The organism is Sphingomonas sp., from assembly GCF_964263785.1.
Classification (GTDB): Bacteria; Pseudomonadota; Alphaproteobacteria; order Sphingomonadales; family Sphingomonadaceae; genus Sphingomonas.
This window is the reverse complement of sequence record NZ_CAXVWL010000055.1, coordinates 1-87,622: the sequence shown is the minus strand read 5'-3', so window position 1 is coordinate 87,622 and position 87,622 is coordinate 1. Positions and strand designations below refer to the sequence as shown.

Below are 87,622 nucleotides of genomic sequence, written 5' to 3'. Positions count from 1 at the left end.
CCGACGGCGCGGGCGGTCGCAACGGCGAGGTCGACTTCCGCGGCACCAGGCGCAGCAACGACACCCATGCCTCGATCACCGATCCGGACGCGCGGCTGTATCGCAAGAGCCCCGGGGCGGGGGCGAAGCTGTGCTACATGGAGCACGTCCTGATGGAGAACCGGAACGGGCTGGCCGTCGATGCCGAGACCACGCGGGTGGCCGGCTTTGCCGAACGGGTGACCGCGGTGGCGATGCTCGATGATGTCGACCGTCCGGAGGCGCGCCGGATCACGCTGGCAGCCGACCGCGCGTACGACACACGCGACTTCGTCGCCGAGCTGCGGGAGCGGTGCGTCACCCCGCACGTCGCCCAGAATGTGAGCGGCCGACGCTCCGCCATCGACGGCCGCACGACACGGCACCCAGGTTATCGCGCGAGTATCCGCATCCGCAAGCGGATCGAGGAGGTGTTCGGCTGGGTGAAGTCCGCAGCCGGGCAAGGCAAGACCCGGTTCCGGGGGTTGGCCCGGGTGCGCTTCGCCTTCACGCTGACGATTGCCGCCTACAATCTCGTCAGACTTCCCAAACTGCTGGAGACGGGGTGATGATCGCGAGCGTCACCCTCGTCGGCAAATGGCGGATCGTGAAAAGTGGAACATGGCCGCGCGACTATCTCGATCTGTGCGGCCCGGCTTACCTGCGTATCGACGCCGACGGCACCGGTGAAATGGCGTTCGGCGCGCTTATCGCCTCGGTGGACGGCGGGTTCACCACGAGCGGGGTCGACTTCGATTGGAACGGTGCCGATGAAGGCGATCAGGTGACCGGCACCGGGTGGGCCGAGCTGCGCGACGATGGCTGGCTCGAAGGCGAAATCGCCTATGACAATGGCGACGACACCTCCTTTATCGCCAAACCATGGCCTTTTTCAGCAGCCTGCTAGAGACGAACGGCTAACGCGTTGAACGTAAACGGTTCCCGATCGCACCTATGTTGCGGCCATCCCGCATCGCGGTTGAAGCGCCTGTGACCCGCACCACCTGCGTTGCCCGGCCACACCCCGACCGGCGACATCTCTCAAGGAACGGATCATGGCGAAACTCGACGGCAAGCGCGCGCTGGTAACCGGCGGATCGCGGGGCATCGGCGCCGCTATCGCTCGGCGGTTGGCCGCGGACGGCGCGACGGTGGCGATCACCTATGCGGGCAACGCGGCTGCGGCGCAGGCGACGCTCGCCGCGATCGAGGCGAGCGGCGTGCGCGGCCACGCGATCCAGGCGGATGCGGCCGACGCGAAGGCGCAGGCGGCCGCCGTGACGAAGGCGGCGAAAGCGCTCGGCGGACTCGACATCCTCGTTCACAACGCGGGGCTGGGCGAGTTCGCCAGCGTCGCGGATCAGGACGCGGATGCAGCGCTCGCCTCCTATCGCAAGCAGTTCGGCGTCAACGTCGACGGCGTGTTCGCGGGCACGGTCGCGGCGATCCCATTGCTGTCCGATGGCGGCCGGATCATCATCGTCGGATCGATCAACGCGCATTCGATGCCGATCGCGGGCGGCGCGATCTACGGCGCGACCAAGGCGGCGGTTCGGCAGCTGGCGAGCGGCTGGGCACGCGATCTGGGGCCGTGCGGAATCCTGGTCAATGTCATCCAGCCTGGGCCGATCGACACCGACATGAACCCGGCCGACGGCCCGTTCGCCGAGATGCTGACCCCGCTGGTCGCGCTCGGCCGTTACGGCAAGCCCGACGAGATCGGCGCGCTGGCGTCGTTCCTGGCGAGCGACGATTCCAGCTACATCACCGGCGCGGCGATCGACATCGACGGCGGCATGTCGTTGTAGGCGGACGCTAGATCACGTCCAGCACGAGGCCGAGGTCGCGCGCATCCTCGGCCTCGATATACCAGTTCGACGTCGCCTTGCGCTTGAGCTCGTCGAGCATCACCCGCGTCCCCGCCACCAGATCGGCGAAGCCTTCGTCCTGGATGCGGATCGAATCCTCGATCTCGTTCAGCTTGGCCTTGAGCGTGTACGACAGGGTGTTGAGCGGTCCGTTCAGCTGGATGTTGCTCTGCATCAGCCGCTCGTGGACCATCAGCCGGGTGCCCCGCGTCAGGAAGCGCGATCCCGCCGGAAAGGACGCCATGAACGTCGCGCCCGCCGAATAGACCGCCACCTTGCCCAGGAACAATGTCTCGCGGCCGGTATAGTCGCGCAGCAGGCGAATGCTGTCGCCCATCGCGCGCGCCATCTCGGGATCCCCGCCCAGCGTCGTGATCGACACGACGATGGGGCCTTCCACGGGCGCGCCCGTGAGTTGCTGCTTGAAGCTGTCGTACATCCGATCGTCGACGACGCCGTGCAGCTGGATGTGCGGCACGGCGAGCGCGGGGTAGTTGACGGCGTTGTTGGGTTGGTCTGCCATGGTGCCGCGAACCGTTGCGCGGGGCGGCGGTTCCTTGGGGCCGCGGCTTTATTTGCTGCGCTCATCAAACCGTTGGCGAGCGTCGTAGTCGCAGGGCGGCCCATGGCCTCAGCCGATATCATGCCGCCACGCGCTTCTCCCCCGGTCCGGCGTATGATCCTTCGTCGCAATGGTCCGGACCGGCGCAGGCGACAACCCGATCCGGTCTCGTCGCCCGGCCGCGCCGATCACTTCCATGTGTCGCGTCCTCCCCGGTCGAGCAACCCCACGAACTTGCCGTTTTCTCCGAAGATCAGCGGTCGGTCGCCCGCGATCTGGCGGAAATGCCAATTGTCCTGAATGTCGTCGAACACGATCGTTGCGCCGGGGATCAGCTTGGGCCGCAGGAGCGCAAGCGCCCAGGCGCGCCCGGCGCGGCTCTTGTCACTGTCGTAGTGGAGAAAATCCACCCGCGGCATCTCTGCCAGGATCTGTGGCAGGTTCACCTGATCCCCGCGCGTCGTCAGCGTCCATCGCGGCCGCAGTTCGCCGGGCACCAGCAAACCGATTTCGGCGGTGTTGCCGCCATGACGGAAATAGGGGAAGTCGCTCGACCAGAGGTGCCCGGCGCCGTTCTGCTCCATCGCCGCAAGGATCGCGGCGGTCGACCAACCGGCCGCGACCCCCGTCTCGACGACATAGTGCGGGCGGCGCAGGCGGACGAGGAAATAGAGCAGCGCGACCGCACCGCCCCCGCCGTACCGGCCTTGCGCCGACGCGAGAAGCCGCGATGCCCTGTTGCGCAGGTCCGATTCGAACGCGGACGCTTCCGCCCACAAGCCGGGATCGATCGCGGCCGCCCACGCCGCCTGGTCGATTGCGCTTGCCGCGCACCACCGGCGCACGGCCTCAAGGTCGAGTCGCGTTACACGCCGGCGGACCCTGTCGATCGCGCGCGCGAAGACGACGCGCGCTCCGTCGAGCGTAAAGACGCGCCGCGCCCCGGCTAGCATTGCGTCCATAACGCCTCCTTCAATGCGACGCGACGATTGCATCGCGACCGACACAACGCAATCCCGGCAATCGGGTCCCATCGCGCCGCTGCCGCTGATCGGTCTCGATGCGGCACGCTTACCCCCATCAGGGCCGCACGATGCGCCTGCGGCAGCCCCCCGCCACCAGGGAACCGTCTCCGCAGGCGGTCGGTTGGGGGCGCTACACGGAGAACGCGCATGACCATCGCCTTGAAGCCCCTGAAGGATCAGGTGATCGTCGTCACCGGCGCAAGCTCGGGCATCGGTCTCGTCACTGCGCGCACCGCCGCTAAGGCGGGCGCCAGCGTGCTGATGGTCGCGCGCTCCGAAGACGTGCTGCGCGATCTCGTCGCCGAGCTTCAACGCGAAGGCCACCGGGTCGAGGCGAAAGCCGCCGACGTCGGCGACGCGGCCGGGGTCGAGGCGGCCGCCGCCTATGCGGTGCAGGCGTTCGGGCGGATCGACACGTGGGTGAACAACGCCGGGGTCGCGATCTACGCCAAGCTCGCCGACACCCCGCTCGACGAGCACGAGCGCATGTTCCGCACCAATTACTTCGGCGCGGTCAACGGCTGTCAGGCCGCGATCCCGCACCTGCGCGAGAACGGCGGCGCGCTGATTACCGTCGCCTCGATCGCATCGGACATGTCGACGCCGGTGATGGGCGCCTATGCGGCGTCGAAACATGCGGTGAAGGCCTATGTCGAGACGCTGCGGATGGAGCTGGGCGCGGCCGGGGTGCCGATCTCGGTCACGCTGATCAAGCCCGCCGGCATCGACACCCCGATCGGCCAGCACGCCGCCAACCACGAGGGCGGCGAGGCGCAGATCCCGCCGCCGATCTACGACCCGCAGCTCGTCGCCGACGCGATCCTCGACGCCGCCGTCCACCCCCGCCGCGAGATCACCGTCGGCGGCGCAGGCCGCGCGCAGGTGCTGTTCTCGCAGCATTTCCCGGCATTGTACGAACTGCTCGCGCCGCTCGCGGCCAAGGGCTTCGTCGATCGCAAGAAGGACCAGCCCGAGCCGAGCAACCTCAAATGGGGCGTCCGTGCCGGGGAGGAGCGCTCCGGCGAGCACCCCGCGGCAAGAAGGACCAGCGCCTATACCGCAGCGGCGCTGCACCCGAAGACGGTGGCGGCGGTGGGCCTGGCCGGGCTGGCGATCGCGGGCGGGCTGCTGTTCGCGCGGCGGCGAAGCGCCTGACCTGTATTCCGTCGCCCCCGGGCTCGACCCGGGGCCTCGCTTCTTCTCCTGTGGAGCGAGAAGAAGCGGGCCCCGGCTCAAGGGCGGGTTGACGGACGGGAATTGGTGGGCGTCGGCTTGCTCAACACACCTCCGCGGTGAATTTCGGCGCAGGTCCGGGCGGCACCCGGTCGGGGTGCATCCAGAAGACATCGCCCTCCAACCGATGGCCGCGGTACACCTCGGCCAGCACCGCGTAGAGCCCCGGATCGTACACGCGCAAATCCGCATCCGACAGCAACCCGACGCCATCGAAGATCGCGACATGCGCGGTGTTGAACCAATATTGCGTCCCCACCGCCCAATATTCCTCGAACGACGTCGAAGCATATTCGCCCGCCCAAAGTCCCTTCGCCATTGCCGCCGCATAGGCTGCCTTCACCCGCGCATGCAGCGCCGGATCGGCGCGCTCAGCGGCACGCAGTATGCCGTGCGCGAACTCGTGCACGAAGTTGTTCTGGCCGTGATACCGGTCGCCCGGCAGCCCGAGCAGGTTCTCCGCCGCCGCGCTGGTCAGCAACCCGCCCATCCCGCGCGCGCGCCAATTCCAATACGCCCGGTCGCTGAGCCGCCCGATCCGCTCGTTGTAATGCTTGCGCTCGCACCGGGTCAGCCGCGCGTCGTCCTTGGCAGGCTTCGTCCACCCCCGTTGCTCGGGCAGGTCGAGCGTCTGCTCGTCGGGTGCCATCACGACGACGCGAAGCCCTGTCCGCACCAGTTCGCGCGCCAGATCGGGTCGCGCGGCCAGCATGCCAAGGACAATGCTGCGGGCACGGACCAGCGCCTGGTCGGGGACTCGGGCGGAGGCGAGGATCGGGATGCCGTCGACGTCGAGGTACTGGGTGTAGAACGGATCGGCGTGGAGTGCGGCGGGCGGCGGCGAGAGCGTCACCACCTCCGCGGGCCCCATCGGCGCACCCTGCATCGCGATCCAGACCGCCAGCGCCACCTTCACCCGTTATAACCTTGTACTAACACGCCAGCCATATCATACCCCAATCATGCAAACCGCGCTTCGCAAGATGGGCAATTCGGTCGGGATGATCGTGCCCAAGGCAATCCTCCAGGAACTAGGCGCGGCCGCGGGCACCGCGATGGACGTCCGCGTCGAGGAGGGCCGGATCGTCGCCACACCCGCCCGCCACCCGCGCGCGGGCTGGGCCGAGGACGCCGAGCGGATTGGCGCGCTGCCTCTCACCGAAGAGGAAGAGGACTGGATGGCGTTCGGCAACCAAGGCGATGCCGAGCTACGCTGGTGAAACGCGGCGAGGTCTGGCTTTGCAGGCTAGACCCGACGGTCGGCAGCGAGATCAGCACGACGCGGCCGTTGGTGATCGTTTCGCCAGACGACCTCAACAAGCGTTTGCGCACCGTCCTCGTCGCACCGTTGACGAGCGGCAGTCACGCCACCGCGTTCAGGGTTCCGGTTGCATTCGGCGGCGTCGATGGCCTGATCATGCCGGACCAGATGCGCACTCTTGACCGACAGCGGCTGCTCAAGCGACTGGGTGAGATTGATGCGAGTGCATTGAGCACAACGCTGGCGGTATTGACGGCGATGTTCGCCGAATAGCGACTATCAAATATCAGAACCTGGCCTTGATCTTGGCCTGCTTGAAAACCTCGTTGGCGATGTGCCGAGACATGATCTTACCGTCCACCACAACGGGCCGTGTCACGTTCGGGCAGGACCAGACTTCGTGATCGCCTTTACCCGGACGTACAAACGAACACCCATGCTCGCGCAGGATCGCTTTGACTTGCGCGGTATAGCCCTGAACCATCGTCAGGCCGCGACCGGATACACGCGCTCGTGAAATGCGATGACCCGGATGACGTGCGGGCCTTCAAGACGAGAGCAATCGACGAAATCGTCACCGTGAATTTTTAGCAAGTCAGGCAGCATTGCGCCCGCCTTCTCGACCAGATGCTCGATCGTCTCGGCGTCGACCGCCAGACCGGGAATGTCGCCTTCGACCGAGTACCAAACATGGGCTTCGTCATCGTACTGCGCGCGTATGGTCCAGAGCGTCATCGCAAGCACCTCTCTGTCCGTGCGCCATGGCGAATGGCGGGCATAGCACTATCCGGATCGCCGTTTCCACCATTGCCGCACTGACGCGATTGTTCCGGCCGGTATCGACCCCAGCGCGACGGCGATGGGAACGATTACGATCGCCACGCCTGCGGTCGAGTTACCCGGTGGGTTCGACGTCAGCCTAAAAATCGTGAGCAACACAATGCCAGCCCCGATCGGCAAGGCCAAGCCGATCAGCATCGGATGCACCCAAGTAAACTCGACGACCATCAGCGTTACGAGAAACGCACCGGCGGTTAGCAGCAGCAGGATCAATACACCCGCTTCTTCGGCTTGATGTACTCAATATCGTCGGTCAGCGTATAATCATGCACCGGGCGATAGCTGATCTCGGTCGCCCCGCCCTTGCCGCCCCAGCCGTCGAACGTCGCCAGCGTGTGCTTCATCCATTCGTCGTCGTGGCGCTCGGGGAAGTCCTCGTGCATGTGGGCGCCGCGCGATTCCTGGCGGTTGCGCGCGCTGCGGATCGTCACCAGCGCCTGACTCACCAGATTGTCGAGCTCCAGCGTCTCGACCAGGTCGGTGTTCCAGATCAGCGAGCGGTCGGTGATGCCGACGTCCTGCATCCCCGCGTACACCGCCTCCATCTTGGTCACGCCCTCGCCCATCAGCTCGTCGGTGCGGAACACCGCGCAATGCTTCTGCATCGTCTTCTGCATGTCCATCCGCAGCTTCGCGGTCGGCGTACTGCCCGCGGCCTGCCGGAAGTGATCGAGCCGCCCAAGCGCCATCTCCTCCGACCCACTCGCCAAAGGCGCATGCTTGCCGCCCGGCTTGGTAATCTCGGCGATCCGATGCCCCGTCGCGCGCCCGAACACGACGAGGTCGATCAGCGAGTTCGATCCCAGCCGGTTAGCGCCGTGGACCGACACGCATGCCGCCTCGCCGACCGCGAACAGCCCCGGCACCACATGGTCCGGGTCGCCGTCCTTCAGCCGCACGACCTCGCCGTGGTAGTTACACGGGATGCCGCCCATGTTGTAATGCACCGTCGGCGTCACCGGCAGCGGCTGGCGGGTCAGGTCTACCCCTGCGAACACCTTGCCGGTCTCGGTGATCCCGGGCAGCCGCTCGGCGAGCACCTTGGGGTCGATATGGTCGAGGTGGAGATAGATGTGGTCCCCCTCCTTGCCGACCCCGCGCCCTTCGCGCATCTCCATCGCCATCGAGCGCGATACGACGTCGCGCGACGCCAGATCCTTGGCGCTCGGCGCATAGCGCTCCATGAAGCGCTCACCTTGCGAATTGGTCAGATACCCACCCTCGCCGCGCGCGCCCTCGGTGATGAGGACGCCCGCGCCGTAGATACCGGTCGGGTGGAACTGGACGAACTCCATGTCCTGCAGCGGCAGCCCCGCCCGCAGCACCATCCCGCCGCCGTCGCCGGTGCAGGTGTGCGCCGAGGTCGCCGAGTAGTAGCAGCGCCCGTAACCGCCGGTGGCCAGCACCGTCTGGTGCGCGCGGAACCGGTGGATGCTGCCGTCCTCCATGCACAGCGCGATCACGCCCCGGCACACGCCGTCCTCCATGATCAGGTCGAGCGCGAAATATTCGATGTAGAAGTCGGTCGAGTATTTCAGGCTCTGCTGATACAGCGCGTGGAGCATCGCATGGCCGGTCCGGTCGGCGGCGGCGCAGGTGCGCTGGGCGGGCGGCCCCTCGCCCATGTTCTGCATCATGCCGCCGAACGGGCGCTGGTAGATCTTGCCCTCCTCGGTGCGGCTGAACGGCACGCCGGCGTGCTCGAGCTCGTACACCGCGGCGGGCGCCTCGCGGCACAGATATTCGATCGCGTCCTGGTCGCCGAGCCAGTCGGAGCCCTTGACGGTGTCGTACATGTGCCAGGTCCAATGGTCCGGACCCATGTTGCCGAGCGACGCCGCGATGCCGCCCTGCGCCGCGACGGTGTGGCTGCGGGTCGGGAACACCTTGGTGATGCACGCGGTCTTCAGCCCCGTCTCGGCGATCCCCATCGCCGCGCGCAGGCCCGATCCGCCCGCGCCGACGACGACGGCGTCATAGGTGTGGTCGATGATCTTGTAGGACGAAGCCATCAGGCCGGACTTCCCGAAAAGGCGACCTTGAGGATCGAGAAGATCGCGATTCCCCCCGTGGCCACGACAAAGAAATTGAGCGCGAACAGCGACACGACTCGCGCCGCATCATGCTGATAATCCTCGATCAGCACCTGCAACCCCAGGCGGAAATGGTAGAACACCGACACCACCAGCAGGATCAGCGGGATCGCCACCCAGGCGGAGCGCACCCACGCGTGCATCGCGGCGTAATCGTAGCTGCCCAGCCGCGCGACCGCGATCAGCAGCCACGCCATCAGGAACAGGTTCGACGCCGCGGTCACCCGCTGGTTCAGCCAATGGTGGGTGCCTTCGTTCGCAGCGCCAAGCCCGCGAACCCGCCCGAGAGGAGTGCCCGACCGCATCACTTCGTCCCCATATAGAGCCAGTATGCCGCGGTCAGTACCACCGCCGCGACGATCGTCAGCATCGACCATGTTTTGTTCGTCTTCAGCTCGAATCCCGCACCCGCATCCAGAAAGAAGTGCCGGATGCCGGTCATCACGTGCTGGAACAGCGACAGCGTCAGCCCCACCGCCACGACCCAGCCGACGATGTTGAGCGCGCCCGCATCGGTCGTGAACACGTCGCGGAACGCCGCATAGGCCTCCTCGCCCGACGCCAGCGCCGCCAGCCACCACACGAACAGCAACGTGCCGACCGTCGCCATCCCGTCGCCGGTCGCACGGTGGAGGATCGAGACCAGCATGTGCGGCCCCCATTTCCAGATCGTCAGGTGCGGAGAGAGCGGGCGGGCCGGAGTGCGCGATGCCAAGGGGCTACATCCTCAGAAGAAATCCGCCGACCTATTACGGCGCGGGCGGCGCGATGCAAGGGTCGCGTCCTTACGCGCCCTTAACCAATCGCGGTTAGCCAGGATCGCAACGTCCCATTCCCATGCGGAGCTTCCCCCGTGTCCTTGCCCCAGCCGACGACCATCGCCGCCACCATCGACATGGCCGCGCGCATCCGCGCATTCGACGGCGGCGAGGGCAAGCTGATCGCGCGCGCCGCCGAGCTGTGGGACATCATCGAACCCGAAGCCGACCGGGTCGTCGAGGCCTATTGGACGCACCACCGCAGCGGCCGTGCGGAAACCGCCAATTGGACCCCGCACGACCGCGTCGAGCGGATCGCAAAAGGGCGCGCGTATCTGCGCAGCCGCTTCTGCGACCTGTCCGGGCGCGCCTGGGTCGAATCGCTCGAACGCGCGGTCGCGGTCGCGCATGCTGCGAACATCTTGCCGATGGAGGTGCTGGCGATGTCGTGCTCCAGCGATCGCGCCGCACTCGGCGTGCTGATCGATCGGGTGCCCAGCAGCGATCCGCGCCACGCCGACCTCGTCGATGCGCTGATGCGGCTGTTCGGGATGGAGACCGAGCTGACCGTCGCATTGTTCGCAGGGTTTGCCGCGCACGAAGCCCAGATCGAGCGCGACCGCTTCGCCTGCGCGTTCCGCGACGACATCGCCGATGTCGTCGAGAAGGCGACCGAGGAGGGCCACGTGCTGCGCGCGCAGGGCGGTTGCGCGTCGGGTCTCGCCCGCGGCATGCTGGGCAAGACCAGCGAAGTCGCCGCCGCCGCCGAACAGTCCGCGGTGGCGATGCGCGAGGCCGCACAGACCGCCGCCGGGCTCATCCGCGCGATCGAGGACGCGCGCAACGAGGTGGAAGCCGCCGCCGATATCGCCACCCGCGCCTCCAGCCACGCCAGCCAGGCGGTGAGCATGGCCGAAACGCTCAGCGGCCACGCGCAGGGCATCGAATCGATCCTGGGCCTGATCCGCGACATCGCCGGGCAGACCAATTTGCTCGCGCTCAACGCCACCATCGAGGCTGCGCGTGCTGGCGATGCGGGCCGCGGCTTCGCGGTCGTCGCGCAGGAGGTCAAGAGCCTCGCCAGCCAGACCGCACGCGCCACCGACGACATCGCGTCCAAGATCGCCGCGATCCAGTCCGCCACCCGCTCCAACGTCGATGCCAACGCCAGCATCAAGGCGACGGTTGTCGAAGTCCAGACCTCCGCCGAACGCATCCGCTACGCGATGGAGGCACAGGCGCAAACCGTAACCGCGATCACCGCCGCGGTCGACGAAACCGCGCTGGCGGCCGATTCCATGTCCGGCACGATTGCCGCGATCCGCGAGGATACCGAAGCGGTGGCGAGCGAGATCGATACCGTCAGCCAGGGCTTCGACCGGCTCGACGGGCGGCTGACAGCGCTGAAGACCAGCGCGGGGGATTTCGTGGCCAGGGTGGCGGCGTAGCCTTAAACCCAGTCAAGTATCCTCCGTCACCCCGGCCTTGTGCCGGGGTCCAGGCTTCGGCAAACGATGCCGTTGATGAGAGAGCGGATCCCCTGCGTCTACATCCTGGTGACGGGATACTATGGCACATTATACACCGGGGTGACATCCAACCTGGTCGGACGCATGATCCAGCACCGCGAGCGTGCGTTCAGCGGCTACACCAGGAAATACACTATCGTACGGCTGGTCTACTACGAGGTTGCCGACACGATGGAGGTTGCGATCCGGCGTGAGAAGCAACTCAAGCGGTACCGCCGTGAGTGGAAGCGCAACCTGATAGAGCGCCAGAACCCCGCGTGGAATGACCTTGCGGTGGGGCTTGGACTTGACCCGCTAATGGCATTGCCCAGCCCGACCCTGGACCCCGGAACAAGTCCGGGGTGACGGAGCGGGCCGAACGGCGCTAAACCCCTTCCATGACCCACATTCTCCTCACCGGCTCCTCCCGCGGCATCGGCGCGGCGATCACCGCCGCCCTCACCACATCCGGCGCCACCGTCACCGGGCATAGCAGTCAGGGGGGCACCCGCACCGGCATTCCCGCCGACTTCGCCCAACCCGGCGCCGCACGAGCCCTCTGGGACGAAGCCCGCGCGCAAGGCCCGATCGACGTCCTCATCAACAACGCCGGCATCTTCGAAGCCAATCCGCTCGACTCCCCCGACTGGACCGATGCTTGGAACCGCACGATGCAGGTCAATCTGACCGCGTCCGCCGAACTCTGCCGCCTTGCCATCCTCGACTGGCAGGCACGCAAGGTGCCCGGAAGGATCGTCAACATCGCCAGCCGTGCGGCCTACCGCGGCGACTCCCCCGCGCACTGGCATTATGCCGCCTCCAAGGCGGGCATGGTCGCGATGACCAAGACCATTGCAAGAGGCTACGCCCGCGACGGCATCCTGGCGTTCGCGATCTGCCCCGGTTTCACGATGACCGGCATGGCCGACGACTATCTGGAAAGCCGCGGCGGCGACAAATTGCTCGCCGACATCCCGCTCGGCCGCGTCGCGGACCCGCAAGAGGTCGCGGCCGCGGCCAAATTCCTTGCGCTGGAAGCCCCAGCCTCGATGACGGGAGCGGTGATCGACGTGAATGGGGCCAGCTATGTGCGCTGAGCAGGCAGCGGGGAGCTGGAAGGTCACCCTGCCCTGCACGCGGGCGGAGGCGGAGGCGATCGACGGACTGGAGGACCCGGACCTCGACGCGGTGCTGACGACCACCGAAGAGGTCGAGGACGACGTCGAGCGATGGCGTCTCGAAGCCTATTTGGAGCGTGAACCCGACCCACAGGCACTCGCCGCCATCCGCGCGCTGGCGCCCAGCACAGGCGCCGAACCGCTGGGGGAACGGCTTCCCGATGCCGACTGGGTCACGCTGAGCCAGGCCGGGCTGGAGCCGCTCCACGTCGGCCGCTTCTTCGTCCACACCGGCGATGCGAGCCCGCCGCCGGGGACCCGCGGCTTGCGCATCGCCGCCGGCCGTGCGTTCGGGACGGGGCATCACGAGACCACCAGCGGCTGCCTGGCGATGCTCGACGCAATGGCCGGGCAGACCTTCGCGGGCGTGGTCGACATCGGCACCGGCACCGGCCTGCTCGCCTTTGCCGCCGCGCATCTCTGGCCGGCCGCGCGGATCGTCGCCACCGACATCGATCCCGTCGCGATCGACGTGACGCGCGAGAACGCCGCGGCGAACGGCGTCGACGGCATCGACCTGATCGTCGCCGACGGCGCCCTCGATCCCAGCGTAACCGCCGCCGCGCCCTACGACCTCGTGATCGCCAACATCCTCGCCGGACCGCTGGTGTCGATGGCCCCCGAGCTCGCCAGCATCGCCGCGCCACGCGCCACGATCGTCCTGGCCGGGCTGCTCGAAACCCAGCGCGACACCGTCGTCGCCGCCTACGAAGCGTGCGGCTGCACCCTCGACACCGTCGACCGCCGCGGCGACTGGTCGATTCTCCGCCTCACCGCCGGAGCCGAGCGCTACGTGCCAACCGTACCCTTCGATCCCAAGGGCCGCGACGGCTGGGCGCTCGATATCTGACCGGACAATCCGCGCTGTCCTACAATCACCGATGCACTTAGGGGTGTCGCCCGCTCTTTCTCACTGTCGTTCCGCAAGACATGGCCGAGCCACCAGCACTGCGCGCTGGCCTCACCTTAGCCTCACCTTCCGCGCTCAAGCCGCCTTGCCCTGCGCATAATCCTGCGTCCCCCGCGTCAGGATATCGTCCCCCTCGACGATCTCCGCGACGGGAATGTCGTTCTGCGCCTTGAGTGCCGCGTACAGCGGTGCGAAGTCGGTCTCCACCGTCGCCTTCAGCAGCGCATCGAAGCTCGGGATGACGAAATAATTCTGCTGGAAATCGTCGATCCGATACTCCGTTCGCATCACCCGCGCGATGTCGAAGCCGAGTCTGTTCGGGCTCGGATCGTCCAGCGCGAAACGCGATTCCGAGAAGCTCGAAACGATCCCCGCGCCATAGATGCGCAGGCCCTCGGGCTCAGCAATCAGCCCGAACTCGACCGTGTACCAGTACAGCCGCCCGAGATATTTCAGCGCATCGAGCCCCAGCGCACGCTGACCGCCCCGCCCATAGGCCGCCAGGTAGTCCGCAAACACCGGGTCGGCGAGCATCGGCACGTGCCCGAACACGTCGTGAAAGACGTCGGGCTCCTCCAAATAGTCGAGCTGGTCGGCGCGCCGGATGAAATTGCCCGCGACGAAGTGCCGGTTGGCCATATGATCGAAGAACACGTCGTCGGGCACCAGCCCCGGCACCGCCACCACCTGCCACCCGGTCAGGTCCATCAGCCGCGCGTTGAGTTCGCGGTAATCGGGGATGCCGGGCTTCGACAGCTTGAGTACGTCGAGCCCGCGCAGATAGGCGTCCGACGCGCGGCCCGGCAGCAGCTTTGCTTGCCGGGCAAACAAGGTGTCCCAAACCCGGTGTTCCTCCGGCGTGAACCGCGCCCAGTCCTGATCGACCGTCCAATCGGCATTGGCCCCGGCGGGCGGAGAAGCGAGCGCGTGCGTTTCGGTGGCCATACGGCTAGTCCTAGCATGATGCGTTACAGGCATGAAACGTGGCAGCCGTGACCCGGGTTGCCAAGGCGCTCGCCGCGGCGATCGTTCTTCTGGTCGCGGGCTATGCCGCCGCCGGACTGGTCGGCGGCGCGATTCCTCTCAACGCCGGGTGGCGCGCGCCCGCGCAGGGGGTGACAATCTACGTCGAGAGCAATGGCGTCCACACCGGCCTGATCCTGCCCAAGGTCGCAGCCGGCGTCGATTGGCGGCCGCTGGTTCCCGCCCGCGACCTTGCCGATCCGCGCTACGCCGCCTTCGACCATGTCGCTTTCGGCTGGGGCGAGCGCGCCTTCTTCCTCGAGACACAGACATGGGCCGACGTGAAGCCCCGCACGATCCTCGCCGCCGCGGTGGGCAGCGAGGCAACGCTGATCCACGTCGAACACCTCCCACGCCCCGAGCCCGCCGCAGACGTCCGCGCAATCGTCCTGCGCCCCGAAGAATATCGCAGGCTCGCCGCCTATATCGCCGCCAGCTTCGCTCCACACGGCGCGCATCACCGCGGCTATGCGGGCTACGACACCTTCTACGACGCTCGCGGGCATTACGATGCGATCCGCACCTGCAACACCTGGACCGGACAGGCACTCCGCACCGCCGGCGTGCGCGTGGGCGCGTGGACGCCCTTCCCGGTCACCGTAATGGGATGGTTCTAATCCCGCGCGACATACCCGTCATAGCCGCGGCACTCGGCACCCTCCTTGCGGCAGCGCTTCTCATACTCGCGCCGCTCCTTGCCCTCGCGCGCCTCGGCTTTGCGCATCTTGCGGCCATAGTTGCGGTCGGACTCCTCCTGGCTGGTCGTCGACCAGTCGACCGCCTTGCCCGCGACCTGGAACGGTGCCTTGACGATGCTCGTTGCAGTGCCGACGCAGCCACCCGCGAACAGCGGCAACAGGATAGAAATACGCTTCATTTCACTGGCTTCCTTGCAGCCGCGTCAAGTGCGGCGACCCCGATGCCGGGATAATCGGTGAAAAAGCCGTCGATGCCAAGCGCAAGCGCGGCGGTGATCTCGCCCGCCAAGTCGCCGTGCGCCGCCGGGTCCGTTCCCGATGCAAAGCGCGGCGGGAGAAAGCGGTTCTCGGCGCGATAGGTCCACGGATGCACCCGCAGCCCCGCGGCATGCGCATCGGCGACCAGCGTCGTCCCGTCCACCGCCGCCTTGTTCGGCCCGATCCCCCAGGCGTAGCGCGCCACCGCGGCGAGGCCTGCGGGCGTCCCCATCGCCGCATAGCTGGGTACCGCGCCGTCCGCAGGCGCGCCGTCGTCCATCAGCTGGATCAGCCGAATGCCGGTCATGGCGTGGATACGCTTGAGGTTGTCGACCTCGAACGACTGGATGAACACCGGCGCGCTTGGCGAATCCCACCCTGCCGCCTTCAGCTGAGCGACCAGCCGCGCGTCGGTCGGATGGCCGACGCTCGCGAAATACGTCGGGTGCTTGGTCTCGGGATAGATGCCGATCGTCCGTCCCGTCTCCTTCGATCGCCGCTTGGCGAGCGCGATGATCTCGGCCAGCGTCGGCACCGCGAAGCGCCCGTCATAGGTCGCGTTGCCCGGCCGCAATTCGGGGATTCGCTCCTGCGCGCGCAGCGTCTTCATCTCGGCGAGTGTAAAGTCCTCGACGAACCACCCGGTGATGCTCGTCCCGTCGATCGTCTTGGTCGTCCGCCGCGCGGCGAACTCCGGATGCTTGGCGACGTCGGTGGTCCCGCCGATCTCGTTCTCGTGGCGCGCGACCAGCACGTCGTCCTTGGTCGGCACCAGATCGGGCTCGATGAAGTCCGCGCCCCGCTCGATCGCCAGCTCGTAAGCGGCGAGCGTATGCTCGGGCCGCTCGCCGCTGGCGCCGCGGTGCGCGATGACGATCGGCCGATCCACCCGCGCCTCCTGCCCGATCGCCGGCGCGCACGCCAGCGCAGCGAGGATGATAGCCGTTCGCAAGAGGACACCGCCATGCATTACCGCGTTCTCCGCTGCGCGTAGAGGGAAGCACATGCATTTCACGATCAATGGTCAGGAATATGACGCCGAGGTCGATATCCGCACCTCGCTGCTCGACCTGTGCCGCGAGCACCTCGGGCTGACCGGCTCCAAGAAGGGCTGCGACCACGGCCAGTGCGGCGCGTGCACGATGCTGGTCGACGGCCGCCGGATCAACGCCTGCCTGACGCTGGCGGTGATGCACCAGGACGACGCGATCACCACGATCGAGGGGATCGGTACGCCCGGCGACCTGCATCCGCTCCAGCGCGCGTTCGTGCGCCACGACGGCTATCAATGCGGCTATTGCACCCCCGGACAGATCTGCTCGGCGGCCGGCATGCTCGACGAGGTGAAGCGCGGCTGGGCCAGTCACGTTTCCGGCGACCTGGATGCGCCCGAGCTTACCGATGCGGAAATATCCGAACGGATGAGCGGCAACCTGTGCCGCTGCGCCGCCTACCCCAACATCGTTGCTGCCGTTCGCGAGGTGGCCGAAGCATGAAGACCTTTGCCTACGCCCGCGCCGGCACCCCCGAGCAAGCCGCACGCGACGCCGCCGCGCCCGGCGCGCGCTTCATCGCCGGCGGCACCAACCTGCTCGACCTGATGAAGCTGCAGGTCGAGACCCCCGAAACCCTCGTCGACATCACCCGCCTGCCGTTGAATGATATCGAGGACAAGAATGGCGGGCTATCGATCGGCGCGCTCGTCCCCAACAGCGATCTCGCCGCCGACCCCAGGGTCGTCGCGCGCTACCCGGTCCTCGCCCGCGCGATCCTCGCGGGCGCAAGCGGACAGCTGCGCAACAAGGCGACGACCGCGGGCAACCTGCTCCAGCGCACCCGCTGCTACTACTTCTACGACACCGCCGCGCCCTGCAACAAGCGCGATCCCGGCAACGGTTGTGCGGCGACCGGCGGCCACACCCGCATCCTAGCCGTCCTCGGCACGAGCCCGCAGTGTATCGCCACCCACCCCAGCGACATGGCCGTCGCTATGCTGGCGCTCGACGCGACCGTGGTCACGCTCAAGCCCGATGGCGACCGCCGCCGCATCGCACTCGCCGACTTTCATCGGCTGCCCGGCGACACGCCGCATATCGAGACGGTGCTGGAGGCAGGCGAACTCATCACCCACGTCGACCTCCCCGCGCCGCCACCTGAAGCACGCCAACTCTACCGCAAGGTCCGCGACCGCGCCTCCTACGCCTTTGCGCTCGTCTCGGTCGCCGGCGTCGTCGCGGTTGAGGACGGCCGCATCGCGCACGCCGCGCTGGCGTTCGGCGGCCTTGCGCCGAAGCCCTGGCGCGACCCGGCGGTGGAGGCGGCACTGATCGGCCGGGAACCGGCGACCGCGGCGTTCGAAGCCGCGGCCGACGCGCTGCTCGCCAATGCCAAAGGCTATGGCGCGAACGACTTCAAGATCCCGCTGGCGCGCCGCACGCTGATCGCGTCGCTCCGCGACCTGACGGAGACGCCGCGATGAACGACCACGTCATGGACGCGGCCTTCCGACCCGCCGGGCTCGAACGCGCGCAACAGGGTGTCCTCGGCGCATCGCTCGACCGCATCGACGGCCCTGCCAAGGTGTCGGGCACCGCGACCTACGCCTACGAAGGCACCCCCGATCGCGTAGCCTATGCCGCGATCGTTGGCACGCCCGTCGGCAGCGGCCGTATCCTCGGCGTCGACGCGTCCGCGGCGCAAGCGCTCCCCGGCGTCCTCGCGGTGATCCACGGCGACGCGCGCATGCCCGCTGGCCAAGCCAGCTCGCGCGCGATGCCGCAGTTCGACACCACAACGATCTTCCACCTCGGCCAGCCCGTTGCGATCGTCGTCGCCGAGGACCCGGAGATCGCGCGCGAAGCCGCCGCACTCGTCCGGGTCGATACGGAGGCCGGCGCGGACCGGTTCGACGTTCACGACCAGCCTGTCGATACAACTCCCAAGATCGGCTTCCTGCCCCCAATCGACACCGGCGGCTTCGACGCCGCGCTGGACGAGGCCGCGGTGGTGTTCGACCGAACCTACACCACCCCCGTCCACTTCCCCGCGGCGCTCGAACCGCATGCGACCACCGCCTGGTGGGACGGCGACCGGCTGACGCTCCGGTGCAGCAACCAAGTGATCGGCGCGGCGCGCAAGACGATCGCAACCGCGCTCAAGATCGATCCCGATCAGGTCCGCGTCTTCGCGCCCTACGTCGGCGGCGGCTTCGGCGGCAAGACCGGGGTCGGCCCCGAAGCGATCCTTGCCGCCATCGCCGCCGAAGCGGTCGGCCGCCCGGTAAAAATCGCGCTCCCCCGCCGCCAGACCGCCTATCTCGTCCACCACCGCTCGCACACCATCCAGCGACTGCGCATCGGCTGTGGCGAAGACGGCGTCATCACCGCAATGGCGCACGAGAGCGTCGTCGCGCAGAACGATCAGGGCGCGTTCCTCGAACCCGTCCCCTTCGGCACCTTGCCCCTCTACCGCGGGAAGGCGCGCCGCTTCACGACCAGTCTCGTCCGCGTCGACCTGCCCGAAACCGGCGCGGTGCGTGCGCCCGGCGAAGCGGTCGGCACCTTCGCGGTCGAATGCGCGATGGATGAGCTTGCCGAGCAACTCGGGCTTGATCCGATCGAGCTGCGCCGCCGCAACGAGCCCGACGTCGATCCGCTGAGCGGCAAGCCCTTCTCCACCCGCCGCCTGCTCGATTGCTATAACGAGGGCGCGCGCCGCTTCGGCTGGCCGACCCGCGTTCCCGATCCGGGCAGCACCCGCGACGGCGAATGGCTCGTCGGCATCGGCGTGGCCGCGGCCCTGCGTGGCAATTTCACTGTCGAGGCGCAGGCGCGCGTCACGCTGGAGACCGACGGTCGCGCCACCGTCGCGTGCGATATGACCGACATCGGCACCGGCACGTATACGATCCTGGCGCAGGTCGCGGGCGAGATGCTGGGGCTGCCGATCGCCGACGTCACCGTCCGGCTCGGCGACACCGACCTGCCGCCGAGCGCCGGGTCGGGGGGATCGTTCGGCGCAGGGTCCGCAGCTTCCGCGGTCGCGTTGGCGTGCGAGGACATCCTCGCCGAGCTCGCACTCCGGATGAACGCCGCGCCCGAGGAGCTGACCTTGCGCGATGGCTGCGTCGCCGCGGGCGGACGTCAGGTCCCGCTTGCCGATCTCGTCCGTGGCGAACCCATCGTCGCGCTCGGCAAAACCCGCCCGGGCAAGGAATCGCAGCGCACCAGCCAGGCGAGCCACGGTGCGCACTTCGCCGAGGTCGCGGTCCATGCGGTCACCGGCGAGGTCCGCGTCCGCCGCATGCTTGGCGTGTTCGACGTCGGCCGCGTCCTCAACCGCAAGACCGCCGCCAGCCAGCTCTCCGGCGGCATGGCCTGGGGCATGGCCTATGCCTTGAGCGAAGATGCGGTCGTCGACACCCGGACGGGCAAGTTCGTGAACCCCGACTTCGGCGAATACCACGTCGCAGTCCACGCCGACGTTCCCGCTATCGAGGTGCATTTTATCGAAGAGGTCGACGCTTCCGCCAATCCGGTCGGTGCCAAGGGCGTCGGCGAGCTCGGCATCTCGGGTGCAGGCGCGGCGGTGGCGAACGCGATCTACAACGCCTGCGGCGTCAGGGTGCGCGACTTCCCGGTGACGCTCGACAAACTGCTAGCGGGATTGCCGCCCGTTTGAATTCCTCCCCGGAACGGGGAGGGGGACCGGGCGTCGTAGAGGCGTGGTGGAGGGGGCCCGGCCAAGCAGCGCAACGCCCGCGGCCGGGCCCCCCCGACCAGCTTCGCTGGTCCCCCCTCCCCGTCCCGGAAGGAACAAGGAACACAAGAATGCCCGAAAACGACTCCGTCCTCACCGCCGCCCGCACCTGGAAGGGCGAACCCCTCGCGCTCGCCACCGTGGTCTCCACCTGGGGCTCGGCGCCGCGCCCCAAGGGCAGCCACATGCTCGTCCACGCCGACGGTCGGTTCGAGGGCTCGGTCTCGGGCGGCTGCGTCGAGAGCGACATCCTCGCCACCGCGGCCGAGGTGATCGCAGGCGCGCCGTTCCAGGTGAAGACCTACGGCGTCGCCGATGCGGCGGCGTGGGAAGTCGGCCTCCCCTGCGGCGGCGAGATTGCGGTGATGGTGCAGCCGGTGTCGGCGGAAGGCTTCGACCCCGAGCTCTTCGACCGCATCGCCGACGCGCGCGACCACGGCCAGGCGCTGACCGTTACCACCGACCTCGCCACCGGCCATTCCGACGCGCGGCCACAGGAGACCGGCAGCGCCTTCGTCAACCGCTACGATCCGCCCCGCCGCCTGCTGATCGTCGGCGCGGTCCAGATCGCGCAGAGCCTCGCCGCGCTGGCGGCCACGCTCGGCATCGACACCGTCGTCATCGATCCGCGCGCTCGCTTCCTCACCGAGGAGCGCTTTCCCGGTGTCACCCTCGACGATCGCTGGCCCGACGAGGGTGTCGCCGCCTACCGCCCCGGCCCGTCCACCGCGGTGGTGACGCTCAGCCACGACACCAAGATCGACGACCCCGCGCTGATCGCGGCGCTGGCGACCGACGCCGCGTATGTCGGCGCGCTCGGCAGCCGCAAGAGCCATGCCGCGCGCCGCGAACGCCTCCTAGCCGCAGGTGTTGCGCCCGACGCCATCGAGCGCATCGATGCCCCCGTCGGCATCGACATCGGCGCGATCGGTCCGTCGGAAATCGCGCTCTCGATAGCCGCCGCCATGATAGGAGCTTTCCATGATCGCGGTTGAACGTACCGTCCTCCTCCTCCTCGCCGCCGGCCGCTCGACCCGCTACGGCGACGTCGGCAGCAAGCTCGACGAGGACTTCCTCGGCAGCCCGCTCGGCCTCCACGTCGCGGTCACGCTCGAAGCGGTGCCGTTCCTCGAACGCATCGCGGTCACCGGCAGCTGCCGGATCGACTATGCCGAACACGGCTTCCGGGTGCTGCGCAACGACGCGCCCGAGGCCGGTATCGCCAGCTCGATCCGGCTGGGCGTGAAGGCCGCGCAGGAGCAGGACGCCGATGCGGTGATGCTCGCGCTCGCCGACATGCCGCGGGTCACCGCCACCCACATCCACCGCCTGTTCGAAGCCGCGCGCGGGTTCGATTCGGTGGTCGCGTCGAGCAACGGCGTCGAGACATCGCCCCCCGCGTTGTTCGGCCGCGACCGCTTCGAATTCCTCTTGGCGCTGAAGGGCGACGAAGGCGCACGCGACCTCGTCCGCGCCGGCCGCCACGTCGTCACCGCACCCGCCGAGCTGATCGACGTCGATACGGCCGAAGACCTTGCCGAACTGCGCGCGCTCGTTCACGCACCGGATCGCGCGCTCACTCGTGCCCCCGCTCCTTCAGCCTCGCTGAAGGAGCCTACTCATGACGGAGCGCGTCGATCGGATTGAGCGCCGCCGCGCGCCGCGCGGGGAAGTATCCGAACACCACCCCGATCACCGCCGAGATCGCAAACGCGATGACGTTGATACGCAGGTCGAACAGCCATTCGACCTTGATCAGTGGCGAGATGACCGCGATCGCCAGCTGCGCGATGGCGAGGCCGATCAGCCCGCCCAGGCACGACAGCGCGATCGCCTCGACCAGGAATTGCAGCAGCACCTCGCGCGCGACCGCGCCGATCGCCAGCCGAATGCCGATCTCGCGCGTCCGCTCGGTCACCGACACCAGCATGATGTTCATGATGCCGATTCCGCCGACCACCAGGCTGATCCCCGCCACCGCCGCGACGATCCCGGTCAACAGCGTCGTCGTGCCGGTCAGCGTGTCCGAAATCTGCTTGGTGTCGAAGATGAAGAAGTCGTCATCCTTGCCGCCGGTGATGTTGCGCCGTTCGCGCAGCAGGTCCTTGATCGAATCCTGCACGGTCGCGGTCGAGAACGCCTGATCGACCCCGACGAGCATCAACCGGATGTCGCGGTTGCCGGTGAAGCGCCGTTGCACTGCCTTGATCGGCATCGCGACGATATCGTCCTGATCGCCGCCGAACCCGGCCTGTCCCCGCGTCGACAGCACGCCGATGACATCGCAGCTGATCGCGCCGATGCGGATGCGCTGGCCGACGGGGTCGCCGCCGCGGAAGAGATTGGTGCGCACGGTGTTGCCGATGATGCACACCGCCTTGCCAGCCTGCTCCTCGGCGCGCGTCCATTGGCGGCCGAGCACCAGCGGCCACGGCTGGACGACGAAGCTGTCGTTGGTCGTGCCGTTTATCGTCGTCGACCAGTTCGCGCCCTCGTAGATCGCGGTCGCGGTCGCCTGCGCCTGCGGCGCCACCGCGGTGACTCCCGCCACCTGCTGCGCGATCGCCGTCACGTCCTCGGGCTTGAAGTCGGGCGGCCGCGGCCCCCCGCCGCCGCGGCCGAAACCCTGGCCGGGACGGATCTGGAGGATGTTGGTGCCGAGCGCGCTGATCTGCGACTGCACCGCCGCGGTGGTCGCCTTGCCCAGCGTCACCATGGTGACGACCGCGCCGACCCCGATGACGATGCCCAGAATGGTCAGGACCGACCGCAGGATATGCCGCTGGATCGAGCGCAGCGCGAGGACGAGCGTGGTGCCGATCATCTCAACCCCTCTCCCTTCGGGAGAGGGGCAAGGTGCGAAGCGCCGCGGGGTGAGGGTGAGTGGGACGTCTTTGCCGGATCACCCTCACCCTTCCCACTCCCGAAGGGAGAGGGAGCTTGCATGACCACAGTCTCACGACACCCGCTCCCCCTGCGCGTGGCCCGCCTCGATTCGCTCCACCAGCCCGTCCTTGAAATGCACCACCGTTCGCGCGAACGCCGCCATATCGGCTTCGTGGGTCACCATCAGCACGGTGATCCCCGCGGTCCGGTTGAGGTCGGTAAGCAACTCCATGATCTCCACGGAGCGTTCGGAATCGAGATTTCCCGTCGGCTCGTCCGCCAGCAACACCGCCGGGCTCGTCACGATCGCCCGCGCGATCGCTACGCGCTGCTGCTGCCCGCCGGATAGTTCGGCAGGCGTGTTCTTCCACCAAGGCGCAAGCCCGACCTTGTCGAGCGCCGCCATCGCCGCCACGCGTCGCGCCTTCTTGTCGTCGCCGCGATAGAGCAACGGCAACTCGACATTCTCCAGCGCCGACGTCCGGCTGAGCAGGTTGAAGCCCTGGAACACGAAACCGAGATACTTGCGCCGGAGCAGCGCACGCTGGTCGCGATCGAGCGCCTCGACATGGTGGCCGCGAAACGTGAACGTCCCCGCGCTCGGCACGTCGAGGCAGCCGAGGATGTTCATCGTCGTCGACTTGCCCGATCCCGACGGCCCCATCACCGCGACGAAATCTCTCGCCGCGATGTCGAGGTCGACGCCCTTCAACGCCTGAAACAGCGTCGCGCCGGAGCCGTACGTCTTGGTGACTCCCCTAAGCGAGATCAGCGGAGCGCTACTGGCCACCCGACCCGCCCTGACGCTGCCGCCGTTGTCCTCCGCCCGCACGCTGCGTCGACGCATCGCCGCCGCTCGCCAGCTGCCCGGTGATGACCTGCTGCCCGGGTTTCAGATTGCCGCCGATCACTTCGGTGACGGTGCCGTTGGTGTCGCCGGTCGTCACCTGCACCGCCTGCGGAGTCCCGTCCGTACCCTTGACGTACACCGTCTGCACCGCGCCGCGGCCGATCGTCGCGGTACGCTCGGGCCGTCCGCCACGCCGCGGGCGGAAGGTCAGCGACCCTGCAATACCCCCGCCCTCGTCGGCCGCCGCGGGCTTGAAGCGCAGCGCGGCGCTGGGCACGAGCAACACATTCCGCCGCTCCGACGTCACGATGTCCGCGGTCGCGGTCATCCCCGGCCGCAACAGGAAGGTCGGGTTGGCGACGGTCAGGTCGGCGGCGTAGCTCACCACCTGCCCCGTCGTCGATGTCGCCGTCGTCGCCGCGCTCGACGCCGAACTCACCGTCAGGTTGGAGCCCAGGTCGACCCGCGTGATCGCCGCCGGAAAGGTCTTGCCCGGGAACGCATCCACCGCGAACGACGCTTTTTGCCCGACCTGGACCGATCCCACATCCGCCTCGTCGATCGCGACCTCCAGCTTCATCTTGGACAGGTCCTCGGCGATCACGAACAAGGTCGGGGTGTTGAACGACGCCGCCACCGTCTGCCCCGGATCGATCTGCCGCGCGAGCACCACCCCCGACACCGGCGAGCGGATGATTGCGCGCGCCCGCTGGGTCTGCGACTGCGCGAGCTGCGCCTGCGCCGCCGCGACATTGGCACGCGCGACCCCGATCGCCGCGACTGCACGCGCGGCGTTGGCGCGCCCGGTCTGCAATTCGGTCTTCGACGGCACCCGCCCGTTCGACAGCCGGTACACCTCCTCCAGCCGCGCGAGCTGCGCGTTCGCCTCGGACACGGTCGCCTGCGCCTGCGCGACCTGCGCCTGGTTCGCCGACAGCGCGGCGGTATTGGCCCTGATCTGGTCGTCGAGCTGCTCGGGATCGATCAGCGCCAGCGGTTGGCCCGCGCTCACCCGATCGTTGACGTCGACCACCACCTTGGTGACCAGGCCCGACAGCTGCGATCCGACGGTCACCTGATTGGTCGGCGCCAGCTTGCCCGTCGCCGACACCGATACCGTCAGGTCGCCCCGCCGCGCAGCCTGGGTCGAATAGTCCACCGCCGCCTTGCCCGCGAAGCAGCTTTTCAGCAGCAGCGCGAGCAGCACCACGCCAACCGAGACGAACACCCACTTCACGTAGCGCCGCCATGCCGGCTGCGGCTGCACGCCCAGGAAATCGTCGGTGTCGGGATCGACCATCAGCGGGTTCCGGTCTGGGTTGGAGCCTCGGGCATGACGGCCACGTCCCAGCCGCCGCCGAGTGCGGTGTAGAGCGCGACCGTCGCGGTGGCGGCATCGGAGCGCGCCTGCGCCGCGCCGTTGCGGGCGCTCAGCAAAGCGGCTTCCTGCTGCTGGAGCGTGGTAAAATCGGTCAGCCCCGAACGATACTGGCTGCGGTTCAGGATCGCGGCGTTGTTGGCGGCGTCGAGCGCGATGGCGAACTGCCGCTCGCGCTCCTGCGCCGACGCCAGCGCGACCACCGCATTCTCGACGTCCTCCAATGCGGTCAGCACCGTGCCGCGATACGCGGCGAACGCCGCATCCGCCGCCGCTTCGCTGGAGCGCACCTGGCTGCGCAGCCGCCCGCCATTGAAGATCGCCTGCGTCAGCCCGGCGAACAGCCCACCGGTGATCGCGTCGCCGATGCCACCGAGCGAGGTCGCGTTGGTCTGGATGTTGCCGCTGATCGCCAGCGCGGGATAGAGCTGCGCCTTCGCCACCCCGATCTGTGCGGTCGCCGCCGCCAGCGCGCGCTCGGCCCCGCGCACGTCGGGCCGCCGCCGGAGAACGTCGGCAGGGATGCCCGCGCCGACCGCCACCGGGCCGCTCGGGATCGGCCTGACCGCCGCCAGCTCGGCCTTGAACGCCCCCGGCGTCTGCGCGGTCAGCACGCCAAGCCGCGAGACGGCGGCGTTATACTGCTGCTCCAGCGAAGGGATCGTCGCCGCGGTCTGCGCGCGCTGCCCGCGCGCCTGCTCGACGTCGAGGCTCGACACCAGCCCCGCCTGCACCCGAAACCCCGCGATCTCCAGATTGTCGTCCTGCAACGCCAGGCTGGCACGCGCATTGGCGATCTGCGCCTGGTAGAGCCGCGCGAGGACGTAGTTACGCGCCACCTCGCTCTCGACCGAGATCAGGACGCTGGCGGAATCGTAGCCCGACGCCGCATATTGCGCGCGCGTCGCCTCCACCGTCCGGCGAAGTTCGCCGAACAGCCCCAGCTGATATTGCGCATCGAGCCCCAGCGAGAAGCTGTCGCCGCCCCCGCTCGACACCGTCGTGACAGTCCCGTCCGAGAGCTGGATATTGCGCGATCCGCCGACCAGATTGGTCGAACGGTTGTACCCCGCCGACCCGGTGACGGTCGGCAACAGGCTGGACCGGCTCTGCACCAGGCTCTCGCGCGCCTGCCGCAACCGCGCAACCGCCTGCGCCACGTCGAGGTTGGCGACCCGGGCCTGCTCGACCAGCCGCCCGAGCACCGGATCGTCGAACCGGTCCCACCACCGCGTCAGGTCTTCAGGCGTCGCCGCGGCGGGCACCGAATACCGCTCCGGCACGCCAAGCTCGGCGGCCGACCGCGGCCGATAGTCCGGCCCAACGGTGCACCCGGCAAGCAACACGGGCAGGAGAAGCAAGGTACGACGCATCGGTGTGATGGATGGCTACGACACCGATGGGTGTCCAGCGATTTTGTGTCGCGAATTGTCGCGCCTCACTCCAGCTCCAAAATCACCTGATCCACCGCCAGGCTCTCCCCCACCTTCGCCTCCACCGCCTTCACCACGCCCGTCTTGCCCGCGCGCAGAATGTTCTCCATCTTCATCGCCTCGACCACCGCCAGCGCCTGCCCAGCCTCGACCCGGTCGCCCTCGCCCACGTCGAGCCGCACCAGCAGCCCCGGCATCGGCGCGAGCAGGAATCGCGACAGGTCTGGCGGCACCTTCTCGATCAAATGCCGTGTCAGCGCCGCGACGTGCGGCGGCAGCACGCGAACGACGTGCGACTTGCCGCGCGCGGTCAGCCGCCAGCCGCCGATCACCCGCGAGACCTTCACGCTCAGCGGCGCGTCGTCGACCGTCGCGGCGAACACTCGCTGCCCGGGTTGCCAATGCCCGGCAACGTCGATCGGCGGCTGGTGATCATTGTAATTGACCAGCAGGCCGCCGTCGTAGCCATCGACCGTCATGTCGAACCGTTCGCCGTCGATCGTCACCACCCGATCGGCGCGATCGTGGACATAGCCGCCGAGCTGCCCGCCGATCTCCCGCGCCCGCGACGTATGCGCCAGGTCGATCACCACCGCGACCGCCGCCAGCTTGCGCTGCAAGTCGACCGACGCGGGCGCGCCGTGGAACCCGTCGGGATATTCCTCCGCGATGAACCCGGTCGTGATCGCGCCCGACCGGAAGCGCGGATGCTGCATCAGCGCCGACAGGAAATCGATGTTGTTCCCCGGCCCCTCGATCTCGAACGCGTCGAGCGCCCCGATCTGGAGGTCGATCGCCGCCTCGCGGGTCGGCGCCCAGGTGACGAGCTTGGCGATCATCGGGTCGTAGAACATCGACACCTCGCCGCCTTCGACCACCCCGTCGTCGACGCGGATGTAGGCGGCGCGCTCCCCGCCCCCGTCCGTCACCCCAGCGAAGGCTGGGGTCTCCTCGTTGCGAAGTCCCGCACTCTCACCCGCAGACCCCAGCCTTCGCTGGGGTGACGAGGTGGTCGCAGGCGGCGCATAGCGCACCAACCGCCCCGTACTCGGCAAAAACCCCCGGTATGGGTCCTCCGCATACACCCGGTTCTCGACCGCCCACCCATCGAGCTGCACCTGATCCTGGGTCAGCGGCAGCCGCTCCCCCGCCGCCACCCGTATCATCAGCTCGACCAGATCGAGCCCGGTGATCGCCTCGGTAACAGGATGCTCGACCTGCAGGCGGGTGTTCATCTCGAGAAAATAGAACCCCTCACCCGAAGCGTCCGCCCCCGACACGATCAGCTCGACTGTTCCGGCCGAATAATAGCCCACCGCCCGCGCCAGCGCGACCGCCTGCTCCCCCATCGCCTTGCGCATCTTAGGCGTCACGAACGGCGAAGGCGCCTCCTCGACCACCTTCTGGTGCCGCCGCTGGATCGAGCATTCGCGCTCGCCGAGATAAAGAATATTCCCGTGCTGGTCCCCCATCACCTGGATCTCGATGTGCCTCGGCGATTCGATGAACTTCTCGATGAACACCCGGTCGTCGCCGAAGCTCGCCAGCCCCTCGCGCTTGGTCGCCTCGAACCCCTCGCGGACGTCGGCTTCCGAATACGCCAGCCGCATCCCCTTGCCGCCGCCGCCAGCCGAAGCCTTCATCATCACCGGATAGCCGATGTCGGACGCGATTCGGCACGCTTCGTCGGTGTCGGCGATCTCGCCCAGGAAACCGGGCACGACGTTGACCCCCGCCGCCTTGGCGAGCTTCTTCGACTCGATCTTGTCCCCCATCGCCGCAATGGCATTGGGAGGAGGCCCGACGAACGTGATCCCCGCCTCGGCGCACGCACGCGCGAAACTCTCGCGCTCGGACAGAAACCCATACCCCGGATGAATGCAATCCGCCCCGGTCTCCTTGGCGGCGAGCAGGATCAGCTCGGCCTTGAGATAGCTCTCGGCAGCAGGCGCAGGCCCCAGCCGCACGCTCTCGTCCGCCATCAGCACATGCGGGCTGCGCGCATCGGCGTCCGAATAGACGGCGACGGTCGCGATCCCCATCCGCTTGGCAGTCCGCATCACCCGACACGCGATCTCGCCCCGATTGGCGACTAAGATTTTGTTGAATACCATTGACGAGCCGATCTTCGAGCAAAATAGGTAATTAACACGAGCACGACGTAGATGGCTGCCGTTGCCGCCATGAACTGCACAGCCAGCTGACTTGCGGACGCTAGGCAGCTCGATCGAACTGGTTCGTTCGCAGGGCATATCGCTATCCCGCGGATGAACCATCCGACGATGACTATAAGCATTACGCCCGCAACGCTCGTCCAAATCAGGTGTTTGCGTGTTCCACTCACTCTGCTGCCACCCGCATCGGCGCAGATGCGCCCCGCAGCAGTCCGTCAGTGCTCAAATCTTCGTCTATCTCAGGCCAGTGAATGCCATAACCTGCTCCGGCCTTCTCCCAGCGGGCACGTTGTTCAAGCGTTGCTGTCTCCAGCCGGGGAAACCAGGCTAGCGGCGCGGAAATCGTCCGTCCGTCCATCAGGTCGACGATCAGGCTTGCGTCGTCAAAACGCACATCGAGCACCCGCTCGTCGGTTACTCTAGCCAAAATAGTCATGCCAGGCCTCCAGAAATGCGGTGCGATGCTCCTCGACGATCGCGACGATGCCACCGATCTCGTGCGCGCGGAACCCACGGCTCTTCGCGACCGCTAAACTCTCTAACCAGACCTTGATCGTCGCATCTCCACGATCGACGTGGACGTGCGGCGGCTCGTTCGGCTCATGGCTGTAGAAGTAGAATCGGAAAGCGCCGATCCGCAGCAGCGTCGGCATCTACTCCGCCGCCACCCGCATCGGCTCCTCGCCCGCCATCGGCACCAGCCCCAGCTTCGCGAACAACACCGCGTCCGCGCTGTCCCCCCGGTTGCCCGTGGTCAGCAGCTTGTCGCCGGTGAAGATCGAGTTCGCCCCCGCCAGGAAGCACAACGCCTGCGTCGCCTCCGACATGCTCTCGCGCCCCGCCGACAGCCGCACCATGCTCAGCGGCATCGTCACCCGCGCGACCGCGACGGTGCGGACGAACTCGATGTCGTCGATCTTCGCCATCGGCGTGTCCGCAAGCATGTCGCCCAGCACCGTGCCGCGCACCGGCACCAGCGCGTTGACCGGCACGCTCTCGGGATGCCGCGGCAAGGTCGCCAGCGCGTGGACGAAGCCTACGCGATCTTCTCGATCTTCGCCCATACCAACAATCCCGCCGCAGCACACGTTGATGCCTGCCTGGCGCACATTCTCCAACGTTTCCAATCGGTCGGCGAAACTTCTCGTCGTTATTACGCTACCGTAATGTTCGGGGGAGGTGTCGATGTTGTGGTTGTAGTAATCGAGCCCCGCCCCCGCCAGCCGCTCGGCCTGATGCGGCTCCAGCATCCCCAGCGTCATGCAGGTCTCCAGCCCCATGGCCTTGACCCCCTCGACCATCGCGACGACGGCGTCCATGTCGCGGTCCTTGGGATTGCGCCACGCCGCGCCCATGCAGAACCGCTGCGATCCCGCCGCCTTCGCCTCCGCCGCCGCGGCGAGCACAGCGTCGACCGCCATCAACTTGTCGGCCTTCAGCCCGCTTTCGGCGGTGACGGACTGCGAGCAGTATCCGCAATCCTCCGGACACCCGCCGGTCTTGATCGACAGCAGCGTGCACAATTGCACCTCGCCCGATGCATGGTGCGCACGGTGGACGGTCTGCGCGCGGAACATCAGCTCGTCGAACGGCAGGTCGAACAGCGCGGCGATCTCCGCGCGGGTCCAGTCGGTCCTGCTTTCCCCAACGCGCGGGGCATGGTCCATCGCATCGATCACGCCGCAATCTCCAAATCGCTCAAGTCCGCCGCATAGCCCGATAGTGCGCCCGCATAGAAGGGCGCAGCTCGTCGCCCTTGCTCGCCAGTGGATTGCGCCGCCATCCCCGCAGCGACACGGCGGACGATCGCGGTCGACAGCGTATCCAGCCGCGCCACCGCGACGCCGATGGTGAACAGCACCGCCCCCGTCCCCGGCAACCGCCGCAGCGTCTGACGCTCGCACCGCACGAAGAGCGTCCGTCCCGCATTCCCCGCATCGACATGCGCGAACCGCTCGGCGGCATCATCCTCGGGCATGTAGCGCCAGTCGCCGTTCGCCACGACGAACCAGTTCGCCCGCCCGAAGATCGGCCCCGGCGCCAGCGTGTCGAGAAAATGGTCGACCCCCGCCGCCAGCTGCTCGGCATAGCCGTGGATCGGCGCATGCACCGCGGTCAGCGGCAATCCCATCTTGTCCTCGATTCGCCAGTCGGTGGGAAACGCCACCGCCGCCGCGGTCAGCACATACGCGTCCTCACGACGTTCGAGGATACACAGATCCTCCCAGATCGCGCGCGCCGCTTCGCCCAGCCCGCCGTCGACACCCACCATTGCCGCGGCCTCGCGAGCAGCCGCCGCCGCGCTCGGCAGCACCTGAACCGCCCCGGGATGCCGGTCGAACGCCGCCACCCGCGCAGCGCGATCGAAGTCCGGTCGCAGCCATCCCGCCTCGGCCACCCGAGTCAGCCCCATCCTGAGCGCGGTCCCGCTCCGCCCGGCGAGCACCAGCTTCTCGACGGAAAAGCCCAAGGTCATGCGGCGTCGCTCTGCGGCGCCATGTTGTGCCCCAGCAGCCGCAACACATCCTCCGCCGCCTGGATCAGATTGGTGCCGGGTCCGAAGATCGCCTGTACCCCCGCGTCGCGCAAAGCCTGGTAATCCTGTGCGGGGATCACCCCGCCCGCGATCACCTTGATGTCGGCACGGCCTGCGTCACGCAAATGCGCGATCAGCTCGGGGATCAGCGTCTTGTGCCCCGCCGCCAGGCTCGACGCGCCGACGATGTCGACATCTTCGGCCACCGCCAAAGTCGCGACCTCGTCGGGCGTCTGGAACAGCGCGCCCGCGACGATCTCGAACCCCAGGTCGCCGAACATCGAGCTGACCAGGTTCGCGCCGCGGTCGTGCCCGTCCTGCCCCATCTTGGCGACCAGCATGCGGGGCTTGCGCCCCAGCCGCCGCTCGGTCGCCGCGACTCCGTCGGTCAGCCGGAACCAACGCGCATCGTCGGCATAGGCACCGCCGTAGATGCCCGACACCGGCGTCGGCTGCGTCCCGTAGCGCCCGAACACGTCCTCCATTGCGGAGGATATCTCGCCAAGCGAAGCCCGCGTCCTTGCGGCTTCGACCGCAAGCGCCAGCAGATTGCCGTCACCCCGCGCGCCCTCCCGCAGAGCATCCAGAGCCGCCCGGCACGCCACCTCGTCCCGCGTCGAGCGCATCCGCGCCAGCCGCGCCACCTGCGCCTCGCGTACTGCGACGTTGTCGACATCCAGAATGTCGATCGGGTCCTGCTCCGCCAACTGGTATTTGTTCACCCCGACGATCACGTCCTCGCCGCGATCGACCCGCGCCTGCCGCGCCGCCGCAGCCTCTTCGATCATCGCCTTGGGCCAGCCCGCGGCGACCGCCCTGGCCATCCCGCCTTCGCGCTCGACCCGCTCGATGATCGCCCACGCCTCGTCGACCAGGCTCTGGGTCAGGCTCTCGACGTAATAGCTGCCGCCCAGCGGATCGACGACCTTGGTGACGCCCGCTTCCTCCTGCAGCACCAATTGCGTATTCCGCGCGATCCGCGCCGAGAAGTCGGTCGGCAACGCGATCGCCTCGTCGAGCGCGTTCGTGTGGAGCGACTGCGTCCCCCCCAGCGCCGCGGCCAGCGCCTCGATCGTGGTGCGGATGACGTTGTTGTACGGATCCTGCTCCTGCAAGCTGACACCGCTCGTCTGACAATGCGTCCGCAGCATCTTGGAGCGCTCGTCCTTGGCGCCCAATTCGGTGGTTACCCGGTGCCACAACGTCCGCGCCGCGCGCAGCTTGGCGACTTCCATGAAGAAGTTCATGCCGATCGCGAAGAAGAACGACAGGCGTCCTGCGAATTTATCGATGTCCAGCCCCGCCGCCATCGCCGCGCGTGCGTACTCGCGACCGTCGGCGATGGTAAATGCAAGCTCCTGCACCTGCGTCGCGCCGGCTTCCTGCATGTGGTAGCCGCTGATCGAGATGCTGTTGAACTTGGGCATTTCGGCAGACGTGTAGGCGATGATGTCCGCGATGATCCGCATGCTCGGCTCGGGCGGGTAGATGTAGGTGTTACGGACCATGAACTCCTTGAGGATGTCGTTCTGGATCGTCCCGTCGAGCAGGTGGCGCGGCACGCCCTGTTCCTCGCCCGCGATGATGAAGAACGCCAGGATCGGGATCACCGCGCCGTTCATCGTCATGCTGACCGACATCTTGTCGAGCGGGATGCCGTCGAACAGGACCTTCATGTCCTCGACGCTGTCGATCGCGACCCCTGCCTTGCCGACGTCGCCGGTGACGCGGGGATGGTCGCTGTCGTAGCCGCGGTGGGTCGCCAGATCGAACGCGACCGACAGCCCCTTCTGCCCCGCCGCCAGGTTGCGCCGGTAGAAAGCGTTGGAGGCCTCGGCGGTCGAAAAGCCCGCATATTGCCGGATCGTCCAAGCGCGCCCGGCATACATCGACGCGCGCACGCCCCTCGTAAACGGCGCGAAGCCGGGCAGGCCAGGGTTGGCCGTCACGTCGTCCGCAGTGTAGAGCGGCTTGACGTCGATGCCCTCGGGCGTCCGCCACGTCAGGTCGGCGCCTTTGGTTTCCTTTGCGGCCGCGCGCTGCCATTCGGCGAGCACCGGGGTAGCGGTCGGCTCCGGCAGGTCGCGCGGACGCGGCGCGCTGCCTGCATCCTCGCCCATGTTGGTCTCGATCTCGGCCATCATTCGCCCCTGAATACGGGTTTGCGTTTCTGGAGAAACGCCATGCCCCCCTCCGCCGAGTCCGCACTCCCGCGCGCCGTGCGCTGGTTCTCCGCCTCGGCGGTCATCGCCCTCGCATAGTCGCTCTCATACGCCGCGTGCAGCCCGCGGCGCATCAGCCCCAGCGCCACGGTCGGCCCCGCCGCCAGCCGCTCGGCCAGCGCAAAGGCCTGCCCCTCGAGCTGCTCGTCCGACACAACGCGGTGGACCATGCCCCAGTCGTGCGCCTTTGCCGCGGTCACGCGCTCGCCCAGCATCATCATCTCGGTCGCGCGCGCCTTGCCGATCAACCGGGGCAACATCCACGACGCGCCGCCATCGGGCACCAGCCCGATATTGACGAACGCCTGGAGGAAATAGGCGGTGTCCGACGCGACGCAGAAATCCGCCGCCAGCGCCAGGCTGCACCCGATTCCCGCCGCAGGCCCACGCACCGCGCTGACCACCGGCACGCCGAGATTTGCGATGGCGAGCAGCGCCGGATTGTAGCTCTTCGTCAACGCCGCATAGGTCGCCTCCCCCGGGTTCTCCGCCCCCAGCGCCCCGCCCGCGACATCCGCCCCCGAACAGAAAGCCCGTCCCGCTCCCGCGACCAGCACCGCCCGCGCGCCGCCAAGCGTGCCGAGCGCCGCGGTGATCTCCGCGAACATGGCGGGCGGCGCGGCGTTGAGCCGGTCGGGCCGGTTGAGCGTGACGACGAGCACGTCGCCGCGGCGTTCGGTCAGGATGTGTTCGGTCATGGTCCCTCACGGTTCTGCCGCGTGCTCCGGACGCGAAGGATGCGGATAGCGTTCTCTTCTTCGGCGATGCGGTAGACGACCCGAAGCTGGATTTCGGGAATCGACAACTCCCGCCTGCCCCTTGCAACTGGATGCCCTTGGCTGGGCACGCCGAGTAGCGAGTTCACCCGTTGCCGGAGTCTCGCCTCGACCTTGTCCGCTCTAACGACGGAATGCTCGGCCAGGAACATCCAGATGCTGTGCCGGTCGGCTTCGGCGACCGGCGTCCAGACGACCTTCAACGCTCGAAATAGCCGGTCGGCGGCGCAATGCCCTTTTCCGCGAACCAGCGCCGCTTCATCTCCTTCGACCGTGCGACGACTTCCTCCTGGGAGTACCATTCACCGCGATCGATCTGCCGCTCGGCTTCCTCGATCCCGGCCAAGAACTCGGGATCAGCCCACATGCGCGCGCTCTCCGCTTCCTCTTGGAGGGACCAGATCTGCTCGCCATTCTCATCGAGCGGGCCGTCATCGTCGTCGGCAACGGGCGGCGGCTGAAGCGGCTTGTTCATGGGGCGATTCTACTCCTTTCGTCGGGCAAACGCTACGCGTGCGACCCGCGCGGCGTTTCCATCAACTCGACAAGCACCCCGCCGAAATCCTTCGGGTGGACGAAAACGATCGGTGTCCCATGCGCGCCGATCCGAGGGCTCCCGAGCACCGTCGCGCCCTTGGCCGTCAACTCGGCAACCGCGGCGTGGATGTCGGGCACCTCGAAACACACATGATGCTGCCCCCCCGCCGGGTTCTTCCGCAGGAACCCCGCGATCGGCGAGGTGTCATCATACGGCTCGATCAACTCGATCTGCGTATTGGGCGCATCGACGAAGCAAACCTTAACCCCTTGCGAGGGCAAGTCGAACGGCTCGCCGATCGCGTCGGCACCCAGCAGCGTGCGATACGTCTCGACCGACCGCGCGATTGATGGCGTGGCCACGCCAACATGGTTGAGGCGGCCCAGGGTCATAGTCCAATCTCCGGCACGTCACCGCCGCCGCCGACGACACGCCCCAGAAAGCCTTCGATACGACTGACACGATCGCGCAGGTTGGCATGGCTGGCGGCGAGATCGCGCATCGATCCGCCAAGCTCCTTCAGATCCTGACGTAGATCGGCCATCTGCTGTCGATACGTGAAAACGGCTTTGAGCGTGTCGAGGGTACGATCGGTCGCGCTCATGGCTTCAAATTATCCCCTTTGAGAGCTTCGTCGATCGCTGCCCTGGCCTCGGCGATCATGGTGCGCATGGCGGCAACATCGTCGATCATGGCATGGATTGCGGCTTCGGCCTCGGGCAGCAACACTTCGAGTTCACGCTCGATCTCGCTCTCGACAGGGGACGGGGCGATATAGCTGGCAGTTGCTTCCCGAACGACGTGGCCTACCGACCGGCCTTGCGCGTTGGCAAATGCGTCGAGCGCCGCCTTGTGGTCGGGGGTGGTCAGAAACGTCACGCGTTCGGTCTGCATCGCAGGACTCCTTCACATGACATGATAATGTGAAGGTTGTCCGCGCGCAATCGTTGTATCGTAGAGCGGGCTGCGATGTGGACACGGCGGATGCGGTGGACGGTCAACGCGCGTCTCCAGGCGCAAACTTTTTGGGATGACAAGCCCAATCGATCACGAGCCGCCCCGAAATCAAGATCATGAACAGGTAGAGCGCAAGGAGCATCCAGTATGCGGCGCTGCGACGGGGGTGGATACGGGGCGGGCCGCGCCCGAACGAGGTTTCGGCGTTGATCAGCGCCGAACCGATCTTGATTGCGAAGAACATGACGAAAACCGCAAATAAGAGCGCAGGCCACGACGCGCTCATAATGGAATATTGTCATGCTTCTTCCACGGGTTCTCCAGCACCTTCCCCCGCAGCTTGCGTAACCCCAGCGCAATTCGCCGCCGGGTCGAATGCGGCTGGATCACCTCGTCGATGAAGCCCTTGCTCGCCGCGACGAACGGATTGGCGAAGCGCGCCTCATACTCCGCGGTGCGCTCGGCGATCTCTTCGGGCGTGCGACCGCGAAAGATGATCTCCACCGCGCCTTTCGCGCCCATCACCGCGATTTCCGCGGTCGGCCAGGCAAAATTCAAGTCACCGCGCAGGTGCTTCGACGCCATCACATCGTACGCCCCGCCATACGCCTTGCGGGTGATGACCGTGATCTTGGGCACCGTCGCCTCGGCATAGGCGAACAGCAGTTTCGCGCCATGCTTGATGATGCCGGCATGCTCCTGCGCGACGCCGGGAAGGAACCCCGGCACGTCGACGAAGGTCACGATCGGAATGTCGAACGCGTCGCAGAAGCGCACGAACCGCGCCGCCTTCTTTGATGAATTGATGTCGAGCACGCCGGCCAGGACCATCGGCTGGTTGGCGACGAAGCCTACGGTCCGCCCCTCGACCCGCCCGAAGCCGGTGATGATGTTGGCAGCATGCGCAGGCTGGGTTTCGAAGAAGTCGCCCTCGTCGACGACTTTGCGGATCAACTCGTGCATGTCGTACGGCTGGGCGGGTGAAGCCGGGATCAGCGTGTCGAGCGACTCCTCGCGCCGGTCCCACTGATCGGACGTCGGCCGCTCGGGCACGCTCTCGCGGTTCGACAGCGGCAGGAAGTCGATGAAGTCGCGTGCCGCGAGCAGCGCTTCGATGTCGTTCTCGAACGCATTGTCCGCGACGCTGGTCTTGGTCGTATGCGTCACTGCGCCGCCGAGCGCCTCCTGCGTCACCACCTCGTTGGTCACCGTCTTCACCACGTCGGGGCCGGTGACGAACATGTAGCTCGAATCCTTCACCATGAAGATGAAGTCGGTCATCGCCGGGCTGTACACCGCGCCCCCCGCGCACGGCCCCATGATGAGCGATAATTGCGGCACCACGCCCGACGCCAGCACGTTGCGCTGGAACACCTCGGCATAGCCGCCGAGCGACGCCACCCCCTCCTGAATGCGCGCGCCGCCGCTGTCGTTCAGCCCGATCACCGGTGCGCCGACCTTCAGCGCCATGTCCATGATCTTGCAGATCTTCTGCGCATGCCGTTCGCTGAGCGATCCGCCGAACACCGTGAAATCCTGCGAAAAGACGAACACCAGCCGTCCGTTGATCGTGCCGCTGCCGGTGACCACTCCGTCGCCGGGAAACACCTGGTCCTGCATGCCGAAATCGACGCAATTGTGCTCGACGAACATGTCGAGCTCCTCGAACGATTCTTCGTCGAGCAGCACGTCCAGCCGCTCGCGCGCGGTCAGCTTGCCCTTGGCGTGTTGGGCGGCGACCCTTTTATCACCGCCCCCCGCTCTGGCCGCTGCCCGCTTCGCCTCCAGCATTGCGATGGTCGACGACATTTCGGCACTCCTCCCACGGGCTGCTCCGCCTTGCCAAGCGATGTGCGTCCACGCAAATGCGAAGTTGCGAAATTGCAAACTCCCCGTTTGCGAACTATCCGTAGCCGATGGCCCGCTCCCGCCTTTACGTCGGCGAACAACTCCGCGCCGCACGCCGCGATGCCGGTCTCAACCAGCGCACGTTCGCCGAGCGGCTCGGCATCTCGGTCAGCTACCTGTCGCAGCTGGAAAGCGGCGAGCGCCCGCTCACGCCCGCCGTTGCCGCCGCGCTCGGCCGTCGTCATCCGACCGCGCTCGCGGTGATGCAGGGCATGGCCCCGGCACAGCGCCTCGCCGCGCTCGCCGAAGCCCTCGCCGACCCGGCGCTGCCGCCGGTGCCGCCCCATGACGTCCTCGCCAAGCTGGCCGAGGAACGCCCCGAGATCGCCGACCGCATCGTCGCGCTCCACGCCGCCAAGCGTGCTGCCGAGGAGCGCTCCGGCATCGCGGAGGAGACGATGACTGCGGGCAACGCCGCGCGCCTGCCCTGGGAAGCGGTGCGCGACTGGTTCCATGATGCGGGCAATTACGTCGATCCGCTCGACCGTGCCGCCGAACAATTGGCTGTTGCGCTTGCGACCGGTGCGGCAAAGGCCGGGGTCGACGATGCGCTCGTCGCCGCACTCGCCGGCGAAGGCATTTCCCTGCGCGACGACCCCGACGAGGATGCCCCTCTCGCCCGTTTCGATGCCCGTACCCTGACGCTCAACGCCACGCTGCCGCCCGAGAGCCGCCGCTTCCAGCTCGCGCATCGCCTCGCTGCGATCACGTTTGCCGATATCATCGCCGCGGTGGTCGAAGCCGCCCCCTTGCCCGATATCGAAGCCCGCCGTCTGCTGCGCATCGGCCTCGCCAATTACGCCGCAGGCGCGCTGGTGATGCCGTACGAACACTTCCGCACGGTGGCGCGCAGCGTCCGCCACGATATCGACCGCCTCTCGCGCCGCTTCGGGGTCAGCTTCGAACAGGCCTGCCACCGCCTCTCCACCCTCCAGCGCCCGGGTGCCGAGGGCATCCCCTTCTACTTCTGCCGCGTCGACATGGCCGGCAACATTACCAAGCGCCACTCCGCCACCCGCATGCAGTTCGCGCGCTTCGGCGGCGCCTGCCCGCTGTGGGTGGTGCACGAAGCGGTCGCGATCCCCGACCGCATCCTCGTCCAGCATTCGGAGACTCCCGACGGCGTCCGCTACGTCTCGATGGCCAAGGGCCTGGTCAAATCCTCCGGCAGCTTTCACCGCCGCCCGCGCCGTTACGCCGTGCTCCTGGGCTGCGAAGCCGCGCACGCCGCCGATTTCGTCTACGCCGACGCGATCGACCGCGCGGCCAGGCCGGTCGGCATCGGCCCGTCGTGCCGCCTGTGCCCCCGCCCCGACTGCGACCAGCGCGCCTTTCCGCCAGCGGACCGCGCCATCGCGGTCGAGGCGGATGTCAGGCGAGTGGTGCCGTACCGGATCGTGTAGCGGAGATCGAGAAGGCCGGGGCGACACAAGGCTGTCCTACACGCCGCAACTGTGCATCATGCCCTCATGCACTTGCGCGCTCTTGCCGAATGATCGCCAAAACGGAAACGATCGGCGCCGATCATCACGCGTTCACGTGTCAACGAGTGTCAACGCCGGCTAAAATGAGGCATGTCTCATCCCCTTGCGTTCGGCTACCAATCGCGGGCAAAGCACGCGCGACAGGAGAGCGCCGATGACCGACATCTACCCCGTTCCCGCCGCATGGGCCGCGAACGCCCGCATCGACGCCAACGGCTATGACGCGATGTACGCCGCTTCGCGAGACGATGCCGACGCCTTCTGGCTCGATCAGGCCAAGCGCCTCGACTGGATCGCGCCGCCGACCCAGGCCGGCGACTGGTCTTTCGACGCGAACGACTTCCACGTCCGCTGGTTCGCCGACGGCCGGCTCAATGCCAGCGTCAACTGCCTCGATCGCCATCTGGCGACACGCGGCGATGCGCTCGCACTGATCTGGGAACCCGACGACCCCGCCGAGGAACCTCGTCGCTTCACCTATCGCGAACTCCACGCCGAGGTCTGCCGCTTCGCCAATGTCCTGAAGTGCCAAGGTGTTGCCAAGGGCGACCGCGTCACGATCTACCTGCCGATGATCCCCGAAGCCGCCTTCGCGGTCCTCGCCTGCGCGCGGATCGGCGCGATCCACTCGGTGGTGTTCGGCGGCTTCTCTCCCGAAGCGCTCGCGGGGCGGATCGAGGATTGCGGGTCGCGCATCGTCGTCACCGCCGACGAAGGCCGCCGCGGCGGCAAGCGCGTGCCGCTCAAGGCCAATGTCGATGCCGCCGCGGAGCGCGCGCCCACCCTCGAACGCGTCATCGTGGTGCAGGCGACCGGCGCCGACGTGCCGATGGGCGACCGCGACCGTTGGTACCACGATGCCGCCGCGGACGTCGCCATCGACTGCCCACCCGTGACCGTCGGTGCCGAGGACCCGCTGTTCATTCTCTATACCAGCGGGTCGACCGGCAAGCCCAAGGGCGTCCTTCACACCACTGCGGGCTATCTGCTCTGGGCAAGCTACACCCATGCGCTCTGCTTCGATTACCGCCCCGGCGACATCTGGTGGTGCGCCGCCGATATCGGCTGGGTGACCGGGCACAGCTACATCCTCTACGGCCCGCTCGCCAACGGCGCGACGACGCTGATGTTCGAAGGGTTGCCGTCATGGCCGACCCCGAGCCGCATCTGGGAGATCGTCGACCGCCACAGTGTCCACACTCTCTTCACCGCCCCCACCGCCTTGCGCGCGCTGATGAAGGAAGGCGACGATTTCGTCACCGCCACCGACCGCTCGTCACTCAAGCTGCTGGGCACCGTCGGCGAGCCGATCAACCCGGAGGCGTGGCGCTGGTATCACGACGTCGTCGGCGAAGGACGGTGCCCCATCGTCGACACCTGGTGGCAGACCGAGACCGGCGCGGCGATGATCGCCCCCTTGCCCGGCGCGACCGACCTCAAGCCCGGATCGGCGACCAAGCCGCTTCCGGGCGTGTTCCCCGAACTCGTCGACGAGAAAGGCGCGATCCTCGAAGGCGCGGCGGAAGGCAACCTCGTCATCACCCGCAGCTGGCCCGGCCAGATGCGCACCGTCTGGGGCGATCACGACCGCTTCTTCCAAACCTATTTCACCACCTATCCCGGCACCTATTTCACCGGCGACGGCTGCCGCCGCGACGCCGACGGCTATTACTGGATCACCGGCCGGGTCGACGACGTCATCAACGTCAGCGGCCACCGCATGGGCACCGCCGAGGTCGAGAGCGCGCTCGTCCTCCACCGCCATGTCGCCGAGGCCGCGGTCGTCGGCATGCCGCACGACGTCAAGGGTCAGGGCATCTACGCCTATGTCACGCTCAACGCCGGCATCGCATGGAGCGAGCAGCTGGCCAACGAGCTGAAGGACTGGGTTCGCCGCGAAATCGGACCCATCGCCACCCCCGACGCGCTCCAGCACGCGCCGGGGCTACCCAAGACACGCAGCGGCAAGATCATGCGCCGCATCCTGCGCAAGATCGCCGAAGGCGACACCGCCGCGCTGGGCGACACCTCGACGCTCGCCGATCCGGCGGTCGTCGACGACCTCGTCAAGAACCGGATCGCCTAGGTGGCACGTGTCGCCATGCTCGGCGCGGGCGCGTTCGGCACCGCGGTCGGCGCCGTACTCTCGCGCGCGGGGCACGACGTCGTCCTGCTCTGCCGCACCGCCGAACAAGCCGACGCGATCCGGTCCACCAACCAGAACGCGCGCTACTTTCCCGGCCAGCACTTGCCCCCCGGCATGCGCGTCAGCACCGCCTTCGCCGACGTGGCGGACGCCGACGCGCTGTTCCTCGCCTTCCCCGCGCGCGTCATGGACGACTATGCGGCAACGATCGCGCAGGCACACCCGCAAGCGCTCGTCGTCAATCTCGTGAAGGGGCTGCATGCCGAGCACTTCACCTTCGCCGAACTGTTCCGCCAGGTTGCGCCGCAGGTCCGCTACACCGCGCTAAAGGGCCCAACGTTCGCGCGTCCGCTGTTCCTGGGCGAATGGTCGGGCCTCAGCTGCGGCGGCTCGCCGTCCTGCGCCGATGCGGTGATCGACCTGTTCCACAACGCGCCGATCGTCTTCGACCGGACCGATTCCGCCGACGCGATCGACATCGCGAGCGCGCTCAAGAACGTCTACGCCATTGCGCTGGGCCTCGTCGGCTCGACCGGTCCGTCCGAAAACACGATCTACATGGCCGCGACTTTGGTCATCCGCGAATTGCGGACGATCCTGCTCGGCCTCGGCTACGACGAAGGCGTCGTCACCAGTTTCGCCGGCATCGGCGACACGCTCCTGACCGGCCTGTGCGACACCAGCCGCAACCGCACGCTCGGACTGATGATCGGCAAGGGCATCCCGCTCGACACCACCCGCTCCGATTTCCTGGCCGAAGGCGTTCGCGCGGTCGCGGCGATCGAGGCGCATCTGGCCGGCATCCACACCCCCCTGCTGCACACCGTGGCGGACGTACTGGCGGCGCGCAAACCGCCAACCGCTATTTTCGAGACCTTTGGGCTGCGTTGAGCCGCTTGGCCGTAATCACGGCGCTCAAACCTATAACGATGCCCAGGATGCCCGGCAGGTACTCAGCGAAATCAGGCCAGTGCATTCAGCTTTCCTTCCGCATCACGCCTAGAAATTCCCAGGCACCCCACCATAACAGAACCACACCCCCGAACCAACCAACCGCGGCGACGCTCAGCGAATCATCTATATAGGTCTTGGCCGCCGCCGCCGCCAAAAGAACGCTGCCGAGACGGGCGAGTGTAGAACTCACCACTTTCGTCCGTTCGTTGAGGATGAGCTGCTCGGAGTTGACACCCGTCGCCGTGTTCGCATCGACCATCCGCCGTCACTTCCCCTCCGGCACCACCTTCAACGTCCAGTCGCGTTCCGGCCGCAGATACTTCGCCGCCGTCGCCTGCAACTGCTCCGGCGTGATCCCGCGGATGTCCTCGCCCAGCCGCTCGGTCGCCGCGATCCGGCGCGGGTCGAACGCACCGCCGGCCAGTTCGCGCAGCCAGAACTGGTTGCCGCTCGATTGGCGGATGATCGACTGGGTGTAGGGCAGCATCGTCCGCTTGAACTCGTCGGCGTCGATCGGCCTGGCCACCAGGTCCGCCGCGATCTCGCGCGCCAGGCGGAAGAACAGGTCGACATTGGCGGGCGCGACCTGCCCGATCGCGATCAGCCGCCCGCCGCTCGCCAGTCCCACCGGCCACTGGCTCTGGACGGAGGGCGTATAGCTCGCGCCCGCTTCCGAGCGCAGCCGGTCGAACAGCCGGTCGCCGAAGACCTGCGCGATCACGTCGAGCCGCCGGCTCTCGGCAACCCCGTCCGCACCGCCCCCGGTCGGCCAGGCGATCACCGCCGCCGCCTGATTGTCCGCACCCTGATGGGTCCGCACCACCGGCGCCGCCACATGCGCCGGAAAGCGCACCGGCGCCGCCCGCGCATCGGCGGCGCGCGGCTTCAATGCGCCGAAGGTCTTGGCGATCGCCGCCACCGCCTGATCGGCACCCACGTTGCCGAACACCGACACCTCGATCGGCCCCGACGCTAGCAGCGGCTGCCACAGCGCGCGGAACTGCTTGGCCGTCGTGCCCGAAATCTGCGCCCGCGTCGGCGTCACCGAGCGCGGATCGCCGTCGCGCAACAGGCCTTCCAGATCGCGCGACAGCACCCCGTCGGGCGACTGGTCGTAGCCATCATAACCCGCCAGCGCGACCGCCTTCGCCCGTGCGATCGGCGCCGCATCCCAGCCGGGCGCCGCCAGCTTGGCCGCGAGCAGCTTCAGCTGATCCTCCAGATCGGCGGGCGAGGTCAGCGCCGCCAGCACGAAGGCATCGTCGGTCACACCGAAGTCGATGCCGATCCGCCGCCCCGCGACCAATTGGTCGAGATCGCCCTGGTTCAGCGTGCCCACCCCGCTCTGCACCAGCGCCAGCGGCCCCGCCCAGGCCGCACTCGCGCGTTTGGCGGGCAGCGCATTGTAGCCGCCGCCGAAACGCACGCGGACATAGACGCGGCCCGTCTCCGACGTGCTCGGGAAAATCAGCGCACGCACGCCGTTGGAGAACGCCACCTGCTCGATATCGAGCTTGCCGTTGGGCACCCGCGACACGACCGTCCCCGGCGTGCCCAGCGCGGGCAGTTGCGCGAAGGTCACCGCATTCTGCGCCTGCCGCTTGCCCGCCAGTCCGGTGACATCGGCCTTCAGCGCCGCGGCCAGCTTGGCGGTTACCGCGGGATCGGGCGTGCGGATGTTCAGCAACGCGCGAGTCGCATCGCCCTCGAAGATCTTCTTCGTCGACGCCAGGATCGCTGCGGGCGTGAACATCCCCTTTTCGTGCGCGCTCGTCAGGATGGCATAGGATACCTCGGGCGTCGTCACCGTCTCGCGAATGTCGAGCGCCTCGCCCATGTCGTCGGCCTGCTTGGCCCCCGCCTCGACCCGCGACGTCTCGACGCTGGTGCGCAGGATCGTGTCGAAATCGGCGTATTCGCGGTCGACCTCGGCCTGGGTCGGGGCCTGCGCCATCGCGTCGGCGATCACCGCGCGGACGTCCTTCAGCGCGGGCTCCCATGCGTCGCCGACCGGCACGATGTTGACGCTGGTGACGTTGGCTGAGCGCGACACGTCGTCGATCGACACGCCCGCCTGGATGAAGCTCCCGCCGCCGCGCGCGCGCTGCTCCAGCCGCCGGGATATGAGCCGCGCCGCCAGCGTGTCGACCATCCGCTTCTGGTTGAAGATCACCGTGTCGTCGTTGAATGTCCACGGCCGGATCACCGCCATCGCGGCGAGCGGCGGCAGCCCGGGCTCGACGACGACACCCGAAACCGGCTTGGATGCATCGGGCTTGCCGAAATCGGGATCGGCCGGGTTCGCGCCGACGCCCTTCCACCCGCCGAAATTCTTGACGATCAGCCGCGCGAAGACGCCTGGGTCCATGTCGCCGGCGACGATCACCGTCGTGCGCTCGGGGCGATACCAGCGATCGTGGAACCCGCCGACGCTCGCCGCGGTCGCCGCCTCCAGCGTCTTGACCGTGCCGATCGGCGACCGCTCCGCCAGCGGCTGCCCGGCGAAGAAGGTCTGGCGTAGCGCGTCGCCGAAACGCACCTGCGGCCCCGGCTGCTCGCGCTGCTCGGCCAGCACCACCGGGCGCTCGGCGGTGATCGCGGCATCGGTGATCGCAGGTTTGGCCATCATCCCGCCGAGGATCTTCATGCTCTCGTCGAGCCCCGCCTCGGTCGCCGAGGGCAGATCGAGCTTGTAGGTGGTCGACACCGGCGTCGTCTGCGCATTGGAATCGGAGCCGAAGGTCGCGCCGAACCGCTGCCAGATGCGCTTGGCCTGACTGTCGGGCACGTATTCGGAGCCGCGAAACGACAGATGCTCGATGAAATGCGCAAAACCGCGCTCGTCGTCGCGCTCGTTCAGCGATCCCGCGTCGATCCGCACCCGCACCGCCACCTGCCCCGGCGGCACGCCGTTGCGCCGTACCGCGAAGCGCAGGCCGTTGGGCAGCGTCCCGAACTTCCACTCGGCATCGCGGCCAAGGTCGCTGCCCTTGTAGAGCCACGCCGATTGATCGACCCCCGGTATCCCCGGCAACGGCGCGTCGGCGGGGACCGCAACGGGCGCCACCTGCTGGGCGACCGTAGGGCCGACCGCGACGACGAGGGAGAGGATGAGCGAAGCGCCGAACGCGCGCGACAGGAACGCCATCGGCCCTACGTAGCGCGCCCCGGCCCTTCCCGCCACCCCGGGGCCGGCCATCATTTCGTCCCATAGCACGCGTAACCGAACTTGCGCGATCGACGGCGAGTCGGCGCATCGCGAATGCAGGGACGAGATGACGGCAGGCATCGGGCTCCGATCGGGGGCCGCACTGGACAGCGGAACAGGGCTCCGTCCGGATGTGCGAACGGACGTGCCCGAGGCCGCGCCCGAACCCGCGCGGCCGTTGCGCGCCGAGCCCGGCCGGCCGCTCGTCATCCGCGTGGGCAAGCACCTGCGCGGCGCCTTCGACCGGCTGATCGCCTCCTCCTCGCTGGTCGCCAACGATCCCGTCCTCGACGTCCGCGACTTCGCCTGGACGCAGGGCCTGCGCGATCAATGGCACGCGATCCGCGACGAGGCGCTGGCGGTGGCGCTTCACGGCGCGCCGAGCCTCGCGACGATCTCCCCCGATCACCGCTCGATCGCGGAGGTCGGCAAATGGCGGTCGTTCGTCCTCTGGGGCTACGGCTTTCCGATATCGGACAATCTCGCGCGGTGCCCCCGGACACAGGCGGCGGTCGCGGCCGTGCCTGGGCTGAACAGCGCCTTCTTCTCGATTCTCGCACCCGGCACCCACATCCCCGAGCATCGCGGCGTCACCAAGGGGCTGATCACCTGCCATCTCGCGCTGGTCGTGCCGCGCGACGGCGACGTCCGCATGCGGGTCGGCGGCCGTGTCGTCCGCTGGGCCGAAGGCGAGACGCTGCTGTTCGACGACACCTACGACCACGAGGTCTGGAACGACACCGCGGGCACCCGCGTCGTCCTGCTGATCCAGTTCGAGCGGCCCTTGCGCAATCCCGGCAAGTGGCTCGCCGACCTGTTCCTCGGTGTCATCCGCCGCTCGGCCTTCGTCCAGGGGGCACTCGCGAACATCGACCGCTGGAATCACGGGGCCAGGCAGCACGACGTCTAACGCTTGCGCCCCACCGTCTGCCACGCCACATGGCGGGCATGCTGATCGAGACCGAACCCACGCCCAACCCGGCGACCCTGAAATTCCTTCCCGGCCAGGCCGTGATGGACTCCGGCACCCGCGACTTCGCCACGCCGGAGGAAGCCGAGGCCAGCCCGCTCGCCGAGGCGATCTTCGCGCTCGGCGACGTGACCGGCGTGTTCTTCGGCCGCGACTTCGTCTCGGTCACCGCCGCGCCCGGCATCGCCTGGTCGAGCCTCAAGCCCGACGTGCTGGCGATCCTCCACGATCATTTCGCCGCGCGCATGCCGCTGTTCCGCAGCGTCGGGACGGCGGGCTTCTCGGTCGCGCCCGACGACATGATCGCCACCGACGATCCCGCCGACGCCGACATCGTTGCGCAGATCCGCGAGCTGATCGACACTCGCGTCCGCCCTGCGGTCGCCAACGACGGCGGCGACATCGTCTATCGCGGCTTCGACAAGGGCAAGGTCTACCTCCAGCTGCAGGGCGCATGCCAGGGCTGCCCGTCATCCAGCGCGACGCTGAAACAGGGCATCGAGCAACTGCTCCGCCACTATGTTCCCGAAGTCACCGAAGTGAGGGCAGTATGAACATCGGCCAGGCCGCACTCGACCAGCTGTTTCTCAAGGCGCGGTCGTACAACGGCTACACCGACGAACCCGTCGCCGAGGCCGAGCTCCACGCGATCTGGGACGTCATGAAGATGGGCCCGACCTCCGCCAACCAGCTGCCCGCGCGAATGGTCTGGTGCGTGTCGCAGGAGTCGAAAGAAACGCTCGCCGCGGCGTGCTCGGCGCAGAACGCCCCCAAGATCATGAGTGCGCCCGTGTCGGTCGTCATCGGCATGGACACCGATTTCCACGAACATTTGCCCGATCTGTTCCCGCATGCGGACGCCAAGGCGTGGTTCGACGGCAATCGCGAGCTGCGCGAGGCGTCGGCGTTCCGCAACTCTTCGCTGCAGGGCGCCTATCTCATCATGGCCGCACGCGCGCTCGGGCTCGATACCGGGCCGATGTCGGGGTTCGATGGCGGCAAGGTCGATGCGGCGTTCTTTGCCGACACGCCGTCGGTGCGGACCAATTTCATCTCAACCCTGGGCCACGGCGATCCGGCAAGCGTCTATGCCCGCTCGCCCCGGCCCGCCTTCGAGCGCTTCAACCGCATCGCGTAGAGACTTGCGCACAGCGGATCTCTTCCCGTTGCTCCGGCCTTGAACGGGGTGACGAAGGAAGACACGAACCCAATGTCCGTCATGACATCCACGCCCACACGCACGCTCGTCATCGACACCGCGACCGCAGCCTGCTCGGTCGCGCTGATCGAGGGCGGCGCAGTCGTCGCGCGACTGCACGAGGTCGTCGAGCGCGGCCATGCGGAGCGGCTGGTGCCGATGATCGCGGACCTTCCCGGCGGCGGCCGCGCCGACGCGATCCTGGTCGATTGCGGTCCGGGCAGCTTCACGGGCCTGCGCGTCGGCATCGCCGCTGCCCGCGGGCTCGGGCTCGGCTGGGGCGTGCCGGTCCACGGCTATTCCTCGCTCGCGCTGATCGCCGCCGCAGGCTTTCGCGACTGGCGCTGCGACACGCTTGCCGTCGTGATCGAGGGCGGGCACGGTGAGGTGTTCATGCAACGCTTCGCCGCCACCCTCGACACGCTCGCGCCGCTCGTCTCGCTGAAGCCCGATGCCGCGATCGCCGCCATCGGCGCGGTCCCCGCGGTCGGCAACGGCGCCGCACGTCTTCGCGCGGCCGATCCCGCGGTCGATGCGACCGACGCGCTCCCCGACGCCGCCGACGTCATCCTGCTGCCCACGGCCCTCGTCACGCTGCCGCCACGCCCGATCTACGGCCGTGCCCCCGATGCCAAGCTGCCCCAGCGCGCGCCCGGCGCCAGGGTTACCAGCTGATGGCGACCCGCACGGTCCAGCTGCGCGCCGCGGACGCGCGCGACATCGACGCGGTCGGCCGGATTATGGCCGCCGCCTTCGATCCGAAGTTCGGCGAAGCCTGGACCCGCAGCCAGACGCTCGGCGTCCTCGCCATGCCCGGCATCCGGCTGACGCTGGCGCTGGTCGACGACACCCCCGCCGGCTTCGCGCTGGTCCGCGCGGTGCTCGACGAGGCCGAACTGCTGCTGATCGCGGTCGATCCCTCGCGCCGCCGCGCGGGCATCGGCGGCGCGCTGCTGCGTGCGATCGACGCCGATTGCAGCGCCCGCGGCGTCCGCAAGCTCCACCTGGAGGTCCGCGCGGGCAATCCCGCGATCCGGCTTTACACCGCGCACGGGCTGGCGCAGGTCGGCGAACGCCGCGGCTATTACCGCGGCAACGCGGGCCATTCGTTCGACGCGCACACCTACGCCAAGCAGCTCACCTGACGTCTCTCCGTTCGCCCTGAGCGAAGTCGAAGGGCATGGCCACGGCAAAGGTGCTTCGACTGCGCTCAGCACGAACGGAAGGGCGAACGTATTGCGAGTCGCTCGCCCTTTTCGCAACAGCGATGGCGCGCTACAGCGATGACGCAACCGGGACACCCATCATGCCGCGCAACATCGATCTCGAAGCCCTCTGCAACCAGAAGGGCCTGCGCATCACCGAGCAGCGCCGCGTGATCGCGCGCGTCCTGTCCAATGCCGACGACCATCCCGACGTCGAGAAGGTGTACGCGCGCGCCTCCGCGGTCGATCCGGGCATCTCGATCGCCACCGTCTACCGCACCGTGCGCCTGTTCGAGGAAGCCGGCATCCTCGACCGCCACGATTTTGGCGACGGCCGCGCGCGCTACGAGCCCGCCCCCGAAGCCCACCACGATCACCTCATCGACGTCGAGACCGGCAAGGTGATCGAATTCGTCGATCCCGAGCTCGAACAGCTCCAGAAGGCCATCGCCGAGAAGCTGGGCTTCCGCCTGGTCGATCACCGGATGGAGCTCTACGGCGTGGCGATCGACCGCAAGACTTGAGCGCGGTCGCGGCCGTGCGGGTCGGTATGCGCGTGGCGGCTATGGCCGCCGCGCTCCTGCTTGCACTGCCATTGCACGGCCTGTGGCGGCTGTTCCGGCTGCCCTCGCCCTGGCCACGCTTCCTGCTCGGCACCATCGGGCGTTTTGCGGGAGCGCGGCGCATCGTCGCCGGAACGCCGCTGCGCCGCGACGCCTTCTTCGTTGCCAACCACCAGAGCTGGCTCGACATCCTGGTCCTGGCCGGCGCCACCGGCACCGCTTTCATCGCCAAGCGCGAGCTGGCGAAGGTGCCGCTCATCGGCTGGCTATGCGCGCTCAACCACACCGTGTTCGTCGCGCGCGGCGACCGGATGGCGATCGGAACCCAGGTGGCGGACATCAAGGCCACGCTCGATGCGGGCTGGAGCGTCGCCATCTTCCCCGAAGGGACTACGGAAGGCGGCGCTGCTCTGCTCCCGTTCAAGGCGCCGCTGCTGTCGGCGCTCGACCCAGCGCCTCCGCGGGTGCGGGTCCAGCCGGTATGGATCGATTACGCCGCCGCCGCCGATGCCGTTTCTTGGGTCGGCGACGAACACGGGCTCGCCAACGTCCGGAAAATCTTGTCGCGCCAGGGCACGTTCGCGGTCACGCTCCACATGCTCGAACCCTTCGACCCGGCGGCAGTCGGCAACCGCAAGGCGATCGCCGCCGAAGCGCGCGCGCGGATCGAGGCGGCGATGACGGCTTAACCCACCGGTACTCACGCGCTATAGCCGCCCCGATGAAACCCGCCCCGAAAACCTTCCACGTCAAGTCGTTCGGCTGCCAGATGAACGTCTACGACGGCGAGCGCATGGCCGAGCTGATGGGCGCGCAGGGCATGGTCGCGGCCGATGCCGACAGCTCCGACCTCGTCGTCCTTAACACCTGCCACATCCGCGAGAAGGCGACCGAGAAGGTCTATTCGGACATCGGCCGGCTTCGCAAGGATCAGGGCAAGCTCGGGCGGACCCCGATGATCGCGGTCGCGGGTTGCGTGGCGCAGGCGGAAGGGGAAGAGATCGTCCGCCGTGCGAAGGTCGACGTCGTCGTCGGCCCGCAGGCTTACCACAACCTTCCCGCGCTGGTCGCCAAGGCGGCGGCGGGAACCAGCGCGCTCGACACCGATCTGCCCGCGCTGACGAAATTCGGCCACCTGCCCGCCCGCCGCCGCGTGGGGCCGAGCGCCTTCCTGACGGTGCAGGAAGGCTGCGACAAGTTCTGCACCTATTGCGTCGTTCCCTACACCCGCGGCGCCGAAGTCAGCCGCCCGTTCGCCGCCATCGTCGACGAGGCGAAGGCGCTGGTCGACGCGGGCGCGCGCGAGATCACGCTGCTCGGGCAGAATGTCAACGCCTGGGACCACGACGAAAAGGGCCTGCACGACCTCATCCGCGCGCTCGACCGCATTCCCGGCCTCGCGCGTATCCGCTACACCACCAGTCACCCCAACGACATGACCCAGGGGCTGATCGACGCGCACGCGCAGGTCGAATCGCTCATGCCCTTCCTCCATCTGCCCGTGCAGGCAGGCAGCGACCGGGTGCTGAAGGCGATGAACCGCGCGCACACCCGCGATTCGTACCTGCGTCTGATCGACCGCATCCGCGCCGCGCGCCCCGACATCGCGCTCTCGGGCGACTTCATCGTCGGCTTTCCCGGCGAAACCGACGCCCAATTCGCCGAAACGCTGAGCCTGGTCGATGCGGTCGGCTACGCGCAGGCGTTCAGCTTCAAATACAGCCCCCGCCCCGGCACCCCCGCCGCCACCCTGCCCGGTCAAATTCCCGCCGAGGTGATGGACGATCGCCTACAGCGCCTTCAGGCAGCGCTAAACCGCGACCAGCACGCCTTCAACCGCGCCAGCGTCGGTCGCACTTGCCCGGTGTTGATCGAACGATCGGGCAAGCTCCCCGGTCAGATGCTCGGCAAGTCGCCGTGGCTGCAATCGGTGCATCTCGTCACCGGTGGCCAAATCGGCGATCTCGTCGACATAACGCTGGCGACCGCCGGCCCGAAGTCGCTGTCGGGGGTGCCCACCACGGTCGCCGCACTGCAACGGACCGTCGCATAGTGTTAAACGCGGCGGCGTCGACCGAGCCTGTCGTGATCGCTCAGCCCACACCCGAACGTAGCAAGATCCAGTCGCTCGAAGGCCTTCGCGGCCTGATGGCGTGGTGGGTGGTGATCGGCCATGCCGGTTAAGCGGCGAACCAGCAATTCTATCTCATACGGCACAACATCCTCGCCGTGGATGTATTCATCATCCTGTCTGGCTTCGTCATATTCAGGCTGATCGATCTGAAGCGCGAATCCTATCTTCCCTATATCACTCGCCGGGCTTTGCGAATATTCCCGCTCTACCTCGTCGTGCTGATCGTCTCTTCCGCTCTTCTTCCCATAACGGTGCATGCTTTCGATGGATTGAAGGGCATCGGCGACATGAATGAGGGCGGCATCGTCAATGCCCGAGAGTCGATACGAAATTTTCCGTATCATTTCGTCGCGCACGCGATCCTTTTACAAGGGTTGATACCCGAGAACGTCCTGCCAAAAACCGCAGCGGCGATCGTTGGTCAGGCATGGAGCGTGTCCATGGAATGGCAATTCTACCTGATCGCGCCATTCGTGTACCTTGGTGTGACAAACCGGCGCATAGCGCCGCTGCTTGTGCTGTTCATCGCCGCCTTGTTGCTCGTCAGCAGCGGAATGAGCGTGGCGTTCCTGGGCAGAAGGCCGCAACTCTTCGGGATCGGCATAGCGTCCTACTATCTGGTCCGTGACCGTAGGGCTAACGCATCTTTTCGCGCCGTCGTGATAGCGGTGCTGTCGGCGCTCTGCGTATTCTCCGTTATCCACAACGGCGTCTCCCAGATACTGCCCCTCTCCATCTGGCTCGCTGCGTTGCTGACCATGCGGCCGACCAGCTCGCGATTTCGATCATATATCTCGCGCGCTCTGGGATCGGAAACGCTAGTATGGTTCGGTGAGCGATCTTATTCGATCTATTTGGTTCACACCATTCCACTGACGCTTTGGACGTTCATGTTCAACCGCATGAACGGCGCCGCCTGGCTATACGCGCCGACCATGATCGTCGTCACGATCGTCGGAACACTGACCCTGTCGTTCTACAGCTATCGGCTGATCGAACAGCCGGGCATTCGGTATGGCGCTCCCCTGGTCAGGCGATTTCGCGCGCACGGCTGAGATCGCGCCACCGCTCGTATAGCGCCGCTAGGTGCTAACGGCGCTACCGCCCAGGCTCATGACGCCAGCGCCAGGAACCGCCTTGGCGTCATTCCCAGGAAGCGCTTGGCATCGCGGATGAAGTGCGACGCGTCGAAATAGCCGTGCCGCGCCGCCTCGCTGTACCCGCGGTCGCTCAGCACCATCCGCTCCAGCGCGCGGACGAAGCGGCGACGGTTGAGCAGCACCTTGGGGGGATAGCCGAAATGCCGGAGCGCGCTGCGCCGCACGACATGGCTGGCGACGCCCAGTTCCACGCCCGCGGCTTCGGCGACGCAGACGACGCCTTTGTCGATGATTGCCGCCAGCCCCCGCACCAGCGCTTCGTCGGCCAGTTGCGCGCAGGTCGCGGTGGCGACCACCGCATCGATCCGGTCGGCGACGCCTTCGTCCTCCGCGCCTTGGATCGCTTCGGCCAGCGCCGCGACCAGCCGCACGTCGAGCACATCGGCGGCGGGCACCGCGCGGTCGCCAAGCGCCGCCGCCGAGCGCGCGACCAGCATCGCCCAGCCGAGCGCCGACAGTCCGATCGTCACCACCCGAGGACCCGTCGACACCAGCCGGGTGGCGCGACTGGTCGGGCCGAACAGCACCACCTGCGGCAATCCGTCGTAGCGGCGGTTGCCGATCATCGCCGACACCTGGCCCCCGGCGCAGACCACGACCAGCCGCGCCTCGCCGGGAAGGACCCACAAGGCGCGCTGGTGCTCCTCCGGTACATCGCGCGGAGCGGGCGGCGACCACGATTCGTAGCGGGTCAGCAGGTGCGCGAGCGCCGCGTCGGGCGGCTCGATCGTCGTTCGCGGCGCACGGCACGATTCCATGCCCGAGATGCGCCAGCTGCGATCCCGCCCGATCGTGACGTCCCGGGGCTGCGACAGCTCCGCCACCTGCGCATGGTACATGGGCAGCAACCTCCTCGCCCGGCGCTACGCCGGTCCGGTTCGTTCGCGCATCGCTCGTTTGAGGTAGTTTGCACCGAATCGGTCCCAACACCCTGGATGGTTGCGCTCCGGCCTCGCAATCCCCACGCTTGGCAAACATCTCCCGCGTGAAAGGACCGCATGAGTCGCAAGCCCGTAGCCGCCCAGCATGGCGATCGCAGCCGTGCCGAGCTCGTGTTCGACAAGCCCCAGGCGCTCAGCGCGCTGTTCGGGCAATACGACCGCAATCTGGTGGCGCTGGAGAACCGGCTGGGGGTCTACATCACCGCGCGCGGCAATCGTGTCGGGCTGGAGGGCAGCGCCGAGCAGGTGGCGCTGGCGCGCGACGTGCTGAACGACCTCTACCACCGGATCGGCCGCGGCGAGGAGGTCGATGCCGGCCTCGTCGACGCCTCCATCGCGATGGCCGATCAACCGGTGCTCGACGGCATCATCCGTGCAGATGGCGGCGGCGACGGCACGCCGCCGATCATGATCCGCACCCGCAAGAAGACGATCGTTCCGCGCACCCCGGCGCAGGCGCATTACATGCGCGCGCTGACCGCCAACGACATGATCTTCGCGCTGGGGCCGGCGGGCACGGGCAAGACCTATGTCGCGGTCGCGCAGGCGGTGGCGCAGCTGATCACCGGCAGCGTCCAGCGGCTGATCCTGTCACGCCCCGCGGTGGAGGCGGGCGAGAAGCTCGGCTTCCTCCCCGGCGACATGAAGGAGAAGGTCGATCCATACCTGCGGCCGCTGTACGACGCGCTCCACGACTGCCTGCCCGCCGAGCAGGTCGAGCGGCGCATAGCGAGCGGCGAGATCGAGGTCGCGCCGATCGCCTTCATGCGCGGGCGGACGCTGGCCGACGCCTTCGTGATCCTCGACGAGGCGCAGAACACCACCCCTGCGCAGATGAAGATGTTCCTCACCCGCTTCGGCCAGAACAGCCGCATGGTGATCTGCGGCGATCCCAGTCAGGTCGACATCCCCGGCGGCATCGCCGGCTCCGGGCTGGCCGACGCGGTCGGACGGTTGGAAGGGATCGAGGGCATCGCAATGGCGCGCTTCACCGCGGGCGACGTGGTGCGCCATCCGATTGTTGGGCGGATCGTGGAGGCGTATGAGGGTACGGGTTGACGTGCGGATATCCTTTCTCTAGCGGAGGATATCCAAGGAGATGACCGATGCCGGCCTTGTACGTCAAGGATGATGAAGCTCTGCAAATGGCTGAACGGCTGGCTTCTTCACGCGGACTGACCAAGGTCGCCGCGGTGAAGCTGGCGCTGGCGAACGAGCTCGCCAAGGATCAGCCCAAGCAGTCCTTGGTGGAAATCGCCCGCGAACTCCGGCGCACCTCCAAGCTGCCGCCGACCACCGGTTTCGTGGCGGACAAGGCGTTTTACGATTCGCTGTACGACGACGAATGACGCTGTTCGTCGACGCGTCGGCTCTCGTTGCAATCGTACAGAACGAGGACGATGCGGATATCCTGACCCAGCGACTGGCTGCGGACCCCGACCGTGTGACGAGCGCTCTCGCACTGTGGGAGGCGGCAAGGGCGATCCGGCGCGATCGTACGAGCGAGGTGGATGAAACGATGGGTGAACTCGAACGCTTTTGCCGGGGTTTCGGCATGCGCGTCGTGACGATCGGAATCGCCGAAGCGACCGGAGCCATGCACGCCCAGGCACGCTACGGCAAAGGAACGGGTCATCCCGCGCGCCTCAACATGGGCGACTGCTTTGCCTACGCATGCGCAAAGACGAATACTGCAAAGCTGCTCTACAAAGGTGACGACTTCGTCCACACGGACCTCGCATGATCCACGTCGAACTCTCCCGCGAAGACCCGTGGCCCGCCGCCGACTGGGACGCCCTCGCCACCGCTGCCATCCGCGCCGCGATCGCACGGACCCCCTACGGTCCGCTCCTCGACACGCCGGCCGCGGTCGAGGTGTCGGTGCGCCTGACCTCCGACCGGGAGGTCCAGACCCTCAACGCGCAATACCGGCACAAGGACAGGCCGACCAACGTCCTGTCCTTCCCGATGGTCCAGCGCGACCTGCTGGAGACGGTCAGCCTCAACTCCGACGATGGCGAGCTCCTGCTCGGCGACATCGTCCTTGCCCACGGTGTCTGCGTTGCCGAGGCGCAGGAACGCGGCATCTCCGTCGAGACCCATGCCACGCATCTGCTGGTACACGGCGCGCTCCACCTGCTAGGCTACGACCACATGGACGACGACGAGGCGGAGGGCATGGAAGCGATCGAACGCGACGCGCTGTCCGATCTCGGCATCGCCGACCCCTATCTTGTGCGCGAGGACTGACGAACGACATGGCCGATGGCCCTTCTGCCGGGAACGGCGACAGTAGCAACGAATCGGGCATCTGGCGCGGGCTGAAAACGCTGATCTTCGGCGGCCAGGGCGAGGACCGGTTGCGTGATCAGCTGGAAGACGCAATCGACCGGCACGAGGGCGACCCTGCCCCCGACGAGCCCGGCGACCTGTCTCCGCTCGAACGCCAGATGGTGCGCAACCTGCTCCATTTCGGCGAGCGCGATGCGTCGGACGTCGGCGTGCCACGTGCGGACATCGTTGCGGTCGAAGAGCGTATTTCCTTTGCCGATCTCGTCCGCACCTTCGCCGACGCCGGGCACAGCCGCCTGCCCGTTTACCGCGAAGAACTCGATACGATCGTCGGCATGGTCCACATCAAGGATGTGTTCGCGATCCTCGCCAAGGGCGAAGCGTACCCGGAGACGATCGCTGCGCTGATCCGCGAACCGCTCTACGTGCCGATGTCGCGCGGCGCGCTCGATCTGCTCGCCGACATGCGCCAGCGCCACGTCCATCTGGCGATCGTGCTCGATGAATATTCGGGCACCGAAGGCCTCGTCACGATCGAGGACCTGGTCGAGGAGATCGTCGGCGAGATCGAGGACGAGCATGACGAAGAGCCCACCGCATTGCTCGTCGCGCTCGATGGCGGCGCCTGGGAGGCGGATGCGCGGGTCGAATTGGAGGATGTCGCCGGGACGGTCGATCGCAGGCTTGGCGAAACCGAAAGCGACGTCGACACGCTTGGCGGCCTCACCGCGGTGCTCGCCGGGCGCGTTCCCGACGTCGGCACCTTCGTCGAGCACCCGAGCGGCTGGCGGATCGAGGTCATCGCCGCCGACGAACGCCGCATCGACCGGTTGCGCCTGCACCCGCCCAAACCCGAGCCGGAAGATGTCGAGGCTTGATCGACGAAAACGATGAATGAGACCGGTGTAATTGCCTTTCTAAATCTGTCCGGCAAGTCCAAGCTGCTGGCATACGACGGCCGAGCTTGCCGAAACATCACTCGCGATCGACCCGCCCCAAGCGGGGCTGACATCGCCTAAGCGCGAACAAGGAGAAGTTTCATGGACGCAATCACCAAGGGCAGCCCGCTGAACGATCCCGGCAAGCAGCCGACCGCACTGCGCACCCTGCTCGGCCGCACCAGCCGCGACTGGTGGCCCGAACAGCTCTCGCTGCAAATCCTGACCCAGAACGGCGTCTCGCCCGACCCGATGGGCGCCGATTTCGACTATGCGGCTGAGTTCCGCACGCTCGATTATGCCGCGGTGAAGCAGGACCTCACCGCGCTGATGACCGACAGCCAGCCCTGGTGGCCCGCCGACTACGGGCATTACGGTCCCTTCTTCATCCGCATGGCGTGGCATTCGGCGGGCACCTATCGCACCGGCGACGGCCGCGGCGGCTCGTCCTCGGGCTCGCAGCGGTTCGCACCGCTCAATAGCTGGCCGGACAATGGCAACCTCGACAAGGCGCGCCGCCTGCTCTGGCCGATCAAGCAGAAGTACGGCCGCAAGCTGTCCTGGGCGGACCTGTTCATCCTCGCCGGCAATGTCGCGATCGAATCGATGGGCGGGCCCACGTTCGGCTTCGGCGGCGGCCGCAAGGACATCTTCGAGGCCGAGCGCGATATCTACTGGGGCACCGAGGAGGAATGGCTCGGCCAGACCCGCATCGACGAGGAAGCCGGCATGGCGCTGGAAAGCCCGCTCGCGGCGATCCAGCACGGTCTGATCTACGTCAATCCCGAGGGCCCCGGCGGCTGCCCCAACCCGATGGGCTCGGCGCGCGACATGCGCGAGACCTTCGCGCGCATGGGGATGAACGACGAGGAGACCGCCGCGCTCACCGCGGGCGGCCACACCTTCGGCAAGGCGCACGGCAACGGCGATTCGTCCAAGGTCGGCAAGGAGCCCGAAGGTGCCGACATCGCCAGCCAGGGTCTCGGCTGGGCATCGACCCACGGCATCGGCATGGGTGACGACACCATCACCTCGGGGATCGAGGGATCGTGGACCCCGACGCCGATCGAATGGGACATGACCTATTTCGACATGCTGCTCGATCACGAATACGAGCTGGTCAAGAGTCCCGCCGGTGCGAACCAGTTCCAGCCGGTCGGCAACCCTGCCGAGACGCTGGCGCCGGCCGCGCATACCCCGGGCAAGCGCGTGCCGACGATGATGACCTCGGCCGACATGGCGCTGAAGGTCGACCCTTCCTACCGCGCGATCATGGAGAAGTTCCGGGCGGACCCGGCATATTTCGCCGACGCCTGGGCGCGCGCCTGGTTCAAGCTGTGCCACCGCGACATGGGGCCCAAGGTCCGGTATCTCGGGCCCGAGGCGCCGTCCGAAGACCTGATCTGGCAGGACCCGATCCCGAAGGCCGACTACACGCCGATCGAAGCCGGAGATGTGTCCGGATTGAAGACCGCGATCGCGAATTCGGGCCTGTCGATCGCCGAACTGGTGACGACCGCTTGGGCCTCGGCCTCGACCTATCGCGGGTCCGATCATCGCGGCGGTGCCAATGGCGCGCGCATCCGCCTGGCGCCGCAGAAGGATTGGGAGGTCAACCGCCCCGAGCAGCTTGCCAGGGTGCTGGGCGTCTACGACGGCATCAAGGCCGACTTCGACGGCAAGGGCGCGAAGAAGGTGTCGATCGCCGACCTGATTGTGCTCGGCGGCGCTGTCGGCGTCGAGGCGGCGGCTGAGGCGGCGGGCAAGAGCATCCAGGTGCCCTTCACCCCCGGCCGCACCGACGCCAGTGCCGAGCAGACTGACGCCGAAAGCTTCGACGTGCTCGAACCCAAGGCGGACGGCTTCCGCAACTACCTGCAGGTCAAATACAACGTGCCGACCGAGGAGCTGCTGGTCGATCGTTCGCAGCTGCTGGGCTTGTCCGCGCCCGAGATGGCGGTGCTGGTAGGCGGGCTGCGCGTGCTCGGCGCCAACCATCCGACCGCCGAGAAGCACGGCGTCTTCACCGACCGTCCGGGGCAGCTGACCAACGACTTTTTCGTGAACCTGCTCGACATGGCCACCGCCTGGAAGAAGGTGTCCGACGACAGCGACGAGGAGTTCGTCGGCACCGATCGCCACACCCACGAACACCGCTGGACCGCGTCGCGCACCGATCTGGTGTTCGGCTCCAACTCCCAGCTGCGCGCGCTGGCGGAGGTCTATGCCTGCGACGATGCCGCGGACAAGTTCGTCGCCGACTTCGTCAGCGCCTGGGCCAAGGTGATGGACGCCGACCGCTACGACATCCGCGACGGCGCCTACACCGCCGGCGACAACGATCCGGACGCGCCCAGGATCGACTGAAGCGCAACGTAGCGCATACCGGGGCCGTCGGCAGCGATGTCGGCGGCCCTTTCGTTTGCGCGTCCGTGACCCTAGGTTGCCGCGATGCGCAGACACATATTCATCGTCCTCGGACTGTTCGTCCTCGCCGGCATCGCGATCGTCACCTATCTCGCCTGGCCTGACGAGGCCAAGCTGCCGTTCGACCGCGTCGCCGGGGCACGACCGGAGATCACCGCGCCGCGCATCCAGACGCTGCCGACCGTCGAGGTCGCCAAGGTCGTCGGTTGGCAGAACGGCGCGATGCCCACCCCCGCGGCGGGCCTCAAGGTCCAGCCCTTTGCAACGGGGCTCGACCATCCCCGCTGGCTCTACCGCCTGCCCAACGGCGACGTGCTGGTGTCGGAAAGCAATTCGCCGCCACGCAAGGGCGGCGGCATCACCGGCTGGGTCATGGGGCTGCTGATGGGCCGCGCGGGCGCAGGCGTGCCGTCGGCCGATCGCATCACCCTGCTGCGCGACGCAAACGGCGACGGCGTTGCCGAAACCCGCACCGTCTTCATGACCGGGCTGCATTCGCCGTCGGGCATGACGCTGTTCAAGGGGCAGCTCTACATCGGCAACACCGACGCGCTCGTCCGCGTGCCGTACGTCGACGGCCAGACCAGAATCGCCGCGAAGCCCGAGCTCGTCGTCAAGCTCAATCCCGGCGGCAATCACTGGGCGCGCAATGTCATCGCCGCACCCGATGGCCGCACATTGTACGTCGCGGTCGGCTCGTCATCGAACATAGCCGAGAACGGCATGGAAGCGGAAAAGTACCGCGCCAACATCCTCCAGGTCTGGCCCGAGGACAAGAACTGGCGTATCTACGCCGCAGGCTTGCGCAACCCGAACGGCATGGCGATCAACCCCGCCACCGGCCGCTTGTGGACCGTCGTCAACGAGCGCGACATGCTCGGCTCCGATCTCGCACCCGATTACCTGACCCAGGTCGAATTCGGCGATCAGTTCGGCTGGCCGTGGTATTATTGGGGCGGCTATCCCGACACCCGGGTCGAGCCCAAGAACCCAGCGTTGCAGGAATATTCCAAGCGTCCCGATTACGCGATGGGGCCCCACGTCGCCGCACTCGGCCTGGCTTTCTCCGACGACATCCGCGTCGGCGGCCGGTTTGCGAGCGGCGCATTCGTCGGCGAACACGGGTCGTGGAATCGCAAGCCCGTGTCGGGCTACAAGGTCGTCTACGTGCCCTTCGCCAAGGGCGGCTTCCCGGTCGCAGGCGCCAAACCGGTCGACGTTCTCACCGGCTTCCTCGACGCCGACGGCCGTGCGCGCGGTCGCCCGGTCGCGGTGATCGGCGACAAGGCCGGCGCGATGCTGGTGGCCGACGACGTCGGCAACACGGTCTGGCGCGTGAGCGCGAGCCAGTGATGGCGCGCGCCAGCACCCTCCTGCTCCTCGCCCTGGCATCCGCCGCGTGCAGCGACGAGGCGTCGCAGCGGGTCCAGCACGACCGTATCGCCGCGGTGCGCACCGGTCTGAACGTCATCAAGGCCGCACCCGGCGGGCCGCTCGCGCGCTTCGCCGACGTCCGCCTGATCGGCGCGCACGTGGTCTGCGGCACCGTCGATGGCCAGGACGGCATCGGCCCGCGCCACTTCGGCGTGGCGCATGGCGAGGCCGTGATCGAGCAGCCCGACGATCCCGCCACCCGCGCCGCGGTCGCGCGCACCTGCACCGGCGGGCCATCGCGCAAGGTCGTCAGCCGCAACCCCATCTACAGCGACATCGACGTCGAGGAACAGCCGAGCTGATGCGCGCGGTAGTACGACGGCGCGCAATAAGCGATAGTGGCGAGGGCCGCCGAAACGCGGCAGATGGGGAGCGATGACCGTCACCGACCAACCGACACCGACGGACGCACGCCGCGCCGAAGAGCTGGCGCGATTCCGCATGCTCTTTGCACAAGCGCCGAGCTTCGCGGCGGTGCTGGTCGGCCCCGAACATCGTTTCCTGCTCGCCAATCCGGCCTATCAGCGCCTTGTCGGCGGACGCCCGGTGCTGGGGCTGACCGTCGCGGAGGCACTGCCCGAGACCACGGGCCAGGACGTCGTCGCGCGGCTCGACCAGGTGTTCGCGAGCGGGGAGGCCTTTGTCGGCAGCGCGGTGCCGATCGGCCTTGTGCCGCCGGGCGGCGGCCCGGCCGAGGAGCGTCGTCTCGATTTCGTCTACCAGCCGATCCGGGACGACGACGGCGCGGTGATCGCGATCTTCGTCGAGGGTACCGATGTCACCGAGCGCCATGCCGCGACCGAGGCGCTGCGTGCCAGCGAAGCGCGCCACCGCCAGATCCTCGACAGCGCGATCGACTATGCCATAATCGCCACCGATCTGGCGGGCCATGTCACCCGCTGGAACGTCGGTGCCGAACGAACGCTCGGCTGGTCGGAGGCGGAGATGCTCGGCATGCCGGTCGATCGCATCTTCACGCCCGAAGACTGCACCGCGGGACAGCCGACCCGCGAGATGAACGAGGCGCTCGCCACCGGCCACGGTCGCGACGAGCGGTGGCACTTGCGCCGGTCGAGCGAACGCTTCTGGGCGAACGGCGAGATGACGCCGATCCGCGACGATGACGGCACCGTGATCGGCTTCGTCAAGGTGCTGCGCGACCGCACCGAAGAGCACCGCGCCGCCGAAGCGTTGCAGGCGTCCGAAGCGCGATTGCGCCGGGCGCAGGAGGCCGGAGGAGTCGGCGTGTTCGCGATCACTGCGGCCGACAACACGCTTGAGGCCTCCCCGGAATTCTGCCGCATCTTCGGGCTGCCGGACGCCGCCACCTACCCTGGCGACATGGTCGAAGCGCTGGTGCTCCCCGAGGACACGGCCGCCATCTCCACTGTCGAGACGCGGACGCGGGGCGGTATCGCGCTCGACGCCGAATACAGGATCCGCCGCGCGAACGACGGTGCGATCCGCACGATCGCGCGTCGCGCCGAATTCGAGCATGACGCCGCCGGCAACCCCATCCGCCTCGTCGGCGTCGTTCAGGACGTGACCGACCAGCGTATCGCGCAGGCCGCGATCCAGGCCAGCGAGCAGCGCTTCCGCGCGTTCACCGAAGCCGTTCCCAACCAGGTCTGGTCCGCGACCCCCGACGGCCGCGTCGACTGGGCCAACCAGCGCACCTACGAATATGGCGGCTACGATGAAGCGCGATTGCTTCAGGACGGCTGGAAACGCCGCCTTCACCCGGACGATCTGGCGCACGCCGCCGCGGTCTGGCAGGCCGCACTGGCGGACGGCACGCCCTACGAGGTCGAGTTCCGTTTGCGCCGTGCGGACGGCGCCTTCCGCTGGCATCTCGCGCGCGCGATGCCGCTCCATGACGAAGGGGGCGCGATCGTCCGCTGGATCGGCACCAACACCGACATCGACGACGAGCGCGCCGCGCGGCGCCAGCTCGCCGAGCTCAACGCCACGCTGGAGGACCGCGTCGAACAACGCACCCGCGAGCGCGACCGCGCCTGGGCGAACTCGCAGGACCTGCAGGCGGTCGTCGATCCGGACGGCCGTCTGCGCGCCGCCAATGGCGCCTGGGCGACGATCCTCGGCTACGCGCCCGCCGACGTGATCGGCCGTGTCCACCTCGACCTGGTCCACCCCGACGATCGCGGCGCCAGCGCGCGCGCGCTCGGCACCGACGCGGGCAACACGCTGCCCGCCTACGAGAACCGCATGCGGCACGCCGACGGCAGCTGGCGCTGGGTCTCGTGGGTCGCGGCGCCCGACGAGGGGCTGGTCTATGCCAGCGGCCGCCACGTCACCGCGGAGAAGGCCGCCGCGGCCGCGCTGGAGGCCGCGCAGGACCAGCTCCGGCAAGCGCAGAAGATGGAGGCGGTCGGCCAGCTCACCGGCGGCGTCGCGCACGATTTCAACAATTTGCTCACCGTCATCCGCGGCTCGGTCGATCTGCTGCGCCGCGACGACCTGACGCCCGATCGCCGCGCGCGCTACATCGACGCGATCCGCGACACCGCCGATCGCGCTGCCAAGCTGACCGGGCAGCTGCTCGCCTTTGCGCGCCGCCAGACGCTCAACCCGGCGCTGTTCGACGCTCGCGACAGCCTGCGCGAGGTCGCCGGCATGGTGGAGACGCTGGCGGGCGCGCGCGTGTCGGTCGACATCCTGCTCCCCGCCGATCCGTGCTCGATTCTCGCCGACCGCAGCCAGTTCGACACCGCGGTCGTCAACATGGCAATCAATGCGCGCGACGCGATGCACGGCGAAGGCACGCTGACGATCGAGGCGGCGCCGGTCGACCGGATCCCGCAAACGCGCGCGCACCCTGCGGTGTCCGGCGACTTCGTCGCGGTGTCGATCCGCGACACCGGCGAAGGCATCGCTGCGGACGTGGTCGATCGCATATTCGAGCCGTTCTTCACGACCAAGGCGCTCGGCGAAGGCACGGGGCTGGGGCTCAGCCAGGTGATCGGCTTCGCCAAGCAGTCGGGCGGCGATATCCGTGTCGAGAGCGTCGCAGGCTCCGGCACCACCTTCACCCTCTACCTGCCGCGCGCACCCGGCCTCGCCGCCGATCCTGCCGCGAATGCGAGCCCAGCGACGGAGACCGCCGGCGACGGGGTCTGCGTCCTGGTCGTCGAGGATAACGCCCAGGTCGGCGAGTTCGCGACCGAGGCGTTAAAGGAACTCGGCTGTCACAGCACGCTGACCGTCGACGGCCCGGACGCGCTGGCCGAGCTCGCCGAGAACCGCCATCTGTACCAGATCGTCTTTTCCGACGTGATGATGCCGGGAATGACGGGCCTGGAACTCGGCGCGGAGATTCGGCAGCGCTATCCTGATCTGCCCGTGGTGCTGACCAGCGGCTATTGCGACGTTCTCGCGCGGCAGGGTACGCACGGCTTCGAGCTGCTCCAGAAGCCTTATTCGATCGAACAGCTCTCGCGCGTGCTGCGCAAGACCGCGGCCGCGGCACCGTAGGTAACCGAGGGCCAGGCTTGCCCTTCGCCCTCACCGCTTTAAGAACCGCTTCCCGAGGAGACCACGCAATGAAGACCCGTGCCGCCGTAGCGTTCGAGGCGAAGCGCCCGCTGGAGATCGTCGAGCTCGATCTCGATGGGCCCAAGGCAGGCGAAGTCCTGGTCGAGATCATGGCGACGGGCATCTGCCACACCGATGCCTACACGCTCGACGGGCTGGACTCGGAGGGCCTCTTCCCGAGCGTGCTCGGCCATGAAGGCGCAGGCATCGTGCGCGAGGTGGGCAGCGACGTCACCAGCGTCGCACCGGGCGACCATGTCATTCCGCTCTACACCCCCGAATGCCGCCAGTGTAAGTCGTGCCTCAGCGGCAAGACCAATTTGTGCACCGCGATCCGGGCGACGCAAGGCAAGGGCGTGATGCCCGACGGCACGACGCGATTCAGCTACAAGGGTCAGCCGATCTTCCACTATATGGGCTGTTCGACCTTTTCCAACTTCACCGTCCTGCCCGAAATAGCGGTGGCCAAGATCCGCGAAGACGCACCGTTCCAGACCAGCTGCTACATCGGCTGCGGCGTCACCACCGGGGTCGGTGCGGTCGTCAACACCGCCAAGGTCCAGGTCGGCGACACGGTGATCGTCTTCGGGCTCGGAGGCATCGGCCTGAACGTGCTCCAGGGCGCGCGGCTGGCGGGCGCGGGGATGATCGTCGGGGTCGATATCAACCCGGACCGCGAAGGCTGGGGCCGCCAGTTCGGCATGACCCATTTCGTCAATCCGAAGACGGTGGGCGGCGACATCGTCGCGCATCTCGTCGCACTGACCGACGGCGGCGCCGATTATACCTTCGACTGCACCGGCAACACCGACGTGATGCGCCAGGCGCTGGAGTCGTGCCACCGCGGTTGGGGCACCAGCATCGTCATCGGCGTTGCCGAATCCGGCAAGGAAATCGCCACTCGCCCCTTCCAGCTGGTGACCGGGCGCAACTGGCGCGGCACCGCGTTCGGCGGCGCGCGTGGCCGCACCGACGTGCCCAAGATCGTCGACTGGTACATGACCGGCAAGATCGCGATCGATCCGATGATCACCCACGTCCTCAGCCTCGACGAGATCAACAAGGGCTTCGACCTGATGCACGCGGGCGAGAGCATTCGCAGCGTGGTCGTCTACTGATGGAAACGGTGTCCACCGCCAAGGCGTTCGGGGGCATCCAGGGCGTCTACCGCCACGCCTCCGCCGCAACGGGCACGCCGATGACCTTCTCGGTATTCGTCCCTCCGCACGCCGATGGCGCGACGCTGCCGGTCGTGTGGTATCTGTCGGGCCTCACCTGCACCCACGCCAACGTCACCGATAAGGGCGACTATCGCCGCGCCTGCGCCGAGCTCGGCCTGATCCTCGTCGCCCCCGACACGTCGCCGCGCGGTGAGGACGTTCCCGACGATCCCGCGTGGGACTTCGGCCAGGGCGCCGGCTTCTACGTCGATGCCACGCAGGCCCCCTGGTCCGCCAACTACCGCATGTGGACCTACGTCACGCAGGACCTGCCCGCGCTCGTCGCCGAGCATTTCCCCGTCGACATCGCGCGTCAGGCGATCACCGGCCATTCGATGGGCGGCCACGGTGCGCTGACCATCGGGCTGACCTATCCCGACCGCTACCGCAGCATCTCCGCCTTCGCCCCCATCGTCGCGCCCCTCCAGGTGCCCTGGGGCGAGAAAGCGCTCGGCAACTATCTCGGCGACGACCGCAGCGCCTGGCGCAAGCACGACGCGGTCGCGCTGATCGAGGACGGCGCCTGCGCGCCCGCGCTGCTCGTCGATCAGGGCGACGCCGACGCCTTCCTCGCCGAACAGCTCCGCCCCGAGCTGCTGGCGGAGGCGTGCGCCGCCGCAAACATCCCGCTGACGCTTCGGATGCAGCCCGGCTACGACCACAGCTATTACTTCATCTCGACCTTCATGGGGGATCATCTGGCCTGGCACGCGGAGCGGCTCGCATGACCTACGACGTCCTGATCGTCGGCGCGGGCCATGCCGGTGCGCAGGTCGCCATCGCGCTGCGTCAGCAGAAGTTCACAGGCTCCATCGCCATCGTCGGCGAGGAGCAGGACCTCCCCTACGAACGCCCGCCGCTCAGCAAGGATTACCTGAGCGGCGAGAAGACGTTCGAACGGATCATGATCCGCCCGGCGACCTTCTGGGGCGATCGTGACATCGCCATGCTCACCGGCCGCCGCGTCGACGCGGTCGACCCCCAGGCGCACACCGTCGGCTGCGACGACGGCGCCACGATCGGCTACGGCACGCTCGTCTGGGCCGCCGGCGGTCACCCCCGCCGCCTGACCTGCTCCGGGCACGACCTCACCGGCGTCCACGCGGTGCGCACCCGCGCCGACGTCGACCGCCTGCTTGCCGAACTCCCCACCGCGGAGCGCATCGTCGTCATCGGCGGCGGCTACATCGGCCTCGAAGCCGCCGCTGCGCTGTCCAAGTTCGGCAAGCACGTCACCGTCGTCGAAGCGCTCGACCGCGTCCTCGCACGCGTCGCCGGCGAACCGCTGTCGCGCTTCTTCGAGGCCGAACACCGCGGCCACGGCGTCGATATCCGGCTCGGCACCACCGTCGCCTGTATCGAGGAAGCCGACGGCCGCGCCACCGGCGTCCGGCTCGGCGACGGCGAAGTCCTGGCGTGCGAGATCGTCATCGTCGGCATCGGCATCGTTCCCGCCGTCGCCCCCCTCGTCGCAGCGGGAGCGCAGGCGAGCAACGGCGTCGACGTCGACCCGCACTGCCGCACCACCCTGCCCGACGTCTATGCGATCGGCGACTGCGCCGCGCACCAGAACGGCTTTGCCGACGGCGCCCGCATCCGCCTCGAATCGGTCCAGAATGCCAACGATCAGGCGATGCTTGTCGCCAAGGGGCTCATGGGCCACCAAGCTGCTTACGAAGCGGTGCCATGGTTCTGGTCGAACCAATACGACCTGCGCCTCCAGACCGTCGGCCTGTCGACCGGCCACGACCAGGCGATCGTCCGCGGCGACATCGCCACCCGCAGCTTCTCCGTCATGTACCTGAAAGCCGGCCGCATCATCGCGCTGGACTGTGTCAACATGACTCGCGACTACGTCCAGGGCCGCGCCCTAGTCGTCGCACGCGCCCGGATCGACCCGGCGCGGCTGGCGGACGCAAGCGTCCCGCTGAAGGCGATGATCGTTTAATCCAAGGCTCTCCACCCCCGCCGATATACGCCCGGCCTCGGCACCTGCACGCTGACGCCGTCCGCCTTCCTCGACACGAGCGCGTTCCGAACCAAGGCGACGTACACCGGACCGGGCGGCGAGAGGGGCTCGATGAACGAAGCGCGCATTGCCGAGGTGCCGACCGACCGAACGGATCGACCGCCAGGGTCACCCCTTCACTGCCACCGCCACCGAAATCGCCATGCCCATCAACGCCAGCATCTGCACCGTTCGCCAATCGACCCAGCCGATCCGATCGAGATCCGAACGCCGCTTTCGCCCCCGATCCGCAAGCCCCGCCATCACCGCCACCGCGAGCGCCACCGCCGCCGCGACCCACGCCGCCCCGCTCACCGCACCAGCTTCTCGACCTTGTCCTGCAGCCGCGCCAGCTCGGCCTTTAGCGTCGCGATCTCCTCGTCCTTCGATCCCGCGTCCTTCGATACAGCGCCGTTCGCCGCCGCAGCAACCGGCGGCTTGAACGCCTGCGCCGCGGTCTCGAACATCTGCAGGTTGCGCTTGGCGATTTCGGCGAACGGAGTGTGCGCGAAGGCGCCCTCGACCGCGGACTTGAACTGCTCCTGGTTGCGCCGGAAACTGTCCATCGACGCCTCCAGATAGCCCGGCACCACCGCCTGCATCGAATCGCCGTACATCGCGATCAGCTGGCGCAGGAAATTGACCGGCAGCATCGTCTGCCCGCGGCTCTCCTCGTCCATGATGATCTGGGTTAGCACATTGTGGGTGATGTCCTCGTCGGATTTTGCATCGACCACGCGGAACTCGCGCCCGTCACGAGTCATCGCCGCCAGATGCTCCAGCGTGATGTAGGACGAGGTTTCGGTATTATAGAGCCGCCGGTTGGCATATTTCTTGATGACGACGACGCCGTCCGCCGGTTGCTGCTTCTTCATCGCGTTCCCCCCAATGACAAGGCGCAATCCTACGCCCGCGCATGTCGCGCCGCAACATCGGCTTTGCCGCACCTGCGTGCCAGTTTGCTGCGCAGCGAACCCGCAGCATCGGCAGGCCTGCTCTTTATCGCCTGCCGATCCCCGCCTAAGGCGGCGTATTCACAGGAGCCCGTCATGAACAGCCAGCCCAGCGACATCGTCATTACCGCCGCCAAGCGCACCCCCGTCGGCAGCTTTCTCGGCGCCTTCGCTGGCACGCCGGCGCACGAGCTCGGCCGCGTCGCGATCGAGGCGGCGATGGCCCAGGCGGGCATAACCGGTGCCGATGTGTCCGAAGTCATCCTCGGCCAGGTGCTCACCGCCGCGCAGGGGCAGAACCCCGCGCGCCAGGCGTCGATGGCCGCGGGCGTGCCCAAGGAAGTCCCCGCGTGGGGGGTCAACCAGGTCTGCGGCTCAGGCCTGCGTGCCGTGGCACTGGCGGCACAGGCGGTCGCGACCGGCGATGCGACGATCGTCGTCGCCGGTGGCCAGGAATCGATGTCGCAGAGCGCGCACGCCCAGACGATCCGCGCCGGCCAGAAGATGGGCGACCTCAGCCTGGTCGACACGATGGTCAAGGACGGGCTGACCGATGCGTTCAACGGCTATCACATGGGCATCACCGCCGAGAACCTTGCCGAGAAATATCAGGTCACTCGCGCCGACCAGGATGCCTTTTCGGTCCGCTCGCAAAACAATGCCGAGGCAGCCCGCAGCAGCGGTCGTTTCACCGACGAGATCGCCCCCGTCACGATCAAGGGGCGCAAGGGCGACACGGCCGTCTCGGATGACGAATACATCCGCACCGGCGCCACGATCGACAGCGTCGCGGGGCTCCGACCCGCCTTCAAGAAGGACGGCACCGTCACCGCCGCCAACGCCAGCGGCCTGAACGACGGCGCCGCCGCGATCGTCGTCATGCGCCGCGACGAGGCCGAACGCCGCGGGTCCCCGATCCTTGCGACCATCCGCAGCTGGGCAAGCGCGGGCGTCGACCCGTCGATCATGGGCATCGGCCCCGTCCCCGCCACCCGCCGCGCACTGGAGAAGGCCGGGTGGACCATCGGCGACCTCGACCTGATCGAGGCCAACGAAGCCTTCGCCGCGCAGGCGCTATCGGTCGGCAAGGAGCTCGGCTGGGACGCCGACAAGGTCAACGTCAACGGCGGCGCCATCGCTATCGGCCACCCGATCGGCGCGAGCGGCGCGCGCATCCTGACCACGCTGATCTACGAAATGGCCAAGCGCGACGCCAAGAAGGGCCTGGCGACCCTGTGCATCGGCGGCGGCATGGGAATCGCGATGTGCATCGAGCGGCGGTGATCCGCTTTCGATCGTTGAAGCATGTTTGTTGCAGCTAAGCTCATGTTCGCGCACGATTGATGTCGCATGACTGCGGCTGGGGTCGTTGCTGTGACATCTCGATGACAGCATGACATATAAATGAACGTCGGATTAATGTTTTGCTTGCTCGCGCGGCTTCGACCAACCCATTCTGCACCTCGGACCCGTCGCGAAGACTGGCCGTCAAATGGGGTATTCGATGAAGCTCACCACCTTGCTCTCGGCGACCGCGCTCGTCGGCCTGACCATGATCGCGGCGCCGGGCATCGCTCGCGCGCAGGCCAGCCAGCCGGCTGAGGCCGGGCAGGACGTTTCTGCCAGCGGTGTCGAGACGGAAGATGAAACCAACACCGTTGTCGTCACCGGATCGCGCATTCGCCGTCCCAACGACGATTCCGCGCTTCCGATCACCTCGGTCACCGCTGCCGAGATTTTCGAGACGGGGCGCATCTCGGTTGGCGACGTACTCAACGATCTGCCGCAGTTGCGCACCTCGCTGGGTTCGCAGAACTCGACCGGCGGTCTCGGCACGCGCGGCCTGAACTTCCTCGATCTGCGTGGCCTTGGGCGTGCCCGCACATTGACGCTCATCAACGGGCGCCGTCAGGTTTCCGCCGACATCGTCAACGGCGTCTTTTCGGGCCAGGGTTCGTCGGTCGACATCAATACCATTCCGACCGACCTCATCGAGCGCGTCGACATCGTCACCGGTGGTACCTCGTCGATCTACGGTTCGGACGCGATCGCAGGCGTGGTCAATTTCGTTCTCAAGGACAATTACGACGGCACACAGCTGCACGCCCAGACCGGCGTCAGCAAATATGGCGATGCGGGTAATCAATATATCTCGGCGCTGGTCGGCAAGAACTTTGCCGAAGGTCGCGGTAACATCGCGCTGAACGCCGAATTCGCGCATCAGGAGGATTATTACGCCTCCGGACGACCCAACCTGCGCCAGAACGACACATTCGTCGTGGTCGATCAAGACGTCGGCGCACCTTCGGACGACGTCAAGGACCGCATCTTCTATCGTGACCTACGCAGCGCGACGATCTCGCCCGGCGGTCAGCTCGGCTTTCGCTACGCCAACGCTCCGACCGCGCCCTGCGGCGTCGATTCGGCGGGTAGTTCGTTCACCTGCGGCTTCCTGTTCCAGCCCAACGGTGCGCTGGTGCCGCAAACCGGGCTGCGTGTCGGTCTGGGTCCCAACGGCAATTACATCGGCGGCAACGGGCAGACCGGGCGCGAAGGCCAATTGCTCGTGCTGTCGCCCGATCTGAAGCGCTACGTCGTCAACCTGCTCGGCCATTTCGAGATCGCGCCGGCGTTCGTTCCGTTCGTCGAAGCCAAATACGTCCGCACCGAGGCGTCGGGCTCGCAGAGCGGACCGCTGTTTTCCCAGGGTACCACGCTGAGCGGCTTCGGCAGCAATACCGCCATCGCGGGCTTCAACGACCGGTCTTACGTGAACGCGGGCGGCACCACGGTGAACCGTGAAGGCATCCGCCTCGACAACCCCTATCTTGCGGCGCTCCCCAGCGCGCAGGCGACGATCCGCCAGCAGCTGACGGCGGCGATCAATTCCGGCGTCAACCCGAACACCGGTACCGCGTTCGGCACGACCGCGGCAGGCCTCGCCAACCAGGCGGCGTCGCTTGCCCAGGTGCAGGCGGGCACCTACCGCTTTTCGCTGCGCCGCAACTACCTCGATCTCGGCATCCGGGACGAGCAGATCAAGCGCGACACCTACCGTGTGGTGGCGGGCATCCGCGGCGATTTCTTCGACGACTTCAATTACGAACTGTCGGCCAACTACGGTCGGCATAAAGAGTCGAATGTGATCACCGGCAACGTCAACGTGCAACGCTTCCTGCTCGCGAACGACACGACGACCAATGCCGCGGGTCAGATCGTCTGCCGCGCGCAGGTCGACCCTGCCTATGCTGGCACCGACCGCGGTGGCAATCCCGCGCAACTGGCGCAGGACATCGCATCGTGCGTTCCGCTCAACCCGTTCGGCGAAGGTTCGGTCAGCAACGCGACGCGTGCGTATCTGACGACCCCGACCCTTGCGGTCGGCAAGGCGACCCAGTTCGTCGCCAGCGGTTTCGTCGCGGGCAACCTTGGCAAGCTGTTCTCGCTGCCGGGCGGCCCGATCGCCTTCTCGTTCGGCGGCGAGTATCGACGCGAGACGCTGTCCTACGATCTGGATGACCTTACCCAGTCCGGCTACGCCTTCTACAACGCCCTGCCGGCGTTCACCGCACCCTCGTTCAAGGTCAAGGAAGCCTTTGCCGAAGTGTCGGTGCCGCTGATCAAGGACGTCTTCCTGCTGCAGGAACTCACCGTCCACGGGTCCGGCCGCATTGCCGATTACAAGGGCGCGACCGGCACGGTCTATGCCTACAGCGGCGATGCGACCTGGCGTCCGGTCAGCGATCTGCTGCTGCGCGGCGCCTATTCGCGTTCGGTCCGTGCGCCGTACATCGGTGCGCTGTATGCGGCGCAAAGCCAGAATTTCACGCCCGCGCCCGCCGATCCCTGCGCGGCGCGCAACATCGGCACCGGCTCGGCGACCCGCGCCGCCAATTGCGCGGCGGCTGGGCGTCCGGCCGATTACGACTTCGTCTACACCTCGTCGCTCGAGATCAGGAGCGGCGGAAACCCGAACCTGGAGGCGGAGAAGTCCAATTCGATCACGCTCGGCGGCGTGTTCCAGCCGCGCTTCGTGCCCGGCCTGACGATCTCGTCGGATTATTACAACATCGAGGTCAACAACGTCATCACCGCAGTGGGTGCGCAGCAGATCCTCAACCTGTGCTACGACGCCCCGACGCTGGACAATCCGTTCTGCGGTCTGTTCCAGCGGGCAGGCGCTGCCGGTGGCCCGCGCAGCGAGCAGCCGTTCCGCGTTCTGGAGGGCTCGCTGCTCCAGTCATCGGCGAACTTTGCCAAGCTGAAGACACGGGGCATCGACACCAACATCGCCTACAATCACCGGTTCGGCTGGGGTCAGGTCAGCCTCAAGGGCGTCTGGACCCACGTCATCCAGAACGACAGCTTTACGGATCCGGCACGTCCGAAGTTCAAGAACGTGATAACGGACGAACTGGGCGATCCCTCCGATGCCTTCAACATCAGCACGGACGTGAAGATCGGCCATTTCTCCTTTGGTCATACCTTCCGCTGGTTGGATAAGATGTACCTGAATACGTGGGAAGACTATAACAGCGTCAACGGACAGCCTGCGCAGAATCCGGATTATGCGGAAATCGAGAAATATCCGGTGACCACCTATCACGACGTTCGCGTCAGTTATGAGGTCAACGACAAGTTCGACATGAACCTGGGTATCGTCAACGTCGGCAACAAGAAGCCGCCATATGGATTGACGGGCGTCGGCGCTGCTTCCGGTATCTACGATAACCGCGGTCGCTTCTTCTTCGCAGGCGCCACCGCAAAGTTCTGAATGCGCTTGTGAGCATGTAGCGATAAAAGGGCCGGGGTCATTCCCGGCCCTTTTTCATGACGGAGAGCGCCACGGTGGCGACAGCGGACGATTGCGTGACCCAGGCGGCCCGGCTCGCCGGTGCCGGCCGGGTGCGCGATGCCGAACAGTCTCTCCTTGCCGGCGCGCGCGCCGGAAACCTCGCCGCCGCGATGCAATTGGCGGTCTGGAACCTCGTCGGGCATCCGCTTCCGCGCAACCTCCCCCAGGCACGGCAGATCCTGCGTCAGGCCGCGGCGGGCGGGCACCTCGACGCTGCGCTGATGGAGGTGGCGCTCACCGCCAACGGTAGCGGCGGCCCGGCCGATTGGCGCGCCGCCCTTGCCCTGTTGGCCACGGCTGCGCGGAGCGACGACATGGCCCGCCGACAGCTTGAATTATTGACGAAGATGGACCTCGACGCCGCCGGGGCGCCGCGCACTATGCCCGCGGCCGAACGGCTCAGCGCTGCGCCAGATGTCGTCCGCTACCACCGGCTGCTTTCGCCCGCGGAATGCGCCCATGTCACCGCCGCAGTGCACGACCTCCTCGAACCCTCCTATGTCGTGGATCCCCAGAGCGGACGCCATGTCGCACATCCCATCCGCACCTCGGACGGCGCGGTGATCGGGCCGACCCGCGAGGATCTGGTGATCCGCGCGATCAACCGCCGAATCGCGGCGATCAGCGACACCGACATCGACCAGGGAGAGGCGCTCTCCGTCCTGCGCTACCGGCCCCCGCAGCAATTCCGCATGCACCACGACGCGATCGGCGGCGTCGCCAATCAGCGCGTAAAGACCGTTCTCGTGTATCTCAACGACGGCTTCGCGGGCGGCGAAACGTATTTTCCCGCCGCCGATCTGACCATTTCACCCGCGCAGGGCGACGCGGTCCTGTTCGTCAACGCAGATGCCGCCGGACTCCCCGATCCGCTCGCCAATCACGCCGGGCTGCCGGTCCGGGCGGGTGTCAAATGGCTGGCGACCCGCTGGATCCGCGCGCACCCGATCGATCCGTGGAACCTGGCCGGCACCGCGAACTGACCGGGGCGGTTATCCCCAAAACCGCGCATACCGCACGCCCAAGGACGTCAGCAGCTCATATTGCGACTGTCCCGACGCCGCCGCCGCCGCCGGCAACGCAAAGTCGATACCCACCCGGTCGCCCTCGGCCAGCTCCGGCGCTTCCGTCACGTCGATCACGGTCAAATCCATCGACACTCGCCCGATCACCGGCAGCGCGATGCCCTGCGCCCGTGCGCACCCGCGATCCGAAAAGCCGCGGAAATACCCATCGGCATAGCCGAGGTTGAGGATCGCCACCTCGGTATCCGCGCGCGCGACCCACGTCGCATTATACCCCACGCTCTCCCCCGCGCGCACCCGCCGCCGCTGGAGGATCTCCGCCTCGGGCCACGCCACCTGCGCGATGACGTTTGACAGCTCGCCCCGCGGCACCCCGCCGTACAGCGCCAGCCCGGGCCGCACGAGATCGAAGGCATAATCCGCCCCGAGCGCGATCCCCGCCGAATTGGCGAGACTGCGCCGCCGCGCCTTCACCCCCGCCGCGACGCCTGCGAACGCAGTCCGCTGGCGCGCGTTCATCGCGTCGTCCCCGTCTGCGTCCACGTCCGCACACGCCAGATGGCTCATCACCGTATCGATCGCGAGCCCGTCGAGCAGCCCCGCTGCGACCTCGTCGCACGATACACCCAGCCGGTTCATCCCCGTGTCGACCATCACGTCGCACACGCCGCCGCCTGCATCGCGCCAGCGCGCCACCTGCACGGCGCTGTTGAGCACCGGCCGCGCATACCCGCCGCGCGCCGCCGCCATGTCGGCATCACGCACCCCGTGCAGCACCGATACCGACAGCCCCAGCGGCGCCAGCACCGCGGCTTCGGCCCAGGTCGCGACAAAGAAATCGCGGGCCCCCGCGCCCGCCAGACGCCGCGCCACCTCGGTCGCGCCCAAGCCATAGCCATCGGCCTTCACCGCCGCCCCGCACGCCGCAGACCCGCTCAGCCGGTCGAGCGCGCGCCAATTGGCGACCAGCGCCGCCCCATCGAGGCGCAAGAGCGACGGCGCGTCGGGCGTCACCGGACCGTACGCCACCCGTTCGGCACCACCGCAGCGCCAGTGCTGCCGGGCAAGGACATCCCCGCGCGCGCCAGCCGCGCCGACAGATCGACGGCCCGCCGCGCCGCAGTCGCAAGGGAGGGACGTGCAAGAGAGATCGCCGACACCCGCGTCACGCCCGGGTCTTCTGCGGTTCCTGCAGCCCGAACGCGGTCACGACCAGCGCCAGCGCCACTACGCCCCAGGTATACCACAGCCCCGCATAGGGATCGCCCGTCCGCGCGACGATGTACTGGGAGATGAACGGCAGGAAGCCGCCGAAATACCCGGTCCCCAGATGATAGGGGATCGACAGCGAACTGTAGCGGATCGCAGGCGGGAACATCTCGGACAACAGCGCCGCGACGGGGCCATAGGTCACCCCCGACAATGCGCCCAGCATCAGGATCAGCGCCAGGATCGTCAGCAGGTTCGCGAGGGGCGGCACCACCGGCGCCAGATCGTACCCCGCCTGCGCCAGTGCCGCGTCGACCCCGGCCGGGCTATGATCGGGCACCGGCACCCCGCCGATCGATAGCACCGTGCCCGGTGTCCGCCGGGTGCTGTAGGCCACCCCCTTCTTCGACAAATGGTCGAGCAATTGCCCGCACGCATCGCCCTGTTCCTTGGCGAACGGCGAATACGCGCAATGCGGCCCCGACACGATCACCGGCGCCGCGCGCGCCGCCTGCGCCAGTTCCGGATTGGCCGCCGCGCCCAGCCCCCAGAAGATCGGGAACAGCAACACCAGTGTCGCGGCATAGCCCCACACGATCGGCCGCTTGCGCCCGATCCGGTCGGACAGCCGCCCGAAGCCGACAAAGAACACCAGCCCGAGCAGCGCGCCCGCACCCGCGATCAGCTGCGCGGTCGTCTCCTCCACCCGCATCGCGCCTTGCAGGAACGACAGCACGGTGAACATCGCGGTGTACCAGACCACCGTCAGCCCCGCCGCGATGCCGAACAGCGCCACGACCATGCGCTTCAGATTGCCCGGATAGGTGAAGCTTTCCAGGATCGGGTTCTTCGCCCGCTCGCCGGCCGCGCGCATCGCGGTGAACACCGGGCTCTCCGACAGCTTCAGCCGCATCCAGAGCGAGATCGCGAGCAGCAGCAGCGAGAACAGGAACGGCACCCGCCACCCCCAATCCTGCCACACCGCCGCAGGCAGCACCCCCTTGGTCACCAGCACGACGGCCAGGCTCAGCACGAAGCCGCCGACCACGCCTGCCTGGATGAAGCTGGTGTAGAAACCGCTCTTGCCCGGCGGCGAATGCTCGGCGACGTACACCGCCGCGCCGCCATATTCGCCGCCCAGCGCCAGCCCCTGCGCGATCCGCAGCAGCAGCACCAGCGCCGGCGCGGCAAAGCCGATCGCCGCGGCGGAGGGCACCAGTCCGACGCCCGCGGTCGCCACCCCCATCAGCGCGATCGTGACGAGAAACGTATATTTGCGACCCAGCCGGTCGCCCAGATACCCGAACAGCACCGCCCCCAGCGGTCGAAACCCGAACCCGACCGCAAACCCGGCCCACGCGAGCAGGGTCTGGACGATCTCGTTTCCCGCCGGAAAGAACGTCCGCCCGATGATCCCCGACGCCGCCAGCGTGCCGTAGATGAAGAAGTCATACCATTCGAACACCGTGCCCAGCGACGACGCGGTGATGACCAGCCGGATATCCGCCGGCGACGGCTGTGCGCTGTGATCCATCGGGCCTCCCTTGGAGGCTCTCCTAACGCTGTTGGACAGAAAGGCGAAGCCTCCCTGGTACCTCCCCGCAACGGGGAGGGGTACCGCCGCGAAGCGGTGGTGGAGGGGCAGCCACAAACAGTGCAGCCCACGGAACTGCCCCACCACCACCGGGCTGCGCCCGGCGGTCCCCCTCCCCGCTCCGGGGAGGAAAAAAGTCTACTAGACCTTGGTCGCGTAGATCATCCGCCCTTCGCCCAGCCGGGCGAACATCTCGGCCAGGTCGCTTTCCCCGACCGCAAAACACCCTTGGCTGCGCCCCAGCATCCCGTGGGTGCGCAGCATGTCCTTGTTGGCATACCACGCCGCATGCACCACGATGGCGCGGCTCAGCGCATTGTCGTTGGTCGGATCGAGCCCGATCAGCCGCTGCGACCGGCCGTGCTTGCCGACATAATAATCGGCCGCCAGGAACGCCCCTTCGCACGACGCATTCGATCCGGACTGATTGGAGAAGCGCGCCAGATAGCCGGTGTGCGCGGGGTCCGATCCGCTGCCATGCGCGACCAGCAGCGAGGTGCTGCGCCCACTGGCGATATCGAGGAAATGCAGCCGCGGCTGCGACGATGGCGCCGCGAAGTCGACGATCGCGATGCGGTCGCGCTTCACCCGGTCGCCGTGCCGCTGAAGCGAAGCGAGCGCGCGGCGCAGCAGTTCGGGCCGCACCACCTTGGAACTCGTGAGCACCGGCGCGGCATGGCCGGGCACCGGCGGCTGCGACATCGGCTTCAGGTCGCGCGACGTCAAACGCGCCATTTTCTGCGCCGCAGACACCGCACCGGGCACCGCCAGCAGGCTGCCCAGCACCAGGCCGTTCTTGACCAAGGCACGCCGGTCGCGCGCCGCTTCGCCCATCTCGCTCATCGATATCCTTGTAAGATCGCCCTGTCCGCCCGCTCCACATAGCATCGAAGACGTTAAATTTCGCCCGCGATCTCCGTCGGTTGCGGGCATATCCGGAATTTCGCCGCGCGATTCCAACGCTTCGTCGGCACACACGCGGGAACTCGAAGCCGGGGTCTGCGCGTTGATTCGCCGACATTGTACAGGCGTCAGGAGTATCGACGATGAAGGGTTGGGCAATCGCAATGGTGCTGATCGGCGCCACCATTACCGGCACCGCGCACGCCGAGGATGGCGCGCCCGCGGCCGGGCTGACCGCGGCGACGGCATCCGCGGTCGCCCCCAACCGCTTCGTCTGGGCCGACACCGTCCCGAACATCGGCGCCGATCCGGTCAGCGTGGTCGTCAGCATCGCCGACCAGCGCGCCTATGTCTACCGCGGGCAGGCACTGATCGCGGTCTCCAGCGTGTCGACCGGCAAGGAGGGCAAGGGCACGCCCGCGGGCACCTATCCGATCCTCCAGAAGGAGGCGGACCACAAATCCAACCTCTACGACGCCGCGCCGATGCCGTTCATGCAGCGGCTGACCTGGGACGGCATTGCGCTCCACGCCGGCCGCAACCCCGGTTTCCCCGCCAGCCACGGCTGCGTGCGGATGCCCGCCGCCTTCGCCAGGAAGCTCTTCGGCATCACCTCGGTCGGCAGCACCGTGACCGTGATGGACGAATCTTTCGTCCCCGGCGACGACTGGGTGCCCGAATCCGCCGCCCCGGCGGAGCCCGATGCCGGGACCACCCACGCCAACACACTGCAACTCGCGTCGCTGGAGCGCCAGTAGCGCGCGGTCAGAGCGTCACGCCGTAGCGCGCGAACTGCTCGCGTACGTCCGGGTCGATCTTCACTGCGGCCGCCGCGTCGGCCGCAGACCGGGCCTTGTCCCCCTTGCGCGCCCAGGCGACCGCACGGCCGAACCGTGACCCGGCCAGGTCAGGGCTCTTGGCCAGCGCCCGGTCGTAGTCCGCGGTCGCGGCGTCCAGCCGACCCAGACGCAGCAGCGCCAGTCCCCGGCTGTCGAGGAAACCTGCCACATCGGGCGCCATCTTCAATGCCGCGTCGCAATCCGCCAACGCCGATTCCAACGCCACCCCCGAAGTCGCCTTCGCCCAGCACATGTTGTTGAGCGACGTCGCATCGTCCGCCTTCACCCGCGCCGCCGCAAAGTCGCTGTCCGCGCGCTTGCCGTCGCCACTGCGCGCATAGGCGATGCCGCGCCCGGTCAACAGATTGGGGTCCGCGGGAGCGCGCTCCAATGCTGCGGTATAGATTGCAATCGCACCGGGCGCGTCGCCGCCCTCGGCCTGCAACTCCGCCTTGGCCGAGATCGCCGGGAGAAATCCGGGCTCCAGCTTCAGCGCGGCGTCCAGATCGGCACGCCGCGCTGGCACATCGGCCCTGGGGCGTGCGTAACTGCGGTTGAGGTACACATACGCCTCGGGTTTGATCGCGATCGCGCGATCATAGGCGCGCATACCCTCCGCATCCTTATGCAAGGCGACGTAGATGTTTGCCGCCGTCACCTGCGCATAGACGTCCTTGGGATTGGCGGCGGCGACCGCCGCGGCTTCGCCCAGTGCCGCCTCCTGCTTGCCCTGGCCCCGAAAGATGTTGGCGCGCAGCAGATACATCTGCGCCCACCCAGGCGACTGGCCGATCGCTGCCGCCGCATCGCGCAGCGCCGCGGCATCGTCGCCGGCCGCACGCTCGGCCTCCGCCCGGTGGCCCAGCGCGAAGCCGTTCGCCGGTTCGATCGCGAGTGCGCGAGTGTATGCCGCGATCGCCTCGCGCGGCGCGCCCCTCCGCTCCGCCAGCAGGCCACGCCCGCGAAACACGACCGCGTTTTCCGGGTCGATCGCCGCTGCCGCATCCAGGTCCTTTGCCGCAGCCGCGTCATCCCCCGTCCAGGCACGCGCCATTCCGCGGTTTGCAAGTGCCCATGCGTTCTTCGGATCGAGCGCGTGGGCACTGTCGAAATCCTTGAGCGCGGCGTCGTAACGCTCGCCCTCGAGCATCAGATTGCCCCGGCCGACATAACCCGCCGCATCGTCCGGGCTGGCGGCGATCGCCGCGGTCAGGTCCGCTTCCGCATGCTCCCGGTCGCCACGCGCCACATAGGCCGCCGCACGCTGCTGCAAGGCGTAGCCGTTGCCGGGCTCGCTCTGGAGCGCCTTGGTATAGGCGGCGATCGCCTCCCCGGGGCGCTGCTCCAAGTCGGCGAGCATGCCGCGACCGATGAACACCTGGACATACGCCGGATCGATCGCCGCCGCCTTGTCCAGATCGGTCCGCGCCCCCGCCAGGTCGCCGAGCTGGATGCGGGTGATCGCGCGATTGGACCACGCCCAGACGCTGCCCGGATCGAGCTCGATCGCCTTGCCGTAATCGGCCACCGCCTCCTTGCGCATGCCGCGGCCGACGAACAGACTGGCGCGCTCGCCATAGTCGTGGGAGGTCGCCGGGGTCGCGGCGCTCGCCGCCGCGACCTCCTTCTCGGTCGCTTCGTACCCCAGCGGCTTGCGCAGCTTCGCCGGATGATCGGCCAGCGTGCGCAGCGCCGCCTGCGCGGCGGGCGCGTCGGCGGCGGCGAACTCGGCCACGACCGCGCGCTCGCTCTTCTCGATCGTGAACACGTCGCCCGCGATTCCGGCATGGCGGCGATAGTGGATGCCGGCGGTCGTCTGGTCCACCTCCATGCCCACCCCCAGCTTGAAGTCGCCGCGCCCCTTGGGCAGGAGGATCGTCTCCTGCGTGCGGGTGAAATAGGGGTAGGGCACCGCAAACGGCGCGTCGCGGTCGGGGCCGGCATCGCGCGCGAAGTCCGCCCGGTAGCCGACGCCGGTGCTGTCGGTTTCATACGCGCCGCCGGACCAGTCCATCTTGGCCACGCCCTCCATCGTCAGCCGCTCCTCGCCGGTCTTCGCGTCGAACGCGGCGTTGGCGGTCTTCACCTCGATGAAGTCGTACTGCCCCTTCCAATATTCCCTCAGCGCGCGGTCGCGCGCGTCCGCCGCCAGGTTCGCCAGCCCGGCATTGGCGCCGACCGCCTCGTCGCCGCGCAGGATCGTCTCGACCCGCGCCGGGGCGGGTGCGCTCAGCCCTGCGGTCGCGTCGATGCGGATCGTCACGCTCTGCCCCGGCGTCTCCAGCGGCGCAGGCACCATCCGCACCAGCACGGCCCCGCGCGCCGCCACCGGCAGGCCCCAGCCGAACGCAGGCGTCGTCAGCCGGTCCAGCCCGGTATCGCCGCTCCGCGTACCGTCCAGCCAGTACGTCCGCCCCGCGATCGATGCGCGCACGAGCACATGGTTGAACAGCCCGATCATCGGCAGCCGTGCGTCCAGCCCGTCGCCATAGACCGTGCTGACCAGCACCGCATCGCTCTCGACGCCCAGCTCGTGGAGCAGCGCCAGCAGCAGCGCGGTCTTGGCCTTGCAATCGCCATAGCGCCGCGACCAGGTCGTGTCGGCATCCGCAGGCACCAGCCCACCCGCCCCCATCGCCAGCGCGACATAGCGGATACGGTCCTGCACCAGCGCGAGCGCAGCCTCGGCGCGCACCCGGGGATCGCTCGACGCGCCGCGAATGCGCTCCAGCTCCGCATGCAACGGACCCGCCGCAGGCAGCACCGCGGCCTGGCGAACAGCGGCGCCATCAGCGCGCTCAGATCGGCCCAGGACGCGAAGTCGGTCGATTCCACCAGTCGCCCGATCCGGTAGCGCGGCGGCGCGCCTTTCGGCGGCGCGACCGGCTCGACCCCGTCGGTCGTCCATTCGACATTGATCGTGCCCCCGGCCTTGACCGGCTTCGGCACGGCAAGGGACCCGGTCGCGCGCACCCTGACCGGAACCGCGGCGGGCCATTGCATGCGCAGATGCGCGCGGCCGATCGGAAAACCGTTCCACGCGCCCGCGATCGCCTCGACATGCCCCTGCATCACCGGGTCGCTCGACGTCACCGATGCCGCAAATTCCAGAATATCGCCGACCTGCAGCCCCTCGGGCTGAATGTTGGCGGTCAGCACGCCGTCCAGGGTCGCGCTCTCCATATTCTGCTCGCGCCTCACGACCGTGAACGTCTGCCCCGATGCCAGCACGTCGATCACCTGCGCGCCCCGCCGGATCAGCAGCTTGTGGACGCTCAGCACGTCGGTCTCGGGGCGCCACGGCACCGAGATGTTCCCCGCGGCGAGCCCCTGCGGAGTCTGGATCTTGAGCGTCAGCGCCGAATAGACCGTCTGCCGCCCGGGCTCCAGCGCCACCTGCTGGTCCGACAGCAGGACGCGGACCGCAGCCTCGTCGGCCTTTGCCGGTGCAGCCGCTGCGACCGGCTTCACCCAGGCCGGCGCGGGCCCGATCACCGGCTTGTCGGCAGGTGCCTTGTCCGCCGCATACGCGCCACTCGAAACCGCGGCCACTACCACCGCCGCAACCGTCATTCCCCGCATCGACATCCCCCATTGGCCGCAGCGTATCGTGGAACCGGTGCGCGGGGAACCGGGCTCGACCTTGATCTGCCGCAATTTCGGGAAGGACCGTGCGCCCATGCACCCCAAGCGCCGCTTACGCGTTGCGCCCGCATGACCGACATCCCACCAATCGTCCCCCTCACCCACCTCGACATCGCGCTGCGCCCCGATCCGATGCGCACCGTGATCCGCCCCTTCCTTCCCGCGGACCCCGACGGCTTCGTCGTCGCCGGGCACCCCCGCGCCGAACGGATCATCGCCCGCGTGCTCGCGATCCCTCCCGGCGAGCTCCATCTCGAGCTCGACCGCGTTCGCCAGTCGCTCGATCAGCGCCACCGCGACGTTCCAGAAATGCTCGAACGCCGCTTCGAAGGCGTCACCGCCATGGTTCCCGCGGGCGCCGAAGTCTCCGCCGACCAACGCACCCTGATCGGTGCCTATCTGAGCGCGGAATACAGTTTCGAGGCCGCCGCGCTCTTCAATCCCAGCGCGGTGCCCCATCCCGACCAGTCGAACCTGCCCGAAGGCGCGATGCGGATCGTCGTCAGCTTGCGCGGCATCGGCGAAGGCCACCTATCCTCGGTCACCTTCCGCACCGGCATCTGGGCGGCGGACGGCAGCCTCGCGATGGACCCGGCGAGCGAGACCGCGGTGCCGCCGATGTTCGACACGCCCGAGGGCTGGCACGACGGCGACACCATCCAGCTCGATTGCCGCGGCAGCCGCGAGCCCTCCGAAACCGTGCTGTTTCCCGTCCTCGACAGCCAGAGCCGCGGTATCGAGGACCTGCGCCTCACGCCCTTCGTCTATCCCGGACGCCCGAAGACCTATGCGGGCACCTACACCGCGCTCGGCAGCGCCGGCATCCGCCAGGAACTGCTCCAGACCGACAATTTCCGCACCTTCAAGATGCACCCGGTCAAGGGCGACCTCGCCAACGCAAAGGGCATGGCGCTGTTCCCCCGCCAGGTCGGCGGCCGTTTCCTGTCGGTCACGCGTCAGGACAACGAAAATCTGTGGCTGGCGACGTCGGACGATGTCTTCACGTGGGAACCGGCGGGCAAGCTGCTGGATCCCAAATACCCCTGGGAGATCGTCCAGATGGGCAATTGCGGATCGCCGCTGGAAATCGCTGAAGGGTGGCTGCTCCTCACCCACGGCGTCGGCGTCGTCCGCAACTATGCGATCGGTGCCGCGCTGCTCGACCGCGACGATCCCTCCAAGGTGCTCGGACGCCTGCCCCGCCCGCTGATGGAGCCCGGCCCCGAGGACCGCGACGGTTACGTCCCCAACGTCGTCTACAGCTGCGGCGGCATCGTCCGCGACCGCACCCTCCTGCTCCCCTACGGCATCGCCGACAATTATGCCGGCTTCGCGACGGTCAGCGTCGACGACCTGCTGGGGGCGATGGAGGCGCCGTGACCCGCGAAGCGCTCGAGGCGGAATGGCTCCACCTGACCCGCGTCGAGCTCCCCGCCCTGGCCACCGCCCGCAACTGGCCGGTCACTGCCGACCACTGCTTCCAGCGCATTCTCTTGGACTGCGCCTGCGGTGGTCGATGGTACGACACGATCAAGGGTCGCCCTGCCTACGTGCACGCTCCCGAGGCAATACTGACGGAAGCGTCTCTACTCGGCCGTGCGGCCATCGCAGGCGATACTGATATGCACGCATTGAACCGAAGGTCGCTGCGATGGCGAGCACGCCGGGCATCGACATCGTAAATCGGTCAACCTAGTTCGGCATTGGCTACCTCCCGCAAGCGGTCGAGTTCCGCGCCGGCGTTGATCGCGATTTCGACAGCTTGCACGAGCGGCTGCATGGCCTGATCGAAATCCTCTTCTTCGAAAGCCTTTACCAAAGCTTCGGGCTCGATCGTTACTGGCAGGTAGAGCCGACGGTCATCCTCCTCGTCAAATCGAAAACCATGTTGAAGCAGTTCTTCGACCAGCTTTCCATTTGCCTTCAGCAGCTTCTTCCAGCGCGCGACGCTGAACATATTTTGAGAAATCCATAGGGCAAGAGTCGCGCCGTTTTCACCGGTGCCGGTGAAGGTCGCAAGCCAACAGTTCTCACCGTCACCGCCTGGCGTCGTCCATTCGTCGAGACCGAGCCAGAACGTCGCATCTGGGTCAGCACTTCCGTCCAACCAAGTGCGCTTTGCCAACCATACAGACTCAATGCTCGCGTCGAACTCGGCGTACCAAGTGTCGTTTGAACCCGCTTTCTCGACGGCTTTGCCTGCCTCGGTCCAGACCCTCGGTCCCAGCACCTCGTCGGCGTGCTTCATAGCCGCCGCAATATCGCCGATGTTGCGGATCACGAGTGCATCGAGGCCTTGCTGTTCGGTCATCATTATCTCCCTCAGAAACGGGCCACGTGCCGCCCGAATGCGGCAACCAAGTAATCGGTGAATTCATAGTCGGCGCGGCGGCGCGGGACAGCCGCAGTCGCCGCTGTACGCACCGTCGACCAAGTCGCTCGGAGCACGTCGGGTCGCGATGGCGGGAAAGGAGCCAGCAGGATCACGACCGGCCGTTTGCACCGCCCGGCGGCGTTGTTTGTTACCGCGGCGACGTACCGATCCAATTGGCCGAGACCCTCGCCCGCGCCAATCTTGACCTCGATGCCAAGGACGTGGTGCACGGTTTCGATGACCAGATCGACCCGGTCCCGGCTGTCGCCTTCCGGGCAACATTCCGTCCGCACGGTGTAGCCCGCCGCTATTTCCTTCACTGTCGGTAGCACGGCCTGCGGGTCGTGGAGACGGCGCAGGAACGCGTTGAGGAACCTGATCGCGGTATCGCCCCCCTGCACAGGCGACCATAGTCCGGCCAGTACCGCAGCGTTACGCACCTCGTTGCGCTTCAGCCCCGCCATGGTCCACGGATTCACACCGAGTCCCTGGGTCCGTGCGGCACGGAGTGCCATGTTGAGGGGGTGGATCACCGGCGCCAGCCGCTCGACCGTCAACCCCGACGTATTCTGCTTGTGCCTCTGAGCGGGCCGCATCGTGCGCCATTTCCGAAGGAACGTGTCAAGGCGCCGAATGCGTGGATTGGTGCTTCGTTCGCGTTGCCAATGATCCAGGAAAGCAACAAGCCTCCCAGTTTGCTCGTGGTCCACATCTGTATTCGTCATAATATGTCCCGCGGCAAGGTCGGCAGAATTCCTCGCCCGTCGCTTGGCAAGCGGCATGGGAAGGCTCTGATTCCAAGCACGTCGCCAAGCTGTCCCGTGACGGCGGCGCGTCTGTCGGCGTAGTTCACCCCCCACCCCCCTCGAACTCCGCGATTCGCGCCACGATCGCCGCCTCCAGCTTGTACAGGTCGGTCAGTGCCGCCACCGGGTGCCGCACCTCCGCCTTGCCCGCGAACGTCCCCACGTAGCGCGTCGTCGGGCTGTTGAAATGCAGCCGCGCCAGCGTCTTGCGGTTGTTGTCGTCGAGCAGGATCGCGCAATAGCTCTTGGAATCGCGGATCACGACCCGTGACGGATCGACATGCCGCGCCGCGATCGCCTGAACGATGCGAAAGCCCGCGATCTCGTCGTCGGTGGTGATCACGCCGTCGCCGCTCGACGGATCGTCGGTCGCGCCGTCGGCGATCGTCACCGGTTCGGGATTTGCGACGTGGAGCGCGGACGTCAGCCGCTCGTTCACCCGGTCGCGGATCAGTTGCGCGATGGCGGCCGCGATCAGCGTGCCATATTGCTCGCGCATCGCTGCGGTCAGCTGCGCCGGGCTCACCCGCTTGGCGATCAGCCGCACCCACTCGTCGGAGGGCTGCGCGAACTCGCGGTCGATCTCGGCGCGGACCAGCGTCTCCAGCTTCAGCCGCCCGGCCTCGGCGATGATCGCGTCGATGTCGAACTGGCTGCGCGAGAACCGTTCCAGCGTTGCCGGATCGGTGCGGCGGATCGCGTCCATCGTAAAGCTGAAGAACGGCTGCCGGTCCATGATGTTGGGCTTCTCGGTATCGGTATAGAAGCGGTAAACGACGCCATTGGTCAGGATCGCCACCCGCGCCTCGGTGACGGAGAAGTAGCGGAACAGCTGCTCGGCGTGCTTCAGGTCCAAGTCGACGCTCGACGGCTTGCACTCGACCAGGATGTTGACCCGGCCTTCGGCGCAAAGCGCGTAGTCGACTTTCTCGCCCTTCTTCCCCGGCGTGTCGGCGGTGAACTCGGGGATCACTTCCGACGGATTGAACACGTCGTAGCCGAGCGCTCGGAAGAACGGCAGCACCAGCGCGGTCTTCGCCGCTTCCTCGGTCAGCAGCAGCTCGCGGTGCTGCGACGTGCGTTTCTCCAGCTCGACGAGCTTTGTGGCCAAGTCCATGCAGTCCCCCGGTGCGATCCCCCAGTGCGATCCCCCAGTGCGATCTCGGGCGCATCCTGAACCCAGCACTCCGCCGCGCAACCGGCATGCCTCCAGTATGGACCTACCCGGTCAGTCCGCCGGCGGCTTGGGCGGTCGAGCGAGCCCCGTCGCCAGCCCTTGGGCCCACCGCTCCAGCGCCGACGCCGCCGCGCCGATCACCCGCGCCGCCTCGGGGGGCAGGTTGATCGAGGGTGTCTCGAAATCAGGGGCATAGGCCGCACGCGGCTCGGGCGGAACGGGCGGCTCCGGCGGTACTGGCGGGGCGGGCGGAACCGGTCCGCGCGGCTTCGCCTCGCCCGCGATCGCGCCCGCCGCGGCGACCAGCACGCCCGCGAGCATCTGCCGCGCCGCGGGCGTCGCCACCTGCCGCGCCAGCACGGCGGCGATCCCCGCCACCTGCGGCGGCACCGCAAACGCGTCGTGCCCGCCGTGCGCCTTGTCCTTCTTGTGCTTTTTCTTGCCCATCGCGCGTCTCCTGTCGGTGTAACATAGGAGCAATACACGCAGCGGCAAGTCCCCGCTCACAGCACCCCACATCACAGCACGAAGTACGCCGCCTCCAGCTGGGTCGCGGCAACGGCGAACGCGAAGTCGGCCACTCCGTCGCCATCGAGGTCCGCAGACACCTGCGCCTGCCCGTTCACCACGTCGTAGCGCAGCTCGCCCGCGCTGCGCGTGAACGCCGCGGTGCCGATAAACGCGAACGCGTCGTCGCCGGCCCGGGTCGTCACGGCGTCGATCGCCGACAGGTCGATCCGGTCGCCCTCGCTCGCGCCG

The 87,622-nt window shown here is 67.7% G+C and carries 89 protein-coding genes and 1 pseudogene; 45 read left to right on the top strand and 45 right to left on the bottom strand.

Features of this window, described 5'->3' with window-relative positions:
- From ACE5C1_RS08000 to ACE5C1_RS07990, 3 genes are all read left to right on the top strand, one after another.
- Positions 1 to 587 (top strand): transposase (locus ACE5C1_RS08000; RefSeq protein ID WP_374943533.1); only part of this gene is annotated, 587 nt, incomplete at its 5' end.
- Complete coding sequence (locus ACE5C1_RS07995) at positions 587 to 925, top strand: hypothetical protein (RefSeq protein WP_374943532.1); 339 nt, start codon at positions 587 to 589, stop codon at positions 923 to 925. The genes ACE5C1_RS08000 and ACE5C1_RS07995, both read left to right, overlap by 1 nt.
- Positions 926 to 1,073: 148 nt before the next feature.
- Positions 1,074 to 1,826: an SDR family NAD(P)-dependent oxidoreductase gene (locus ACE5C1_RS07990; protein ID WP_374943531.1), complete on the top strand. Its 753-nt coding sequence runs from the start codon at positions 1,074 to 1,076 to the stop codon at positions 1,824 to 1,826.
- A 7-nt stretch (positions 1,827 to 1,833) separates the two neighbouring features.
- Here the strand turns inward: ACE5C1_RS07990 and ACE5C1_RS07985 are convergent, their stop codons facing one another.
- Both ACE5C1_RS07985 and ACE5C1_RS07980 read right to left on the bottom strand, forming a co-directional pair.
- On the bottom strand, positions 1,834 to 2,409 hold the full coding sequence (locus ACE5C1_RS07985) for an ATP-dependent Clp protease proteolytic subunit (protein ID WP_374943530.1): 576 nt from the start codon (positions 2,407 to 2,409) through the stop codon (positions 1,834 to 1,836).
- Positions 2,410 to 2,636: 227 nt separating this feature from the next.
- The gene (locus tag ACE5C1_RS07980; protein ID WP_374943529.1) at positions 2,637 to 3,410 is read right to left on the bottom strand and encodes a class I SAM-dependent methyltransferase; all 774 of its coding nucleotides are present in this window, start codon (positions 3,408 to 3,410) and stop codon (positions 2,637 to 2,639) included.
- Positions 3,411 to 3,620: 210 nt separating this feature from the next.
- Between ACE5C1_RS07980 and ACE5C1_RS07975 the strand changes: the two genes are divergently transcribed.
- On the top strand, positions 3,621 to 4,628 hold the full coding sequence (locus ACE5C1_RS07975; protein WP_374943528.1) for an SDR family oxidoreductase: 1,008 nt from the start codon (positions 3,621 to 3,623) through the stop codon (positions 4,626 to 4,628).
- 121 nt (positions 4,629 to 4,749) lie between these two features.
- Here ACE5C1_RS07975 and ACE5C1_RS07970 read toward each other — a convergent pair whose 3' ends face one another.
- Positions 4,750 to 5,622 (bottom strand): glycoside hydrolase, encoded by an 873-nt coding sequence (locus tag ACE5C1_RS07970; protein WP_374943527.1) that lies wholly within the window; start codon positions 5,620 to 5,622, stop codon positions 4,750 to 4,752.
- Positions 5,623 to 5,668: 46 nt separating this feature from the next.
- On the opposite strand from ACE5C1_RS07970, the gene ACE5C1_RS07965 reads away from it, so the two are divergent.
- On the top strand, positions 5,669 to 5,926 hold the full coding sequence (locus ACE5C1_RS07965) for an AbrB/MazE/SpoVT family DNA-binding domain-containing protein (protein ID WP_374943526.1): 258 nt from the start codon (positions 5,669 to 5,671) through the stop codon (positions 5,924 to 5,926).
- Positions 5,923 to 6,240, top strand: coding sequence for a type II toxin-antitoxin system PemK/MazF family toxin (locus ACE5C1_RS07960; RefSeq protein WP_374943525.1), 318 nt, complete (start codon positions 5,923 to 5,925; stop codon positions 6,238 to 6,240). The genes ACE5C1_RS07965 and ACE5C1_RS07960 overlap by 4 nt, the downstream gene beginning before the upstream one ends.
- 13 nt (positions 6,241 to 6,253) lie before the next feature.
- On the opposite strand, the gene ACE5C1_RS07955 is transcribed toward ACE5C1_RS07960, so the two are convergent.
- Genes ACE5C1_RS07955 through sdhC form a run of 6 tightly spaced genes read right to left on the bottom strand, consistent with a single transcriptional unit; the run spans position 6,254 to position 9,549 of the window.
- The gene (locus ACE5C1_RS07955) at positions 6,254 to 6,451 is read right to left on the bottom strand and encodes a type II toxin-antitoxin system HicA family toxin (protein ID WP_374943524.1); all 198 of its coding nucleotides are present in this window, start codon (positions 6,449 to 6,451) and stop codon (positions 6,254 to 6,256) included.
- Positions 6,452 to 6,453: 2 nt separating this feature from the next.
- Entirely contained in the window at positions 6,454 to 6,702 is a 249-nt protein-coding gene (locus tag ACE5C1_RS07950; protein ID WP_374943523.1) for a DUF1902 domain-containing protein, read from the bottom strand.
- Positions 6,703 to 6,750: 48 nt separating this feature from the next.
- Positions 6,751 to 7,020, bottom strand: coding sequence for a hypothetical protein (locus tag ACE5C1_RS07945; protein WP_374943522.1), 270 nt, complete (start codon positions 7,018 to 7,020; stop codon positions 6,751 to 6,753).
- On the bottom strand, positions 7,017 to 8,819 hold the full coding sequence (gene sdhA / locus ACE5C1_RS07940) for a succinate dehydrogenase flavoprotein subunit (protein ID WP_374943521.1): 1,803 nt from the start codon (positions 8,817 to 8,819) through the stop codon (positions 7,017 to 7,019). The genes ACE5C1_RS07945 and sdhA overlap by 4 nt, the downstream gene beginning before the upstream one ends.
- Positions 8,819 to 9,205 (bottom strand): succinate dehydrogenase, hydrophobic membrane anchor protein, encoded by a 387-nt coding sequence (sdhD, locus tag ACE5C1_RS07935; RefSeq protein ID WP_374943520.1) that lies wholly within the window; start codon positions 9,203 to 9,205, stop codon positions 8,819 to 8,821. Before sdhD ends, sdhA begins: the two co-directional genes overlap by 1 nt.
- Positions 9,205 to 9,549: a succinate dehydrogenase, cytochrome b556 subunit gene (sdhC, locus tag ACE5C1_RS07930; protein ID WP_374943540.1), complete on the bottom strand. Its 345-nt coding sequence runs from the start codon at positions 9,547 to 9,549 to the stop codon at positions 9,205 to 9,207. Before sdhC ends, sdhD begins: the two co-directional genes overlap by 1 nt.
- A gap of 246 nt (positions 9,550 to 9,795) precedes the next feature.
- Here sdhC and ACE5C1_RS07925 point away from each other — a divergent pair, with 246 nt between their 5' ends.
- The 4 genes from ACE5C1_RS07925 to ACE5C1_RS07910 all read left to right on the top strand — a co-directional run bounded on the left by ACE5C1_RS07925 (position 9,796) and on the right by ACE5C1_RS07910 (position 13,194).
- Entirely contained in the window at positions 9,796 to 11,106 is a 1,311-nt protein-coding gene (locus tag ACE5C1_RS07925; protein WP_374943539.1) for a methyl-accepting chemotaxis protein, read from the top strand.
- Between the two features lie 75 nt (positions 11,107 to 11,181).
- Positions 11,182 to 11,532, top strand: coding sequence for a GIY-YIG nuclease family protein (locus tag ACE5C1_RS07920; RefSeq protein WP_374943519.1), 351 nt, complete (start codon positions 11,182 to 11,184; stop codon positions 11,530 to 11,532).
- A gap of 32 nt (positions 11,533 to 11,564) precedes the next feature.
- Positions 11,565 to 12,263, top strand: coding sequence for an SDR family NAD(P)-dependent oxidoreductase (locus ACE5C1_RS07915; protein ID WP_374943518.1), 699 nt, complete (start codon positions 11,565 to 11,567; stop codon positions 12,261 to 12,263).
- Complete coding sequence (locus ACE5C1_RS07910; RefSeq protein ID WP_374943517.1) at positions 12,253 to 13,194, top strand: 50S ribosomal protein L11 methyltransferase; 942 nt, start codon at positions 12,253 to 12,255, stop codon at positions 13,192 to 13,194. Before ACE5C1_RS07915 ends, ACE5C1_RS07910 begins: the two co-directional genes overlap by 11 nt.
- Positions 13,195 to 13,329: 135 nt before the next feature.
- Here the strand turns inward: ACE5C1_RS07910 and phhA are convergent, their stop codons facing one another.
- Positions 13,330 to 14,199, bottom strand: coding sequence for a phenylalanine 4-monooxygenase (phhA, locus tag ACE5C1_RS07905; protein ID WP_374943516.1), 870 nt, complete (start codon positions 14,197 to 14,199; stop codon positions 13,330 to 13,332).
- Between the two features lie 38 nt (positions 14,200 to 14,237).
- On the opposite strand from phhA, the gene ACE5C1_RS07900 reads away from it, so the two are divergent.
- Complete coding sequence (locus ACE5C1_RS07900; protein WP_374943515.1) at positions 14,238 to 14,894, top strand: TIGR02117 family protein; 657 nt, start codon at positions 14,238 to 14,240, stop codon at positions 14,892 to 14,894.
- Here ACE5C1_RS07900 and ACE5C1_RS07895 read toward each other — a convergent pair.
- Positions 14,891 to 15,154 carry a hypothetical protein gene (locus ACE5C1_RS07895; protein WP_374943514.1) on the bottom strand — a complete coding sequence of 88 codons (264 nt, stop codon included), beginning with the start codon at positions 15,152 to 15,154 and terminating at the stop codon, positions 14,891 to 14,893. The two genes, ACE5C1_RS07900 and ACE5C1_RS07895, sit on opposite strands and share 4 nt — an antisense overlap.
- On the bottom strand, positions 15,151 to 16,203 hold the full coding sequence (locus tag ACE5C1_RS07890; RefSeq protein ID WP_374943538.1) for a glycerophosphodiester phosphodiesterase: 1,053 nt from the start codon (positions 16,201 to 16,203) through the stop codon (positions 15,151 to 15,153). Before ACE5C1_RS07890 ends, ACE5C1_RS07895 begins: the two co-directional genes overlap by 4 nt.
- Positions 16,204 to 16,237: 34 nt before the next feature.
- Between ACE5C1_RS07890 and ACE5C1_RS07885 the strand changes: the two genes are divergently transcribed.
- From ACE5C1_RS07885 to ACE5C1_RS07865, 5 genes are all read left to right on the top strand, one after another.
- The gene (locus ACE5C1_RS07885; protein ID WP_374943513.1) at positions 16,238 to 16,729 is read left to right on the top strand and encodes a 2Fe-2S iron-sulfur cluster-binding protein; all 492 of its coding nucleotides are present in this window, start codon (positions 16,238 to 16,240) and stop codon (positions 16,727 to 16,729) included.
- Positions 16,726 to 17,712 carry an FAD binding domain-containing protein gene (locus tag ACE5C1_RS07880; RefSeq protein ID WP_374943512.1) on the top strand — a complete coding sequence of 329 codons (987 nt, stop codon included), beginning with the start codon at positions 16,726 to 16,728 and terminating at the stop codon, positions 17,710 to 17,712. Before ACE5C1_RS07885 ends, ACE5C1_RS07880 begins: the two co-directional genes overlap by 4 nt.
- The gene (locus ACE5C1_RS07875) at positions 17,709 to 19,913 is read left to right on the top strand and encodes a xanthine dehydrogenase family protein molybdopterin-binding subunit (protein ID WP_374943511.1); all 2,205 of its coding nucleotides are present in this window, start codon (positions 17,709 to 17,711) and stop codon (positions 19,911 to 19,913) included. The genes ACE5C1_RS07880 and ACE5C1_RS07875 overlap by 4 nt, the downstream gene beginning before the upstream one ends.
- 149 nt (positions 19,914 to 20,062) lie before the next feature.
- On the top strand, positions 20,063 to 20,986 hold the full coding sequence (locus ACE5C1_RS07870) for an XdhC family protein (protein WP_374943510.1): 924 nt from the start codon (positions 20,063 to 20,065) through the stop codon (positions 20,984 to 20,986).
- Positions 20,973 to 21,638 (top strand): nucleotidyltransferase family protein, encoded by a 666-nt coding sequence (locus ACE5C1_RS07865; RefSeq protein WP_374943509.1) that lies wholly within the window; start codon positions 20,973 to 20,975, stop codon positions 21,636 to 21,638. Before ACE5C1_RS07870 ends, ACE5C1_RS07865 begins: the two co-directional genes overlap by 14 nt.
- Here the strand turns inward: ACE5C1_RS07865 and ACE5C1_RS07860 are convergent.
- The 18 genes from ACE5C1_RS07860 to ACE5C1_RS07775 form a co-directional block, all read right to left on the bottom strand.
- A complete protein-coding gene (locus ACE5C1_RS07860; protein ID WP_374943508.1) occupies positions 21,607 to 22,815 on the bottom strand; it encodes an ABC transporter permease in 1,209 nt (402 codons plus the stop codon). The genes ACE5C1_RS07865 and ACE5C1_RS07860 overlap by 32 nt on opposite strands.
- A gap of 132 nt (positions 22,816 to 22,947) precedes the next feature.
- Positions 22,948 to 23,667 carry an ABC transporter ATP-binding protein gene (locus tag ACE5C1_RS07855; protein WP_374943507.1) on the bottom strand — a complete coding sequence of 240 codons (720 nt, stop codon included), beginning with the start codon at positions 23,665 to 23,667 and terminating at the stop codon, positions 22,948 to 22,950.
- A complete protein-coding gene (locus ACE5C1_RS07850; protein ID WP_374943506.1) occupies positions 23,657 to 25,027 on the bottom strand; it encodes an efflux RND transporter periplasmic adaptor subunit in 1,371 nt (456 codons plus the stop codon). The genes ACE5C1_RS07855 and ACE5C1_RS07850 overlap by 11 nt, the downstream gene beginning before the upstream one ends.
- On the bottom strand, positions 25,027 to 26,478 hold the full coding sequence (locus ACE5C1_RS07845) for an efflux transporter outer membrane subunit (protein WP_374943505.1): 1,452 nt from the start codon (positions 26,476 to 26,478) through the stop codon (positions 25,027 to 25,029). Before ACE5C1_RS07845 ends, ACE5C1_RS07850 begins: the two co-directional genes overlap by 1 nt.
- A gap of 65 nt (positions 26,479 to 26,543) precedes the next feature.
- The gene (locus ACE5C1_RS07840; protein ID WP_374943504.1) at positions 26,544 to 28,652 is read right to left on the bottom strand and encodes a biotin carboxylase N-terminal domain-containing protein; all 2,109 of its coding nucleotides are present in this window, start codon (positions 28,650 to 28,652) and stop codon (positions 26,544 to 26,546) included.
- A gap of 226 nt (positions 28,653 to 28,878) precedes the next feature.
- Positions 28,879 to 29,148, bottom strand: a complete 270-nt coding sequence (locus ACE5C1_RS07835) for a DUF2442 domain-containing protein (RefSeq protein WP_374943503.1) — start codon at positions 29,146 to 29,148, stop codon at positions 28,879 to 28,881.
- Positions 29,132 to 29,365 (bottom strand): DUF4160 domain-containing protein, encoded by a 234-nt coding sequence (locus ACE5C1_RS07830; protein WP_374943502.1) that lies wholly within the window; start codon positions 29,363 to 29,365, stop codon positions 29,132 to 29,134. Before ACE5C1_RS07830 ends, ACE5C1_RS07835 begins: the two co-directional genes overlap by 17 nt.
- Positions 29,366 to 30,379, bottom strand: coding sequence for a biotin synthase BioB (gene bioB, locus ACE5C1_RS07825; protein WP_374943537.1), 1,014 nt, complete (start codon positions 30,377 to 30,379; stop codon positions 29,366 to 29,368).
- A gap of 8 nt (positions 30,380 to 30,387) precedes the next feature.
- Positions 30,388 to 31,188: a DUF3445 domain-containing protein gene (locus ACE5C1_RS07820; protein ID WP_374943501.1), complete on the bottom strand. Its 801-nt coding sequence runs from the start codon at positions 31,186 to 31,188 to the stop codon at positions 30,388 to 30,390.
- Positions 31,185 to 33,389 carry a methylmalonyl-CoA mutase gene (gene scpA / locus ACE5C1_RS07815; protein ID WP_374943536.1) on the bottom strand — a complete coding sequence of 735 codons (2,205 nt, stop codon included), beginning with the start codon at positions 33,387 to 33,389 and terminating at the stop codon, positions 31,185 to 31,187. The genes ACE5C1_RS07820 and scpA overlap by 4 nt, the downstream gene beginning before the upstream one ends.
- Positions 33,389 to 34,168 (bottom strand): enoyl-CoA hydratase-related protein, encoded by a 780-nt coding sequence (locus tag ACE5C1_RS07810; RefSeq protein WP_374943500.1) that lies wholly within the window; start codon positions 34,166 to 34,168, stop codon positions 33,389 to 33,391. Before ACE5C1_RS07810 ends, scpA begins: the two co-directional genes overlap by 1 nt.
- Positions 34,165 to 34,449, bottom strand: coding sequence for a type II toxin-antitoxin system RelE/ParE family toxin (locus tag ACE5C1_RS07805; RefSeq protein WP_374943499.1), 285 nt, complete (start codon positions 34,447 to 34,449; stop codon positions 34,165 to 34,167). The genes ACE5C1_RS07810 and ACE5C1_RS07805 overlap by 4 nt, the downstream gene beginning before the upstream one ends.
- Positions 34,446 to 34,721 carry a hypothetical protein gene (locus tag ACE5C1_RS07800; RefSeq protein WP_374943498.1) on the bottom strand — a complete coding sequence of 92 codons (276 nt, stop codon included), beginning with the start codon at positions 34,719 to 34,721 and terminating at the stop codon, positions 34,446 to 34,448. The genes ACE5C1_RS07805 and ACE5C1_RS07800 overlap by 4 nt, the downstream gene beginning before the upstream one ends.
- Before the next feature lie 32 nt (positions 34,722 to 34,753).
- Complete coding sequence (mce, locus tag ACE5C1_RS07795; RefSeq protein WP_374943497.1) at positions 34,754 to 35,176, bottom strand: methylmalonyl-CoA epimerase; 423 nt, start codon at positions 35,174 to 35,176, stop codon at positions 34,754 to 34,756.
- Positions 35,173 to 35,388: a hypothetical protein gene (locus ACE5C1_RS07790; protein ID WP_374943496.1), complete on the bottom strand. Its 216-nt coding sequence runs from the start codon at positions 35,386 to 35,388 to the stop codon at positions 35,173 to 35,175. Before ACE5C1_RS07790 ends, mce begins: the two co-directional genes overlap by 4 nt.
- Entirely contained in the window at positions 35,385 to 35,678 is a 294-nt protein-coding gene (locus tag ACE5C1_RS07785; RefSeq protein ID WP_374943495.1) for a hypothetical protein, read from the bottom strand. The genes ACE5C1_RS07790 and ACE5C1_RS07785 overlap by 4 nt, the downstream gene beginning before the upstream one ends.
- 103 nt (positions 35,679 to 35,781) lie before the next feature.
- Positions 35,782 to 35,985 carry a hypothetical protein gene (locus ACE5C1_RS07780; RefSeq protein ID WP_374943494.1) on the bottom strand — a complete coding sequence of 68 codons (204 nt, stop codon included), beginning with the start codon at positions 35,983 to 35,985 and terminating at the stop codon, positions 35,782 to 35,784.
- 38 nt (positions 35,986 to 36,023) lie between these two features.
- The gene (locus ACE5C1_RS07775) at positions 36,024 to 37,550 is read right to left on the bottom strand and encodes an acyl-CoA carboxylase subunit beta (protein WP_374943493.1); all 1,527 of its coding nucleotides are present in this window, start codon (positions 37,548 to 37,550) and stop codon (positions 36,024 to 36,026) included.
- Between the two features lie 107 nt (positions 37,551 to 37,657).
- On the opposite strand from ACE5C1_RS07775, the gene ACE5C1_RS07770 reads away from it, so the two are divergent.
- The 3 genes from ACE5C1_RS07770 to ACE5C1_RS07760 all read left to right on the top strand — a co-directional run bounded on the left by ACE5C1_RS07770 (position 37,658) and on the right by ACE5C1_RS07760 (position 42,170).
- Positions 37,658 to 39,052: a short-chain fatty acyl-CoA regulator family protein gene (locus ACE5C1_RS07770; protein WP_374943492.1), complete on the top strand. Its 1,395-nt coding sequence runs from the start codon at positions 37,658 to 37,660 to the stop codon at positions 39,050 to 39,052.
- A 235-nt stretch (positions 39,053 to 39,287) separates the two neighbouring features.
- Positions 39,288 to 41,219 carry an acetate--CoA ligase gene (gene acs / locus ACE5C1_RS07765; protein ID WP_374943491.1) on the top strand — a complete coding sequence of 644 codons (1,932 nt, stop codon included), beginning with the start codon at positions 39,288 to 39,290 and terminating at the stop codon, positions 41,217 to 41,219.
- Positions 41,220 to 42,170 carry an NAD(P)H-dependent glycerol-3-phosphate dehydrogenase gene (locus tag ACE5C1_RS07760; RefSeq protein ID WP_374943490.1) on the top strand — a complete coding sequence of 317 codons (951 nt, stop codon included), beginning with the start codon at positions 41,220 to 41,222 and terminating at the stop codon, positions 42,168 to 42,170. It begins immediately after the preceding gene.
- An 85-nt stretch (positions 42,171 to 42,255) separates the two neighbouring features.
- Here ACE5C1_RS07760 and ACE5C1_RS07755 read toward each other — a convergent pair whose 3' ends face one another.
- Both ACE5C1_RS07755 and ACE5C1_RS07750 read right to left on the bottom strand, forming a co-directional pair.
- A complete protein-coding gene (locus ACE5C1_RS07755; RefSeq protein ID WP_374943489.1) occupies positions 42,256 to 42,492 on the bottom strand; it encodes a hypothetical protein in 237 nt (78 codons plus the stop codon).
- A 6-nt stretch (positions 42,493 to 42,498) separates the two neighbouring features.
- Positions 42,499 to 45,381 carry a M16 family metallopeptidase gene (locus ACE5C1_RS07750; RefSeq protein ID WP_374943535.1) on the bottom strand — a complete coding sequence of 961 codons (2,883 nt, stop codon included), beginning with the start codon at positions 45,379 to 45,381 and terminating at the stop codon, positions 42,499 to 42,501.
- A 205-nt stretch (positions 45,382 to 45,586) separates the two neighbouring features.
- Between ACE5C1_RS07750 and ACE5C1_RS07745 the strand changes: the two genes are divergently transcribed.
- The 9 genes from ACE5C1_RS07745 (at position 45,587) to ACE5C1_RS07705 (ending at position 52,566) form a co-directional block, all read left to right on the top strand.
- Positions 45,587 to 46,351, top strand: coding sequence for an aspartyl/asparaginyl beta-hydroxylase domain-containing protein (locus ACE5C1_RS07745; RefSeq protein ID WP_374943488.1), 765 nt, complete (start codon positions 45,587 to 45,589; stop codon positions 46,349 to 46,351).
- A 38-nt stretch (positions 46,352 to 46,389) separates the two neighbouring features.
- Positions 46,390 to 46,965: a NifU family protein gene (locus ACE5C1_RS07740; RefSeq protein ID WP_374943487.1), complete on the top strand. Its 576-nt coding sequence runs from the start codon at positions 46,390 to 46,392 to the stop codon at positions 46,963 to 46,965.
- Positions 46,962 to 47,549, top strand: coding sequence for a malonic semialdehyde reductase (locus ACE5C1_RS07735; protein WP_374943486.1), 588 nt, complete (start codon positions 46,962 to 46,964; stop codon positions 47,547 to 47,549). The genes ACE5C1_RS07740 and ACE5C1_RS07735 overlap by 4 nt, the downstream gene beginning before the upstream one ends.
- 81 nt (positions 47,550 to 47,630) lie before the next feature.
- On the top strand, positions 47,631 to 48,284 hold the full coding sequence (tsaB, locus tag ACE5C1_RS07730) for a tRNA (adenosine(37)-N6)-threonylcarbamoyltransferase complex dimerization subunit type 1 TsaB (RefSeq protein ID WP_374943485.1): 654 nt from the start codon (positions 47,631 to 47,633) through the stop codon (positions 48,282 to 48,284).
- On the top strand, positions 48,284 to 48,754 hold the full coding sequence (locus tag ACE5C1_RS07725; protein WP_374943484.1) for a GNAT family N-acetyltransferase: 471 nt from the start codon (positions 48,284 to 48,286) through the stop codon (positions 48,752 to 48,754). The genes tsaB and ACE5C1_RS07725 overlap by 1 nt, the downstream gene beginning before the upstream one ends.
- Positions 48,755 to 48,915: 161 nt before the next feature.
- Positions 48,916 to 49,338, top strand: a complete 423-nt coding sequence (locus ACE5C1_RS07720; RefSeq protein WP_374943483.1) for a Fur family transcriptional regulator — start codon at positions 48,916 to 48,918, stop codon at positions 49,336 to 49,338.
- On the top strand, positions 49,335 to 50,066 hold the full coding sequence (locus ACE5C1_RS07715; protein ID WP_374943482.1) for a lysophospholipid acyltransferase family protein: 732 nt from the start codon (positions 49,335 to 49,337) through the stop codon (positions 50,064 to 50,066). The genes ACE5C1_RS07720 and ACE5C1_RS07715 overlap by 4 nt, the downstream gene beginning before the upstream one ends.
- A gap of 32 nt (positions 50,067 to 50,098) precedes the next feature.
- Positions 50,099 to 51,430, top strand: a complete 1,332-nt coding sequence (miaB, locus tag ACE5C1_RS07710; protein WP_374943481.1) for a tRNA (N6-isopentenyl adenosine(37)-C2)-methylthiotransferase MiaB — start codon at positions 50,099 to 50,101, stop codon at positions 51,428 to 51,430.
- A gap of 176 nt (positions 51,431 to 51,606) precedes the next feature.
- Positions 51,607 to 52,566: an acyltransferase family protein gene (locus ACE5C1_RS07705; RefSeq protein ID WP_374943480.1), complete on the top strand. Its 960-nt coding sequence runs from the start codon at positions 51,607 to 51,609 to the stop codon at positions 52,564 to 52,566.
- Between the two features lie 56 nt (positions 52,567 to 52,622).
- Here the strand turns inward: ACE5C1_RS07705 and ACE5C1_RS07700 are convergent, their stop codons facing one another.
- The gene (locus tag ACE5C1_RS07700) at positions 52,623 to 53,510 is read right to left on the bottom strand and encodes a helix-turn-helix domain-containing protein (RefSeq protein WP_374943479.1); all 888 of its coding nucleotides are present in this window, start codon (positions 53,508 to 53,510) and stop codon (positions 52,623 to 52,625) included.
- Between the two features lie 159 nt (positions 53,511 to 53,669).
- Here ACE5C1_RS07700 and ACE5C1_RS07695 point away from each other — a divergent pair, with 159 nt between their 5' ends.
- From ACE5C1_RS07695 to ACE5C1_RS07640, 12 genes are all read left to right on the top strand, one after another.
- Entirely contained in the window at positions 53,670 to 54,671 is a 1,002-nt protein-coding gene (locus ACE5C1_RS07695; RefSeq protein ID WP_374943478.1) for a PhoH family protein, read from the top strand.
- A 47-nt stretch (positions 54,672 to 54,718) separates the two neighbouring features.
- The gene (locus ACE5C1_RS07690; protein WP_374943477.1) at positions 54,719 to 54,961 is read left to right on the top strand and encodes a type II toxin-antitoxin system VapB family antitoxin; all 243 of its coding nucleotides are present in this window, start codon (positions 54,719 to 54,721) and stop codon (positions 54,959 to 54,961) included.
- The gene (locus tag ACE5C1_RS07685) at positions 54,958 to 55,356 is read left to right on the top strand and encodes a type II toxin-antitoxin system VapC family toxin (protein ID WP_374943476.1); all 399 of its coding nucleotides are present in this window, start codon (positions 54,958 to 54,960) and stop codon (positions 55,354 to 55,356) included. The genes ACE5C1_RS07690 and ACE5C1_RS07685 overlap by 4 nt, the downstream gene beginning before the upstream one ends.
- Complete coding sequence (gene ybeY, locus ACE5C1_RS07680) at positions 55,353 to 55,862, top strand: rRNA maturation RNase YbeY (RefSeq protein ID WP_374943475.1); 510 nt, start codon at positions 55,353 to 55,355, stop codon at positions 55,860 to 55,862. The genes ACE5C1_RS07685 and ybeY overlap by 4 nt, the downstream gene beginning before the upstream one ends.
- Before the next feature lie 8 nt (positions 55,863 to 55,870).
- Entirely contained in the window at positions 55,871 to 56,782 is a 912-nt protein-coding gene (locus ACE5C1_RS07675) for a hemolysin family protein (RefSeq protein WP_374943474.1), read from the top strand.
- A 162-nt stretch (positions 56,783 to 56,944) separates the two neighbouring features.
- The gene (katG, locus tag ACE5C1_RS07670; RefSeq protein ID WP_374943473.1) at positions 56,945 to 59,209 is read left to right on the top strand and encodes a catalase/peroxidase HPI; all 2,265 of its coding nucleotides are present in this window, start codon (positions 56,945 to 56,947) and stop codon (positions 59,207 to 59,209) included.
- A gap of 84 nt (positions 59,210 to 59,293) precedes the next feature.
- Positions 59,294 to 60,622, top strand: coding sequence for a PQQ-dependent sugar dehydrogenase (locus ACE5C1_RS07665; protein ID WP_374943472.1), 1,329 nt, complete (start codon positions 59,294 to 59,296; stop codon positions 60,620 to 60,622).
- Positions 60,622 to 61,005: a hypothetical protein gene (locus ACE5C1_RS07660; RefSeq protein WP_374943471.1), complete on the top strand. Its 384-nt coding sequence runs from the start codon at positions 60,622 to 60,624 to the stop codon at positions 61,003 to 61,005. Before ACE5C1_RS07665 ends, ACE5C1_RS07660 begins: the two co-directional genes overlap by 1 nt.
- A 73-nt stretch (positions 61,006 to 61,078) precedes the next feature.
- Complete coding sequence (locus tag ACE5C1_RS07655) at positions 61,079 to 64,195, top strand: PAS domain S-box protein (protein ID WP_374943470.1); 3,117 nt, start codon at positions 61,079 to 61,081, stop codon at positions 64,193 to 64,195.
- A gap of 68 nt (positions 64,196 to 64,263) precedes the next feature.
- Positions 64,264 to 65,373, top strand: coding sequence for an S-(hydroxymethyl)glutathione dehydrogenase/class III alcohol dehydrogenase (locus ACE5C1_RS07650; RefSeq protein WP_374943469.1), 1,110 nt, complete (start codon positions 64,264 to 64,266; stop codon positions 65,371 to 65,373).
- The gene (gene fghA / locus ACE5C1_RS07645) at positions 65,373 to 66,203 is read left to right on the top strand and encodes an S-formylglutathione hydrolase (RefSeq protein WP_374943468.1); all 831 of its coding nucleotides are present in this window, start codon (positions 65,373 to 65,375) and stop codon (positions 66,201 to 66,203) included. The genes ACE5C1_RS07650 and fghA overlap by 1 nt, the downstream gene beginning before the upstream one ends.
- Positions 66,200 to 67,423, top strand: coding sequence for an NAD(P)/FAD-dependent oxidoreductase (locus ACE5C1_RS07640; protein WP_374943467.1), 1,224 nt, complete (start codon positions 66,200 to 66,202; stop codon positions 67,421 to 67,423). The genes fghA and ACE5C1_RS07640 overlap by 4 nt, the downstream gene beginning before the upstream one ends.
- A 189-nt stretch (positions 67,424 to 67,612) precedes the next feature.
- Here ACE5C1_RS07640 and ACE5C1_RS07635 read toward each other — a convergent pair whose 3' ends face one another.
- Complete coding sequence (locus ACE5C1_RS07635; protein ID WP_374943466.1) at positions 67,613 to 67,798, bottom strand: hypothetical protein; 186 nt, start codon at positions 67,796 to 67,798, stop codon at positions 67,613 to 67,615.
- Positions 67,795 to 68,358, bottom strand: coding sequence for a polyhydroxyalkanoate synthesis repressor PhaR (phaR, locus tag ACE5C1_RS07630; RefSeq protein ID WP_374943465.1), 564 nt, complete (start codon positions 68,356 to 68,358; stop codon positions 67,795 to 67,797). The genes ACE5C1_RS07635 and phaR overlap by 4 nt, the downstream gene beginning before the upstream one ends.
- A 174-nt stretch (positions 68,359 to 68,532) precedes the next feature.
- Here phaR and ACE5C1_RS07625 point away from each other — a divergent pair, with 174 nt between their 5' ends.
- The 3 genes from ACE5C1_RS07625 (at position 68,533) to ACE5C1_RS07615 (ending at position 74,274) form a co-directional block, all read left to right on the top strand.
- Entirely contained in the window at positions 68,533 to 69,720 is a 1,188-nt protein-coding gene (locus tag ACE5C1_RS07625; protein WP_374943464.1) for an acetyl-CoA C-acetyltransferase, read from the top strand.
- A 220-nt stretch (positions 69,721 to 69,940) separates the two neighbouring features.
- Positions 69,941 to 73,210 carry a TonB-dependent receptor domain-containing protein gene (locus ACE5C1_RS07620; RefSeq protein ID WP_374943463.1) on the top strand — a complete coding sequence of 1,090 codons (3,270 nt, stop codon included), beginning with the start codon at positions 69,941 to 69,943 and terminating at the stop codon, positions 73,208 to 73,210.
- Positions 73,211 to 73,266: 56 nt separating this feature from the next.
- Positions 73,267 to 74,274 (top strand): 2OG-Fe(II) oxygenase, encoded by a 1,008-nt coding sequence (locus ACE5C1_RS07615; protein ID WP_374943462.1) that lies wholly within the window; start codon positions 73,267 to 73,269, stop codon positions 74,272 to 74,274.
- Positions 74,275 to 74,283: 9 nt separating this feature from the next.
- Here ACE5C1_RS07615 and alr read toward each other — a convergent pair whose 3' ends face one another.
- The 3 genes from alr to ACE5C1_RS07600 all read right to left on the bottom strand — a co-directional run bounded on the left by alr (position 74,284) and on the right by ACE5C1_RS07600 (position 77,962).
- On the bottom strand, positions 74,284 to 75,345 hold the full coding sequence (gene alr / locus ACE5C1_RS07610; protein ID WP_374943461.1) for an alanine racemase: 1,062 nt from the start codon (positions 75,343 to 75,345) through the stop codon (positions 74,284 to 74,286).
- A 136-nt stretch (positions 75,346 to 75,481) separates the two neighbouring features.
- Positions 75,482 to 77,059, bottom strand: a complete 1,578-nt coding sequence (locus tag ACE5C1_RS07605) for an MFS transporter (RefSeq protein WP_374943460.1) — start codon at positions 77,057 to 77,059, stop codon at positions 75,482 to 75,484.
- Positions 77,060 to 77,260: 201 nt separating this feature from the next.
- The gene (locus tag ACE5C1_RS07600; protein ID WP_374943459.1) at positions 77,261 to 77,962 is read right to left on the bottom strand and encodes a murein L,D-transpeptidase catalytic domain family protein; all 702 of its coding nucleotides are present in this window, start codon (positions 77,960 to 77,962) and stop codon (positions 77,261 to 77,263) included.
- A gap of 203 nt (positions 77,963 to 78,165) precedes the next feature.
- Here ACE5C1_RS07600 and ACE5C1_RS07595 point away from each other — a divergent pair, with 203 nt between their 5' ends.
- Positions 78,166 to 78,780, top strand: a complete 615-nt coding sequence (locus ACE5C1_RS07595) for a L,D-transpeptidase family protein (RefSeq protein WP_374943458.1) — start codon at positions 78,166 to 78,168, stop codon at positions 78,778 to 78,780.
- A gap of 7 nt (positions 78,781 to 78,787) precedes the next feature.
- Here ACE5C1_RS07595 and ACE5C1_RS07590 read toward each other — a convergent pair whose 3' ends face one another.
- The gene (locus tag ACE5C1_RS07590; RefSeq protein ID WP_374943534.1) at positions 78,788 to 80,692 is read right to left on the bottom strand and encodes a tetratricopeptide repeat protein; all 1,905 of its coding nucleotides are present in this window, start codon (positions 80,690 to 80,692) and stop codon (positions 78,788 to 78,790) included.
- A 626-nt stretch (positions 80,693 to 81,318) separates the two neighbouring features.
- Complete coding sequence (locus ACE5C1_RS07585; RefSeq protein ID WP_374943457.1) at positions 81,319 to 82,443, bottom strand: DUF3857 domain-containing protein; 1,125 nt, start codon at positions 82,441 to 82,443, stop codon at positions 81,319 to 81,321.
- A 132-nt stretch (positions 82,444 to 82,575) separates the two neighbouring features.
- On the opposite strand from ACE5C1_RS07585, the gene ACE5C1_RS07580 reads away from it, so the two are divergent.
- A complete protein-coding gene (locus tag ACE5C1_RS07580) occupies positions 82,576 to 83,886 on the top strand; it encodes a glycoside hydrolase family 130 protein (protein WP_374943456.1) in 1,311 nt (436 codons plus the stop codon).
- Between the two features lie 307 nt (positions 83,887 to 84,193).
- Here the strand turns inward: ACE5C1_RS07580 and ACE5C1_RS07575 are convergent, their stop codons facing one another.
- From ACE5C1_RS07575 to ACE5C1_RS07555, 5 genes and pseudogenes are all read right to left on the bottom strand, one after another.
- On the bottom strand, positions 84,194 to 84,817 hold the full coding sequence (locus ACE5C1_RS07575; RefSeq protein WP_374943455.1) for a hypothetical protein: 624 nt from the start codon (positions 84,815 to 84,817) through the stop codon (positions 84,194 to 84,196).
- Positions 84,818 to 84,828: 11 nt separating this feature from the next.
- The gene (locus ACE5C1_RS07570) at positions 84,829 to 85,437 is read right to left on the bottom strand and encodes a PD-(D/E)XK nuclease family protein (protein WP_374943454.1); all 609 of its coding nucleotides are present in this window, start codon (positions 85,435 to 85,437) and stop codon (positions 84,829 to 84,831) included.
- Positions 85,438 to 85,729: 292 nt separating this feature from the next.
- Complete coding sequence (locus tag ACE5C1_RS07565; RefSeq protein ID WP_374943453.1) at positions 85,730 to 86,803, bottom strand: type I restriction endonuclease; 1,074 nt, start codon at positions 86,801 to 86,803, stop codon at positions 85,730 to 85,732.
- Between the two features lie 111 nt (positions 86,804 to 86,914).
- Positions 86,915 to 87,310 (bottom strand): hypothetical protein, encoded by a 396-nt coding sequence (locus ACE5C1_RS07560; RefSeq protein WP_374943452.1) that lies wholly within the window; start codon positions 87,308 to 87,310, stop codon positions 86,915 to 86,917.
- Between the two features lie 71 nt (positions 87,311 to 87,381).
- A pseudogene (locus ACE5C1_RS07555) lies at positions 87,382 to 87,622 on the bottom strand (RTX toxin); the annotation flags it as partial.

Excerpts from the sequence above, each read along its gene's own strand:
- ACE5C1_RS07750 (WP_374943535.1), bottom strand. The coding sequence starts at position 45,381 with ATGGCGTTCCTGTCGCGCGCGTTCGGCGCTTCGCTCATCCTCTCCCTC.
- ACE5C1_RS07800 (WP_374943498.1), bottom strand. The coding sequence starts at position 34,721 with ATGAACAAGCCGCTTCAGCCGCCGCCCGTTGCCGACGACGATGACGGC.
- tsaB (WP_374943485.1), top strand. The coding sequence starts at position 47,631 with ATGACATCCACGCCCACACGCACGCTCGTCATCGACACCGCGACCGCA.
- ACE5C1_RS07560 (WP_374943452.1), bottom strand. The coding sequence starts at position 87,310 with ATGGGCAAGAAAAAGCACAAGAAGGACAAGGCGCACGGCGGGCACGAC.
- ACE5C1_RS07740 (WP_374943487.1), top strand. The coding sequence starts at position 46,390 with ATGCTGATCGAGACCGAACCCACGCCCAACCCGGCGACCCTGAAATTC.
- ACE5C1_RS07910 (WP_374943517.1), top strand. The coding sequence starts at position 12,253 with ATGTGCGCTGAGCAGGCAGCGGGGAGCTGGAAGGTCACCCTGCCCTGC.
- ACE5C1_RS07835 (WP_374943503.1), bottom strand. The coding sequence starts at position 29,148 with ATGACTATTTTGGCTAGAGTAACCGACGAGCGGGTGCTCGATGTGCGT.
- ACE5C1_RS07890 (WP_374943538.1), bottom strand. The coding sequence starts at position 16,203 with ATGCATGGCGGTGTCCTCTTGCGAACGGCTATCATCCTCGCTGCGCTG.
- ACE5C1_RS07660 (WP_374943471.1), top strand. The coding sequence starts at position 60,622 with ATGGCGCGCGCCAGCACCCTCCTGCTCCTCGCCCTGGCATCCGCCGCG.
- scpA (WP_374943536.1), bottom strand. The coding sequence starts at position 33,389 with ATGGCCGAGATCGAGACCAACATGGGCGAGGATGCAGGCAGCGCGCCG.
- ACE5C1_RS07780 (WP_374943494.1), bottom strand. The coding sequence starts at position 35,985 with ATGTTCTTCGCAATCAAGATCGGTTCGGCGCTGATCAACGCCGAAACC.
- ACE5C1_RS07615 (WP_374943462.1), top strand. The coding sequence starts at position 73,267 with ATGACGGAGAGCGCCACGGTGGCGACAGCGGACGATTGCGTGACCCAG.
- ACE5C1_RS07785 (WP_374943495.1), bottom strand. The coding sequence starts at position 35,678 with ATGCAGACCGAACGCGTGACGTTTCTGACCACCCCCGACCACAAGGCG.
- ACE5C1_RS07640 (WP_374943467.1), top strand. The coding sequence starts at position 66,200 with ATGACCTACGACGTCCTGATCGTCGGCGCGGGCCATGCCGGTGCGCAG.
- ACE5C1_RS07735 (WP_374943486.1), top strand. The coding sequence starts at position 46,962 with ATGAACATCGGCCAGGCCGCACTCGACCAGCTGTTTCTCAAGGCGCGG.
- miaB (WP_374943481.1), top strand. The coding sequence starts at position 50,099 with ATGAAACCCGCCCCGAAAACCTTCCACGTCAAGTCGTTCGGCTGCCAG.
- ACE5C1_RS07685 (WP_374943476.1), top strand. The coding sequence starts at position 54,958 with ATGACGCTGTTCGTCGACGCGTCGGCTCTCGTTGCAATCGTACAGAAC.
- ACE5C1_RS07985 (WP_374943530.1), bottom strand. The coding sequence starts at position 2,409 with ATGGCAGACCAACCCAACAACGCCGTCAACTACCCCGCGCTCGCCGTG.
- ACE5C1_RS07690 (WP_374943477.1), top strand. The coding sequence starts at position 54,719 with ATGCCGGCCTTGTACGTCAAGGATGATGAAGCTCTGCAAATGGCTGAA.
- ybeY (WP_374943475.1), top strand. The coding sequence starts at position 55,353 with ATGATCCACGTCGAACTCTCCCGCGAAGACCCGTGGCCCGCCGCCGAC.
- ACE5C1_RS07885 (WP_374943513.1), top strand. The coding sequence starts at position 16,238 with ATGCATTTCACGATCAATGGTCAGGAATATGACGCCGAGGTCGATATC.
- ACE5C1_RS07975 (WP_374943528.1), top strand. The coding sequence starts at position 3,621 with ATGACCATCGCCTTGAAGCCCCTGAAGGATCAGGTGATCGTCGTCACC.
- ACE5C1_RS07875 (WP_374943511.1), top strand. The coding sequence starts at position 17,709 with ATGAACGACCACGTCATGGACGCGGCCTTCCGACCCGCCGGGCTCGAA.
- ACE5C1_RS07775 (WP_374943493.1), bottom strand. The coding sequence starts at position 37,550 with ATGTCGTCGACCATCGCAATGCTGGAGGCGAAGCGGGCAGCGGCCAGA.
- sdhA (WP_374943521.1), bottom strand. The coding sequence starts at position 8,819 with ATGGCTTCGTCCTACAAGATCATCGACCACACCTATGACGCCGTCGTC.
- ACE5C1_RS07845 (WP_374943505.1), bottom strand. The coding sequence starts at position 26,478 with ATGCGTCGTACCTTGCTTCTCCTGCCCGTGTTGCTTGCCGGGTGCACC.
- ACE5C1_RS07860 (WP_374943508.1), bottom strand. The coding sequence starts at position 22,815 with ATGATCGGCACCACGCTCGTCCTCGCGCTGCGCTCGATCCAGCGGCAT.
- ACE5C1_RS07865 (WP_374943509.1), top strand. The coding sequence starts at position 20,973 with ATGATCGCGGTTGAACGTACCGTCCTCCTCCTCCTCGCCGCCGGCCGC.
- ACE5C1_RS07790 (WP_374943496.1), bottom strand. The coding sequence starts at position 35,388 with ATGAGCGCGACCGATCGTACCCTCGACACGCTCAAAGCCGTTTTCACG.
- ACE5C1_RS07990 (WP_374943531.1), top strand. The coding sequence starts at position 1,074 with ATGGCGAAACTCGACGGCAAGCGCGCGCTGGTAACCGGCGGATCGCGG.
- ACE5C1_RS07700 (WP_374943479.1), bottom strand. The coding sequence starts at position 53,510 with ATGTACCATGCGCAGGTGGCGGAGCTGTCGCAGCCCCGGGACGTCACG.
- ACE5C1_RS07580 (WP_374943456.1), top strand. The coding sequence starts at position 82,576 with ATGACCGACATCCCACCAATCGTCCCCCTCACCCACCTCGACATCGCG.
- ACE5C1_RS07925 (WP_374943539.1), top strand. The coding sequence starts at position 9,796 with ATGGCCGCGCGCATCCGCGCATTCGACGGCGGCGAGGGCAAGCTGATC.
- ACE5C1_RS07810 (WP_374943500.1), bottom strand. The coding sequence starts at position 34,168 with ATGACCGAACACATCCTGACCGAACGCCGCGGCGACGTGCTCGTCGTC.
- katG (WP_374943473.1), top strand. The coding sequence starts at position 56,945 with ATGGACGCAATCACCAAGGGCAGCCCGCTGAACGATCCCGGCAAGCAG.
- ACE5C1_RS07625 (WP_374943464.1), top strand. The coding sequence starts at position 68,533 with ATGAACAGCCAGCCCAGCGACATCGTCATTACCGCCGCCAAGCGCACC.
- sdhC (WP_374943540.1), bottom strand. The coding sequence starts at position 9,549 with ATGCTGGTCTCGATCCTCCACCGTGCGACCGGCGACGGGATGGCGACG.
- ACE5C1_RS07770 (WP_374943492.1), top strand. The coding sequence starts at position 37,658 with ATGGCCCGCTCCCGCCTTTACGTCGGCGAACAACTCCGCGCCGCACGC.
- ACE5C1_RS07850 (WP_374943506.1), bottom strand. The coding sequence starts at position 25,027 with ATGGTCGATCCCGACACCGACGATTTCCTGGGCGTGCAGCCGCAGCCG.
- ACE5C1_RS07820 (WP_374943501.1), bottom strand. The coding sequence starts at position 31,188 with ATGACCTTGGGCTTTTCCGTCGAGAAGCTGGTGCTCGCCGGGCGGAGC.
- fghA (WP_374943468.1), top strand. The coding sequence starts at position 65,373 with ATGGAAACGGTGTCCACCGCCAAGGCGTTCGGGGGCATCCAGGGCGTC.
- ACE5C1_RS07995 (WP_374943532.1), top strand. The coding sequence starts at position 587 with ATGATCGCGAGCGTCACCCTCGTCGGCAAATGGCGGATCGTGAAAAGT.
- phhA (WP_374943516.1), bottom strand. The coding sequence starts at position 14,199 with ATGGCCACCGAAACGCACGCGCTCGCTTCTCCGCCCGCCGGGGCCAAT.
- ACE5C1_RS07955 (WP_374943524.1), bottom strand. The coding sequence starts at position 6,451 with ATGGTTCAGGGCTATACCGCGCAAGTCAAAGCGATCCTGCGCGAGCAT.
- ACE5C1_RS07840 (WP_374943504.1), bottom strand. The coding sequence starts at position 28,652 with ATGGTATTCAACAAAATCTTAGTCGCCAATCGGGGCGAGATCGCGTGT.
- bioB (WP_374943537.1), bottom strand. The coding sequence starts at position 30,379 with ATGGACCATGCCCCGCGCGTTGGGGAAAGCAGGACCGACTGGACCCGC.
- ACE5C1_RS07675 (WP_374943474.1), top strand. The coding sequence starts at position 55,871 with ATGGCCGATGGCCCTTCTGCCGGGAACGGCGACAGTAGCAACGAATCG.
- ACE5C1_RS07655 (WP_374943470.1), top strand. The coding sequence starts at position 61,079 with ATGACCGTCACCGACCAACCGACACCGACGGACGCACGCCGCGCCGAA.
- ACE5C1_RS07870 (WP_374943510.1), top strand. The coding sequence starts at position 20,063 with ATGCCCGAAAACGACTCCGTCCTCACCGCCGCCCGCACCTGGAAGGGC.
- ACE5C1_RS07575 (WP_374943455.1), bottom strand. The coding sequence starts at position 84,817 with ATGACCGAACAGCAAGGCCTCGATGCACTCGTGATCCGCAACATCGGC.
- ACE5C1_RS07650 (WP_374943469.1), top strand. The coding sequence starts at position 64,264 with ATGAAGACCCGTGCCGCCGTAGCGTTCGAGGCGAAGCGCCCGCTGGAG.
- ACE5C1_RS07565 (WP_374943453.1), bottom strand. The coding sequence starts at position 86,803 with ATGGACTTGGCCACAAAGCTCGTCGAGCTGGAGAAACGCACGTCGCAG.
- acs (WP_374943491.1), top strand. The coding sequence starts at position 39,288 with ATGACCGACATCTACCCCGTTCCCGCCGCATGGGCCGCGAACGCCCGC.
- ACE5C1_RS07895 (WP_374943514.1), bottom strand. The coding sequence starts at position 15,154 with ATGAAGCGTATTTCTATCCTGTTGCCGCTGTTCGCGGGTGGCTGCGTC.
- ACE5C1_RS07595 (WP_374943458.1), top strand. The coding sequence starts at position 78,166 with ATGAAGGGTTGGGCAATCGCAATGGTGCTGATCGGCGCCACCATTACC.
- ACE5C1_RS07830 (WP_374943502.1), bottom strand. The coding sequence starts at position 29,365 with ATGCCGACGCTGCTGCGGATCGGCGCTTTCCGATTCTACTTCTACAGC.
- ACE5C1_RS07725 (WP_374943484.1), top strand. The coding sequence starts at position 48,284 with ATGGCGACCCGCACGGTCCAGCTGCGCGCCGCGGACGCGCGCGACATC.
- ACE5C1_RS07920 (WP_374943519.1), top strand. The coding sequence starts at position 11,182 with ATGAGAGAGCGGATCCCCTGCGTCTACATCCTGGTGACGGGATACTAT.
- ACE5C1_RS07965 (WP_374943526.1), top strand. The coding sequence starts at position 5,669 with ATGCAAACCGCGCTTCGCAAGATGGGCAATTCGGTCGGGATGATCGTG.
- ACE5C1_RS07880 (WP_374943512.1), top strand. The coding sequence starts at position 16,726 with ATGAAGACCTTTGCCTACGCCCGCGCCGGCACCCCCGAGCAAGCCGCA.
- ACE5C1_RS07755 (WP_374943489.1), bottom strand. The coding sequence starts at position 42,492 with ATGGTCGATGCGAACACGGCGACGGGTGTCAACTCCGAGCAGCTCATC.
- ACE5C1_RS07620 (WP_374943463.1), top strand. The coding sequence starts at position 69,941 with ATGAAGCTCACCACCTTGCTCTCGGCGACCGCGCTCGTCGGCCTGACC.
- mce (WP_374943497.1), bottom strand. The coding sequence starts at position 35,176 with ATGACCCTGGGCCGCCTCAACCATGTTGGCGTGGCCACGCCATCAATC.
- ACE5C1_RS07590 (WP_374943534.1), bottom strand. The coding sequence starts at position 80,692 with ATGGAGGTGGACCAGACGACCGCCGGCATCCACTATCGCCGCCATGCC.
- ACE5C1_RS07585 (WP_374943457.1), bottom strand. The coding sequence starts at position 82,443 with ATGCGGGGAATGACGGTTGCGGCGGTGGTAGTGGCCGCGGTTTCGAGT.
- ACE5C1_RS07600 (WP_374943459.1), bottom strand. The coding sequence starts at position 77,962 with ATGAGCGAGATGGGCGAAGCGGCGCGCGACCGGCGTGCCTTGGTCAAG.
- ACE5C1_RS07950 (WP_374943523.1), bottom strand. The coding sequence starts at position 6,702 with ATGACGCTCTGGACCATACGCGCGCAGTACGATGACGAAGCCCATGTT.
- ACE5C1_RS07980 (WP_374943529.1), bottom strand. The coding sequence starts at position 3,410 with ATGGACGCAATGCTAGCCGGGGCGCGGCGCGTCTTTACGCTCGACGGA.
- ACE5C1_RS07695 (WP_374943478.1), top strand. The coding sequence starts at position 53,670 with ATGAGTCGCAAGCCCGTAGCCGCCCAGCATGGCGATCGCAGCCGTGCC.
- ACE5C1_RS07915 (WP_374943518.1), top strand. The coding sequence starts at position 11,565 with ATGACCCACATTCTCCTCACCGGCTCCTCCCGCGGCATCGGCGCGGCG.
- sdhD (WP_374943520.1), bottom strand. The coding sequence starts at position 9,205 with ATGCGGTCGGGCACTCCTCTCGGGCGGGTTCGCGGGCTTGGCGCTGCG.
- ACE5C1_RS07720 (WP_374943483.1), top strand. The coding sequence starts at position 48,916 with ATGCCGCGCAACATCGATCTCGAAGCCCTCTGCAACCAGAAGGGCCTG.
- ACE5C1_RS07665 (WP_374943472.1), top strand. The coding sequence starts at position 59,294 with ATGCGCAGACACATATTCATCGTCCTCGGACTGTTCGTCCTCGCCGGC.
- ACE5C1_RS07605 (WP_374943460.1), bottom strand. The coding sequence starts at position 77,059 with ATGGATCACAGCGCACAGCCGTCGCCGGCGGATATCCGGCTGGTCATC.
- phaR (WP_374943465.1), bottom strand. The coding sequence starts at position 68,358 with ATGAAGAAGCAGCAACCGGCGGACGGCGTCGTCGTCATCAAGAAATAT.